Annotated in this window: 107 protein-coding genes and 3 pseudogenes (1 of these 110 running past the window's edge); 54 read left to right on the top strand and 56 right to left on the bottom strand. The window is 41.3% G+C overall.

Annotated elements, in window-relative coordinates; all coding sequences use genetic code 11:
• Positions 1–335, bottom strand: partial view of a KGK domain-containing protein gene (locus tag L8106_RS02915; RefSeq protein WP_009782690.1) — the 5' portion only. Its footprint begins 61 nt before the window's first position; the window shows 335 of its 396 coding nt (coding positions 1–335); it begins with the start codon at positions 333–335; its stop codon lies beyond the left edge, outside the window.
• Positions 336–571: 236 nt separating this feature from the next.
• The gene (locus tag L8106_RS02910) at positions 572–3,091 is read right to left on the bottom strand and encodes a dynamin family protein (protein ID WP_009782689.1); all 2,520 of its coding nucleotides are present in this window, start codon (positions 3,089–3,091) and stop codon (positions 572–574) included.
• A 378-nt stretch (positions 3,092–3,469) separates the two neighbouring features.
• On the opposite strand from L8106_RS02910, the gene L8106_RS02905 reads away from it, so the two are divergent.
• Positions 3,470–3,676: a hypothetical protein gene (locus L8106_RS02905; RefSeq protein ID WP_009782688.1), complete on the top strand. Its 207-nt coding sequence runs from the start codon at positions 3,470–3,472 to the stop codon at positions 3,674–3,676.
• Between the two features lie 44 nt (positions 3,677–3,720).
• Here the strand turns inward: L8106_RS02905 and L8106_RS02900 are convergent, their stop codons facing one another.
• The 4 genes and pseudogenes from L8106_RS02900 to L8106_RS02885 form a co-directional block, all read right to left on the bottom strand.
• The gene (locus L8106_RS02900) at positions 3,721–5,088 is read right to left on the bottom strand and encodes a response regulator (RefSeq protein WP_009782687.1); all 1,368 of its coding nucleotides are present in this window, start codon (positions 5,086–5,088) and stop codon (positions 3,721–3,723) included.
• 303 nt (positions 5,089–5,391) lie between these two features.
• Positions 5,392–5,709 carry a hypothetical protein gene (locus tag L8106_RS34400; RefSeq protein ID WP_156803567.1) on the bottom strand — a complete coding sequence of 106 codons (318 nt, stop codon included), beginning with the start codon at positions 5,707–5,709 and terminating at the stop codon, positions 5,392–5,394.
• Between the two features lie 691 nt (positions 5,710–6,400).
• Complete coding sequence (locus L8106_RS02890; protein ID WP_009782682.1) at positions 6,401–7,531, bottom strand: HAD-IC family P-type ATPase; 1,131 nt, start codon at positions 7,529–7,531, stop codon at positions 6,401–6,403.
• Positions 7,532–7,904: 373 nt separating this feature from the next.
• Positions 7,905–8,195, bottom strand: a pseudogene (locus L8106_RS02885) (hypothetical protein); the annotation flags it as partial.
• 731 nt (positions 8,196–8,926) lie between these two features.
• On the opposite strand from L8106_RS02885, the gene L8106_RS02880 reads away from it, so the two are divergent.
• Positions 8,927–9,313: an SET domain-containing protein-lysine N-methyltransferase gene (locus L8106_RS02880; RefSeq protein WP_009782680.1), complete on the top strand. Its 387-nt coding sequence runs from the start codon at positions 8,927–8,929 to the stop codon at positions 9,311–9,313.
• Positions 9,314–9,477: 164 nt separating this feature from the next.
• Complete coding sequence (locus L8106_RS02875) at positions 9,478–10,215, top strand: hypothetical protein (RefSeq protein WP_009782679.1); 738 nt, start codon at positions 9,478–9,480, stop codon at positions 10,213–10,215.
• 225 nt (positions 10,216–10,440) lie between these two features.
• Here L8106_RS02875 and L8106_RS02870 read toward each other — a convergent pair whose 3' ends face one another.
• Both L8106_RS02870 and L8106_RS02865 read right to left on the bottom strand, forming a co-directional pair.
• The gene (locus tag L8106_RS02870) at positions 10,441–10,851 is read right to left on the bottom strand and encodes a hypothetical protein (RefSeq protein WP_071941363.1); all 411 of its coding nucleotides are present in this window, start codon (positions 10,849–10,851) and stop codon (positions 10,441–10,443) included.
• A gap of 45 nt (positions 10,852–10,896) precedes the next feature.
• Positions 10,897–11,691, bottom strand: a pseudogene (locus L8106_RS02865) (IS5 family transposase).
• 45 nt (positions 11,692–11,736) lie between these two features.
• Between L8106_RS02865 and L8106_RS34150 the strand changes: the two are divergent.
• Positions 11,737–12,000, top strand: a complete 264-nt coding sequence (locus L8106_RS34150) for a transposase (protein ID WP_140409281.1) — start codon at positions 11,737–11,739, stop codon at positions 11,998–12,000.
• Between the two features lie 734 nt (positions 12,001–12,734).
• Here L8106_RS34150 and L8106_RS02860 read toward each other — a convergent pair.
• The 4 genes from L8106_RS02860 to L8106_RS02845 all read right to left on the bottom strand — a co-directional run bounded on the left by L8106_RS02860 (position 12,735) and on the right by L8106_RS02845 (position 15,777).
• Positions 12,735–13,412 carry a PEP-CTERM sorting domain-containing protein gene (locus tag L8106_RS02860; protein ID WP_009782675.1) on the bottom strand — a complete coding sequence of 226 codons (678 nt, stop codon included), beginning with the start codon at positions 13,410–13,412 and terminating at the stop codon, positions 12,735–12,737.
• Between the two features lie 279 nt (positions 13,413–13,691).
• A complete protein-coding gene (locus L8106_RS02855; RefSeq protein ID WP_232228420.1) occupies positions 13,692–13,988 on the bottom strand; it encodes a hypothetical protein in 297 nt (98 codons plus the stop codon).
• 222 nt (positions 13,989–14,210) lie between these two features.
• Positions 14,211–15,326 (bottom strand): acyl-CoA desaturase, encoded by a 1,116-nt coding sequence (locus L8106_RS02850; protein ID WP_009782673.1) that lies wholly within the window; start codon positions 15,324–15,326, stop codon positions 14,211–14,213.
• Positions 15,327–15,504: 178 nt separating this feature from the next.
• Complete coding sequence (locus tag L8106_RS02845; protein WP_009782672.1) at positions 15,505–15,777, bottom strand: hypothetical protein; 273 nt, start codon at positions 15,775–15,777, stop codon at positions 15,505–15,507.
• A 284-nt stretch (positions 15,778–16,061) separates the two neighbouring features.
• Between L8106_RS02845 and L8106_RS02840 the strand changes: the two genes are divergently transcribed.
• The gene (locus L8106_RS02840; RefSeq protein ID WP_198012885.1) at positions 16,062–18,647 is read left to right on the top strand and encodes a sacsin N-terminal ATP-binding-like domain-containing protein; all 2,586 of its coding nucleotides are present in this window, start codon (positions 16,062–16,064) and stop codon (positions 18,645–18,647) included.
• Entirely contained in the window at positions 18,647–19,723 is a 1,077-nt protein-coding gene (locus L8106_RS02835) for a helix-turn-helix domain-containing protein (protein ID WP_009782670.1), read from the top strand. Before L8106_RS02840 ends, L8106_RS02835 begins: the two co-directional genes overlap by 1 nt.
• A 258-nt stretch (positions 19,724–19,981) precedes the next feature.
• On the opposite strand, the gene L8106_RS02830 is transcribed toward L8106_RS02835, so the two are convergent.
• The 3 genes from L8106_RS02830 to L8106_RS02820 form a co-directional block, all read right to left on the bottom strand.
• The gene (locus tag L8106_RS02830; protein ID WP_198012884.1) at positions 19,982–21,334 is read right to left on the bottom strand and encodes an APC family permease; all 1,353 of its coding nucleotides are present in this window, start codon (positions 21,332–21,334) and stop codon (positions 19,982–19,984) included.
• A 631-nt stretch (positions 21,335–21,965) separates the two neighbouring features.
• On the bottom strand, positions 21,966–22,172 hold the full coding sequence (locus L8106_RS34395) for a hypothetical protein (protein ID WP_156803565.1): 207 nt from the start codon (positions 22,170–22,172) through the stop codon (positions 21,966–21,968).
• Between the two features lie 294 nt (positions 22,173–22,466).
• Positions 22,467–24,650, bottom strand: a complete 2,184-nt coding sequence (locus L8106_RS02820; protein WP_009782667.1) for a hybrid sensor histidine kinase/response regulator — start codon at positions 24,648–24,650, stop codon at positions 22,467–22,469.
• A 491-nt stretch (positions 24,651–25,141) separates the two neighbouring features.
• Between L8106_RS02820 and L8106_RS02815 the strand changes: the two genes are divergently transcribed.
• Entirely contained in the window at positions 25,142–25,747 is a 606-nt protein-coding gene (locus L8106_RS02815; RefSeq protein WP_009782666.1) for a superoxide dismutase, read from the top strand.
• A gap of 128 nt (positions 25,748–25,875) precedes the next feature.
• A complete protein-coding gene (locus L8106_RS02810) occupies positions 25,876–26,097 on the top strand; it encodes a hypothetical protein (protein ID WP_009782665.1) in 222 nt (73 codons plus the stop codon).
• 207 nt (positions 26,098–26,304) lie between these two features.
• On the opposite strand, the gene L8106_RS02805 is transcribed toward L8106_RS02810, so the two are convergent.
• Complete coding sequence (locus L8106_RS02805; RefSeq protein WP_009782664.1) at positions 26,305–26,538, bottom strand: hypothetical protein; 234 nt, start codon at positions 26,536–26,538, stop codon at positions 26,305–26,307.
• A 205-nt stretch (positions 26,539–26,743) separates the two neighbouring features.
• On the opposite strand from L8106_RS02805, the gene L8106_RS02800 reads away from it, so the two are divergent.
• The gene (locus L8106_RS02800; RefSeq protein ID WP_009782663.1) at positions 26,744–27,973 is read left to right on the top strand and encodes a protein containing ChW-repeats; all 1,230 of its coding nucleotides are present in this window, start codon (positions 26,744–26,746) and stop codon (positions 27,971–27,973) included.
• A gap of 27 nt (positions 27,974–28,000) precedes the next feature.
• On the opposite strand, the gene L8106_RS02795 is transcribed toward L8106_RS02800, so the two are convergent.
• From L8106_RS02795 to psbN, 3 genes are all read right to left on the bottom strand, one after another.
• Entirely contained in the window at positions 28,001–28,912 is a 912-nt protein-coding gene (locus L8106_RS02795) for an MBL fold metallo-hydrolase (protein ID WP_009782662.1), read from the bottom strand.
• A gap of 4 nt (positions 28,913–28,916) precedes the next feature.
• On the bottom strand, positions 28,917–30,017 hold the full coding sequence (gene aroC, locus L8106_RS02790; RefSeq protein WP_009782661.1) for a chorismate synthase: 1,101 nt from the start codon (positions 30,015–30,017) through the stop codon (positions 28,917–28,919).
• Between the two features lie 258 nt (positions 30,018–30,275).
• Positions 30,276–30,407 carry a photosystem II reaction center protein PsbN gene (psbN, locus tag L8106_RS02785; protein WP_009782659.1) on the bottom strand — a complete coding sequence of 44 codons (132 nt, stop codon included), beginning with the start codon at positions 30,405–30,407 and terminating at the stop codon, positions 30,276–30,278.
• Positions 30,408–30,492: 85 nt separating this feature from the next.
• Here psbN and psbH point away from each other — a divergent pair, with 85 nt between their 5' ends.
• The 5 genes from psbH to L8106_RS29285 all read left to right on the top strand — a co-directional run bounded on the left by psbH (position 30,493) and on the right by L8106_RS29285 (position 33,763).
• Positions 30,493–30,696 (top strand): photosystem II reaction center phosphoprotein PsbH, encoded by a 204-nt coding sequence (gene psbH, locus L8106_RS02780; protein WP_009782658.1) that lies wholly within the window; start codon positions 30,493–30,495, stop codon positions 30,694–30,696.
• A gap of 157 nt (positions 30,697–30,853) precedes the next feature.
• Positions 30,854–31,114: a TatA/E family twin arginine-targeting protein translocase gene (locus tag L8106_RS02775; RefSeq protein WP_039895374.1), complete on the top strand. Its 261-nt coding sequence runs from the start codon at positions 30,854–30,856 to the stop codon at positions 31,112–31,114.
• Positions 31,115–31,252: 138 nt separating this feature from the next.
• On the top strand, positions 31,253–31,885 hold the full coding sequence (gene pth / locus L8106_RS02770; RefSeq protein ID WP_009782656.1) for an aminoacyl-tRNA hydrolase: 633 nt from the start codon (positions 31,253–31,255) through the stop codon (positions 31,883–31,885).
• An 18-nt stretch (positions 31,886–31,903) separates the two neighbouring features.
• The gene (locus L8106_RS02765) at positions 31,904–32,170 is read left to right on the top strand and encodes a DUF3146 family protein (RefSeq protein WP_009782655.1); all 267 of its coding nucleotides are present in this window, start codon (positions 31,904–31,906) and stop codon (positions 32,168–32,170) included.
• 213 nt (positions 32,171–32,383) lie between these two features.
• A complete protein-coding gene (locus L8106_RS29285) occupies positions 32,384–33,763 on the top strand; it encodes a hypothetical protein (protein ID WP_009782654.1) in 1,380 nt (459 codons plus the stop codon).
• A 113-nt stretch (positions 33,764–33,876) separates the two neighbouring features.
• Here the strand turns inward: L8106_RS29285 and L8106_RS31240 are convergent, their stop codons facing one another.
• From L8106_RS31240 to ntcA, 4 genes are all read right to left on the bottom strand, one after another.
• Positions 33,877–34,023 (bottom strand): aspartate kinase, encoded by a 147-nt coding sequence (locus tag L8106_RS31240; protein ID WP_009782653.1) that lies wholly within the window; start codon positions 34,021–34,023, stop codon positions 33,877–33,879.
• A gap of 8 nt (positions 34,024–34,031) precedes the next feature.
• Positions 34,032–34,433: a pre-16S rRNA-processing nuclease YqgF gene (locus L8106_RS02755; protein ID WP_050779067.1), complete on the bottom strand. Its 402-nt coding sequence runs from the start codon at positions 34,431–34,433 to the stop codon at positions 34,032–34,034.
• 53 nt (positions 34,434–34,486) lie between these two features.
• Entirely contained in the window at positions 34,487–36,118 is a 1,632-nt protein-coding gene (locus tag L8106_RS02750) for a DUF3084 domain-containing protein (protein WP_009782651.1), read from the bottom strand.
• A 562-nt stretch (positions 36,119–36,680) separates the two neighbouring features.
• The gene (ntcA, locus tag L8106_RS02745) at positions 36,681–37,319 is read right to left on the bottom strand and encodes a global nitrogen regulator NtcA (RefSeq protein WP_009782650.1); all 639 of its coding nucleotides are present in this window, start codon (positions 37,317–37,319) and stop codon (positions 36,681–36,683) included.
• Positions 37,320–37,838: 519 nt separating this feature from the next.
• Between ntcA and fabI the strand changes: the two genes are divergently transcribed.
• Positions 37,839–38,615, top strand: coding sequence for an enoyl-ACP reductase FabI (fabI, locus tag L8106_RS02735; RefSeq protein WP_009782648.1), 777 nt, complete (start codon positions 37,839–37,841; stop codon positions 38,613–38,615).
• Between the two features lie 81 nt (positions 38,616–38,696).
• A complete protein-coding gene (hisB, locus tag L8106_RS02730; protein ID WP_009782647.1) occupies positions 38,697–39,344 on the top strand; it encodes an imidazoleglycerol-phosphate dehydratase HisB in 648 nt (215 codons plus the stop codon).
• 437 nt (positions 39,345–39,781) lie between these two features.
• On the opposite strand, the gene L8106_RS02725 is transcribed toward hisB, so the two are convergent.
• The 4 genes from L8106_RS02725 to L8106_RS02715 form a co-directional block, all read right to left on the bottom strand.
• On the bottom strand, positions 39,782–40,471 hold the full coding sequence (locus tag L8106_RS02725; RefSeq protein WP_009782646.1) for a hypothetical protein: 690 nt from the start codon (positions 40,469–40,471) through the stop codon (positions 39,782–39,784).
• Positions 40,472–40,639: 168 nt separating this feature from the next.
• Complete coding sequence (locus tag L8106_RS34145) at positions 40,640–40,768, bottom strand: hypothetical protein (RefSeq protein ID WP_255348873.1); 129 nt, start codon at positions 40,766–40,768, stop codon at positions 40,640–40,642.
• 195 nt (positions 40,769–40,963) lie between these two features.
• Positions 40,964–41,356: a hypothetical protein gene (locus L8106_RS02720; RefSeq protein ID WP_039895368.1), complete on the bottom strand. Its 393-nt coding sequence runs from the start codon at positions 41,354–41,356 to the stop codon at positions 40,964–40,966.
• A gap of 92 nt (positions 41,357–41,448) precedes the next feature.
• Positions 41,449–42,705, bottom strand: a complete 1,257-nt coding sequence (locus tag L8106_RS02715) for a CCA tRNA nucleotidyltransferase (RefSeq protein ID WP_009782643.1) — start codon at positions 42,703–42,705, stop codon at positions 41,449–41,451.
• Between the two features lie 115 nt (positions 42,706–42,820).
• Here L8106_RS02715 and L8106_RS02710 point away from each other — a divergent pair, with 115 nt between their 5' ends.
• The 3 genes from L8106_RS02710 (at position 42,821) to tsaB (ending at position 45,649) form a co-directional block, all read left to right on the top strand.
• The gene (locus L8106_RS02710) at positions 42,821–43,069 is read left to right on the top strand and encodes a Ycf34 family protein (RefSeq protein WP_009782642.1); all 249 of its coding nucleotides are present in this window, start codon (positions 42,821–42,823) and stop codon (positions 43,067–43,069) included.
• Between the two features lie 213 nt (positions 43,070–43,282).
• Positions 43,283–44,998 (top strand): protein kinase, encoded by a 1,716-nt coding sequence (locus L8106_RS02705; protein WP_009782641.1) that lies wholly within the window; start codon positions 43,283–43,285, stop codon positions 44,996–44,998.
• A 15-nt stretch (positions 44,999–45,013) separates the two neighbouring features.
• Entirely contained in the window at positions 45,014–45,649 is a 636-nt protein-coding gene (gene tsaB / locus L8106_RS02700; protein ID WP_009782640.1) for a tRNA (adenosine(37)-N6)-threonylcarbamoyltransferase complex dimerization subunit type 1 TsaB, read from the top strand.
• A 67-nt stretch (positions 45,650–45,716) separates the two neighbouring features.
• Here tsaB and L8106_RS02695 read toward each other — a convergent pair whose 3' ends face one another.
• On the bottom strand, positions 45,717–46,349 hold the full coding sequence (locus L8106_RS02695) for a hypothetical protein (RefSeq protein WP_009782639.1): 633 nt from the start codon (positions 46,347–46,349) through the stop codon (positions 45,717–45,719).
• 365 nt (positions 46,350–46,714) lie between these two features.
• On the opposite strand from L8106_RS02695, the gene L8106_RS34335 reads away from it, so the two are divergent.
• Positions 46,715–47,794 carry a CAP domain-containing protein gene (locus L8106_RS34335; RefSeq protein ID WP_009782638.1) on the top strand — a complete coding sequence of 360 codons (1,080 nt, stop codon included), beginning with the start codon at positions 46,715–46,717 and terminating at the stop codon, positions 47,792–47,794.
• Positions 47,795–47,894: 100 nt separating this feature from the next.
• Here the strand turns inward: L8106_RS34335 and L8106_RS02685 are convergent, their stop codons facing one another.
• Complete coding sequence (locus L8106_RS02685) at positions 47,895–48,902, bottom strand: tetratricopeptide repeat protein (RefSeq protein WP_009782637.1); 1,008 nt, start codon at positions 48,900–48,902, stop codon at positions 47,895–47,897.
• Between the two features lie 573 nt (positions 48,903–49,475).
• A complete protein-coding gene (cobS, locus tag L8106_RS02680; protein WP_009782636.1) occupies positions 49,476–50,276 on the bottom strand; it encodes an adenosylcobinamide-GDP ribazoletransferase in 801 nt (266 codons plus the stop codon).
• 671 nt (positions 50,277–50,947) lie between these two features.
• Here cobS and L8106_RS02675 point away from each other — a divergent pair.
• The 4 genes from L8106_RS02675 to L8106_RS02660 all read left to right on the top strand — a co-directional run bounded on the left by L8106_RS02675 (position 50,948) and on the right by L8106_RS02660 (position 54,109).
• Positions 50,948–51,394 carry a hypothetical protein gene (locus L8106_RS02675; RefSeq protein ID WP_009782635.1) on the top strand — a complete coding sequence of 149 codons (447 nt, stop codon included), beginning with the start codon at positions 50,948–50,950 and terminating at the stop codon, positions 51,392–51,394.
• A 108-nt stretch (positions 51,395–51,502) separates the two neighbouring features.
• Positions 51,503–52,663, top strand: coding sequence for a tRNA guanosine(34) transglycosylase Tgt (gene tgt / locus L8106_RS02670; RefSeq protein ID WP_009782634.1), 1,161 nt, complete (start codon positions 51,503–51,505; stop codon positions 52,661–52,663).
• A 12-nt stretch (positions 52,664–52,675) separates the two neighbouring features.
• Positions 52,676–53,356 (top strand): Uma2 family endonuclease, encoded by a 681-nt coding sequence (locus tag L8106_RS02665; RefSeq protein WP_009782633.1) that lies wholly within the window; start codon positions 52,676–52,678, stop codon positions 53,354–53,356.
• Between the two features lie 57 nt (positions 53,357–53,413).
• Complete coding sequence (locus L8106_RS02660) at positions 53,414–54,109, top strand: hypothetical protein (protein WP_009782632.1); 696 nt, start codon at positions 53,414–53,416, stop codon at positions 54,107–54,109.
• Positions 54,110–54,178: 69 nt separating this feature from the next.
• On the opposite strand, the gene L8106_RS02655 is transcribed toward L8106_RS02660, so the two are convergent.
• A complete protein-coding gene (locus tag L8106_RS02655) occupies positions 54,179–54,721 on the bottom strand; it encodes a GNAT family N-acetyltransferase (RefSeq protein WP_009782631.1) in 543 nt (180 codons plus the stop codon).
• A 254-nt stretch (positions 54,722–54,975) separates the two neighbouring features.
• Here L8106_RS02655 and L8106_RS02650 point away from each other — a divergent pair, with 254 nt between their 5' ends.
• Together L8106_RS02650 and L8106_RS02645 are read left to right on the top strand one after the other, a co-directional pair.
• The gene (locus tag L8106_RS02650; protein ID WP_009782630.1) at positions 54,976–57,054 is read left to right on the top strand and encodes a mechanosensitive ion channel domain-containing protein; all 2,079 of its coding nucleotides are present in this window, start codon (positions 54,976–54,978) and stop codon (positions 57,052–57,054) included.
• A 198-nt stretch (positions 57,055–57,252) separates the two neighbouring features.
• Positions 57,253–58,071, top strand: coding sequence for an FkbM family methyltransferase (locus L8106_RS02645; RefSeq protein ID WP_009782629.1), 819 nt, complete (start codon positions 57,253–57,255; stop codon positions 58,069–58,071).
• An 82-nt stretch (positions 58,072–58,153) separates the two neighbouring features.
• Here the strand turns inward: L8106_RS02645 and tnpA are convergent, their stop codons facing one another.
• Entirely contained in the window at positions 58,154–58,561 is a 408-nt protein-coding gene (tnpA, locus tag L8106_RS02640; RefSeq protein WP_009782628.1) for an IS200/IS605 family transposase, read from the bottom strand.
• 56 nt (positions 58,562–58,617) lie between these two features.
• On the opposite strand from tnpA, the gene tnpB reads away from it, so the two are divergent.
• Positions 58,618–59,736: an IS200/IS605 family element RNA-guided endonuclease TnpB gene (tnpB, locus tag L8106_RS02635; RefSeq protein ID WP_009782627.1), complete on the top strand. Its 1,119-nt coding sequence runs from the start codon at positions 58,618–58,620 to the stop codon at positions 59,734–59,736.
• A gap of 131 nt (positions 59,737–59,867) precedes the next feature.
• Here the strand turns inward: tnpB and L8106_RS02630 are convergent, their stop codons facing one another.
• The 5 genes from L8106_RS02630 to L8106_RS02610 form a co-directional block, all read right to left on the bottom strand.
• The gene (locus L8106_RS02630) at positions 59,868–66,179 is read right to left on the bottom strand and encodes a Calx-beta domain-containing protein (protein ID WP_009782626.1); all 6,312 of its coding nucleotides are present in this window, start codon (positions 66,177–66,179) and stop codon (positions 59,868–59,870) included.
• Positions 66,180–66,597: 418 nt separating this feature from the next.
• The gene (locus tag L8106_RS02625; RefSeq protein WP_009782625.1) at positions 66,598–67,368 is read right to left on the bottom strand and encodes a metallophosphoesterase family protein; all 771 of its coding nucleotides are present in this window, start codon (positions 67,366–67,368) and stop codon (positions 66,598–66,600) included.
• Between the two features lie 42 nt (positions 67,369–67,410).
• Entirely contained in the window at positions 67,411–68,160 is a 750-nt protein-coding gene (locus L8106_RS02620; protein WP_009782624.1) for a DUF1995 family protein, read from the bottom strand.
• Positions 68,161–68,336: 176 nt separating this feature from the next.
• Positions 68,337–69,512, bottom strand: coding sequence for a cysteine desulfurase family protein (locus L8106_RS02615; protein ID WP_009782623.1), 1,176 nt, complete (start codon positions 69,510–69,512; stop codon positions 68,337–68,339).
• Positions 69,513–69,624: 112 nt separating this feature from the next.
• Positions 69,625–70,026 (bottom strand): hypothetical protein, encoded by a 402-nt coding sequence (locus tag L8106_RS02610; RefSeq protein ID WP_039895364.1) that lies wholly within the window; start codon positions 70,024–70,026, stop codon positions 69,625–69,627.
• 410 nt (positions 70,027–70,436) lie between these two features.
• Between L8106_RS02610 and L8106_RS02605 the strand changes: the two genes are divergently transcribed.
• The 3 genes from L8106_RS02605 (at position 70,437) to L8106_RS02595 (ending at position 74,374) form a co-directional block, all read left to right on the top strand.
• Positions 70,437–72,095, top strand: a complete 1,659-nt coding sequence (locus L8106_RS02605) for a phospholipase D-like domain-containing protein (RefSeq protein WP_009782621.1) — start codon at positions 70,437–70,439, stop codon at positions 72,093–72,095.
• Positions 72,096–72,838: 743 nt separating this feature from the next.
• Entirely contained in the window at positions 72,839–73,900 is a 1,062-nt protein-coding gene (locus L8106_RS02600) for a sodium-dependent bicarbonate transport family permease (RefSeq protein WP_009782620.1), read from the top strand.
• Between the two features lie 141 nt (positions 73,901–74,041).
• On the top strand, positions 74,042–74,374 hold the full coding sequence (locus tag L8106_RS02595; protein WP_009782619.1) for a P-II family nitrogen regulator: 333 nt from the start codon (positions 74,042–74,044) through the stop codon (positions 74,372–74,374).
• Between the two features lie 205 nt (positions 74,375–74,579).
• Here L8106_RS02595 and L8106_RS30295 read toward each other — a convergent pair whose 3' ends face one another.
• Positions 74,580–74,747, bottom strand: coding sequence for a Tn3 family transposase (locus tag L8106_RS30295; RefSeq protein ID WP_083798359.1), 168 nt, complete (start codon positions 74,745–74,747; stop codon positions 74,580–74,582).
• Positions 74,748–74,941: 194 nt separating this feature from the next.
• Positions 74,942–75,073, bottom strand: coding sequence for a hypothetical protein (locus tag L8106_RS34135; protein ID WP_009782617.1), 132 nt, complete (start codon positions 75,071–75,073; stop codon positions 74,942–74,944).
• Here L8106_RS34135 and L8106_RS30290 point away from each other — a divergent pair.
• The 3 genes from L8106_RS30290 to L8106_RS02585 all read left to right on the top strand — a co-directional run bounded on the left by L8106_RS30290 (position 75,069) and on the right by L8106_RS02585 (position 76,634).
• Complete coding sequence (locus L8106_RS30290) at positions 75,069–75,179, top strand: helix-hairpin-helix domain-containing protein (protein WP_083798363.1); 111 nt, start codon at positions 75,069–75,071, stop codon at positions 75,177–75,179. The two genes, L8106_RS34135 and L8106_RS30290, sit on opposite strands and share 5 nt — an antisense overlap.
• Before the next feature lie 121 nt (positions 75,180–75,300).
• Positions 75,301–75,957: a DUF1295 domain-containing protein gene (locus tag L8106_RS02590; protein ID WP_009782616.1), complete on the top strand. Its 657-nt coding sequence runs from the start codon at positions 75,301–75,303 to the stop codon at positions 75,955–75,957.
• A 95-nt stretch (positions 75,958–76,052) separates the two neighbouring features.
• Positions 76,053–76,634, top strand: coding sequence for a Uma2 family endonuclease (locus L8106_RS02585; RefSeq protein WP_009782615.1), 582 nt, complete (start codon positions 76,053–76,055; stop codon positions 76,632–76,634).
• A 62-nt stretch (positions 76,635–76,696) separates the two neighbouring features.
• Here L8106_RS02585 and lepB read toward each other — a convergent pair whose 3' ends face one another.
• Positions 76,697–77,800, bottom strand: coding sequence for a signal peptidase I (lepB, locus tag L8106_RS02580; protein ID WP_009782614.1), 1,104 nt, complete (start codon positions 77,798–77,800; stop codon positions 76,697–76,699).
• Between the two features lie 226 nt (positions 77,801–78,026).
• On the opposite strand from lepB, the gene proS reads away from it, so the two are divergent.
• The 10 genes from proS (at position 78,027) to L8106_RS02530 (ending at position 87,627) form a co-directional block, all read left to right on the top strand.
• Positions 78,027–79,841, top strand: a complete 1,815-nt coding sequence (gene proS / locus L8106_RS02575) for a proline--tRNA ligase (protein WP_009782613.1) — start codon at positions 78,027–78,029, stop codon at positions 79,839–79,841.
• Between the two features lie 385 nt (positions 79,842–80,226).
• Positions 80,227–80,577: an ATP synthase subunit I gene (locus tag L8106_RS02570; protein ID WP_009782612.1), complete on the top strand. Its 351-nt coding sequence runs from the start codon at positions 80,227–80,229 to the stop codon at positions 80,575–80,577.
• A 56-nt stretch (positions 80,578–80,633) separates the two neighbouring features.
• The gene (gene atpB / locus L8106_RS02565; protein WP_009782611.1) at positions 80,634–81,389 is read left to right on the top strand and encodes a F0F1 ATP synthase subunit A; all 756 of its coding nucleotides are present in this window, start codon (positions 80,634–80,636) and stop codon (positions 81,387–81,389) included.
• Between the two features lie 122 nt (positions 81,390–81,511).
• Complete coding sequence (gene atpE, locus L8106_RS02560; protein ID WP_009782610.1) at positions 81,512–81,757, top strand: ATP synthase F0 subunit C; 246 nt, start codon at positions 81,512–81,514, stop codon at positions 81,755–81,757.
• A 106-nt stretch (positions 81,758–81,863) separates the two neighbouring features.
• Positions 81,864–82,349 carry a F0F1 ATP synthase subunit B' gene (locus L8106_RS02555; RefSeq protein ID WP_039895361.1) on the top strand — a complete coding sequence of 162 codons (486 nt, stop codon included), beginning with the start codon at positions 81,864–81,866 and terminating at the stop codon, positions 82,347–82,349.
• 53 nt (positions 82,350–82,402) lie between these two features.
• A complete protein-coding gene (locus tag L8106_RS02550; RefSeq protein WP_009782608.1) occupies positions 82,403–82,924 on the top strand; it encodes a F0F1 ATP synthase subunit B in 522 nt (173 codons plus the stop codon).
• Between the two features lie 8 nt (positions 82,925–82,932).
• Positions 82,933–83,478: an ATP synthase F1 subunit delta gene (atpH, locus tag L8106_RS02545; protein ID WP_009782607.1), complete on the top strand. Its 546-nt coding sequence runs from the start codon at positions 82,933–82,935 to the stop codon at positions 83,476–83,478.
• Between the two features lie 298 nt (positions 83,479–83,776).
• Complete coding sequence (gene atpA / locus L8106_RS02540; RefSeq protein ID WP_009782606.1) at positions 83,777–85,294, top strand: F0F1 ATP synthase subunit alpha; 1,518 nt, start codon at positions 83,777–83,779, stop codon at positions 85,292–85,294.
• Between the two features lie 91 nt (positions 85,295–85,385).
• The gene (locus L8106_RS02535; protein ID WP_009782605.1) at positions 85,386–86,336 is read left to right on the top strand and encodes a F0F1 ATP synthase subunit gamma; all 951 of its coding nucleotides are present in this window, start codon (positions 85,386–85,388) and stop codon (positions 86,334–86,336) included.
• A gap of 94 nt (positions 86,337–86,430) precedes the next feature.
• Positions 86,431–87,627, top strand: coding sequence for a hypothetical protein (locus L8106_RS02530; RefSeq protein WP_039895407.1), 1,197 nt, complete (start codon positions 86,431–86,433; stop codon positions 87,625–87,627).
• A 119-nt stretch (positions 87,628–87,746) separates the two neighbouring features.
• Here the strand turns inward: L8106_RS02530 and L8106_RS02525 are convergent, their stop codons facing one another.
• The 3 genes from L8106_RS02525 to L8106_RS02515 all read right to left on the bottom strand — a co-directional run bounded on the left by L8106_RS02525 (position 87,747) and on the right by L8106_RS02515 (position 91,869).
• Positions 87,747–87,962: a hypothetical protein gene (locus L8106_RS02525; protein WP_009782603.1), complete on the bottom strand. Its 216-nt coding sequence runs from the start codon at positions 87,960–87,962 to the stop codon at positions 87,747–87,749.
• A gap of 249 nt (positions 87,963–88,211) precedes the next feature.
• Complete coding sequence (locus L8106_RS02520; protein WP_009782602.1) at positions 88,212–90,362, bottom strand: Tex family protein; 2,151 nt, start codon at positions 90,360–90,362, stop codon at positions 88,212–88,214.
• A 37-nt stretch (positions 90,363–90,399) separates the two neighbouring features.
• Positions 90,400–91,869 (bottom strand): phytoene desaturase, encoded by a 1,470-nt coding sequence (locus tag L8106_RS02515; RefSeq protein ID WP_009782601.1) that lies wholly within the window; start codon positions 91,867–91,869, stop codon positions 90,400–90,402.
• Positions 91,870–91,977: 108 nt separating this feature from the next.
• Here L8106_RS02515 and L8106_RS02510 point away from each other — a divergent pair, with 108 nt between their 5' ends.
• The 3 genes from L8106_RS02510 (at position 91,978) to L8106_RS02500 (ending at position 93,235) form a co-directional block, all read left to right on the top strand.
• On the top strand, positions 91,978–92,526 hold the full coding sequence (locus tag L8106_RS02510; protein ID WP_009782600.1) for a DUF3122 domain-containing protein: 549 nt from the start codon (positions 91,978–91,980) through the stop codon (positions 92,524–92,526).
• Positions 92,527–92,530: 4 nt separating this feature from the next.
• Positions 92,531–92,875 (top strand): cytochrome c6 PetJ, encoded by a 345-nt coding sequence (gene petJ, locus L8106_RS02505; protein ID WP_009782599.1) that lies wholly within the window; start codon positions 92,531–92,533, stop codon positions 92,873–92,875.
• 123 nt (positions 92,876–92,998) lie between these two features.
• Positions 92,999–93,235, top strand: a complete 237-nt coding sequence (locus tag L8106_RS02500; protein ID WP_009782598.1) for an excalibur calcium-binding domain-containing protein — start codon at positions 92,999–93,001, stop codon at positions 93,233–93,235.
• A gap of 9 nt (positions 93,236–93,244) precedes the next feature.
• Here the strand turns inward: L8106_RS02500 and L8106_RS02495 are convergent, their stop codons facing one another.
• The 8 genes and pseudogenes from L8106_RS02495 to L8106_RS02455 form a co-directional block, all read right to left on the bottom strand.
• Entirely contained in the window at positions 93,245–93,940 is a 696-nt protein-coding gene (locus L8106_RS02495; protein WP_009782597.1) for a haloacid dehalogenase type II, read from the bottom strand.
• 37 nt (positions 93,941–93,977) lie between these two features.
• Positions 93,978–94,565: pseudogene (locus tag L8106_RS34705) on the bottom strand (GDSL-type esterase/lipase family protein).
• 29 nt (positions 94,566–94,594) lie between these two features.
• Positions 94,595–95,899, bottom strand: coding sequence for a TldD/PmbA family protein (locus tag L8106_RS02485; RefSeq protein ID WP_009782594.1), 1,305 nt, complete (start codon positions 95,897–95,899; stop codon positions 94,595–94,597).
• Between the two features lie 389 nt (positions 95,900–96,288).
• On the bottom strand, positions 96,289–97,362 hold the full coding sequence (gene mltG / locus L8106_RS02475; protein WP_009782593.1) for an endolytic transglycosylase MltG: 1,074 nt from the start codon (positions 97,360–97,362) through the stop codon (positions 96,289–96,291).
• Between the two features lie 72 nt (positions 97,363–97,434).
• Positions 97,435–98,016 carry a DUF3727 domain-containing protein gene (locus L8106_RS02470; RefSeq protein ID WP_009782592.1) on the bottom strand — a complete coding sequence of 194 codons (582 nt, stop codon included), beginning with the start codon at positions 98,014–98,016 and terminating at the stop codon, positions 97,435–97,437.
• A gap of 178 nt (positions 98,017–98,194) precedes the next feature.
• Positions 98,195–98,644, bottom strand: a complete 450-nt coding sequence (ruvX, locus tag L8106_RS02465; protein ID WP_009782591.1) for a Holliday junction resolvase RuvX — start codon at positions 98,642–98,644, stop codon at positions 98,195–98,197.
• Positions 98,644–99,912, bottom strand: a complete 1,269-nt coding sequence (locus tag L8106_RS02460) for a GNAT family N-acetyltransferase (RefSeq protein ID WP_009782590.1) — start codon at positions 99,910–99,912, stop codon at positions 98,644–98,646. The genes ruvX and L8106_RS02460 overlap by 1 nt, the downstream gene beginning before the upstream one ends.
• Positions 99,913–100,030: 118 nt before the next feature.
• The gene (locus L8106_RS02455; protein ID WP_039895402.1) at positions 100,031–101,206 is read right to left on the bottom strand and encodes a F420-0--gamma-glutamyl ligase; all 1,176 of its coding nucleotides are present in this window, start codon (positions 101,204–101,206) and stop codon (positions 100,031–100,033) included.
• A gap of 363 nt (positions 101,207–101,569) precedes the next feature.
• Between L8106_RS02455 and cruF the strand changes: the two genes are divergently transcribed.
• The 3 genes from cruF (at position 101,570) to petH (ending at position 105,361) form a co-directional block, all read left to right on the top strand.
• Positions 101,570–102,511, top strand: a complete 942-nt coding sequence (gene cruF / locus L8106_RS02450) for a gamma-carotene 1'-hydroxylase CruF (protein WP_009782588.1) — start codon at positions 101,570–101,572, stop codon at positions 102,509–102,511.
• 210 nt (positions 102,512–102,721) lie between these two features.
• A complete protein-coding gene (gene cruG / locus L8106_RS02445; protein WP_009782587.1) occupies positions 102,722–103,918 on the top strand; it encodes a 2'-O-glycosyltransferase CruG in 1,197 nt (398 codons plus the stop codon).
• Between the two features lie 231 nt (positions 103,919–104,149).
• Positions 104,150–105,361: a ferredoxin--NADP reductase gene (gene petH / locus L8106_RS02440; RefSeq protein WP_009782586.1), complete on the top strand. Its 1,212-nt coding sequence runs from the start codon at positions 104,150–104,152 to the stop codon at positions 105,359–105,361.
• A 189-nt stretch (positions 105,362–105,550) separates the two neighbouring features.
• Here the strand turns inward: petH and L8106_RS02435 are convergent, their stop codons facing one another.
• A complete protein-coding gene (locus tag L8106_RS02435; RefSeq protein WP_009782585.1) occupies positions 105,551–105,820 on the bottom strand; it encodes a hypothetical protein in 270 nt (89 codons plus the stop codon).
• Between the two features lie 193 nt (positions 105,821–106,013).
• On the opposite strand from L8106_RS02435, the gene L8106_RS02430 reads away from it, so the two are divergent.
• From L8106_RS02430 to L8106_RS02420, 3 genes are all read left to right on the top strand, one after another.
• The gene (locus L8106_RS02430) at positions 106,014–106,670 is read left to right on the top strand and encodes a hypothetical protein (RefSeq protein WP_009782584.1); all 657 of its coding nucleotides are present in this window, start codon (positions 106,014–106,016) and stop codon (positions 106,668–106,670) included.
• A gap of 139 nt (positions 106,671–106,809) precedes the next feature.
• Complete coding sequence (locus L8106_RS02425; protein WP_009782583.1) at positions 106,810–107,880, top strand: J domain-containing protein; 1,071 nt, start codon at positions 106,810–106,812, stop codon at positions 107,878–107,880.
• A gap of 132 nt (positions 107,881–108,012) precedes the next feature.
• On the top strand, positions 108,013–108,285 hold the full coding sequence (locus tag L8106_RS02420; protein WP_009782582.1) for a hypothetical protein: 273 nt from the start codon (positions 108,013–108,015) through the stop codon (positions 108,283–108,285).
• Positions 108,286–108,495: 210 nt separating this feature from the next.
• Here the strand turns inward: L8106_RS02420 and L8106_RS02415 are convergent, their stop codons facing one another.
• A complete protein-coding gene (locus L8106_RS02415; protein ID WP_009782581.1) occupies positions 108,496–109,218 on the bottom strand; it encodes a DUF6940 family protein in 723 nt (240 codons plus the stop codon).
• Between the two features lie 266 nt (positions 109,219–109,484).
• Here L8106_RS02415 and L8106_RS02405 point away from each other — a divergent pair, with 266 nt between their 5' ends.
• A complete protein-coding gene (locus L8106_RS02405) occupies positions 109,485–109,994 on the top strand; it encodes a hypothetical protein (protein WP_009782579.1) in 510 nt (169 codons plus the stop codon).
• A gap of 29 nt (positions 109,995–110,023) precedes the next feature.
• Here the strand turns inward: L8106_RS02405 and L8106_RS02400 are convergent, their stop codons facing one another.
• Positions 110,024–111,880 (bottom strand): hypothetical protein, encoded by a 1,857-nt coding sequence (locus L8106_RS02400; protein ID WP_009782578.1) that lies wholly within the window; start codon positions 111,878–111,880, stop codon positions 110,024–110,026.
• A gap of 355 nt (positions 111,881–112,235) precedes the next feature.
• Between L8106_RS02400 and L8106_RS02395 the strand changes: the two genes are divergently transcribed.
• Positions 112,236–112,520, top strand: coding sequence for a hypothetical protein (locus L8106_RS02395; protein ID WP_009782577.1), 285 nt, complete (start codon positions 112,236–112,238; stop codon positions 112,518–112,520).
• 103 nt (positions 112,521–112,623) lie between these two features.
• Here the strand turns inward: L8106_RS02395 and L8106_RS02390 are convergent, their stop codons facing one another.
• On the bottom strand, positions 112,624–113,853 hold the full coding sequence (locus tag L8106_RS02390; protein WP_009782576.1) for a caspase family protein: 1,230 nt from the start codon (positions 113,851–113,853) through the stop codon (positions 112,624–112,626).
• A 103-nt stretch (positions 113,854–113,956) separates the two neighbouring features.
• A partial coding sequence (locus L8106_RS33395) for a CHAT domain-containing protein (protein WP_009782575.1) occupies positions 113,957–115,343 on the bottom strand: 1,387 nt, incomplete at its 5' end.

Genomic DNA, 115,343 nt, shown 5'->3' with positions numbered 1-115,343 from the left:
GGTTCAGAAAGTTCGGGTTCATCAGGACAAAACTCAACAATAACTTTTAACCTGACTTTTCCCTTTTTCCATCCCGTTGAACCGAGTTTTAAAATTTCACATTTTTTTCCTTCGTTAAACCACTCTCCATTAGAAAATTCAAGTTGACTTTCTGACTTATTAATAGAAGCACATTTAACTCCTCTTGATTCTAAATCATCTACAAAATTCTCAGCTACCCATCCCGTTAAAACAGCAATAATTTTATGTTTTAAACTGCTAAGTTTATAAGTTTCATCCTCAAATGAGATTACATCATTCTCACTACAGTTTTGCAGAGTAATATTATCTTCCATTTGACCAAATTTCCTAGTTTTTTACATCATACAAAACGATCTTACCCCCACCAACCTCCCCCTAAAAGGAGGAGGCTATTAATTAAATTTACCCCCACCAACCTAATAAAAACCTTTCTATTTACTCCCCTCTCCTTACCCCCCTTTCAAAGGGGGGATCAAGGGGGGATAGATAGGGGTTAGGGGAGAGGTATTTTAATCTCGTAGGAGAGGAGTTTGGGGAGAGGTTTTCAGTCTTATATATCAGACAAAACTAATCCATTTTTAGGCGAAACAGATCCATTTTCTGACTCAGAAATCTCCGCCAGTTTTTCTTGTAAACTATCCGTCGAAATCACCTCAACAACCACAGGTAAAGTCAACAAATCCATATCCGAAATTTCCGGTAACGTTTTGCGATCTAGTCGCATCATTTCTAAACACTGGTTAATTCCTTTAACTGATTTGTTGTAAGCCTCAATTTTTTCCTTCAATGCTACCTTTTGTTTCTCATTCACCATCAACTGTTCAGACGCTTCTTTATCCAAAGTTTTTGCTAAATGTTCGCAAGCTTTATCATGCTGTTGCAAAATATGAGTCGCCAATTGATGAGACGGTTCTAACAAATAATGAATCAACGTTTTATTCACCGTTGGGCGGTAAGTTCGGAGAATCGTTCCACCAATTTTTGGATCAAAATCAATCTTCAACAATTGACGAATAGCAGGTTCAGCTTTGACTATACTTTCATAGTCATAACCCTGACAAGCTTCTTGTAAAACTTGACGCAATTGAAACACCGAAACCGTTCCCTCTGAATAAAATTCAGGACGTTCTCGAATATAGCGATCGCATTCCGTTTTCGACTCATTCACTAAGGCTGCTTTCGCCTGTTCACACCAATGTTTTAAATTCTGTTCAACCCCGTTATCATTCCCCAATAAACGATACAATTTGCTGTAATAATCTGCTTTACGAACTCGTTCATAAAGTTGATAAAAGAAATTATCTATCAACTCCTTAGACGCATCCTCCAAAACCACTTCTAACTCATTGGCTAGATAATAGAAAGCCTCAGCTAAAATTCCCATAATGGGAACAACTGCATTGCGTTTATGGCTGGCTTGGGCGCGTTTATGAGTCTCCCCAACAGAGAAGGTTCTAATCAGTACATCCAAGCGACTAATCATCCGTCGTTGAAGCTTTTTGAAATCCTCCTCAAAGGCTAAATTTTCATCACTCGCCACAACTATATTTAACTCTTTTTCGATGTGTTGACAAAAATCATCGCCAATTTGTTTGAGTTCGGTATTTAGCTGTTTTAACTTTTGTGCTTTGAGTGCATCTACTTCATGGGGTTGACTCTCTAACTCCCGCCAAGCTTTTAGATAAGATTCCCGCAAACTAATACAAACAGGTTGTAAATCATTGGCTAACACTTCAAACAACTGCGGTCGTTTTTCGTCCATCAAATACCGAGTCATTGCATCCCGAAATTCTTCAACGCCGCTATCTTTGATCAGATGTTCTAACACTGAATTTCCCAAAGAATTGAGAATAGCAGTATATTTTTCATTCGGACGATCTGCAACTAAAACCTGAGTAGGAATCGGAAACTTACTCGAGGGTAAACGTCCTGAAACCAAACAGTAACGGTTAAACTCATTCACAAACTGCGGTGTATTTTCAACTCCATTTTCACTGTGTACAGTCTCCCCAAAAATTGAATCTAAACCCCAGCGATCAGACTGATAGGTTTGTTGTTGAACTAAGTTGCTATAAAACCCAAGTAACCCACTTGTTTTGTAAACCCGAGTTGTCTCGCGAAATTGTGTTCTGAGATGATAATCTAAGCGAGATTTTAACTGATCATCAAACCAAGTTGCGTCGATATAGTTAAACACATAAAACACGCGATCGCGAATTCCTGAACTTCCTTGCATTTTTTCGAGAAGTTCGGTTTCTTCTGTTGCTAATTCTCCCGTTGAAGCCGTTCGCAACACAAACACAACTGCCGAAGTTTCTGGATTTTCTATTTTATCGTAAGCAATTTGAGCATCTTTTTGAACAGGTGCATCAATTCCCGGTGTGTCAATAATCACGTTACCATCTTTCAGCAAAGAATGATAACAATAATATTCAATTCGTTTGAGAACTGCACTATTATTTCCTCGACGTGCATATTGTGCTGCTTCTTCGATATTTGTTGCGTTAAAATGCTCCATAGAATAAGTTGCATTATTCAGGGTTTGAATGCGATCGCGGTTAGCTTCAAATCCTTGTAATAACAACTCTACAGCTTTCGCTTGTTTAGCACGTTCCGAACGGGCTTCACCGCCTTCGAGTTCTAAAATAGCTTTGGCTTGCTGTTGTAAATGTTTGACGGTTTCGGGTTGATTAATATTGCCAACAAGCGGTAAATCTAATAATTTACATAACGTTTTGACCTGTTCGCGAATTTCAACTTCACTCAAAAAAGTCAACACCACTCGTTCTTGATCTTGTTCCGCATACCGGATATAACATTCAGTTCCAGTGGCGTGTCCTTGGGCGCTGTAGAGGAGTTTCCGCCCCAACAGTGCGTTAATTAACATCGACTTACCCGCACTAAAAGCCCCCGCAAAGACAATTTCAAACGTGGGAGAAATCACTTTATCGAGGGCGGCGCGTACCCCACTGACATCCTGCTGTCGCAGCGTTGGTTCACTGTGTAGCAGTCCCAGTAGACTCTCAACCTGTTCTTGCAAATTTTGACACTGTGGTATACCCTGGTTCATGATCACAAGCTCCTATTCGGGTTTGCCGATAAAAGTAATATATTTAACATTGTTACCCGAGTCTAAGCATTCTGAAAACGGGGTTTTCCGGGTTTTCTGATGTATCAATAAACACTCAATAAAAGTTAGAATGTGCTAGATTTTACGCACTCGAAGATTCTCATACAGTCAACAGTCACTCGTCACCCTTATAATCAAAATGCTGGCTCATTTTTCCTAACTCTACTGATTTTTCTCATCAAGGAGTGAGATGCGGCACCTAATGACAGGCTGGGCGAACAGACTTTCCTACTCCCCATTCCTAAATTATTGAACTTCTTTTGGTACAATGAATTATGTCAGTTCTCAACTCTTTTTAGTTAAAAACCTTGTCAAATTATGGTAGAACCCAAAGACGAAAAGTTAACCCATTCTCTCAATCTACTGATTGAAGAACATGGTCTTAAAAGCGTGATTCAAGGACTTGCTTCTCATTGTCAAAAAGAAGCCGAATTTCTCAAAAAAGATCGCAGTACCGATTTAGCCCAGAATTGGCAAAAAGCCGGAGAATCTTTACAGAGTATTATTGACTCTTGGGGAAGTTAATACGGAGTTCTTGATCTTGTTGATTCCCACTGAAGCGAACACAGTTAACCATCAACTTTGAGTTGCTCTTGACACCGTTGAATATAGAGTTCTGCGACAATATCAGTGGGATCTTGTTCGATCACCTGCTTAAAGTATAATAAAGCTTGGGTTAATTCTCCGGTTTGCCAAGCTTCTACTCCGTTTTCAAATAGAGTTAAGGTTTGGGTTTTATCTGAATCAATCAGATGACTTTGATTTCCAAAGAGTTCATAGATTTTAATCGCTTTTTGCTTTCCCCGAGGCGCAACTTTATCCAGCCATCGATAATAAAATGAACTAGAATTTGTTTCAGATTTATCCGTAAATTTTGCATCCGTTAATGCAGTTTTTTCTAAAGACTGTTCTTTATAAAAGATTGTTTCTTCACTGACTATAATTTTGCAACCATAGCTTTTAGTTAATCCTTCTAAGCGAGAAGCAGTATTAACCACATCACCGATAACCGTTGAATCCATCCGGCTTTCTGAACCTAATGTACCGATCATTCCTATTCCTGTATTAATCCCAATGCCAATTTTTAAAGGCTCTTGAATTTGAAATTGATCGCGATCTTCGTTAAATTTTTCTAGGCTTCTTTGCATAATTATTGCTGCATTGAGTGCATCTTCCTGATGAAACTGTTCTCGATCAAAAACAGCCATAATTGCATCTCCGAGATACTTATCAATAAAGCCATAGTTAGAGTCAATACAAAGACTCATTTGATTAAAAAATACATTTAACCACTGATACGTTTCACTGGCGGTTTGAGACTCAGCAATCGTTGTAAATCCTCGAATATCACAGAATAAAATCGTTAATTCTTCTTCTGTAAAGTTACCCAATTTGATCGAGTTAACACCTTGAGGCGCAATCCGTTCTAGAAACTGTTCAGGAACAAATAACCGTAATTTTTCCGAAGCATCTTCATCAACCTCTACTGACACTGAACCCTCATTATGATCATCTGAAATCCTCTGGCTATCAACTTGTGTCGTTTGGGTTCGCATTTGATTGAGTTGCAAGAGACTCGACACTTTAGCTAAAAGTAAACGACTATTAAATGGTTTTGTAATATAATCATCTCCCATTAATTCCAGTCCTTTAATTTGGGACTGTTCATCATCTAATGAAGTCAGAAAAATAACAGGTGTAACTTTCAACTGCTCATCTTTTCGGAGACTATCACAAACTTCAAACCCATCCATTTCAGGCATCATTACATCCAACAAAACCAAATCAGGCGATGTCGTTTTTGCCAGTTGTAATGCCTCGATTCCCGATGCAGCTAAGAGGATTTCATAGCCCTCTGATTTTAACAGTTCTTCTAATAAAATCAGGTTTGCAGGTTCATCATCAACAATTAAAATTTGGTGTAAGTGATCTGACATGGGGTTAGTAAGTAATCAGACTGAGCAAGGATACTGGGATGAACAGCTAGCAGCTATAACAGAAAACCGCAATCGCCAAATGCGTGATAATATTAATAAAGCTGCCAGGTTCATCGTCAACTGGTGTCTCAATAACAAGGTTTAGACAATTGTTTTTGGGTGGAATAAACGGAGCAAAGACAGCATCAACATTGGGAAGAAAAATAACCAGTATTTTGTTCATGTTCCGACGGCAACATTAAAATCCCGCACTGCTCAACTCGGTGAACAGCAAGGGATAGAATTTATTGATACTGAAGAATATTACACCTCGAAAGCTAGTTTTTTAGATGCTGATACTCTGCCTACATTCGGTGAAAAACCCTCAGGGTGGAAAGCATCAGGAAAGCGAATTAAAAGAGGATTATACAGAGATTCTAAAGGACAACTAATTAACGCCGATTGTAACGGCAGTGCCAATATAATCCGCAAAATAAAAGTAACGACACAGCAACTTGCTAAGATCGCTAGGGCATCTTTGAGTGTGCCACATCGATATTTTTTGGATAATCTTTCTAAATCTTGTCGAAAGCATTGTGAAGCGGATTTTAATCCGTGTAACAATTCCGCGCACGAATCCATGTTTTTTTAAGCATGGAGAACTCAATATTACTCGACAAAATATTAGAACGCTGCCAACAACTGAAACTCATTAAATCTCAGGGAAAAGCTCGCACTGACTCTACTCATATTATAGCTGCAATTCGGAATCTGAATCGACTCGAATGTGTAGGGTAAACTTTAAGAGCTGCCTTAAATGCTTTGGCAGTGGTTGCTCCAGTCTGGACAGCTGAAGCATGAGAAAACCGTGGTAAACGGTATTGATCAGGCTGTAGGCGCGTTCATAGGTCTGTTTGCAGGTAAGAATATTGGCTGGTGGTGAAATTAGCCTCGTAAACCCTGCTCACCGCCCTCAAGCCATGTTGAGACGTCTTCTGCGTCTTGATCGTAGCAAGCTCAAAAGCCAATAGGTGAGCAGTTTCACGCGGTCATTTACGAGAAACCATACCAGCGCATAGCCCCAAACCAACAGTGCCCAACCCCAGCCCAGGGGTGTCATAAATACCCCATACACAGCGATCAGTGTGGCTAGAATTTGGGTGCCGAGAACGGCAATCCATAGAATTTTTGCGGGGCGAATCGACCAGAAGGGGCCTTGGGTGCGGGTCAGGAAGATAGTTAGATGTCCGGCTACAGACAGTTTTAAATACATTAGGGTCTGGATGTGGGCGCGATCGTACGTTTATGCACCGGATCGAAGGGCTGAAAATGTTCAATCTGATAGCCCTGCAATGCGTCTTTGTTTTTTAGTACGCGATGCCAGCGCCCCATTGAGAATCACTTGCTCGGCAGAAAGATCGTTGACGCAAAACGGATCGCCCAGGGTCAGCTTATTTTGGGTCAGCGTGCCCGTCTTGTCCGCGCATAGCATATCCACACCCGCCAATTCCTCGATCGCCACTAACTTGCTGACGATCGCTTGTTTCTTTGCGAGTAGTCGCGCACCCACTGCCATCGTCACCGATAGCACCGTCGGCATTGCCACCGGAATCGCAGCCACGGTCAGCACCAGCGCGAACTGCATCGTAGTGAGGAGCGGGTCGCCCCGGGAAATTGCGACGGTAACAATCAACGTCACCAGCGCCAGCGCCAGAAAGATCAGGTAATTACCAATCTTCAAAACTGCCTTTTGAAAGTGGCTAGTGGTGTGTGCCGTTTGCACCAGTTGCGCCGTCTTGCCGAAGTAGGTATGCTCACCCGTAGCATAGACGAGGGCTTCAATTTCACCCTGGCGAATGATTGAACCAGAAAAGACAGCCTCGCCTGGTTTACAAGTGGCGCTCAGGGATTCGCCCGTAAGTGCCGACTGATCCACCTTCACTGAGTCACCCTCTAGCAGGCGGGCATCTGCTGGCACAATGTCGCCCAAACGCAAGCGGATCACATCCCCTGGAACCAATTCACGGGACGGCGGTGTGATCCACTTTCCATCCCGTTTCACCCGCGCCTTAACGGACAGCTTAGACTTCAGGGCGGCGATCGCATTCCCTGCTTCGTGTTCTTCCCAAAAGCCGACTACGGCATTAGCAACCAGCAACAGCAGAATGATGAAAAAATCTGGCCAATGTCCAACTACACCTGATAGAATTACGGCCACCTCGATCATCCAGGGAATGGGACCCCAAAAATAGCTGAGGAATTTCAGGTATGGATTAGTTTTCTCTTCTTTAATTTCGTTCGGTCCATAGTGCTTCAGCCGTTTACTCGCCTCGTCTTGACTGAGACCCTCTGGTGACGACTCTAGTTTTGCCTCTAGTTGATCCATCGGCAGGGTTTTCAGATCGTCTTTCGGATCAGGACTTGCTTTGGAAGCTTTGGGTCGATGAGCAACGGGTTTCACCATGGGGATTCCTTTGGTATTTAGCTATTGATTTGCAGAAATCTTTGCTGATTTTTTCGGCTATGCCGAACGTACAAAATGAATTGCACTTCAAGTAACTGAGGCTCTTAAATAGTGATTGATTAGTGTGAAAATGCTTTTTGCTACCCAATCAAAAGATGTTGAATGAATAGGTATGATTCTGACACTTATTTCTCATTTACATTGTTTGATTTGTTTGATATATTGATTTTTATTGATTAGAAATCAAGGATTCACAATCTAGACATAAATTCCATTAATTACTATCCCGTTAAGCAGCAAAAATGATGCTGATCCAGCAGAAATAGACATCAGAAAGAAGCATGAGTTAGTCTCAGCTAAAGGATTGTTGTTCCTATTTCTGACTTTCAAGCATTGCCTTCTCATTCAAAAGTCCTTGATGTTGTTCTTTACTAACCTTTGGATACTTGAGGTTCAGTTCCTTTAACTGTGTGTAAATGATACCCGCCACAACCAGACGAGTAAACCATTTGTGATCGGCGGGGATAATGTACCAAGGAGCATATTTTGTACTCGTATGATTGAACATATCCTCATAGACACTCATATAGTCATCCCAAAATCTGCGCTCTTTCGCATCATTTACAGAGAATTTCCAATTCTTTTCAGGGCGATTAATCCGTTCTAGAAAACGTTTTTATCGATTTAGCAAGACAATCCTTGAAGAATGTCTTGATTGATGCGTAAATGTTGTCAATGCGATCGCTAATTTTTTGACGGATACGGCGATCACCTAAAAATCACGACTCACAGGAATAGCGATCGCATACCGCAAAACCTTTAGCAGATAGATCATTGAGGCGATTGGTCGATATCTTACGTGGTTGTGTTACAAAGACATAAGATGATATCATATCAGGGTTCAGAAGGAATGATTTTTTAAGGAGTAAAATATGGCGGAACTTAACGTCACGAAAAAAAGTATAAGTAGCCTATTTTCTGAAATGCAGGGAACAAAATTCATTATTCCTGATTATCAACGACCATATAAATGATGAATCTGGAAAGATTGAAATTGAAGTTATCGATGGGCAACAGCGTATCACCTCACTCTTGCTTCTTCTTAGGGCATTCTATTCAAAATTGGAAAACAGTGCAATTGAAGACGATAATATTACTGGACTCAAGAATCAAATTGCGCCATGTATTTGGGACGTTAATCCTATTTCGGGAAGAGTCTCTGACACCAATTTAATCCACATATGCGCCATTGTCGTCATGCCTAACTGATAAGTCCGTTGAGTTTGTCTGTTTCTAGTCGAGATTAGGCAAGCAAAAATGGTAAGCTTTGTTGATGAGTTCCGATAAGTTGTTGTCGATTAATGTTAAAGATTTATCTATAGGAGGAGATCATCAATGATTGAAGTCAAAAAAATTCTTAATAAAGGCCGAGGAATTATTGCCACACAGGATATTCCCAAAGGAACATTACTTGAAGTTGCTCCTGTAGAAATTTTTCCGTTTGAACAAAAACAAAGTATTTCTGAAACAGAAGTCTTCAAGTATTACTTTGTACAACTATCAGAATATGGCAAAAGTAAAGATGTGAAGAGATATCTGATTTTTGGTTTAGCTTCTCTTTGCAATCATGAAAAAAAGCCTAATGCGCGTGTAGAGTGGATCGAAAATGAAATTGGTTTATGGTCTCACTTAATCGCACTAAAAGATATTAACAAAGGTGAGGAAGTCACGCTATTCTATACCAACATTGATGAGTATATTAATGCAGACAAATTCGTTTAATAGTTTAATTATTGGGTTATACCGTACTTGTGATACAAAATTACTTTTTTCTAAAAAGTTAAGTCATCACATTTAAGTAATCTGGAACTTCATACATCACTATAATACTATAATCTGCACTTATCATTACTATCCAGGATTACCAGAAAGAGGAATTTGATTTAATGGCAATTCAACTTAAACGTATTGGTATGTGGGCTTGTCCACGATGTCTTTCAACAGTTATGATGCGCTCTTGGGGAAATCGCCCAGATACTTTCGTGCATGACGAGCCATTTTATCCACATTATCTATTATGTAGTGATAGGAAAGACCCAGGGATAGATGAAGTGCTCAACCACTATGAAACAGATTGGATCAAGGTCGTGGAGCAACTGACAACAGGGTTAATACCAAATGAAAAGTCGATCTATTATCAAAAATTTATGGTCTATCGACTTCTACCACACATGGATATTGATTGGATTACCAAATTGACAAACTGCTTTCTGATTCGTGAGCCACGGGATATGCTTCTTTCATATATCCAACTATGGCCTAATCCGACATTAGAGACCATCGGAATATTACGACTAAAGCAATTGTTTGACATGATCCGTAACCACACGGGTAAAATTCCGCCCGTCATCGATGCTCGCGATCTACAGAAAAACCCGCGCCGTATCTTGTCTTTACTTTGCGAAGCAGTAGAAGTAGAATTCACCGATGTAATGCTAAACTGGTCTAAGGGTAATCCAACCAATGACACTTGGTCTCAATATCAATGGTATGACACAGTAAGAAGTTCAACTGAGTTTCACCCCTACAAACCGAAAACTGATGACATCCCGGAGCGATTTCATGATCTTCTTTCCAAGTGTAATGAAATCTATAGAGAATTATACGAATATCGTCTTGTATAACAATCTAACTTGAGAACAAGATCAAGCTAAATAATCAGTGCGATCGCTGATCTTGTAGGGTGCGTTACTCAACGCGCCTTTTTGCTTTTAAACATGATGAATTTTTAATTATCTGATTTTTGGGATGTTTATTAATGCGATTGCCGATTTTATTGGTTAAGTGCGATCGCCTAGAAATCACGACTCACAATACTGGCGATCGCTAAAATCAACTAATTTTCATCCTTATTTCTGACTCTCCAGAATTTCCTTCGCATTTAAAAGTTCCTGATGTTGCTCTTTACTGAGACTAGGATACTTGAGGTTCAGTTCCTTTAACTGGGTGTAAATGATACCCGCCACAACCAGACGAGTAAACCATTTATGATCGGCGGGGATAATGTACCAAGGCGCATATGTCGTACTGGTGTGATTGAACATATCCTCATAGACAGCCATATAGTCATCCCAAAAACTACGCTCTTTCGCATCATTTTCAGAGAATTTCCAATTCTTTTCAGGGCGATTAATCCGTTCTAAAAAACGGTCTTTTTGCTCCTCTTTAGATACATTGAGAAAAAACTTGAGGATAATCGTCCCATTATTAACCAGATGTTTCTCAAAGTTGTTGATTTCCTCAAAGCGACGCTTCCAAATATCATTGTCAACGATGCTAAGAGGATGTCTGAAAAGTGTTGGGGTTCAGGCTAAACGCCTGAGAAGAAGGCGGATAGAGGCAATGTAAATCCAAGCCTCAGCACTTTGAGTGGAATATTCGTAATCTCGATTCAAGCGTCGGCATCAGGTAAACCAGCCAAAGGTGCGCTCGACCACCCAACGTTTGGGCAAGAGAACGAAACCTTTTGTCCCTGGGGGACGTAAAACCGATTCAAGTACCCAACGAAAAGTCTTAATGACCCACTCGAAGAGTGCTTCGCCGCGGTATCCTCCATCAACGTAGAGAACAATAAGGCGTTGGAGATTGACTCGCCGTTCTCTGGCTCGAAGTAAGAGTTTTTTCAATCCGGCCCCTTCCGAAACGTTGGCTGCTGTAACCACAGCCACCACTAACAGACCCAAGGTATCGACGAGAACGTGCCGTTTGCGGCCTCTGACTTGTTTGCCGCCGTCGTATCCGACTTCCTTCGAGACCATCGTACCGCTTTTGACCGATTGACGATCGACCACTCCGGCACTCGGGGAAGCTGGGCGGTCGGCTTCGATTGTCCTGACCCATTGTCGTAAACGTTCGGGTACTTGTTGCCAGATGCCCTCGTTACGCCATTGCCGAAAGTAATGGTAGACGGTTTTCCATTTAGGGAAATCGTGAGGCAACAAACGCCAAGCACATCCAGCACTGAGGACATACAGAATTGCATTGACGACGGCTCGGGGAGCGACTGAGCGAGGGCGACCTCCAGAGTGAGCCGCTGGCAGCAACGGTTCGAGGATCTCCCATTGAGCATCATTGAGGTCGGTGGGATAAGATGGAGTCATGGCTAGTGAGGCTCTGTTGGTTTCGATACTTGACAGGTTAAACCCTTGCTAGCTTTTCTGCTGTTCTATCTCCCTCACCCTTTTCAGACATCCTCTCAAAAAAAGGGGGTCATTTTCTTCTTGCCACCCTACTGTTCCGAAATGAATCCCATTGAATTGGAGTGGGAGCATCTTAAACGTGATGAATTAGTCGGACAGATGTTTGAATCCGAGTCCGAATTGGCTTTTCACGTGACCGAGGGACTCGAAGCCCGAGGAGAGCGCCACGGACATTCTGTTAAGTATGTCAACCTTCGAGGTCTGAAATAATCCTTTACACACATTCCTTTTTTTCTCTGGGGCTACTTAAAAACGAGAGGTAGAGCGAGCAATGAATCGCCCACCCTACCTAAGTTCGACCCAGATTTTTTCTTTCAGTCTTATTTGGAATCTCTATAAAATCCTTCAACACATGACCGAAAAAATTGGGATACAAGCCTCGTCCTTTAGGACGGCTTTATGTTAAACTTTCTTTTGTGGAAAGGGTAATCAACCACATTAAAAACCCAGTCACCGAAAGGCAACGCACCTTGACCGAAAAAATTGGGATACAAGCCTCGTCCTTTAGGACGGCTTTATGTTAAACTTTCTTTTGTGGAAAGGGTAATCAACCACATTAAAAACCCAGTCACCGAAAGGCAACGCACCTTGACGCACTGAAGTTATGGGGTTCCGCACGGGAAAGCTTGTGCGCTTATTAGCGCGCAACGCAACAAGTACAGAGAAACCAAGATTTTAGGTTTTGAACTGTAGGGTAGGGCATACCCAAACAGGTTTCTGAAATGGAGCAAAACGCTTGGGGAGAATTCATCTCTGGTATAGATAGGGCAACCTATCTGTATTAAATGGACTCGCTGAACCAAGAATCCCCGCCGTTTACGGCGTGGGAGTGTCAAAGCTATTCAACCTCTAAATGATTGATAGCGGATCGTCGCCGCCGAGAGATTGCTCGCCGTGTGGTCGTCGAGATTTCGCGTTGAGCCGATCGCGATATTCATCAATTGTTATTTGCCTTCCGCATTTTTGGAAGTCTTTTTCGCGGACAACGCACCCAATCCCAAGGTCGTCAACAAACCGAAAATCATCGCAGGTTCGGGAACGGGTTCAGGTTCAGGCGTAACGTCAACCGTCTTAAACGCAACTTCGCCAATTGCTGTGCGAGAAGCACCATGATTACTCAGAATATCCATCTGGATAAATTGGGCGGCGGTGGGATTAAAATTGAATACCTGGGCAGAGCTGGGTTGAGACTGTGTATTAGCATTAAAAGAACCTAAACTCATGAAACTGCCAGCATTTCCAGTAGAAGAAGCCAATAACTCGAAGTCTGATACGCCAAAAGGGGGATTTGCTGAAAAATTCCATAACGCCATCCCTTCCAGGTTGAGAACATTGCCAAAATCGAATGTCACCGATCCAGTGGGATCTAAAGAAACCCAATCTGTTCCTCGTGCAGAAGTGTGTGTGGGATTTCCTGACAAATAAGTATCAAAGTCGGTCACACCAGTGGTATACCCAACGGACAATCCAGATTGGTCAATACTATGAACTAAAGGAAAGTTTTCTCCCATATCTGTTGAAGCCGATTGAGGTTGAACAATTGAAGCGGCTTCGGCTTGAGCGATCGCTCCCAGTGCCATAACGGTAGCGCCGACGGTCACGAGAGATAGTGATTTGAGCATGATGTAATCAGAAACCCTAGCGAATTTGATTTAGTATCTAATGTCAGTATTACTAAGTATGACAAAACACGCAAGTGCCGCTGGGACGGTTTCATGAACTCTTTACAATAACACCGGTTTTGCTGAAGTTTTGATGAAGTTGAGCCGAAAAACGGTTAAATCGAGCGAAATCTTGGCTGCTTGACTTGGTGTCGGCGCTTAAACCGAGATTACGAGTCTTCTCCTGAAAAAACTCAGGCTAGGACTCACATTGCCTCGATTCGCACTCTTTTGAGACGTTTAGCCTGATGCTCTACTTTTCAGACATCCTCTAACGGGGAGTGGGCGCTGCTCTAGAATTTCTGGATGCACTCTTGTAACTAAAATTTCTTCGTAATAAGAACGATTAAAAATGCCAATTCTTCCTCTTTCGGGTAAAGCCTTAGAACATCGCCACAAATAGTCATGATTTAACTCTTCTGTAGATGGCGCTTTAAAGCTATGCACCTGACATCCTTGAGGATTAATACCTGACATAACGTGCTTAATCGTGCTATCTTTTCCCGCCGCATCCATAGCCTGAAAGATGATTAGCACAGCTTTTTAACTCTCAAATCTTAGTACAGGACAAAAAAGTTGCAAAAGTCAGCCAATACCTTACTAGATATTAATTATGTTTTTTAGTATCGAGACTTTCATGCGGAAATTACGTGGTCAATCATTTTTATTGGGAGCGCATTAAGATGCGTTTGCCCTAAGATTATGCCCGAGATATCCGAACCATTATCGAGCGTTATTGCCGAAAAAGATTCAAAAAATCTAAACAGTAGTTCCCATTTTTCGTAGCCAACGATAATGGGATGATAATCCTGACCAAAAAGAACTATGTTGGTTATATCTCACTCCATATTCTCGACAAGTCTGCTCCACGACTTTAGATAGTTCAGGATAGTTAATATGGCAGATATTGGGAAATAAATGATGCTCGACTTGGAAATTCAATCCACCCAGAAACCATGTCATCAAATGGTTATTCCGAGAGAAGTTTACCGTTGTTTCGATCTGATGCACCGCCCAATCTTTCTCAATGAGATCCAACTCGGCAATTGGTAATGGGAAATCGGCTTCTTCGACCACATGAGCTAATTGAAATACTATACTCAACACTACTCCCCAGGTGAAAGCTACTAATCCATAGCTCGCTAAAACTTGCGATAGCGCATGAAATTGTAACGGAATCGCAAAGGCAAGCGCGAAAAATACCAGTTTGCCACCAAAAAATATCACTAGATTACTGGACTTAGGACGTGGATAGCGGCGATCGCCAATTTTGCCAGTGATCAGACAATAAAAATCATCATAAAAATGCCACTTAATGACTAGCAATCCATACAACAACCACAAATAATAATGTTGCCAACGATGGAAGGCTAAGTGCGGATGAGAAGGAGAAAATCGCCCAAAGATTCCCACATCCAAATCCTTGTCATAACCAGCAATATTGGTATAGGTATGATGGAGAACATCATGCTTCCAATGCCAAATATAAGAACTGGCACCAATCAAATCTGAACTCATTGCCATGAGCTTATTAACCCATAGCGAATCGGAATATGCGCGATGTCCGCCGTCATGTTGAATACTAAAACCAATGCCTGCGGTAACGACACCGAGCATAATGCACAAGGGAATTACCTGCCACCATGTCTGAGCTACCAAAACTAATAGAGAATATAATCCGAAAAAGCTAAACAACAAGATAATGGTTTTCGCATACATTTGCGGACAATCACGAGCCTTACGATCTGGATTTTGAAAAAGTTCGTCAACCCTTCGTTTTAGTTCTGTCTTAAACCCACTATTCTTGCCAAACTTCAACTTTTTTGCTGCCTCTTTTTCAAGAACCACAGACTGATGAGATTTATTGACTTGCATCTTGTACTGTATTTAAGTAAGTAGGTGTTGAAAACTGTAAGAACCTCCGCCTATCGGCACCCCCTTATTAAGGATGGCCGGGGCGATCGAGTGCAAAATCTATCTTCAATTTAATTGTAATGTAACCAGCTACTTAACTCTCAAATATTAATATCTTGGATCAGCTCATATCTTGCACCTAATCATGCAAACGCACGCGCCGTAACAACATGGCATTCATTGAAACAACAACGGTCGAAATGCTCATCAGGATTGCCCCTACTGCTGGCGATAAGATAATACCGAGCGGTGCTGCAATTCCTGCCGCCAAGGGAATGCCAATGACGTTGTATCCAGTCGCCCAAAACAAAAGTTCGGAATCATTATCACGACTCACAGGACTAGCGATCGCAATACAGTCCCCCATTAACTTTAGTGCGATCGCCGATGTTGTTGGGTTTGTTAATGCCATGTAACAAACCCAAAAGTTACTTAATACTGATTGTCTGTGCGTTACTCTCTGCTAGGACACTCTACAAGGTTACATTTTGCCAGATAAAACTCTATTCAGGAATGTTACGCTGCAAAAATCTTGTTATTACACTTATCGGTTGCTTTATCTGACAAGTTGTGTAACATTTATCCTATGCAAGTGTTTATCCTGTAATCTGCAAGATAATACATTCAGTTGCAAATACTCAAAATATTTGGTGTTCAGAAAGTTGAGACCGATTTAGCAGAATTGAAATGGCGCTTATGATTCAATCGATTGAAGATGGTAGAAGAGAAGCTGGACAAAGGTCGATTGCCGACAAAATAATAAAGCGTTTACACGATCTGGAAAAAACTGTTGAAAATAACCAAGGACGTTGGGCTTGGGAGCTTTTGCAAAATGCAAAGGATAGTATTGCTGAAGATGACGATAGAACTGTATCTATTCAGATAGAACTTGATAGGAATAGCGTTACATTTAGACATAATGGAAACCATTTTACAAGCCAAGATGTCATAGGATTAATAGATCAAATTTCCTCTAAAGAAGTAGAAGAAGGTCAAGAAACCAAGAAAACAGGTAGGTTCGGAACAGGTTTTTTGACAACACATCTACTTTCAAGAGTTATTAAAATAAAGGGAATTATAGGATCAGCAGATGGAAGTTTTCACAAATTTGAATTTCTGCTGAATCGACAAGGTAGAACAACAGCACAACTCATGCCCCGCATCACAAATTCTTGGAAAGAATTTGATGAGTCCATTGAAAAAATAAGTCCTAGCTATGATAAAAATTGCTTCAATACGTCTTTCTGTTATCAATTAGACACAGAAGAACAGAAGAAAATCGCTCAAATTGGTGTAGACGAATTTTCAAGATTAATTCCCTTCGTCTTAGCATTTATCCCTAAAATAGGGAGAGTTGAAATCATAGACAATATTGCCGGAGAAAAAACTTCTTATGAAAAGAATAGAGAGCTAAAAGATGATCTTATTGTATATGTTTCAAAAATAAAGAATGATAAACAAGAAGATATTTCGATTTTATATCTCTCCAATGAGAGAGTAGCTATTGCCACTGAAGTTGAAAAATGTGAACGGGGATATTCAGTTAAAGGTGTAAGAGATCTTCCAAAGTTGTTTTGCGACTTCCCTCTGATTGGAACTGAAAACTTTCATTTTCCTGTAGTTGTAAATAGCTTCTTCTTTAACCCTCAAACTGAAAGGGATGGAATTTGGTTAAAGGGTATTGATGATACAGAAGTAATTGAGAATCAAAAAATTTTAGAATCTGCTGTTGGCTTATACAGAGATTTGATCTCTAAAATTGCACAAGATAAATTTTTCAATCTTTACAATATTGCAGAAACCCAAACACCCTCCACAGATCACAGATACTTTGACAAAGAATGGTATCAAAAGTCGATTCAAAAACCAATTAGGGAATTCATTTACAATGCCTTAATTGTTGAACTGGAAGATGAATCTGCTAAAAAAAGAGCTATTAAAGATTTATACTTTCCGAAAACCTCTTTCTCAGAAGCTGTAAGAAATAAAATTTGGCAGTTCGTTTTTGACCTAGTACCAAATGCTGTGTGTAAAAGATTTCACCTGCATAACTGGTGTGGAATAGCCTGGGGAGACTGGGAAACGGTAGATTATAAAAGATTAGTTGAGGAAGTAGCCAAAAAAGAAAATATTTATAACCTTAGTCAGGTTTTGAAAAGAAATGAGAGTAACACTTTTGAATGGCTAAATTCTCTAGGCACTTTTCTGCTTGAGGACGATAACAACCTTATCCTGATTCAAAGGAATCCAATCATACCTAATCGAAATGGATGCTTTAAGAGAGAAATAGATTTATATATTGATGCAATACAAGATGATGAATTAATCTATGTTTTAGAACTATTGGGCGAAGATTGGAAAGATATTCTGCTCCATAACAGTATGAATTATATAAGAGATCATATTCAGGAAAAAGAGAAAAGAGATATTGCAGTTAGGATAACAGAAAATTTAAATAGAGAGTTAAAGAACTCCTCTTATAATGAGAATGAGAATCTTGTAAAAGCTATTAGCCTTTTATCTGAATGGTTTGAAAATAATTCAGAAGAAGGGAGAGAGCTATTTTCAGAAATATATAGTAAGCGTGCTGAAATCTTTATGAATACGATACAAGATAAGGAAAGCCTTTATAAAGTAATGCGAACTTGTACCGATCTGTCGAAGCTTGCTGAAGTTGCAAAGGCAATTGAAGATGATTCAGAAATAATTGAAAAAATTCAGGGCATGGAACAAATAACCAGTCTTCTAGAAGAATTTAAAGCTGATGATATATCAGATTTGAAGACTATGCTCATACTAGCTCGGAATGTCTTTGCAGATGATTCTAAAAAAATAGAGATAACTCAGGAAATCCTATTGAGTCTAGGAGTAACGTCTATTGATGAATTAGAAAAAGCTTTGCAGGACAAAGGGATTGCAGCTCAATTCATGCACACTTCTACACCCACAGTTGAAATGTTTATAGCTGTTCAAAGATTAATAGAACGAACTAAAAATAATGTGATTAAACATTTGCAATCTATTGAGGATTATGACTGTACTGATGTAGAGGAATTGGCTACTACAGTTATTGGGGGAATAAAAAAGGATGGTTTGCCTATCTATATTGTTGTAAGACCCTCAGATAATGGAGAGGTAATTATCTACTATAGCTCTGAAAAAGATACTTTAGACGATCCTAATTCAGAGTTATGGATTGATAATGGGATTGAGAAACCTAGACGTTTAACTCTAGGAAAAGTTCTTAAAACAACAGGTATCAATAGAATTCCAGTTAACTAATGGATATTACAAATGAAGTAGTTAAAATAATTGGGCAACCAGAAAGCTCTAAGCTTGAATATAAATCTGTTTTGCCACCTTCTAGAAATATTGCTCAACTAATCAGTTCATTCGCTAATGCTGATGGTGGCTATATAATTTTAGGTGTTTCGGATAATCTCGAAATAAACGGTTTGAGTGAAGATTTTCATGCTAACGCCATTACTCATAAAGCATTAGATCTTCTTTCGCCTCAGCCGCAGGTATCTTATCAATATGTTGTTTATAAAGGCAAAAAACTTTATGCAATCAAGGTTGAAAAATCAGATTCTTTAGTTGCTGTCGAGGGGAAAAGCTATCAAAGAGTCGGTGCTAGTGTCAAACTACTAAACCCTACTGAGATACAATTTAAGTCAGGTGGGTATCCAAAGATAAAAAGCGTAAGCCAGCAGTTTGAAGTACATATAAAGAATGCAACAAATGCTAAAACTAAACTGATTGAACATTATCAAAGTATTTTGAAGATAATAGATGATCTTGGTCATATGCTTGATCCGATAGATCCAAGTGTACCAACAGTTAATCAAGAAGGAAAAATTCTTGCAAGAATATTATTTTCTTCTTTTGTCGATAATTTTGAAACATACCTATCTGATTTGTTGTATGAGATTTTTCTTGCAAAACCAGCAACATTAAAATCTGGTAGCAAGGTTACAGTTAAAGAGGTTCTAGACTGTTCAGATTTACAAGAATTTGTAAATTATTTGGCAAAACAGAAAATTGGCAAATTGCAAAAGGGCAGTGTAAAAGGCTTTATTTCAGATAACCCACAAATCAATAATTTGAATGTTATTGACGATTCTAAGCAAAATGAAATAGAAAAAATATTACAAATAAGACATTTATACTCACACAGAAACGGAATTGTGGATGAAAAGTTTCTTCAATACTTTACTGGAGAATTCACTTTAAATTTAGAACATCAAATGTCCATAGATGAGATTTGTGACAAGCTGTGCTATTTAGCTAAAATCTCCCACCAGATTGATTCAGCAGCAATAGCTAAATACAAACTGGCAAAGATTAATGATGAATGATAAAAGTCTTTACAGAAAATGTACTTTTACTAAAACAGAGTAACAATGAAAATCAACAAGCCTTTAGCAATAATTTTGATTTCCCGCTTCATGGTTTGTTCTCCTATCATTTTGTCAATTGTTATTATTGTGAACAGGCGATCACTTGATTTCCTGATGGAATTGATTGAATACGATATAAAATTTAACGAGCGATGTATGAGTTAAGCTTCACCGATAAAATGCAAACAGGAGTCCAGATACTTAGCACCATTTATCTCAATCACGCCGAACGCTGAGATGAATTTCACGATTGGTTAGTTGTCGATAAACGATCTCAATCGCAAATGCCAGACCTACCATTACAATCACGATCCAGAGATTTCTCGGATTTGTTTGGGCGGTTTGAGCGAGTAGCACAACCACAGCAGCGAGACAGGCAACAGTACCCAAAAATGAAATCCATCGATAGCTATTCGTTCGTTTATAAAGCCGCACATTAGCAAAGTTGACAGCCGCAAAAATGAGTAAAAAGCCTGAGCTACCCATTGTCGAGATGCCAGAGAGATCGAACACATTCGCAATAATTAGGGTTAAGCCACTGGTAATTAATAACCCCTCAACTGGCTGATTCCAGATCTTTTTTTCTAACGAAGTGGGTAACTCTCCAGATTTAGCAATGATAAAACTCAGGCGTGAAGTGCCGTAAAGTGTGGCATTGAGTGCTGAAGCCGTTGAAAGTAAAGCGGCGATCGCAATTAAACTAAAACCAGCCTGCCCCATGAATGGTTTAGCCGCCGCCGCCAATGCGTATTCTTTAGCCGCAACGATTTGTTCAGTCGGTAAAGAGCCTACGGTGATGCCAGCAATCAGAATGTACAGAAACAGCACAAATACAACCGCTGAATAATAAGCACGAGGCAATGTACGCTCAGGATTCTTTACGTCTTCGGCGGTGTTAGCCATCAGCTCAAAGCCTTCAAACGCTAAGAAAATAATCATGCCTCCTGAAATGATCGACAGAGGCGAAGCCCAAGTAGAGGGTTGTAATTGCGCTAGATCAACGCCTCGCGCACCAATGCCAATAAATACGCCCAGGATGATGAGTTTGAAGGCAACAATCCAGCTTTCGGCTTTACCAATCAAATCGGCGCTCAGAAAGTTAAGCCCAGTAATGCCGATGATCGCCCCACTGATGAGTAGATGCCTGATCCAGACTTGGGCAGACTCTGGGAAAAACACGGCACCGTAGCTACCAAATGCAGATGCGTAGAGAGAAAGCATCACGATATAACTCAGCCACAGCAACAGGTTCATTCCTCCGGTCAGAACGCCGGTGCCAAAGGCTTTATTTAAGAAGGTGACGGTTCCGCCTCGACTGGGGAAAGCGATCGAGAGTTGGACATAAGCATAGGTCGTGAGTAGGGCAATCGTACCGGCGATCGCAAACGCTAACGGTGCGCCTCCCTGGGCTAACTGCACCGATAACCCCAAAACGGCGAAGATGCCACCACCCACCATGCCACCGATGCCGACGGCAACCACTGACCAAAATCCCATGTTACGCTCTGCCATTTTTAACTTGCCTCGTATAGTTTCTACAGGCGATCGCGCTTTCCCCCCGCGATTCACTTTCTTGCCACCCTTTTTGCAAGGTTGAAGGAAACCGCCATTTTAACTCCTCAACCCATTTTGTAGGGCTTTTCACCAGGGTAATACTCCCGAATCGGCATCCTTTGTTTGCCACCATGAGCGACTATTTTTTCGACAAGACCTTCAATGTCTGGATCTTGTACACAGAAATGAAATGTACTTGTTTTCCAATACTCGAACTCTTTGGGGCTTTCATTATTTCTAAACTCGAACATTAGGTGAATAAGAGACAGGAAAAGGAGCGAGCTGTCCTAAACTATTGCTTGATGAGGGTTTGTCTCAACAGCAGACCACCCGTGGTGACGGTCTGATAGGCTTTGGCTTCACCTCGTCAAGTTTCGCTTCGATCGCCATCTTGGGTGCTTTCGCAGTCAATTTAATACTTACAGAAGTTGTCCTGGCTTATCTCTACCCTTGGAATGTTTTAGTAGAACTCATACAAATCAACTGCTCAACTCTTTGAACAGCAAGGGATAGAATTTATTGAGACTGAAGAATCTTACACCTCGAAAGCTAGTTTTTTAGATGCTGATACTCTGCCTACATTCGGTGAAAAACCCTCAGGGTGGAAAGCATCAGGAAAGCGAATTAAAAGAGGATTATACATAGATTATAAAGGACAACTAATTAACGCCGATTGTAACGGCAATGCCAATATAATCCGCAAAATAAAAGTAACGACACAGCAACTTGCTAAGGTCACTAGGGCATCTTTGAGTGTGCCACATCGATATTTTTTGGATAATCTTTCTAAATCTTGTCGAAAGCATTGTGAAGCGAATTTTAATCCGTGTAACAATTCCGCGCACGAATCCATTTAATTATTCAACCCATTGTTTTATTCTGGTTAGTTAACCCCTGGTTAGATGTTATACCTAGTTCTTCTATGTTACGAGGATTTCATCACCTCATTGATGTCATGAATCAATTTCAACCCGTTGATTTTTCTTGATAGACTTTCTGATTTTTTAGCTCTTGAATCCGGAGAGTGACAGAAGAGGGATATATTATTCTTGAGACTACATTGAAGTAGACTAAAGCCTATTCAGTTGTTGTGCTGAATGCCCCTGAAAGATTTTTAAAAATCTCAATTGTTTGATCACCTGATTCTTTAGCTTGGTAGTAAAGATTTAACCGTCGCTAACACTTGATCCACATCCAAAGGTTTACTCAGATAGGCGATCGCACCTGCCTCAAGACAGCGATCGCGATCTCCGGCCATCGCCATTGCGGTCACAGCCACCACCGGAACTGACTGCCAAATCGAATGTTTTTTGAGTTGACCCATCAGTTCAAACCCATCAACTTCGGGAAGTTGAATATCCATTAAGATCACGTCTGGCAACATACTCGCTCGTACAAATGGTGAGTTAATCATATCCATCATCGTTTGACCTTCACAGATCAGTTCAACTTGATATCCTTCTAACTCCAAGATCTCCGAAACGAGCAATTGGTTAAAAGGTTGGTCTTCAACAACCAGAATTCGAGGAGCATTACGAGTCTTTGAGGTTAAACTGGCATCTTTCAGTTTAGATGAGATTTCCAAAGCGGGATCAATCGGACTCTCGGCTAATGTCTGTCGCATCTCTGTCAACGGAAGCCAAACACGAAACCGACTGCCTTGATTGACATCCGACTGCAAGGAAACAGTACCCCCATGAAGTTCAGCCAAACGTTTTGTTAAAGCCAAACCTAAACCTGTCCCCTCATGTCGTCGCGTTAGAGAAGCGTCCACCTGTTGAAAGGGACGAAACAGCAGATGCCAACGATCTTCTGGAATACCAATTCCTGAATCCTGCACTTCCAGACATAAGTAAGGCGTACTGGCATTAACCGGAGAACAATCCGGACGATAATCTCCTTCCATCTGAGATCCATAAGCCAAGCGTCCACTCAGTTTAATGATGCCAGCCTCGGGTGTAAACTTGACCGCATTAGACAGTAAATTAATGATGATTTGTCGGACTCGACGCTCATCAAGTGCCACCTGGTTAAGTCGGTAATCCAATTCTAACGAGAGAGCAAGTCGTTTTTTATCTGCCCGAGGTTGGATCATTTTTAGACACTCGTTACAAAGGCGGTGAACCTCAACGGCTTGGATATTGAGTTCTGTTTTACCCGCTTCGATTTTGGATAAATCTAGAATATCGTTGATCAGCTGCAACAAGTGTTGACCACTTTTTTCAATCAGTTTCACATGATTGATTTGGCGGTGATTGAGTTCACCGGAAATTTGACGTTTGAGCAGGTCAGAAAATCCTAAAATGCTATTGAGGGGTGTTCGCAGTTCATGGGACATGGAGGCTAGAAACTCCGATTTCATCTGAGACGCCCGTTCTAAATCTTCATTGATTTGCCGCAGACGATCTTGGGCTTGAGCGCGTTCAATCGCGGTACCGAGGGTACGACAGGCTGCATAAAGCATATCTCGTTGAGGATAGGCTTGCAGTTGTTCGAGGTTGCGAGATTCGAGGGTTAATACCCCGATGATTCCCCCGTTGGTGGCTGGAATCGGAAAAATGCCTAACTGACCAATTCCCGGATGACGAAATCCCTCCATGGCTTGGGGATGGTTGGCGTAGTCTTCTACATAGACCGCTTCACCCGTTTCGACCACTTCCCAAAGTAAGCCTTGACCGTAGGGAATGCCTTTCTCCAATAATTGTTGCATTTCCGCGATCACAGGTTCTCCGTAGGTGGCGACAAATTGACTGGAGATATTGTTACTGATCGCACCAGCTTGGCGTTGCTTGCCTTCTCCTGTGACCACTTTGACATCCCCAAAAGCTGCATTCATCACCCGCACTAGATAGTTTAGGGCAAACTGAGCAATCTCTCGTAGGTTATCGGAGTCTTGCAACCGTTCGTTTAAACCCAGAAGGAATTTTAACCGTCGAACTTCGGAGTTTAGACTCGCTTGGGAGTTGCGGAGGGGGGTGACTTCTCGAAAGGTAAATAGGCATCCCCCACTGGGCGTGATGGTGGTGTAAACTTCTAAACAAACTCCATTGTTTTGTTCTAGGCAAAAAGCTGATCCTTGAGATTCAGACTTGAGTAAACAAGCTTTTAAGTGTTGACATTGTTCTTCACTCCAATATCCTTGATTGACAATTTCTCTAAAAACAGTGTCACAATCGGGCTGACTTGCTAAGAATTCGCTTGATAAGCCCCAGGTTTGAGCGAGTTTGAGGTTGAATAAAATTAGATGTGAGTTTGGATCAAATAGGGCGATCGCATTGTCGATCTGGTTTAAGATCAGTTCTTGTTCTTCCCACCATTGCTCCAAATTCATTCAAGTTTTTCCTTATTGGTGATTATGACGATTCGTTTGAATATTTAAACGTAAACGTTCAATCGATTCAGAAAGTTTTTAATTCTTTACTTATTATTACAAAATGTAATATGCTTTGGGCATGATTGAGATCAGATCCCCAGAGTGATCGAAAACACCTTTGTCAGGGAGTCGTCACCAAAGCTGAAAAAATCAACAAGCCTGTTATTTCTATCTGACGGTAGAGGCACTATTCCCATTACACTCGGTATTATAGCTAAGGTTTGAGTAGATTGAGTTGATCGCGACCCGATACGCGGGAGTGAATATACTTACTGTTTATCAAGATGAACAGAAAAGTTTTGGGTTTGATCCGGTTTGTTATAAAATGAAATAAATGTAAAGATTTATGTAGACCTGATTGAAGACCTCGTTGCTACCCTGATCGGGGAAGTGCGAGTGATGGTAGGCTCAACTTAAAATCTACAGTCGTTCGGAGAGGATTGAACACGATGGCTTTTGAACTTCCAGAATTACCTTATCCCGCAGATGCCTTAGAATCCTCTGGGATGTCTAAGCAAACCTTCTCATTCCATCATGGCAAACACCATGCTGCTTACGTCAATAAGCTCAATGGGATGATTGAAGGAACAGACTTAGCCAATAAGTCTCTCGAAGAAATCGTTAAAGCTACAGCTAATGATCCCAGCAAAAGCGGCATTTTCAATAATGCGGCTCAAGTTTGGAACCACAGCTTCTTCTGGAAATGTATGAAGCCCGGTGGAGGTGGAAAGCCAAGTGGAGCTTTAGCTGAAAAAATTAATGCGGACTTCGGCAGCTATGAGAAGTTTGCAGAAGAGTTTAAAAATGCAGGAGCAACCCAATTTGGTAGTGGTTGGGCTTGGTTAGTCCTAGAAAATGGCTCACTCAAAGTTAAAAAGACTTTAAATGCGATCAACCCCATCATTGAAGGAGTAACTCCTTTACTGACGATGGATGTCTGGGAACACGCTTACTATCTCGACTTCCAGAATGCTCGCCCCGGTTACATTGATAACTTCCTCGGTAAACTGGTGAACTGGGATTTCGTCGCTGAAAACTTAGCGGCGGCTCAATAAAAAATGAAAATCAGCGATTGAGTCTAGTCGTTCGCTGACCTCAAAATTATCTAAGTTAAACCAATAAAGGACAGTCACACATTCAGGGTGGCTGTTTTTTCCATAGCTTTAATCTTTTTAACAAATTGATGAATAGTGAAAATTTAGCCAAGTATATAGAAGCAACTGAGGGGATTTCTAAACCTTGGTTACTCGTTCAACTGCGATTGCAAAAACTTCAGGAACGTCGTTCTCAGCTAAGTTCAGAAGCGTACTTACAAGAGTTGGCAGAGATTCAGCAAGACTTGATGAATTTGGGGGAATGGTGGACTGGTATTGAAGCGGAAGTTTTTGGGACTGATCGGGGATAAATGCTGTATGGACTTGAATAACTTCTAAAAATTATTGATTTATTGATGGGTCTACGAATCCTGAGTCATTACGTGCTTCTTGAGGATTGGGATTTCCGAACCCTGGCTACTCGTTAACCGAGGATCGAGAGTTAAGCTTTTTGGGCTGGGCTGAACCCCAGTATCATTTCCAGTCTTCAAATCCCACAGACGACTGGCAGTATATATTCATCTGGCAGAACAAGATAAAGTACATTCAGACTCACGTTGTTGTTGGAGTCGTTCCCGAGATTCTTGTCTAATTTTTCCGGCCATCGCGGCAAGCTGCAAGTTGACAAAAGCATTCATCTCATCAACTCCATACTGAGTCGTTTGTAACAATTGCCGGAGTCGCTCTTCGGCCTCAAGACTCAAAAACCCTGTGGTTAAAGCCTGGTTGACAACTTCATGAATACAAGTCATAGGATTTTCCTCACGCACAATCACTTGATTAATCTGAGTCTCCGAACTTTTCTCTCTAGGAGTCTATGAGATGAAAACATCGGCACCTATGATGTCATTAGGAACGACTTTGAAACTTTATGCAGATTTGACTGCTTATTTGTTCAATAAAATTTTGTGATTGTGATCACAAACTCAGATTGGAAAGCAACTGAAGTAAATACCTATGAAATCTACACCCCAAACTTGGCAGCAACAACTCTCCTCTCTGTCCAAATGTCATGGAAGCTTAGGCTCTGATCTTTTACAAGCCGCTCAAAAACTTCAGCAAGCGGGTACACCTCTATCAGAAACGTTACTAGAGGAGTTGGTCAAGTACAATCGAGACTTTAACCGCCTGCAACAAGAGGTGATCACAGAAGGGGAATCAATTTCTCAAGTCGAGATGTCTCTATCCGACTTAGAAAAACGACTACATAATCAAATACAACCGAATGACTTCCCAAACCAACGCCAAAAAGCCTTAAGTGTATTGGATCAAGTTTTGAGTCTGACTCACAAAGATCAGGGTATTTTTGAATCCCTAGACAGTGCTAAACACAGTGCAACTCAACTGCGAACTCAAATTACCCATTCCCCAACTGAGTTTTCTACAGAAGTCGAAGCGCTCGTTGCTGGAGTTCATCCCTTGTCTGCTTTGCTGACTTTAGTTGAGACGGGTGAGAGTTTAGAAGATCAACAGTGGGTTGTTCTCGAAGAACAAGTTTCGGCGAGTTTTGGCAAATCTTTAGCCGTGGCGATTTCTCGCGGAAAAATTATTCGCTCTGTCTCCTCTAGTGAGTTGACTTCTTCTGTTCCCCCTGCGGCTAATCCTGATATTGTCATTTTGGGTGAACCGACTTCTATGACTCCTCAAGAGGTGATTATTGTTCCCAGTATGGAAGTTCCTAAAACGCCACCGACTATTGATGGAACCCATATCGTTTTTGGGAATGCTCCGATTTCCGGAAAATCAACCTCGGCAAAAGCCACTAGAGTTGCTCCTGTGGGGTTAAAGGTGGGAGTTTCAATTCATAGACTTGGCGATCGCGAATATGCCGCTCAAGAGTATGCTGGAACTCGCGGCCAAGGTCTTCCTTTAGAAGGGTTTCAAATTAGTATTGTTCCTTCCGTTCCCGGTTTGAGTTTACGGTATATGGCGCACATCTCTGAAGTTGGAAATACTCCGATGATTTCTGAAGGACAGCTTGTTGGTGAACCGGGTAAAGGCAGACAAATTGAAGGATTTGCGATTGAACTCACCGGGCCACAAGCTTCAAACTATGAGATTTGTTATACCGCTCATGTCCAGAATGTCGGTGATGTTCCGGTTTGTTCTAACGGACAATTTTGTGGAACTCGGGGTAAGGGATTACGAGTTGAGGGACTGCAAGTTTGGATACAATCCAAAGCCTGATCAATCTATCATGGGATCAATTGTCGGTTAAACTCCAATGGGTACAACTAAACCTTCTCGTGCCATAATCGCCTTGGGAAAGACCGCTTGCACCTCTTGTTCTATCTGATCCAAAAAGTCATCGCTGTGGGTGGGATCGTGGTGAAAAATCACGACTCGCTTCACCCCTGCGGCTTCTGCCATTTTGACTGCTTCCTGCCAGGTTGAATGTCCCCAACCCACCTTCGGAGATTTGGGGCTGTGATATTCTTCATCGGTGTACATGGCATCGTAGATCAGAACATCTGCATCTTGGGAGAGGTTTAACACGTTTTCGTCTAAGCCATCCGGTAAATGTTCGGTATCAGAACAGTACACAACGCTTCGACCATTCCAAGTGATGCGATATCCCATAGCGGTGTTGGGATGATTGAGTTGTCCGGTTTCAATTTTGATGTCATCAAGCATCATTGAATCTCCGGCTTTAAGTTCATAAAATCTCAAATCGGCTTGTAATCCTTTGAGGGGAACCGAAGAATTGGGATGTAAAACTCGTTCAATAAAGTGCTTTTTCATTGACTCCCCCTGTGGAGGAATCGACCCATAAATATGAAAACAATTACCCGGAAGAAATGCCGGGGTAAACAAGGGAAAGCCTTGAATATGATCCCAATGGTAGTGGGTAAAAAACATATAGGCTTCAATCGGCATTTCTGCCATCATGGCATCGCCTAACATTCGCAAGCCTGTACCGCCATCAAAGATTAGCCGTTTACCAGCTACCCGCATTTCTAAACAGGAGGTATTTCCCCCATAGCGAATGGTGCTTTTTCCCGGCGTGGGAATACTCCCTCGTACTCCCCAGAATTGAACCACAAAATCATCTGGGTTAAAAGAGGAAATTGAGGGGTTTGGGCTATCGAGAGCAGTTACCATAGCAGGCGTGGTCGCGGTTTCCATGTCGTTAATCTTCAGGCTTTAAAGTTCCACATTGGCCCTGATGACGTAACAAATGATCGCACATCACAAGCGCAACCATTGCTTCTACCATCGGGACAGCTCTCGGCAGGACGCAGGGATCATGTCTTCCCTTGGCTGCCAACATTGTTTCTTCTCCCTCACGAGTCACTGTTCGCTGCTCTTTGCGAATTGTAGCCGTTGGCTTAAAAGCAACCCGTAAGATAATATTCTCTCCGTTTGAGATGCCCCCTTGAATGCCACCCGAGCGATTGCTCACGGTGCGGATCGTTCCTTGTTCGTCTGTGTAATACTCGTCGTTGTGTTCACTCCCACTCAAAAGGGTGCCTGCAAAACCAGAACCGATTTCAAATCCTTTACTTGCAGGTAAAGACATTACCCCTTTAGCGAGATCTGCTTCTAGTTTATCAAAGACAGGAGAACCTAGTCCTTTTGGCACATTTCTCGCCACACATTCGACTACGCCTCCAATGGAATCTCCCTGATTGCGTATTTGTTCAATCAGTTCTATCATTTTTGGGGCGCACTCACTATCTGGACAGCGAACAATGTTGCTTTCGACCTGTTCTAAGTTCACTGTATCAGGATCGACAATTCCTTCTAGATCTTTGATTCGTTTAACGTAACCGACTATTTCGACGCCGACGACTTGTTTTAAAATCTTTTTGGCGATCGCTCCTGCTGCCACTCGCCCAATGGTTTCTCGGGCTGAAGATCGGCCTCCCCCCTGCCAGTTCCGAAGTCCATACTTGGCATCATAGGTGGCATCTGCGTGAGAGGGACGATAGGTGGTCGCCATTTCACTATAGTCTTGAGGGCGAGTATCCTTATTTCGCACTAACATGGCGATCGGCGTTCCCAAGGTTTTTCCCTCAAATACACCACTGAGAATCTCGCAGGTGTCGGTTTCCTTTCGCGGTGTGCTAATTTTGCTTTGTCCGGGACGACGACGATCTAACTCTGCTTGGATTTCAGATACATCGATGTTTAATTTAGGTGGGCATCCATCGATCACTACACCCACTCCGCCCCCGTGAGATTCACCGAAAGTAGTGACCCGAAATAAATGCCCAAAACTATTACCCATGGTTTAAGAGATGATCGTGCTCGATAACTTTTCCCCCATCGATTCTAGCAAATCTTGGATTCTTGACATCAGCTTGAGCCACCATCTTTTTCCTGAGATCCCCAACTAGAGTTAGGTCTGATTGTTTATCCTAGATTTTATGGAAGTCTCACCTCAATCCAAAATAGACAGATTGGAGTCCGTCCGGGTTGCAAGTTGGGCGACCTGGCTTTGCTCCAACTCCATCTAAAATGATTGCAACAGTGAATCTACAAACTGTTAATCTTCATGATCTTCAAAGGGATCACTTAATTCCTTAGCCGGAGGCCCGAAAGCCGTGTAGACGGCATAAGCTGTAATGACGACGACGACCGCCGCGATCGAAATGTTAAGAGCTATTGCAGGTTCCATAGGATTATTCTAATCTGACACTCATCCTTATATAATATTACGAAACATTAAAATTTGTTGTCGATATTAGATCAGCAGGTAACTTATGGCACAACGAACTTGGTTAGGTGACATCTTACGTCCCTTGAACTCTGAATACGGTAAAGTCGCTCCGGGTTGGGGTACAACGCCTCTGATGGGTGTTTTCATGGCGCTGTTTTTTGTCTTTCTGTTAATCATTTTACAGATTTATAACTCCTCACTGCTGCTTGAAAGTGTGGATGTAGATTGGGCGAACCTGAGTCGCTAAGGCGCTCGTTGGGCGTAGGAACCTCGGGGAAAGTGGCTCGACGGCTGTGATGATCTTGAATTAGCCCAGTTTTCAGGGTGAACAGCTTTCATGCTGAAATTCCCTCACCTATGCCTAACTCCCAAAAATTTTAGTCAATATCTTAGGAGATCAGATTGTGAGTATATTTGGAATGGGTTTGCCGGAAATCGCTGTAATTCTCGTTCTCGCGTTGTTAATTTTTGGCCCGAAAAAGCTACCCGAGATTGGTCGCAGTATGGGAAAGGCAATTCGGGGATTTCAAGAGGCTTCTAAAGAATTTGAAAATGAATTCAAACGGGAAGCCAAACAGTTAGAAGAAGCAACAAAAATGAGCAAATCTCAACCTGAAAAAGCGATGACGACTGTAGCTTCAACTGATGAAGCGGTTGATGCTTAATCAAAATGTTGAGATCAATATTAAGAGCGAATATCATCGGAAATTGAGGGAGAACAATCACCGTTTCTCCCTGTTTTAATTTTTAATGTTCAAAACCATTAACATCGTCGTGACAACACTTTCAACCCAGAATCAACCATGACGGAGGCAACTTCATCTCAACCCTTAATTATTCCCCAATTAATTGTCGGTTTGGGAAATCCTGAATCTAAATATGATCGAACCCGACATAATATTGGTTTTGCTGCAATTGATATATTAGCGGAGAATTGGCAAATTTCTCTCTCTGAAAACCGCAAATTTCAAGGACGATTTGGAGAAGGAATCAGTCGAGGACGCGATCAAATAAGACTCCTCAAACCCCTCACCTACATGAATCGTTCTGGACAAGCAATTCAAGCGGTTGTCAATTGGTACAAAATTCCCCCAGAATCAGTCTTAGTCATTTATGATGACATGGATTTACCCCTCGGGCGGTTACGGTTGCGACTCTCGGGTTCTGCGGGGGGTCATAATGGGATGAAATCAACCATTTCTCATCTTGGAACTCAAAACTTTCCCCGTTTGCGAATTGGTATTGATAAACCGAAAGACCCTGCATCCAGTCAAACTGGTGAAACCATCTCTCATGTTTTAGGAAAATTTTCCCCATCTGAAACTCAGGCAATGGATAAAGTGCTTAAACTGGTAGTAGAGGCTGTGGAATTAAGTCTTAAGCAAGGCGTTGAAAAATCGATGAGCCTCTACAATAGTCGCAGTATTGCCGAATAAACGCCAAATAAAACACCAGTGAGTTCTAGAAGTTTACCAGAGACGACTGCCTACGTTCGGGTAACAAGCCAATCCTGGCCCCAAGGCATTTTAGAAGGAGAAGTCAGTGCAGGAGAATTTGAGTGGCGCTTTCAATGGCGGTTTAGACGAAATAAAACTCTGATTATTCAACCCTCTCAAGGTCGTGCTTTAATTCACGAACCATTGGGTCGTTTTCTCGAAAAATGGGATTACAAACTCGAACCGGGAGGTGATTATTCGTTTACGATTCGGGCAAAATTTTAGGGGTAAAACCCGAGAATATACACCAATATTTGTAAGTTCATTGCTGAATAATTTTCCACCGACTTAGCCAGTTGATTATTGGGTGAACCCATCCGACTCACCTAACTCAGCCCTAAAGAACTCTCGCTCTGCTTCTGAAGATAATTAATGAAAAATAATGCCTATTAAGTTACCGTCAAAAAATGATATTATTCAATTTTTTTATAAAGTAACATGAGAGCTTACAGTCAACTTGCTGATCTAGAAACACTTTTAATTAGTATTCCCGATGAAAATATTAGAGCTTATGCAGGAGAAGCAGTTACTTCATATTCAGTAGGAGCTTATCGCTCGGCGATTGTTTCGATTTGGATTGCTGTTATATACGATCTTTATCAGAAGTTTCGTCATCTGGATGAACAGTTTAATGATGCAGCAGCAAGACAATCTATAACAGAAATAAACAAAATACGAAATCAACCTGATAAGAAACAAGTTAGCATTGGGGAAAGAACTATCTTAGATGACGCTTTTAAAAAGGTTAAAATGTTGACATCTACTGAGTATGAACATCTAAATAGAATTCAGCAAGATAGACATAGATGCGCTCATCCTGTTTTGGATGATGAAGGATTCTTATTTCAACCTTCGCCTGAGTTAACTCGTTCACATATCAGAACAGCGATTGAAACTTTATTAAAACAACCCCCAATTATTGGTAAAGCTGCGACAGAAGCATTATCTCGTGATGTAGAAGATAAATATTTATTAAGTGATTATTCCAGCGTTAGGAATGCTTTGCGTCAGCGTCATCTATTACAAACTTCCGAAAATTACAAACAAAACTTAATAAAATTTTGTCTCAAAAAAATCCTATTTTTAGAACCCGACGAACCAAAAATAACGATCAAATATGTATGGGTTTTGAAATGCCTAATTTATGAATATCAAAATATTCTTGAAACAATTGATAAATCAGCAATAGAAAGTATTATAACCAGAACAAAGGATAATAGAATTCAATTTTTGTCACCCGTATACAACATAGATAGTAGCTTTTTATCTAATACGCCAGAGCATATAAAAGAAAAGTTTAAAGGTTTTTTGAGTAGTAAGGATGCTGAGGAAAGACACAAAGCGTATATTATTCATCTGTTTCCAAAAATCAAAGAAGAATTTAGAAAAAATTATGTTGAGGGAATGTCAATCTCATCCAAAAAAGCTTTTTTAAATTCTTTAGTCAATGCTAACATTCTAGAAAAAGATCCTGACTTTGCTGAGTGTATAATAGAAACAAATATAAATATATTTAGTTCATCAAAATCTTACTCCTCTGGAAGACAAAATGCTGAGAATTATCTAAAACCAAGCATACCACTTCTCAATCATAAACTTATTGAATATTTAATTCAACGTATTCTGGAGTGGCAAGATTCTAACGATCAACTTATAGATTGTTCTTCCTATATGATAGATGTTTTTGTAGAAACAATTGAAAAGTTTCCTGAAACCTTGCCCTTGTGGAAAAAATTTCTTGAAGAAAAAAAGGAAGTATGGGGTAGCATGGATAACCTTGAAGAACTGATCGCTGATGCAGAGAAAAAATATCAATAAAAACTACTTGGGTAAGGTAATTTCTACACCTGGATGCTCTTTTAAGCAGTATTTTCGCGGAGATAATCGCTCCTGTTGTATCCCATGAATGTGCATTTACCTAACTTGGAAAGTCAATGTTTTCCAATCACAATCAGTTCAGGAACAACAACAGGCTGATTGTCAGATAACCCAAACGCCCGATGAACGGCTTGTAACGCTTGGGTATCTTGTTCTTCATCGACAAAACAACTAATTTTAATTTCAGAAGTGGCAATCATCAAACCATTTAATTTAATTTTTGTGACAAATAACGTTCAATCAAAATAATTGCGACAAGATCATCGATAGGCCGCGGTGGGGTTCGCATTCCTTGAGGAATTAAACGAGTTAACCCTTGAGGCGGATACATTTGCCAATAGCGATCGCGGGCTTCTAAACTACTATAGCGTTCATCGACTAGAATAATTTGTAGGGTGTTGGGTAATGCTTCTGAGAGTTTTTGTTTCCAACTTTTTGAGGTGGTTTGATTTCCCATCACACATAAATGAATGGGAAACTGTTGACATAATGATTGTAACGTTTTAATTGCTTCTGTTGATGGGATCACTTGATGATATTGCAGTTGATTATTATTCTCCATCACTGCAATTCCACATTTATCCTTACCTGGATCAAAACCGAGAATCATGTCCGGCATTGTTGGCTTCCTCTTTGACTTTTTTAATCCTAATCCAGTCACTCCTAGTCATTTTCTGTCAGAGAATGGGTGCGATCAATAATAAAAGGTGAACCTTCTGTCTCAATATCTTCAGGTTTGATTTCCTCTGTTTGCCATTGTTGAGTTTCCGTTTCTTCTTGAGTAATCACCTCTTGATCTTGAGGACGGGTACTCACGATAATCTCCCCATTTCGACGAGCGAGTAAGTCTATTTTTAACGGCCCAATTGTATAAGTATCTTCGGCTGCGACGGCTTGTAATTCGACTTGTTGATCATGTTGTTGTAACTGTTCAAAAAAGCTCACTAAGGTTTCAACCCTAGCATCTCCAATTTGAATTAATCCATCTACACCCAAGACTCCCACAAAACGAGCGCGGAATCGAGACGCATCTAGCAATTGTTCGAGTTGTTGCTGAAGCTGATCATTACTGAGAGTGGAGGGTTTCAGCGAGGTTCCTGCAATCACTTCTCCGGAGGTAAAAAGTAATCGATTTTGTTCGGCTTTTGTAAAGACAGCAACCTGACTTTCCCCTGCTAAATAGTTGGCAGCCGAGATAATTTGCACGACATAATCTTGACCGTCATCAATCTCTTGAATCAGTTCTTCAACTTCTGCTTTAGTAATCTGAAGAACTTGTTCTTTCGCTATACTAGAATTTCCCATTTGTACAGAACTCAGGGCATTGCGATTGGCTTCTTGTAATAGACTATTAACCACTTCTGTAGATTTTTTGGGGTCTTTGACTCGAATTAATCCACTGGCTAAAACTGCACCCCGTTTTAAGACAACGCTTCCTTCTCGTAAGAGTTGAAAGTCTCGCTCAACCAGTTTAAATTGATCTTTTAGATAGGCTTGTTGTTGTTCGAGTTCTGCTTGTTGTTGTTCGAGATCTTTCAGGAGTTTTTCACGTTCAACAATCACTTGATCGCGTTTAGCAATCACTTGATCTCGTTCAGAAATGACTTGATCTTGCTCGGCAATTTCGCGATCGCGATCTTTAATTTGAGCTTTAACTTGTTCTCGCTGTTGGATTAACTTTTCCCGGTCAGTTTGTAGTTGTTCAATTTCTGACTGAAGGGATTGTTTTTGCTGAAAGACTTCCTGAAGTTTACTTTCCGTGCGATTGAGTTCAGATTCTGTTTGATTTTTTGCCTCATCAATTTCACTCAATTGACTTTGTAGTTGATTGAGTCGATCTTGAGATTTTTTGAGTTGACTTTGAGTTTGTTGGAGTTTTGTTTCTGTTTCTGTTGTTTGGGTATTGGCTTGATCCAATGAAGAATTGATTTGGTTAAGTTGAGCTAAAGCAGAATTTAGAGTATTTCTGGCTTGTTCTAACTCAGCTTCTACCCTTTCTTTTTCATCTTCTGTACGGGTGAGATCTTTGCGAGATTGATTAAGTCGTTCTTGAATTTCATCAATTCTAAACACTCCCCGACGTAGAGGTTTACTAGCTGCAAATAAAATGCCGAGTGTCATACCCGACAAAACGGTACCTGTGACCATGGTGACCACAACAGCAGTGCTTCGAGGACGTAGTTTGAACAGACTCAGACGGGCTTTACCGACTTTTGTCCCTAAGCGATCGCTGACTGTTGCGATCACACCCCCCAACACTAATATCGCAATTACTAGGATGAATCCGGCGGTCATTTCAGTAATCCGTGATCAGTTACCCGTGTTTTGTTTTCCGTGTTCAGTTTTTTGTCGCAGTTGTCTGGTGAAAGTCTGCTCCTGGCTTGATGGACTGTTAACGGTTAGGATTAGCATTCCCACGCCCCAAAAAACAGGGATTCTTAAGAGGTGAACATTGGCTGGGGTGAATTTACATCTGTCTGGGTGCGCGTTTCCACTTCAGGAAAACTTATGGTTGCACCGCCAATTTTAAGCTTGAAGGTATAGCCAATGCTAAACCTTTTACACTACTGTTTGTAGACTAGACATTCACCCTCTGTTTGACTGCATCTTTTCACCAAATTAAGGGTTGGAACTAGAATGCTATTTCTAACACCGAGTTAGCAATTTTTACTCACCGCCTTTTAACTGAAGTGTCCCCTAATTCTTAGCATTTCACCACTTCGTCAAAAGCCAATGTACATCCAGTCATCATTATAGTAGATACAGAAGCCGAAAGACTTTGATTCGTTTTCCTCCATCTCCTCAAGTGGGTGGTTTCCAACAAAAAAGAAGCTTCTTCTGTGAACGGCTTTGTAATCTAGGTAAATTGCTGGCTAAGGGTAACAGGATTATGAACCGTTATCTTTTTTTTGTGAATGGAGATCATGTTCTTTTGTCTAAGATCTCCTAGTAGACGAGTCACGGTCACTCGAGTTGAACCAATCGCTTCGGCTATTGCCTGATGAGATAACTTGAGATCAATCCTAATCCCCTCTTGGCCAGGAACGCCAAAATCTCTACACAAAATTAACAAGAAACTCACCAATCTTGATCCCATATCTCGGTGCGCTAGAGTTTCGATCATCATCTCCGTTTGCAAAATCCGAGATGATAGCCCTCTTAACATCACCATTGAGAGTTCTGGGTTACTTTTCAGAGCTTTTTCGACTTGTTCAATCGGAACTGAGAGTAATTCTACGGGAGTAAAAGCGACGGCATGATAAAACCGATCTGACTTATGACCCGTAATCAAGGAGAGAACACCAAAGACGCTATTTTCTCGTAATAAGGCTACGGTGATTTCCTCTCCAGCTTCATAGACTCTGGATAGTTTGACCGCTCCTTTGATGAGAACGTAAACGCGCTCTGCTGGATCTCCTGGAAAAAATATGGTCTTCCCCCGTTCAAACGTTTCTACAACGGGAGGATAAGCTCCGCCTCCGATCTGGCGAAACATTAATGCTAACGGTCTATCATACGTCACGTCCCGATCCCTTGCGCTAACCAATGCCCTACTGTACTTTACGACTTATTTTTAATTTGAGAGAATTTGATCTCTAAGTCACCCCTTAATCCGTCTTTCCGCTTAACCAGTGGCGACAACCGCAAACTTTGCTAAAATTGCGCTTGACTTGGGAAAACCCCAACACCATACTGCACTACTGGTTTACCGTAGAATGACGGAGCCTCGCCGTGACCATTGCTCAACTCGTATCATCTTGTTATTTGTCTTTAGCATAAGCTTAACAGAGAACCTCAAATTACGAGCAGCTCTAATCAAAATAAACCATTGAAATTTGAGCTTTTTCTCAATGATCACTGAGTATACAGTTTTGGCAGTATTCCCTACCGCCTCATACCCTAGCATATCTTCGGGATAATCGCCTTGAGTCGTAACGAGTGCCAATTCATCCTATGATAAGGGATTGGAATGTCAGCCGAGAGCAACAGACCAATAGCTTCTAGAATAAAGACTATGTTAAACCTGGACGGAAAAAACGCGCTAGTCACTGGGATCGCCAACAATCGCTCGATTGCTTGGGGGATCGCCCAACAACTTCATGCTGCCGGAGCCAACTTGGGAGTCACTTACCTTCCCGATGAGAAAGGTCGGTTTGAAAAGAAAGTCGGAGAACTCGTAGAACCCCTCAAACCCAGTCTATTCTTACCTTGCAATGTCCAAGACGATCACCAAGTTGAAACCCTCTTCAAAACTATCGGTGATCAGTGGGGAAAGCTTGACATTCTGATTCATTGTTTAGCATTTGCTGACAAAGACGACTTATCAGGAGATTTTAGTCAAGTTTCCCGCGAAGGATTTACTCGGGCGCTCGATATTAGTGCTTACTCTCTTGTCCAACTCTCTGCTGCGGCTAAACCTTTGATGAGTCAAGGGGGAAGTATTGTCACTTTAACTTATCTCGGGGGGGTACGAGTGATCCCCAACTACAATGTGATGGGAATTGCCAAAGCAGCTTTAGAAATGAATGTTCGCTATTTAGCTGGAGAAATGGGGCCTTTAGGGATTCGCGTGAATGGTATTTCAGCAGGCCCGATTCGCACGTTGGCTTCTTCGGCCGTCGGGGGAATTTTAGATATGATTCACCATGTCGAAGAAGTCGCCCCCCTGCGTCGCACTGTGACTCAACAGGAGGTCGGAAATACAGCGACTTTCCTCTGTAGTGATCTCGCCAGTGGGATTACTGGTCAAATTTTGTATGTCGATTCGGGCTACTGCATTATGGGAATGTAGCAAAATAAGGAGTTAAGGGTTGGGTGGTTTGGTGACTGACCTAACTCTTGACTGTCGAATAGTTGAAGTATTAATAACATCATGCAAACTCGCTTAACAGAAAATAAACCCGCTACGATCCCTTCTGATCTTCTCCCCACGACACGCAAGGTAACGGTTAAACGGACAACCAAGGAAACTGATGTCACTGTCACCATCAACCTCGATGGTACTGGCATCTGTCAAGCGAATACAGGGATTCCGTTTCTAGATCATATGTTGCAGCAAATCGCCTCTCACAGCTTGGTTGATTTGGATGTTGCTGCTGTTGGAGATGTGGAAATTGATGATCATCATACCAATGAGGATGTCGGCATTACCCTCGGGCAAGCTTTAGCAAAAGCTTTGGGCGATCGCAAAGGGATTAACCGTTTTGGTCATTTTGTTGCCCCTCTCGATGAAGCTTTAATTCAGGTGGCGTTAGATTTTTCGGGGCGTCCTCATTTGACCTATGGCTTAGAAATTCCGACTCAACGGGTTGGTACCTATGACACGCAGCTTGTCCGAGAGTTTTTTGTCGCTCTGGCTAATAATAGTTTGATGACTTTGCATATTCGTCAGCTTGACGGGATGAACTCCCATCACATTATTGAAGCGACGTTTAAAGCTTTGGCGCGATCATTGCGAATGGCGGTTGAAATTGACGAACGACGTGCGGGTACAATTCCGAGTTCTAAAGGGGTTCTCTAGGATTAAATCAGATTAAAATTTCTACACTCAAAAAATCGAGTCAAGGTGGGTTAATCGTCAACCTACCTTAAATTCTTCCTGAACTCGAACAGGGTTTACTCTCTGGCGTGTTGACCGAGAAATTGGGATACAAGCCCCGTTCTTTTAGGACGGCTTGTGCGATAATTTAAGTGGTTGAAATCCCCACCTAAGAGTGCAGCGATATATACTCATCAGATCAGAGTTGAAACCGGGACTGCTCCAGTAATAGGGAAAGACCGAAGGGCAATGGTTAAAAATCCAACCTGGAAGCAAAGCGAAAAGTATTGTTAATATTTCAAAAAAAAACGATACATATTAGTCGCCATAGGGCATTGGGAGACTCTAAACGGACATAGAGGGACTGTAAGACTACCTTGGTAGCAGGACTCGTTGAAGTGTCAAGAATCCCCGCTCGTTTACGACGGGGAGTATGTCAAATAACACCAGCACGGATTGAACACCAATAAACCTGTTATTCCTACAAGCAGTAACATCATTAATACAGAAATATCGACGGGTGATTGATGGCTGTGATTGATTTCTAGGGGCTGTTGTTCTTGGGAAAACAAGATATTGTCGGGCGTATTGGCGGAGTATTCGATGCCGTAAACGCCTTGATTTTTAGATTGACCGAACGGTGTACTGACTCCTCGGTTCCAAACTTGTAAAGCCTGAGATTTGAGGGGTTGGCGTCCTCGGGCGAATAGGTTTAAGCCGTTGATTCCGTAAATTTGCCCTTGGTTTTGACTAATTGTTTTTTCTCCCCAGCTAAAGACTTCTAAATCTTCTTTTGTCCAGGTATAGCTACCCCAACGGGCTTCAAAGGATTCTAATTCTGAGAGGTCTACGACTCCATCGGCGTTTTTGTCTGTGCCTTCAAACACACCCGATAGCTGTTCTTCTCCGACTTGTTGTTGGAATTCAAAGCGGTTTGTTTGGATCGGCATGACGTTAATAAATCCTAAGCTGAAGGCAATACCAGCCGCTACTGCTAATTTTTGAGCAATATTGGGTTTAAAAGGCCGTGTAGTTTGGGGGTTTCTACCGGAGTCGCGATTGCTTCTAGGATTTTGGTTTTGGATAACCTTTGAGTTGTGTTTGTGCATAACCATAGGATCTGTTGCTTGAGGTGTCTATTGAACTCATCTGTACTTATGTCTGCCTACTCATCACTTATGCAGTCACTCCTAAACGATGTTGCTCATTGACGGGATCAAGCGGGTTTGACCGGGAAATGCTTTTTGCTGGGTTCTAGAAAACTAACTTTAGATCAGTTATTCGGTTGGACGTTGAGGCTTGGAGTTGGATTGGTCTTGACGCTTGAAATCCTCTGTTGGTTCATCTAGCCAGTTCAACAGTTTGTGTGAAATTTTGAATTGACCGTTGAGAATTTGATCGGACACAACGATTAGTCCTAAAAGTAAAGAGAGTGAAATAATGTCCATCTATCAATTTGCCATTTCACTAGACTGTACAGTTTGATTAAAGAAAATTAAAAGCAGGCAGATCAGATGATATATGAATAGGATAGACTGTACAGTTTGGTTTTGTCAAGAAAAAAGACGTGTACCCCAGTAGAATCACGTCTTAAACTTAAACTAACTCCGAGTCGTTTTTGGGGTCTGGTCAGAGGTATTGAACTGAGTGGGGATCAACTGCACACGAAAACCCAAATTTGGGAAGGAATTTTCTGGATGCTGTTGATCATGACGATGAAAAGACTCACAAGCCGACTTAGAAGCAGATTTTGGGGAAAGATTAATCAAGCTCAACCGTAACAATTCTGGATCGTCAGGTTCGTCACACTCCCGAGGGATCACCGCTGATCGCAATTGAGCCAAACCCAAATGAGACTGATCAGAAATCAAAAAATCAGACTGGGGACGCGAAATCGAAGAAATAGCAGCGATCGCACTCACCCAAACAATGCACTCCATCCAAGTCCAGCGACTCATCACCAACACTCCTAAACCGTTAAAAATTTGACGCAAACCCTATTAAATTAAAACGCAACTGAGAATTGGGTAGCGCTCTAAACAGATTCTCCCGGTCTGAGTCACGGCACAAGAAAAAGAAATAAGACTTACTCGCCGTGTTCGAGGCTTTGGGCGACCCATCTTAGGGCTTGTTCGCGAGTCAAGATTTGACCTTCTACTTGTGCAAGTTGAATCTTCATCAGCAGTTGACCAATTTTCGGACTGGGAGACAAATTTAATGTTTTCATCAATTCATTCCCCGTTACCAACACCTGCGGATGAGCAACCGGATCATCGGGGTTCAAATAACGTGCAATCAGAGGTGATAGATTCATGGCTGAGACTCCAGAAGCCACCGCTAATACCGCTAAAGCTGGAAAAAGGGTTCCGACCTCCTGAAAGAGAAAATACTGCTGTCTGAGAGACATCTGGGAAGGGGGAGTTTGCTGTAATCTCCCCAAACCTTTAACAATAGCGATCGCACTGCGAATTTCGGCTTTGCTGTATTTAAGCTGGGTTAACTCAACTTCAGCAACAGTCGGGTCAGGAGTTAGTAAACAAGTGAGTTTGGCGATCGCCAGTTGTGAGGTTTTGATCGTATTGCGGAGCGGATGAGATAATGTTGGGGTTAATGTGGGTGAATGTTGGTGGAGAGTCTCAACGGCCGAATCCATTTTCAGGAGTCGGTCAAATTGCTCTGAGGCGCTGGGAAAAAAGCCAGAGAGTAAATGATCTTCCCAGGCCTGCTTGATCCAAACCACACCAATAGCAGTATTCAACAAATACCCTAACTCGGTTTGGACTCGTTCGACGGCGACTTGAGATAAGAACGGGGCGAGTTCACGAATAGTCGCTTGGGTTTGAGGTTCGAGTTGAAATCTAAGTTGGGCGGCTTGACGATAGCCCCGCAGGAGTCGTAAGGGATCATCTCGCAGGTTTTGAGCGGAAATCATGCGGATGAGTCGGTTTTGGATGTCGGTTTGACCCTTATGGGGATCGATCAGTTCTTGGGTAAAGGGGTTATAGGCGATCGCATTGAGTGTAAAATCTCGTCGTTGGAGATCTTGGGCGAGACTATTGGCTTGGGCTTGAGCAAAATCAACAGTTGCACCGGGAAAAACGACGCGGGCGATCTGACGTTCGGCATCCAATAAGACAAATCCGGCTTTATAATATTTAGCTATATTCTGTGCTGTATGAATCGCTTGTCCCAATAAAACAAAGTCTAAATCTAAATAGTCTGCTTTGCGCCCAAGCAAGCCATCTCGCACTGCACCTCCGACTAAATAAGCAGGTTGGGGTAGCCACTCTAGAGTAAATGGCCAACTGTCTGTAAACCTGATCGAGTTAAACGCTTTTGACATTGCAACAAAAATCAACCGACTTCTTCGGCCAGTAAGGTCTTGCCTAAGCTACATTAGCTAATAAAGGGCTGGAATTATATTCAGTCTGCTGAAATGCACAGAGGATTTTTTTAAAATGTGTATTTGTGTCAATTGTCACTATGTTGATCGCTGTATCACCTACCACGCCGTAGAAACACAGCACCAGGAATCTCACGTTGCCGAAGACCCAACCTTCGAGCCGATTGAACCTACAATCAATGTTAACATTCGTTCCCGAGACGAGGAGATTGAGATGGAATGGGATGTTGTGGGTTGTCAGAGTTTCACCGAAGAAATGGGAAAATGGGCGAAGTTACGTCCCGGTGAGTTGATTCCCACATAACAATACATGACTGATGGTGTCTAAGGATGGAGAAACATGAGGAAATCTCTAGGATCAGAGATCTGATTTAATCCAGCACAATTTGTCTGATTAAAATCTATAATCATTGGATATTTCCTGTTCTCTATCCTTTTATCTTCTGTCTATTCCCTCAAGTTCTTTCTATTAAGATTTTCAATTTAAAATCCATGAATCTCTGCATTCAATATTCAAATGAGTCATTGCTTTAATCCCAATTGCACTCGTCCGCACAATTCTAGTGATGCCCAATTTTGTCAAAATTGCGGTTCAGTTTTGGTATTGAAACCTCAAGATGAAACGACTCTAAGTTCTCGTTATCGAGGGATTCAATTAATTGGAGAAGGAGGATTTGGTCGGACATTTTTGGCGGTGGATGAGTCTCAAGTTTCTCAACCTCGGTGCGCGATTAAGCAGTTTTTTCCTCAAGGAATGAACGGTAAAAAAGCGGCTGAATTATTTCAGCAAGAGGCAAAACAACTTAAATATTTAGGAGAACATCCTCAAATTCCTCAATGGTTAGGTGATCTCGAACAGGATGGTTATCAATATTTACTACAAGAATTTATAGAAGGTAAAAATTTAGCCCAAGAGTTATTTGAAAACGGGGCTTATTCTGAAGAAAAAATTCGACAACTCTTAAAAGATTTATTGCCTATTTTAGAGTTTATTCATAGTCATAAAATTATTCATCGAGATATCAAACCGGAAAATATTATTCGTCGTCGATTGACATCAGAAACAAATGGAAATCTGGTTTTAGTGGATTTTGGGGCGGCGAAGTTAATCACAGGTGGAATTCGACCTAAAACGGGAACAATGATTGGCAGTGCGGCTTATACCGCCCCAGAACAATTGATGGGAAAAGCAGTATTTGCGAGTGATATTTATAGTTTAGGGGTGAGTTGTATTCATCTGTTAACTGACATTTCGCCGTTTGATTTGTTTGATAGTCAAGAAGGAAATTGGGTTTGGCGAGATTATTTAAAGAATCCTGTGAGTGATGAGTTAGGACATATTTTAGATAAAATGTTGCAAGGGGCGACAAGCCGACGTTATCATTCTGCGGCTGCGGTATTACAATATTTGAACCCTCGTCCGACTTATATTGATGCTTTTCCCGGGTTGAAAATTCCTGATGAAATGGCGTCAAATATTTTAGAAACAGCGGATGAAAATTTAACTTATGGGCGACGTTATTCTGAACCTCAGCCTCGTACAAGGTCTGAATATCGAACTCAATATCAAGGAAAAATTGTTCAAGCCAAATTACAAGAGGTTTTGAATTATTATCAGGTTCAAGTTCAAGTCAGTTCGGTCAAAAAAAATCAGCTTACCGTTGTGATTAATCGCCCCCAAAATACGGTTGTTCACTATGCTGATTTAGCGAAAATAATTGGTTATCAACTTACACAACTTCAACTGAAGAACATTCGTCAAGTGAAGTTATTAGGACGACTTAATAAAAATAATATTCCGGAATGGAAAAAGCTGTTAATTCTGAATCGCAAAACTCAACTCAAAAATCAATTTATCAAGCTGAAAACTCATCCTCGCTATTTACAATTCTCTCAAGTCACATCTCAGAAGTTTTGGCTAGATAAAATTCATCAAAAAGAGTTTTGGATAGATGTTCTGATGGGGTCAATGATTACGTTTATTTTTAGTGTAAATGTGATTATCTTTACCCCGTTAATGGCTTTTGTAATTGCTTTTGGTTTTCTCAAGGTTAAAGGTATAGTTTCTCAAAGCGGTCAAATTGCAATTAATAATTTATTTGGCACAATAGCGACGTTATTTATAGTCTTTGGTTTGTTAGATTTAAAGATAGGGTCTCAAGGTTTATTTGGGATAATTTTGGCGGGGCTTTGTGTGGCAATGCCGATGTTTTACTCGAAAGGGAACTATTAAATTTTGTCAGAAAAAATGTCATCAGATAGCCCAAAATATGGTTTAGCTATTCACAGCAGTAGCCCAGAACTTGGGTTAGCTATTAGTAGTTTTACGGGAGAAATTCGTTCTCAATCTTGGAATTTGGGACGAGATTTATCAGTAAAATTACATCAATATCTAGCTGAGTTTATTCAACCTCAAACCTGGTCAGATTTGAAGTTTATTACGGTTGCAAAAGGCCCAGGAAGTTTTACCGGGACTCGTATGGGTGTTGTCACAGCGAGAATACTCGCCCAACAGTTAGATATTCCTTTATTTTCGATTTCAACTCTTGCAGGGATGGCTTGGCAAATTTTTCAAAAAGATTTAACTTTATCGGAGAATTTAGCCCTACAAATGCCAGCCCAACGCGGTCAATTTTTTGTGGCGATTTATTCTAAACAAGACGATTTAATTGAATGTTTAACCGATAGTGTAATGTCACTAGAAAATTGGCAAAAAACACTAGAAAATTGGCAAAATCCCTATAAACTTGTTCAACTTGAAGGGGGTTTTGGAGATTCTGCAATCAGTTTATTAGAGTTAGCTAATGTAGACTTTAAACAAGGAAAATCTCCTCACTGGTCAGAAGCGTTACCTTTTTATGGACAGCATCCTGTTGATAATTAAAGCAAGAGACAAAACTCAAAAATCAGAGAAAGTTTTAAGACCTATTTCCTAAAACTCTCTTGATTGATTACTTCAAATCTATAATAACAGGAGTGGTTAGAGGATAATCTTCACCAATCACTAAAACTTGATAAACACCGTTTTGGGTGACAGAAGCTGAAACTAATTCTTCTTTTAAGGCTAATAACTGACCTGTCGGAGATTTAATCGCGATGGTGACAGCATTTGCTTTAATTTTCAGGGTTTGACCGCGTTTACAACGAACTTTTAGAGGTTGAATTTGTTCTGCGAATAAACTAATTTCTAGAGAAGATTCACCTTCATTTTCAACAGATTCAATTAAACGACTACTTTTATAAGTATACTCCAATAACCGCCAATCATTTAATCGAGACTGATTAGAAGTTCTGGTTAAAGATTGACTTAAATCAACTTTAATCGCTGAGTTTGTGGATTCTTGTTGTGGATAAACTAAAACTCGATAAATACCTGATTCCGGTAAAATCCCTTTCCACTCACCAGAATAAAGCGTCGTTAATCCTTCTCCTGAAGGTGTTAACAGTTTTGCTTTAGAAGTTCCTTCATAGATTCCCAAAGTGAGGTATTGTCCTTCTTTTCCTTCAAAAATATAGAGGGTTGGTTGTTTCAGAGTCGCTTTGATTTCACCGAAACGAGAAATTGACTTGATGGGATAGTTCATGGTAAGGACTTGGGGTAGGGGTTAGCAAGAAAGAAGTTGACTTGAATAGATTTGTCGCAAGTTGATTGAGGAATGTTCCTTTATACTCAAAGTCTAAAATCTTCTCAGGAAATTTCTACCTTTGCTGTGATACTTCTTTAAGCTTCATCTAAAATCCGCAGTTTTACGGAAGATAACGGGTTGAAAATTGTAGACAGTTTAATCAGTGACACAATACAAGTAAAGTTTTGTTGATTTTTCTAGAATGAGAAGGGTTTGTGTTGAAACAGAAAAATTGGGGGTAGCCTAAAATTATCGCGAAATGCTGCTTCTAAACTGTACTGTCGTTGTTTAGCAAAATACGGATAAAAAATTGGAGTTTAATCATGCTTTTAGTACCAGATACAGAATTAGGGGCTTGGATTGGGGACAATTATTCTGAGTTTATTACGCTTTCTGCGGGTCAATTAACGGGTTTTCCGTTGGGTGTATTGACGTTAGGAGGGGAAGATACGGTCAATGGTTCAATTGATTCTGAATTAATTATCGTCAATCAAGGTAATGATTTAGTATTGGGAGAAAATGGAAATGATACGATATTTGGAGGAAAGAATAATGATGCTTTAGAGGGAGAGATGGGAAATGATATTTTATTTGGAAATTTGGGGGAAGATACGCTGATAGGGGGTGAGAATGATGATAGTTTATTTGGCGGTCAAGAAAATGATCAACTGACTGGCGGAAGTGGAAATGATACGCTTTATGGCGATTTAGGGGCAGATACACTAACGGGTGGTTTTGGGGTTGATATTTTTGGCTTACGAGAAAATGGTCAAGGAATTGATGTGATTACCGACTTTGAAGATGGTGTTGATTTGATGCAACTTCCCGATAGTGTGACGGAATTTAGAGTTGAAAATAATGGATCGAATTTAACTCAAATTACAGTTGTAGCGACGGGGGAAGTGATCGCCCAACTGGAGGGAATTCAACCGACTGAAATTACCCTTGAAGATTTTGTTAATGCTTCTAGTCTTTCTCGACCTGTTGATACTTCTGAAAATTTGATTGATCAAGTGGTACAATTAACAAATGAATTTCGGGCTGAGAATGGTTTATCTCCTCTAAGTCTTAATTCTCAATTGGTAATGGCGGCTGAAAATCACAGCGAAAATATGGCGTTACAGGATTTCTTCGATCATCAAGGCGTTAATGGGGATGATGTGAGTGATCGCATTTCTATTATCGGTTATAATTATTTTACAGCCGGAGAGAATATTGGGGCAGGTTATTCGACTCCAGAAACGGTTGTAGAAGGATGGATTAATAGTCCTGGACATCGGGCTAATCTTCTCAATCCCGATTTTACAGAAATTGGAGTCGGTTATTTTTTCCTGGAAAATGATACTGGAAATGAAAACTGGAATCATTATTGGACTCAGGTTTTCGGTACTCCATTGGTTTAAAATAAAATAAAATTAGAGAATAGAGAAGTTTAAAAAAGATAGGGGAGATGATGATTTCCCCTATTCAATGTTTTGTGATCAGATGATGCTCAAGAGTCGGTTAATCATCCAGAAATTCAGCTTCACAAATGGTTGACTCTCGATAATTGAGATCGACTTCATCCCATAATCCTTCTAAAAAAGTGGTGTGAAAATATTCTCCACCTTGATTAACTTCGACTTGAGGAGCATTACGAGAATAGCTGACATCGCTAGGTGTTCCTCTCTGGGCTTGATAGTAAACATAAGCATCAGCGTTAACACACATCACATGATAAAAGTCTTTATTGGCTTCAGTTTGATTCCCTGATTTGTAACGAGCTAATCCTCGATTAAGATAAGCTTTGATATAGGTTGGATCAAGTTGTATTGCTTGATTGAAGTCATCAATTGCAGACCTCATCTCTTTTAAACTGTAGTAAACACAACCTCGGTTGTAATAAGCATATACGTTATAGGCATCGATTTTTAAAGCGGTATTGTAATCTTCAATTGCGGCTTGATGTTCTCCGAGTTGATGATGGCAAAGACCTCGGTTAATGTAAGCTTTTGTGTAGTTGGGAGACAGTTCTATCGTTTTGTTAAAGTCTTGAATGGCATCTTGTTTTCGTCCACCCATATAAAAGGATCGACCTCGGTTGTGATAGGTTTTATGATTTTTGGGATTGAACAATAAGGCTTTATTGTAATATTTTAAAGCGTCTTCATATTCTCCACTTTGAGCAATGGCTAAACCCAAGTTATTGTAAATGGCATCGCTAGTAGGGTTGAATTTTAAAGCTATTTTTAAGTCTTTTATTGCTTTTTCATACTTCCCTAAATGGCGCCAAGCATTTCCTCTATTTAGATAGGCATCTGATAACTTAGGATTAATTTGCAGAGCATAATCTAAGTCTTTGATTGCGTTTTTATAGTCTTTTAAATGGTAATAGAGTAAGGCGCGATTAGTATAAGCAATAGCATGGTTAGGATTGCAACTGAGTACCTGATTTAAGTCGTCCAATGCGCCTCTATAGTTTCCTTGTCGGGCTTTGATTAAACCCTGCTGATATAGTTTGTTATTTTGCATGGAGTGACCTCGAAGATGACTCGGTTTTATTTATTAATCCTAGCTTAGATTTGATGGGGTACGAGTCAGAAACTCTCTTACTCCTCTTACTCAGACTAGCTTTGACTGACATGATCTACGCTTACAGATGGAAATGATGCCCTCCGGAAGATTAACGGCTGAGTCCACTTGTTAGCCGGAGTTCCCTGGCAGAGAGTGTTGATTTTTGAGAGACTCTCCAGAATCTCCGCTGTATTCTCTCAAATCTGTTCAGGTCTATAAACTTAAGCAATCTTAGTTATTTTCCTGAATTCATAGATTATTCCCTATAGCAATCATACTGTCTTTCTGTTGATCTTTCAACTGGGGGACAATACAGCCCAACTTTTTTCAGAAGCCCAGGATACTAATTTAGAATCATCGAGTTGCTCTGTGTGTTTGATGGGTTACAGGAGTCAGGGGTGAGGCTTGTACAAACACAAAAATTAACGCTCTGCGGCGATCGCTTTTGTTAATGAAGAAAAGTAAATGTAGAAAATCAGAGGATCGATGAATGAATTTGAGAAATAATCTCTTGGTTTTTAACTGAGTCATTTAACTGCCTTCTAAAGCTACTAATAAACACATTAGAAAAGTTTCTGTCCATTCGACCACTGCGCCATAAGTATCGCCTGTATGTCCACCGAGTCGAGCGTTGAACCAAGCCCCGATCAAAATCGCGATCGCACCACCGCCGAAAGCCATTCCGACAGCAACTAACCAACGACTGGGGTTGAGCATAATTTGCAAACCACTCAAACTTAACAGGAGTAGAATTCCTGGAATAAAGTCAAAGGGGGTATAAGTCAAATCTTTGTGAAAGGCACCTTTTCCGACCGCTTTTAGATAGGGATAACGAGCGATCGCCACTAATTGCCCCCATCGTCCCCAACCTGCTACCGCCATTAATGCTAGAGTTCGATATTCATCTAAATCACTTAGGGCTACTGTTTTTAATAATATAATTGCAATAGCAACCATGACTCCAAAAGCTCCGGTGAGACTATCAGCCATCACTTCGAGTCGGCGGTCAGGATCAGTAACGGCTAATCCATCAGCCGTATCCATCGCTCCGTCAAGATGCAATCCCCCTGTAATGGCGACACCCCCCAAGACAACCAGAGCCGAACGCAGCAAGGATGGAAACCCCAGGAGGTTTAACCCCATATCCATCAGTCCTAACATTGCTCCAATCATTAAGCCAATCATGGGGGCGAGTCGAGCAATTCCGCGAAATTCTAGAGTCCAGGAGAGCGGTACGGGTAAGCAGGTATAGAAGGCGATCGCAGCGGCGAAGGCGGCGGTCTGTTGTTGCCAAAATTGTTGGATAGACTCAATGAGTCTGTCATTTGCCATAACATCACGGTCAGCTCGATTTCTTTACTTTACCTGAAATTTTTCCTTTGTCTGTTATTGAGGTGTGAGGTGGCGACAAGCAATTTTTTAATAGAGGGGATGAATATTTTCTGAGCTATGCCACAATTGAAATAACAACTCTCTTATCGCTTGCTCTAGTTCGGAAATTTTCAGATTTTCCTCTCTCCAAAGGGTGCCAATTCGATCAATTTTGTGAAATTTCGTTCTGTCATTCTCATTATTGAGGAAGGTGTTGCGATTAGCTTAAGCTTAAGCAGAGTGATTAAACTCATGTATGAGATCACTTTGTCTAAGCTTTGCTAGAATTGGAGCGTTAACCTTAGTGTTGTCACCAATAATGCTAAGTTAATCAAGGTTTACCTACAGTTCTGTATATGCTTTAGGTAAATGTATTGAATTGGAAGAAATCAGTATTTTTTAGGGACTGAAGAAAAAATCAATTCAGTCTGAAGTGATACAGAACTTCCAAAACAAATGACTAACAAAAGTAGTCGTCTTGAACTGCAACTTCAAATTGGTAGCTTTTATCTCAAGTTCGGATATACTTAAGTGTGGGGAAAATGAAGTGTTCAATTTCTTTCCACAACGTACGAATTGGACTAGATAGAGTTACCACCAAAGGAACTTATTACATCAGAGGCTTTTGCTCCATGAGTTACGATCAATTAGATTGCAGGGTGTCTGCTCCGTGTATCATTGATACAGGCATAGTTGTTAACAAGCGTGATATGCAAAAACTGCTTGTTGATCTCGGCCGTGTTCGTTATCTTCATATCCAAGACGGACAGGTATGCAACGAGGCTGAAGGCTATGTCGTAGAGGTGTTCGCCTCGGAGCAGCAAGCAACCTTAGTTGCAAATCATTCCCTCTACTTAAATGTTAATAGTTTTGATTATCTCGAACTGAAACAATCTCCTGAGAACGAAACCTATTTCGATCTCATTCAAGAAGGACGTTTACTCCGCTTGATTCCACTTTCTGACCCGCTAGAAGAACACACCAGTCGCAAATTTAATGCAGCGGCTCTTGATGCGGTTATGGATCAAGTCTTGTCAGGAAATTGGGATAGTCAGCTTGATGAGGATTGCCCTTTTTAGAGACAATGAGGAGTGATAAATTAGCAGGACACTGGAAAAAGAAAAACAGTCTCTGAGTTTTTTGAACCTTCCATCTCCTCTAGTTGCTAGTCCCTCATCTGTTAATTCATGTCAGAACCCAATTCATTTGATATTCAGGCTCGCTGTTCTCAATCCTCAGCGCGAGCGGGTATTTTCTCGACTCCACACGGATCGGTAGAAACACCACGATTCATGCCAGTCGGAACGTTAGCCAATGTTAAAACGCTGACTCCGGCTCACTTAGAAGCCGCAGGCGCTCAAATGGTGCTGTCTAACACCTATCACTTGCATCTGCAACCGGGCGAGAAAATTGTCGCTAGCGCAGGCGGGTTGCATCGGTTTATGGCATGGAACGGGCCGATTTTAACTGATTCTGGTGGATTTCAAGTTTTTAGTCTCAGTGAAATTCGCACCATTAACGATGAGGGCGTCATCTTTCGCTCGCCTCACGATGGTCTAATGATTCATTTAACCCCCGAGCGCTCTATTCAAATTCAAAATGAATTGGGTGCTGATGTGATCATGGCGTTTGATGAATGCCCTCCCTACCCCGCCAGTCGAGAACAGGTGTTAGCCGCGACAGAACGGACTTATCGCTGGTTAGAACGCTGTATAACCGCTCATCAACGCTCGGATCAAGCTTTATTTGGCATTGTTCAGGGGGGCGTATATCCTGAGTTGCGACAAGAAGCCGCCCAACAACTTGCAAAACTCAATCTTCCGGGTTACGCCATTGGGGGCGTGAGTGTGGGAGAACCCTCTGAATTGATTGAAAAAATTGTTAAGGTGACAACGCCTTTTCTTCCCCCCGAAAAACCCCGTTATTTAATGGGTGTGGGAACTTATCGGGAAATGGCACAAGCGATCGCCTCTGGTATAGACTTATTTGATTGTGTGATACCGACTCGTTTGGCGCGTCATGGGGCGGCGTTGGTTCAAGGAGAACGTTGGAATCTCAAAAATTCTCCATTTCGAGAAGATTTTCAACCCCTCGATGAAACTTGTCCGTGTTATACTTGTCAAAATTTTAGTCGCGCTTACCTCAGTCATTTAGTTAGAGCAAAAGAACTTCTAGCTTATACGTTGCTTTCTATTCATAATGTTACCGAATTAATTCGCTTTACCCAACGCATTCGAGATGCTATTTTTCGCGATCGCTTTTCTGAAGAATTTGCTGAATGGATCAAGCCTTCTGAATCGGGTAAAACTTTAGAAGAAGTGGGTTTTTCTCATCAAGATGATCCGTAATTTTCAAATACGATGACTCAAATTAAAGTTTCTCCCACTCTAAAAACTCCTCCTCTCGAAAGCGGTGATTCTCTGACTCGCGCAGAATTTGAACGGCGTTATCAGGCGATGTCAGAGATTAAGAAAGCTGAATTAATAGAAGGAGTGGTTTACCTGGCTTCACCTTTACGTTATCGAAATCATGCTCAACCTCACGCTTTTATTGTCGGTTGGTTGTTAACCTATGTCGCAAATACGCCTGGTGTTGGTATCGCTGACAACACAACCGTTCGTCTGGATGCAGATAATGAACCTCAACCTGATGCGTTACTTAGAATAGAAACAGGAGGACAGTCTTCTATTAGTGAAGATGACTATGTAGAAGGTGCGCCGGAATTAATCGTAGAAATCGCGGCTAGTAGCGCATCAATTGACTTGCATGATAAACTCAAAGCGTACCGTCGCAATCAAGTTCAAGAATATTTAGTTTGGCGAGTGTATGATGGTGAATTTGACTGGTATTATTTAGATCAGGGAGAATACAAACGCCTAGAGGCTAATGCTGATGGAATTGTATGTAGTCTAATTTTTCCGGGATTGTGGTTGGATGTTTCAGCGTTGTTAGCGGGGAATCTAGCGAAAGTCTTAGAGGTTGGACAACAGGGATTAGCAACCGTAGAACATCAGCAGTTTGTAATAAAGTTTACTGAATAAGAGTTTAAGCTCTCAAAAGAGATCTATTCTGTACATTATTCACATAGAGGTTACAAAATGAAAGGCTGGAAAACCTTCAATAACTTATATTCATTAGAAAATTGGTTGTTTGGTCTAGGTGCTATATTGACAATTCGTTATTTTTACAATCCAAAATCAATAAAAATTTTAGAGATTATTAGCTTAGATCGAGGAGAAAATTATGATTATTCTACTAATAATATAGGTGCTTTGTCTGTAGGTATAGGGTTTATATGTGGGAGTCTCTCTGTGAATTTTCTAAAATATATCATATATCTTGAAAACAAAGAGAATGACATAGATATTAAAACTTTTTTCGGTAGAATCAACAATAACACATCGGAAATTAAGTTAGAAGATAATTTAAAGAAAGAATCAGACGCTTTATCTTATTATATGATTTTGGTATCCAGACTTGTTTGTTTTTTAGCAAGCCTTATTTGCGGTTCTGATTTTCTATACAGTTGTTTTCAACATTTACATACTACAAACACTTCAAACACTTTACCAAAAATATTAGCTTCTTTGATAATCTTATTAATCGCAACAGTAGTATTGTTCCTAAGTGCTATGTACTTACCTAAAATTTTATATGAATTTAAGTTTTTTGTACAGATGAATATAGAGACTATGAAGGAAATATTAAGTTATGTATTTGGAGGCTTATTTGTATTAATTGTATTGGTATTGCTTGGGATGGCTGGATTATGGGTTATAAACCTTGTGACTTAGGCTTTAGACCAAAGTATAGCTTTGATTTCATGCCATGTTCATTTTCACTATGAAGTAAAGTATGATAGTCTATGATAAGGTAGTATGGTAATGAGTGGCTTTTAACTGAAATAACAATAATTCAACCCCGTAATACTCATTCGTTAATCCCAAAGATTTCATTCCCAGTCTTTGAGTCACCGCAATTGAACGTTTATTTTCTGGCTTGACAACGGCATAAATGACAGGTAAATTAAAATTTTTAAAACCATAGGAGAGAATTTGTTGAGCGGCTTCTGTGGCGTAACCGTTTCCCCAACTGGCTTGGCGAAAATGCCAACCAATTTCATAATTTGTTGTGGTAATACCATCATTATTAGGAAGTTGAACCAGCAAAACTGCACCAATAATTTCATCGGTTTCTTTTTCAACTACCGCCCAAGAACCTGTTCCATGTTTATGACGTTCTAATCTGTCTTTAAGTCGATAACGAACTGCTTCTACTGTTTCTAAAGGGGGACTAATAAAATACATCACATTGGGATCACCATATATTTTAAAAGCTTGCATTGCATCTTTTTCTGGTTCCCAGTTTCGGATAATTAAACGCTCAGTTTGAAATAAAATACTCATATATTTTAAGCTGATCAATGACTAATTAACAACAAAAGTTAATTTAACAACAGGAAGACCAGATTTTTGTAAAGTTTTAGTAAAAAATTGAAGATTATATTTGAAAAATAATAACTGTTTTGTTAGCTTGATTGTAGAAAAACATCTTTCGCAGTGATCAAATAAGCGATCACTGTAATGCTCTATAAATACCATATTTTTCTTTAAAGCCTGCGGATTTTAGGTTTCCTTTATAAGTTATGAGGAGAAAAAAAGTGTTGAAATATCAGGTTCGTTCGTTGATCATCACGGGAATCATTTGTACTGTTGTCTCGTGGGGCGTTCCTAGTCAAACTCAAGAATTGATGATCGCAGAACCCCAAACAGAAGAAACGGAACCTCAGCCCTTGTCAACCGCTTTAGGGAAGGAAGTTACCACACAAGATCCTGAAATTGAAGTCGATGAACTGAAATTATTGGTGAAGCCTTTAACACGAGTAGAACTCGAAAATGAAGCCGCAGCATGGCTGATTTTATTAAAACAAAAAGTACAAGAAATTAGCGATGCTGAAATTGCAGTTAAACGTCAGAACCGAGCCATTAGCAAACAACAAGAAGCGGCTAACACTTTAGAAGAAGTTACACAAGCCCTGGAAGCCGCTCAAGAAAGTCAAGCGGTGGCGACAGTGGGTTCACCTGAATATGAACAGGCTACCAGAAAGATAGAAGAAGCTCAAGAAAACCTCAAGAAAGCCCAAGAAGCAGTTGAAGAAGCCGCAATAATTAACGCTGAAATCAAAGAAGATGATACCTTAAGCAGTGTTATAGAAGAAGCCCAAGAAACCGGTGAATTAGAACAGGCAAAACAAACTCTTGAACTCGCCAAAAAAGACCGAGAAAAAGTTGATAGTTGGTCTAGTGAATACGAAGAAATTACTCAAAATATTGATCAACTAGAAATTGCAATTGAAACCGTTGAAGAGGCTCAAGAAATTCAAAAAAATACGCCACCAGATACTTGGGAATATGATGATGCAACTCAACAACTTGAAGCGGCACGGAACTCTCTCAAACAAGCAATAGAAGCCATTCAAGGAGTTAATCCTAACTCACCCAATCCGACTGAGCAATCTTCCCAGAATCTAGATGAAGCAGTAGATACCCTTGAAAATACTAATATTGAAGGAAACTTAGAAATAAAAGTTGCCAGCACTGTTAACGGAGTTGAAAACCTAGAAAATATTGATCAAAAACAAAATCAACTCGAAGAAGCAACTGAACAGTTAGAAGAAAATGCTGAAGCTGAGTCTGAATTGAAGAACCAATTAGTTAGTAATATTACTGAATTACAAGCCGAGCGCACCGCAATTATTGATCGGTTTGAGATTGTATTAGATGAACTTGAAAAAAAAGGGGGTGAAGTTAGCTCATATAACGACTATATTCAAGCAGTTAGTACCATCGAAATTGATCTCGAAGATACTGACGGTTTGGGAGTGCGGTTGATGGGTTGGCTTCAGTCTGAAGAAGGGGGTCTACGTTGGGGAATTAAGCTCGGTACATTTGTTAGTATTGTTATTGCTTCAATTATTATTTCTCAAATTATAGGTTTAATTATTAACCGCAGTTTGTCAAAGTTTAGCAATGTCTCTGATGTTTTCCGGCAACTGGTTGTGATGCTAGTGAAGCGAGGCGGAGTGGTTGTTGGCTTTGTACTCGCTTTAACCGCCCTCGAAGTCAGTCTCGGCCCCCTTATAGCCCTAGTTGGTGGAACCAGTTTTATCCTAGCATTCGCTTTGCAAAACAATCTGGCGAATCTCGCGAGTGGGTTTATGTTAATGGTTTACAAGCCTTTTGATGTAGAGGATGAAGTTCTGGTGGGTGATATCTCCGGTTTTATTCACTCAATTACCCTGGCAAATACAATCATTCGGGGTTGGAATGATGAAATTATTACGATGCCCAATAATACAGTTTGGGGGAGCATTATTACTAATATGACGACTGAAGAAACTCGTTGTGTTGCTATTGTTATCCTATTTCCTTTTAGTTATAATATTTCTCGGGTTGAGCAAATTTTGAGAGAGATTGCTAAATCCCATCCTTTGGCTTTAGAAAATCCAGCGCCCAAAACAGTTGGGTTAGCATATACTGAATATTCTGTGAAAGTTAAGCTTAAGTGTTGGGCAACAACGACTGATTATTTTACGCTTAAGGGCGATCTACACCGGATGATTCAGCAACAGTTTGATCGCGAAGGAATTGTGATCGCATTACCCACACAGGAGATTCGGATTCAATCTGCATCCAACAATAATATTTCTCAACTCACTGTAGATTTACCCAAGAAATAGTTTCAGAAGTCTTTGTAAAAGATCCGGCTTAAAAAGCGTTGGGAATTCGTCGCCAACTCACTGTCCTATTGCGATCGCCAAGCTTCATAAAAATGTAAACTGTTGGATCATCTATACAATTTTTGAGTAAATGGCTGATCTACGGCTAAAAACTGCTAAATTGAATTAAGCAATCTCTAAATCTCTTAATCGAACTCAATGCGTGTTGAATCTTGCTGTCAAGCGTTGCTGAAGTCAATTTTACCGGAAATCGATCCAGATCGGGAAGGAATTTGTTTTGATATCGGCGTTGGAACCTTTGCATTTTACTGTGAACTATTTTCACAATTAAATTTCTCCACTGTTGCAGTTGAACCTTTACCTGTAGCCAAGCTTTATAAACTTTGTAAACAATATCCGATCACCTTAATCGAAAGTTGTTTATCCGATCAAAACGGAACTCAAACACTTTACAAGGGAAAATTTGGTAATCTGATGAATTCAAATTTTAGTTCCCTTTCTCCAAATTGGTTTGGTTCTTCAGCGTCAAAACGACAAGTTCAAACTCTAGATTTGTTGACACTATTAAAAACTATAGAAACCCCCAAAATTACTTGTTTTAAACTCGATATAGAAGGTTGGGAATCAGTTGTTATTAAGCAATTTTTCAACTTACCCGAACATCTACTTCCCAAAGTTGTCATGTTTGAATACGGAGGAGGAAGTCGTCGCGGGAGTGGTAAAAAAGGTTGGTCTACTCCGTTTTTAGAAGCTACGATGAGTAGTCTACAAACCTTGCAGCAATGTGGCTATGGTTTCAGTATTATGATTGATTATGCTGCAAATACCCAACCTAAAATCTTTGACTTGCGATCGCTATCTCTTGATGAAAACAGTCTCTTTTATCCCGACGCCGTATACGGAAATATCATTAGTTTTTACAACTGTATCTATCCAGAAACAGCCGTGAATCAAATTTGTGAATCCTATACCAAGAGTATCGTTAACTGGTTAGTGGGGAATTTTCTTCCTACTTAATCTTAGAATTTATCTAAGTGGAGTGAGAAGACCCGCAGCATAAGACACGTTGGTGTCGGGATGAATCACGACCAACAAAGAATTAACTAGGTCTGTCTTGTTCTTTAATATACTCTTTCAGTCTGTCAACAGCAACTCCTCCACAACTAGAAACGTAATAACTGCTTGACCATAAAACTTTCTTGCCCGAATAAACTTTTTTAAGTTCTGACTCAAATTTGCTGGAGATAGTTCGGCTGGTAGCAGTTTTAATGGTATTAACCAACTTACTAAGCTGTTGCTGAGGCAGGTATTGGAATAAAACGTGGATATGATCTACTTCACCATTAAACTCTATTAGTTCACAATCATTGTTTTCCAGTACCTTACTAATCGTTGCCTCTATCAAGAGGAGCATATTGCCTACAAAGACTTTACGCCTAAATTTGGTAACTAACACCAAATGGACTCTAACATCTGAAACAGACCTAGCACTTGACCGAACGACCATGTTGACACTTTACACCATATCAGTTACTTTAGTATAAAGTCTATCACGGAAGGTAAATGTTCACCGCTTTAAAAGTTCGGTTATATCCCACAAAACAACAGCGCATCCATCTCGCTAAAGAGTTGGGATGCGCTCGTTTTGTGTTTAATCGATTTTTAGCAGACTGGAACAACACCTACCAAGAAACAGGTAAAGGATTGAGCTATACAAAATGTGCCAATCAATTACCTGCCCTCAAGAAAGAATTGCCCTGGTTAACTGAAGTCGCCAGTCAGGTTTTACAACAGTCCTTGAAAAACCTAGACACAGCCTTTAAAAACTTTTTTAGAGGCACGGGCAGACATCCAAGGTTTAAGTCAAAACATCGAAAACAATCTGCAACTTATCCTCAAGGTTTTCAGGTGAATGGCAATTCTGTTAAACTTCCCAAATTGGGTGAAGTTAAAGCCAAAGTTCATCGACAAATCAAAGGGAAAGTCAAGTCCATAACAGTTTCGATGACCCCTTCAGGGAAGTATTTTGCATCACTTAGAATTGAGCTATCTGGAGAATTGCCAGAACAATCAACAGAAGGAAAAGTTATCGGAATTGATTTAGGCTTGAATGCTCTGATTGTTACGAGTGATGGTGACAAGATCAAACCGCCTAAGTTCTATCGGTACTACGAGAAGAAATTAGCGAAGTACCAAAAACGTCTATCTCGTAAAACCAAGGGTTCTGCTAATCGAAACAAGGCTAGGCTAAAAGTTGCTAAAGTTCACAATAAAATTGCTAATTGTCGTTTAGACTCTCATCACAAACTCTCACGCAAGTTAGTAGACGAAAACCAAGTCATCGTGTTTGAGGCTCTGAATATAAAAGGAATGACTCGCAATCATTGTTTAGCAAAATCGATTAATGATGCCGCTTGGGGAATGTTACAAACTCTGACTGAATACAAGGCTAAAGAGCAAGGAAAAGTTGTTGATTTTGTGGACAGGTTTTTTCCCAGTTCAAAGACTTGTAATTGTTGTGGGTATCGAATGAAATCAATGCCCTTAAATATTAGAAATTGGGAATGTCCCAATTGTGGAAATCTGCATGATAGAGATATTAATGCGGCTGGCAATTTGCGTGACTACTTTTTAGCGGTCAGACCCCGTGCGGGTTTCCCCACACTTAGGAATGCTGACTAAGAGAGCGTCAGGAAGTGGCGCGTTAGCCCGTGGAGACGATGTAAGACCAAAGCTGGAGCCTTTTCTAGTAGAGGCAGTTGTCAATGAAGCAGGAAGCCTGCGCCATAAATGAAATGTTGGCGACAGGTACTTCACCTGAATAAAATATCATCAACTGTAAACATTTCACCGTCAATTCCGAATAACTCGATCAATTCTTCCCCGGTTTGTGCTATAGTTAAAATGAGAGAATGTGGGCGCCAAAAAATGCCTAGTTCTTCCCACTGCAAGCCGCCATCGAGAACGATCATATCCTCACCTTTTTCAAAATCTAGCAACACATCTAAGCCTCGACCCTCTGATACAAAAAAGCGATCGTTTCCTTCCCCACCTGACAAGGTATCTTCGCCTTCCTCTCCCACCAACCAGTCATCCCCATCCCCTCCTAAAAGGCGATCGTTTCCTTCCCCGCCATCTAGCGTGTCATCACCAAAATTCCCAAAAATTTCATCTTCTCCGGCGTTTCCATCTAGCCAGTCATTTCCGTCGCCACCAAACAGGATATCATGATCGCGATTACCTGAGAGTGTATCATCCCCCGCATTTCCCCACAGGTGATCATTTCCCGCATTTCCCTCGATCCAGTCTTCTGCGAGATTTCCTTCAATAGAATCATGATCTGTTCCACCTTGCAAGGTATCTTGACCTTTTCCGCCATAAAGGGTATCATTTCCTGAGTTTCCTGATATATAATCTGCTTCGCTATTTCCGTTTACCCAGTCATTCCCGTCATCAGCAAACAGGCGATCGTTTCCCTCCCCTCCATATAAACGATCTTCTCCATTTTCGCCATAAATATAATCCTCTCCTTGATCTCCAAACCCTTGATCTTGACCTGAACCCATCTGGAGAGTATCATTTCCCTGTCCACCGTGAAGCGTATCGTTTCCCTCGTCTCCACTGAGGAAGTCATTATTGTTATTAGCGATCACAATATCGTTACCTTCACCCGCAAATAGGGTATCTTCCCCGAGAAAGCCAAACATTTGGTTATCTGCTGATGTTCCGATCACCCGATCTGAAGCATTTGTCGAAATGGCGATCGCTTCTCCTTCTAATTCTACATCAAATTTTAGCTCTAAAGGTCGGCTTGGGGGTGTAATGGGAGGAATGTAAGCAGTTAGATCAAAGAGATCTGATGAACCTGGAACTTCAAAAACAGTAGGCTGTTGTGGTTCAAAAGTAAGTTGAGGTGTTGGAATTGGTTCAATAGTTGGTGTTGGTGTTAGTTCAATAGAAGGTTCTGGAGTTGGTTCAACAGAAGGTTCAAAAGTTGGTGTTGGAGTCGGTTCAATAAAAGATTCTGGTATTAGTTCAATAGTTGGTGTTGGAGTCGGTGTTGGTTCTAAAAATGGTGTTGGTGTTGGTTCAACAGAAGGTTCAATAGTTGGTGTTGGTATTAGTTCAACAAAAGGTTCTGGTGTTGGCGTTGGTGTCGGTGTTTGTTCAATAGTTGGTGTTGGTGTTAGTTCAAAAGTTGGTGTTGGTGTTAGTTCAATAGAAGGTTCTGGTATTAGTTCAATAGTTGGAGTTGGTGTTGGTTCAATAGAAGGTTCTGGAGTTAGTTCAATAGTTGGTGTTGGAGTTGGTTCAAAAGTTGGTGTTGGTGTTGGTTCAATAGAAGGTTCTGGTGTTGGTTCAATAGTTGGTGTTGGTTCAATAGAAGGTTCTGGTATTAGTTCAATAGTTGGAGTTGGAGTCGGTTCAATAGAAGGTTCTGGTGTTGGTTCAATAGTTGGTGTTGGTTCAACAGAAGGTTCTGGTATTAGTTCAATAGTTGGTGTTGGTGTGGGTTCAATAGTTGGTATTGGAGTCGGTTCAACCGTTGGAATATCATCACTAATAATGGTAATAGTTGCTGTATCTGGTGAACCCAGTATCAGTTTTTGGCTTGGGTTCGTGAGTGCGAAATTAACAGTTTCATTTTCTTCTATTTCTTGATCATCTAAAATAGGAATGCTGATAATTTTTTGTGTTTCTCCAGGGTTAAAATCAAGAACTCCGCGAGTTGGTGTATAGTCAAATGCTGCGGTTGCTGTTCCTCCTATTGTTGTATAGTCAATACTGACAGGAATACTAACAACCTGATCAAGATTAACTAGAATTTCAATCACACCATCTATTTCATTAACAGTATAGTTAACCTGTTCCAAGCTAACCGTTGCTGTTTGATTATCTATGAGAATAAGTTCAGCTTCGTTGCGAGTTCCGAGAGTCGCATCTGTTGGGTTATCAAGTTCTATATTTACCGTTTCATTCGCTTCTATACTCTGATCATTTTGGATCGGAATTGTAAAACTCTGTTGGGTTTCTCCGGGATTAAAAGTTAGATTTCCTGTTGTTTCTGTGTAATCTTTTCCAGCTATTGCTGTTCCATTTGAGGTAGCATAAATCACCGTAATTTCTGAACTCGAAGGGTTACTCAGACTCACATTAATCGTTACTGTTTCCGTAATTTCATCAACCGTATAACTTGCGGTTTCAAAGTTAATAATAGGAAGCGGATCATCATTAGCGATCGCAATACTTAAAGGAGAATTATTAAAAGTTGTTGTTTCAGAAGAAGTCAGACTGAGTTTGAGAGTTTCTTCGGGTTCAAAAGTCTCATCTCCTAAGATATCTACTGTTAAAGTTTTAGTCGTTTCTCCGACATCAAAGTTAATATTTCCGCTGGTATTTACAACCGTTTCCTCAAGCTGAATATTGTGATAATCTATTTCAGGAGTAGCTGTCCCTTCCAAATTGTAATTAATCTCACTCGGTTGACTCAGATCCCCCGTTCGAGTAATCGTATAAGTAACCGTTTGACTGCTATTATTTCCTTCTATTACTTCTGTATTATCAACCGATAAACTATAGCTAATCTCGTTATCAGCAAGATTAACCTCAATATTATCCACCCCAATATTATCATACTTTCCATCATTGCTAGTCACAGCATGAGTTAGAGTTTGACTGTGGTTTCCTTCAAGAACAGTATCATCTATTGCGGTAATACTAACCGTTTGAGGAATATTCCAGTTTGTCTCATTAAAAATAATAGGAGAAACCGCTTCAACTTGGCTTCCTGTCTCCACAAAAATCGTCACAGGTTGAGTCGGTTGAGTGGCGAGTTGGAGGGTGTAAGTCGTCGTTTCTCCTTCGCTAATATTGAGGTTTGTCGGAGTGACAATAACTTGCGGAGTATTATTATCAATGAGAGTCGCAGTGACAGTTTGAGTCTCCTTCTCTATTCCGTTTATAATGCTATTAATACTAACTTCTACAGTTTCATTTTCTTCGGCGATCGCATCTGTCAAACCTGTTAAAGTAATACTGTTTTCAGTCTCTCCTGCTGGAATAATAATCGATGTATTATTAGCTGTATAGTCTGTTCCAAATGTTGCTGTTCCTTCAAAGTTAAAATTAACCGTTACATCTTGACTCGATACAACATCTAAACTTGCGGTAAGAGTCGTTGTATCTGTAGTTTCTAAAAACGAAAACTTATTCAAACTCAGACTAACATTCGGAGGAGGATCAATATCTAGAAGTGTAATAGTATGAGTCGAATTTTCCCCAACGGTGGCGTTTGTTGGATTGTCTAAGTTTAAGATAATGGTTTCCTCGACTTCATCGAGATTATCCTCACTCAAATTCAGTGAAATAATGCTTTCTAAATTTCCCGCAGGAATTATAATCGGACTAGGGTTGATACTATAGTCGCTGTTATTGGTTGCTGTTCCCGCTACTGAAAACGGAAGCGTAATGTTAACTCCCGCTACCGCAGAAAGTTCTGGAATAACTGTTATGACTTCCCCTTCTTCGCTGCTTTGGGTTGCTGTTGTAAAATTCACCGTCGGCGCTGTATCGTTATCTTGAATTTTTCCCTCTCCAGTTCCATCTATTATCCCGGCGTTGGAGGGGTTGCTGAGAACTAAATTAAAGGTTTCATTGGCTTCAAATAAACTATCTCCCGTAATACTTACATCAACAGTTTTGCTAGTTTCTCCGGGTTCAAACTCCAGACTTCCGGTTTTAAAAGTGTAGTCATTTCCCTCGCTTGCGGTAACATCTGCGGTAACATAGTCAACTGTAACCGTTTGACTCGTGGGATGAGAAAGATTTACGGTAAAAGTAGTATTGAAAGTTCCGCTATCTATTTCTACAATATCAACATCGTTCACCGATAAATTAGGAATTGCACCGAGAGAATTGGCTGATTTTGGTGTACCATAGATTAAGTTATCGTTGGCGTCAATCCCGTTAATTGTTAATCCGTCATTGGTTCGCCAGTTGTTATCATCTCCGGGTAAAGTTGGATCGATCCGTTCCATTGTAAATTTAGGAGAATTTTCTCCCGCTACCCAACCCCCACCATCCTCATTAACACTATCAATAATATTCCCATCTGGAGATTTTAACGTTAGAGTTTCTCCCTCATTTCCTAATACTCCTGTATAAATCAAGTCGGCTGTGATATTATTAACAGTAGTATCATCTGTTCGTTCGAGTAATAAATAACTTTCCGGTGCGATAATTGTTCCGTTGGGAATGGTTTGACTCGGAGTTCCATCACTGGCTTCGAGTACCCAACCACTTAAGTTAATGTTTGTATCACCAGGGTTATACAGTTCTATCCATTCATCATTAAAGCTATTAGATGTTCCCATCCAAGCAATTTCATTGATGACAACACTCAGAGGGAAAAATATTGCTTCAAAAGCGCCAATATCGGGTAAACTATCTCTAAATATTCCCCGTTGATCAGTTGTTGCTGCGGTAAAACTATCGGCTGAATTAATCGCAGAACTTCCAGAAAGTAAATTATGAGTCGGAGTTGAACCGCCATTGTTTGCTAAGGTAGAATTGAGTCCAACTTCTGCAAAAGTTCCGGTTAAGTTATTGGTTTGAGTTGTCGTTCCACCAACTATGTTATCTGTATTTCCTGCTAAAATACTATTGCTGAGGAGAGTAACCGTGTTTTTATTCTCAATTGCTTTCCCCTGATTTCCGGCAATCGTGGTATGATTAATCTTGTCAACTACTCCCCCATTAACAATTCCCGAAACTTGGTTATTGCTAATTGTGCTATTTTCAATAGTGAGTTTACCGAATTGCGAAGGGTTTGAAGGATTAATGGTATTAATGATCGCACTTGGAAAGTCACCGTCAGCGATCGCACTGTGATTACTAACGGTACTTTCTGTTAAACTTAAAATCCCATCATTGCGAATTGCACTCCCATTTTTAGCGCGATTTCCATCAAACCAACTATTGCTAATGGTAACAGTTCCATTGGTTGTATTTAGGAGTCCCCCACCGCCACTTGTGCTAGTCATACCTTGAGAAATATTATTAACAATGCTACTATTTATAATAGTGAGAGTTCCATCATTTCTAATTCCACCCCCATCATCTTCTGAAAGATTATAGCGAACAATACTTTCATCCAAGGTGAGATTTTCTTTATTATAAATTCCGCCACCGTCATCATTTTCTGCTACTCCGTCTTGAATAGTTAATCCTTGTAGGGTGACATTAATTTTGGTATTGGTGTTATCATCAATTAGAAAAACACGGAAACTATTGCTATTCCCACTCACAATAATATTCGTTCCTAAACCATCAATGGTCAGGTCACTGGTAATATTCAGTTGCGAACCATTCAGAGTTATGATAGAATCAGTTTGACTAGGTTCAAATATTATTGTATCTGCCCCTAATCCTGTATCACCCAGATCGGTTGTTGTATTGTTATTGGCGGCGATAATCGCTTCTCGTAGGGTAACTAAACCATCATTCGCTGTGGTATTGTCAGCGTTACTGTTTACCCGAATATTGGCGAATACACCGGGATAAGTCTGCTGGAAAGTCTCAGAAAAAATCTGGGGAAAGGTTTGTTTTCCTATATTCCAATCAAAATTCCAATTTCCCCCCAACTCAGCATTTCCAACTCGTTGAGAAGATGCAATAATTTCTATTCCTAGAATATCACTGAGTTGTTTGAGAAAGTTCTGACCTTCTTTACCCGCAGCAAGCTGACATCCGTATAAAACCAGAATACTTCCTTGGAGACAAGATGGCGAAAACCAAGACTTGAGTATAGAGGTGTACCGAGGAAGACTGTGATAATTTAGCTGAATATTCCCTAACTGTAAGCATCCAGGTGAACCATGACTGATCAGGTGGACGGATGCAAAGGGGGGATGTTGATTCAGGATTTCTGCTATTTCGATCATACCATTGCGATCGCGATCTAGCAATACGATTTCGGTTCCCGGACGGATACCTGCCATCAGATCGGTGGGGTTGTTTATGGTAGAATCAATTAGGACAAGAGCAGAGTCAGAGAAGATTTTGGAATAAGTAAATGCACCCGAGGAATGAGAATTTCCTCGATCTAAGATAAAGTTTTTAGACATTTTTTACTGAGGAAGTTGATTCTATAAAAAATGAGTTTTTAACTTTCTTTCGTTGATTGTCTCTATTGTTGTCTGTTTTGCCCTTGATTTTCTAAGTTAGATTCATAAAACAATAAGCCTCATCAATATTTTTTATGAATTTTAAGGTTTTATTTTCCGGCTAAGATAGAGAACAATACAACAATTTTTTTTGATAAAAACAATGGCTAATCTTGAAAAGGCTGGATAACAAAATTCATTTCATAACTGAATCTATAATAGCACCAAGTTTACCATAAACTCAAGCTGAAACGTTGTGATTTGAGTCATTGTCGATGATCCGCAACCCCACTTAAAACTTGATTTCAACTCCTCTCAAATGCGATAACGAATGGTATATCAACGAAAAAACAAAGGTTGTCTCATCTATTAACCTTATCTAATCTAGTTTTTTTTTCGGGGGAACATATCGCAAACGAGCCAAAAAAGAAGGACGTTTAAGCTGAGTGACCACTTTTTCTAAGGACAGAATCCGCACTTTATTATTATATAAAACATTCACTTGATAAACCTTATTATTGGTAATATCAAGACCCGTTAACCAACCACTTTTCGCATGATAAACTCCCGTATCGATGCCTAACCATCCTTGTCCTCGAACTAAAGAACCCGGTTCTATCCCATTAAAAGTAAAAGTAATCGTATGACCAACAATAACTAATTTATCGCTAAAATAGGGTTTGGGAATATTATGAAACTCTCGTCTAATCCAGCAAAATTCTGCTTCAGTTTGTTGAGAAAGGGGTAAATGTGGGTGAATTCCTGCATGAACTAACCAGACATCTCCTAAGTCTAAAAACATCGGAAGTGATCGCATCCACTCTAGATGTTCTCTCGGCATAATACCTGCTTTTTGATAGCTAGAAATCGTTGCATATCCGCCACTATAAAGCCAAGCCTGCCAAGCTTGAGTATTTTTGCCAACTTCCGGTAAGGCATTTAACATCAATTGTTCGTGGTTTCCCATCAAACAATGATAGGGACTATTTTTAACAAATTCAACAACTTCAGCACTTTTCGGGCCACGATCCATTAAATCTCCGAGAAAATAGACCTGATCCTCAGACCCTGGAGCAAGTTGTTCAAGCAGGGTGATCATACCGTCATAATGGCCATGTACATCACCAATGATCAGGCGTCGGTTCGACATTTTCTTTCACCGGGGTTGCTCAATGAGCGATTCGATCAGGCTTTATCGACTGAGAGCATTGAGAAAGCTTTGCAGTCCGGCGAGAAAGCCTTGTTTTTTCGGCTGTGGCCTTGAGGACTGAGTTGAATCTCCCTCACTGGAGCTATTTCCTGCTAAAATTTGATCGAGTTGATCTCCGACTGGCTTTGTTTGTTCTTGAGCCAGGAGTGTGTATTCTCCATCAATTTCTTGCCAAACTTCCCAGAGAGAGGGATAACAGCGATAGAGGGCGGCATCACCTTCGAGGGGTCTGAGATAATAGCAGGATTCAATCGTACTAATAAACCGATCGCGCAAGGCGCGAGCAGCGTAGCCTATTCCTATAATAGCAATATCTTCGAGACGGGGATTGAGTAATATTGTGACGCGATCACCTGCTAACTGAGATAATTTTTCCACTTGTTCGACTTCCACCGGAGTTGGAGAAACCACTAAGAAACGTCCATCATCGTCTTTAACCCGGCTATCTATCGGCGAACGACTACTACCGAGATCACTGATTTTAAAGGGGATTTCGCCCCAATCTCGACGGGCTAATGCAGCAGCACCCGCATCCGGAAAAAAGACTTTGAGGACAGTTCCAGATTCTTCGATCGCCGGAATAAATTGTTGAGCAATAGCTTGGGCTTGAAGTTCGATTTCAGGGAAAACCAACTCAACTTGCACAAGTTTGTAACCGTCATCAAGTGCGGCTTGGGTTGCTTGTTTGGCTTGTTCGACAGCTTCTTCTATACTTTTCGGTAATTGCGTCATAAACAGTTAATCTTGTTGAATAAATGGGTCAAAAATCTAGTTTCTTTAGGTATTGTATCGTAATTTAAAAGGTTAACTTTATCCGAATTTAAAAAATAATGACGATAAATTGATTAAGATTGATCCCCCCTTCTACTGAATCAGAGAGTGAGAGAGTTAGGGGGATATCAACCGTATTAAACATTCACAACCACAGGTAAGGGTTGCAGTCGTTGGAGAATTTGTTTCAACACCAACACTGTCCAATCAATATCAGCTTCTGTCGTGTCTCGCCCTAACGTTAGGCGAATTCCACCCAAAGCGGTTTTTTCGTCATATCCCATTGCCAATAAAATTGGACTCGGACTGAGTTTACCACTATGACAAGCCGAACCTGCACTAATACCAATTCCGGCGAGATTCATTTGTCGAACCAGGGTTTTTCCGGTAACGGGTGATGAACTTTCCCCGGTTTGCGGCAGGAAACAAAAACTGACATGATGAGGGAGTCGATGAATCCGATCTCCTGTGGGAATTAACTCGGTCACATCGGCCAATCCATCAAATAAGCGATCGCGTAACTGAATTAACCGAGGCGTTTCTGTGACCATCTCTTGGATCGCCAATTCTGCCGCCATTCCAAACCCGGCAATCACTGGAATAGCTTGAGTTCCCGAACGTAACTTCATTTCTTGACCGCCACCTGCTAATAAAGGTTGCAACTCGACACCAGGTTTCACATACAGGGCGCCGCTTCCTTGAGGGCCATACAGTTTATGACTCGACAGCGACAACAGATCAACAGGTAAGGTTTGCACATTGATGGGGATTCGTCCAGCGACTTGTACGGCATCGATATGAAATAATACCCCCTGAGATCGGGCGATTTTACCTAATGCTTCAATGGGTTGTAAAGTACCGATTTCACTTTGTCCATAAATGACCGAGACTAAGACAGTATTGGGTTGAATAGCCGCTTGCAAGTCTAACGGATGAACTCGCCCCAAACGATCAACCGGAAGACGGGTGACTTGCCATCCTCCTTGTTCTAGTAATTTTGCAGGTTCCGCGATCGCCGAATGTTCGATACTGGAAATAATCAGATGTTGGGGAGTAGAATAACATCGAGCTACGCCCATGATTGCCATATTATCGGCTTCTGTACCTCCAGAGGTAAAAATAATGGACTCGGGCGGGGCGTTGATCAGGTGAGCAACTTGGCTTCTAGATCGTTCTAAGACTGTCGCCGCCCTTTGACCCCATTCATGTAAGCTGGAAGAATTCCCCCATTGTTGGGTGAGAACGGCTTGCATGGCTGCGATCGCTTCTGGGCGGGTGGGAGTGGTTGCACTATAGTCTAAATAGATTTGCATCGGTTTATTGGCTGGTTTAGGGTGTTAATCAGAGGATTTCAATCAAAGCTTCAAGATTAGCGAACTTTTGGGGAACGGAGACGCCTGTCTGTTCGTCTACCATTTTGTGGGTTTAGACTCCGGGCTTGCAAACGTTGTAATCTTCGTGAGAGAGGATTTTCTGCGGGACTACAAAACTACCGTTATCAAGGCATAGCATACGATAGTTGCGAGTTACTGGAATACTTATAATCAGGCGATTATGTCGCAGTCGCTTCCCTCCAAAGTCACGATAAGTTTTCTGATCGCTGAGTCCTGCAAGAATAGCCCGCGCTTTGATGACCACATAGTCGGGTAAGCCTCTGAGATCGATAATATCTTGCTCGAAGGATGCTTCCCATTCTTGCTTTCTGTTTCGTTTCTCTGCTAGTTGTTGATCTTCTTGTTGTTCTACCATCTGTTTTTGTTTACAGTGATGGCAGATTTTTCCATATCCTTTGTGGCCACACGGAAATGTTCTCTTTCTTCTAGGCATAACACTAATCTGAGGGTTCTGACCCAGGTCGTGCGAACAAAATAGGAAGTCCTACAGCCCTTGTAAAAAGGTTGCGGGTAGTTATGCAAAAATCATTCTGCACAAATTCAAGTTAAGCTCTATTTAATAGATTACCTGCCTTTAGAGACATCCCCAAGCGGATAGGTTTGAAAAAATCACTCTCGTTAGTCGTAGTATTAAAAGTGTAAAAGATGAACGGGTTTGAGAAGACAGGGGAAATATTAAGATTGTCAAACTCAACCTAGCCCGTCAAAAGCTGACCTTTCCAGCAAGACCGGACAGAATAAATCTTCGTCAGAGAATTTATCAATCTCAATCACTATCTATCTTTAGATCGTTGACTGATAGCTAAAATAATTATTATCAATCCTCACTCACCCGATTAACCCGTGCATTTACTCAACAAAAATCGACTCCTAATTGGTTTAGCGATTGTGTTGGCTTTGCTTTTTTTAGGCCATTTCTTGCTGGATAAAAAACCATCTCAACCGACGCTTAAACCGGTTCGAGAGACTTTACCCCAAGATCCCCTAATCCAAGCTTACTTTAATCACTCTCAAGCTTCTGTTTATACTGAACCCTATCGTCAACAAACTCGCTTGGGGGATGATCTCGAACAAATTATTATCGATACGATTAAAACGGCAAATTCTAGTGTTGATATCGCGGTTCAAGAATTACGTTTACCCAAAATTGCTGAAGTTCTAGTTAACCGACATCAAGCCGGGGTTAAAGTTAGAGTAATTCTTGAAAATAGTTATAGTCGTCCTTGGAGTAGTCTAACGGAAAATGAAGTTAATCAACTCTCCAAAACCGAACGCGATCGCTATTTAGAAGCGGTCAAATTAATTGATATTAATCAAGATAGAAAAATAACCCCAGAAGAAATCAATCAACGGGATGCTTTAGTTATCCTAAATAATGCCAAAATTCCCCGAATTGATGATACCGCCGATGGTTCTAAAGGTAGCGGTTTAATGCACCATAAATTTGTGATTATTGACGGGAAAACGGTAATTGTGACTTCGGCTAATTTTACCCTCAGTGGTATTCACGGCGACTTGGATGAACCGGAAAGTCGGGGAAATGCCAATAATTTATTAAAAATCGAAAGTTCTCAGTTAGCGAATTTATTCACTCAAGAATTTAATTTGATGTGGGGAGATGGCCCCGGAGGCGAACCGGATAGCAAATTTGGGACAAAAAAACCGGATCGAAGGGTTGAAAATGTTACCGTTGGAAATACACCCGTTTTCGTTCAATTTGCACCCACTACTCGCAGTCAAACTTGGGAAAATAGTGTTAATGGTTTAATTGCTAATACCTTAACTCAAGCCCAACAATCAATCGATTTTGCTTTGTTTGTTTTTTCAGATCAAAGGTTAGTTGATGTTATGGAAACAACCCTTCAACGTCCGATAACATTGCGGGGAATAATCGATCCAGGTTTTGCTTATCGAAATTATAGCGAAATGTTGGATATGATGGGAGTGGCTGCGGTAAGTAACTGCAAATATGAAGCCCAAAATCGTCCCTGGAAACAGCCTATTTCTACCGTCGGCGTTCCCAATTTACCGCTAGGAGATAAGTTACATCATAAGTTTGGAATTGTTGATAATCAAGTTGTTATTGCGGGTTCTCACAACTGGACGGAAGCAGCTAATACAAACAACGACGAAACCTTAATTGTAATTAAAAATCCCACTGTCGCCGCCCATTTTAACCGCGAATTTCATCAACTTTATGATACTGCAACGTTAGGACTTCCGGCGGGGATTTTAGCTAAATTTCAACAAGACATAGAAGCTTGTCAAGGAAATATTGAAACTGTATCAAAACCTCCCCGTTGGAGTTTGGGATACAAAGTTAACTTAAATACCGCTACTTTAGAAGAATTAGAAACCCTACCCGGAGTCGGCCCAAACTTAGCCCAACGCATCATTCAAACCCGCCAACAACAACCGTTTACCTCTTTAGAAGACTTACAACGAGTATCGGGAATTGGCCCGAAAATGACCGAAAATTTACGGGACAAGGTAACATGGTAGGTTGCTGAACAATTTTAAAATTTGGGTTAAATTATCAGTTGAGGTTTATTCACTAAAATAATGGAAAATACCGCAAACCAATAATTTAAAATTACTCAAATGACAGCGATTAATGTCGCAAAAATTGAAACAATTGGAAGTTGTTATCAAGTGTCAACGGTAGCAGAGCTAGGAGTTAACCTGGTAAGAAGAAAAGGCTGATGAGATCCCTAGTAAGGATTTACTGTTCCCCGATACTCTACTCAAACTTATAAGTTAAATTTAATTTCCTCATTACTTATTCTGAATTATTTTTCGATAAAGTCTTTCTTAACTTTATCTTATGTAACTTCAAGTCATCGATTGAGCCACCACCTATATCTAGTTGATTACAGAAACTGATCTCCCCCGAAAAAATTACTCTCTATTTTCCGTTGCTGAAGCGCGATGAATGACAGCTCCCCATCTAAATAAATATCCGAAAATACTTTCCCCAGATGTATCATTACGAACTAATTGCTGGTAAAGTATGGTATTAACAAACTATTACCAATAAATCACCACTGATTAGCGCGATCATTTGCGCTCGTCGGAGCGAAACTTGATCTTCTAGCACACGACGCGCACCGTGATGCAGATGCAATGAAGTGGCGGGTTAACTCGCTGCTCAATGGTGATGCGTGGAGCAAGCTACCCAGGATTCGAGGTCACGCTTGCCTGCCGTCCTGACCCCTACTAAGATTTGACCAAGGAGGAATTACAACATGGAGTTTTTGTCCGATTTCTTGACGCTCTTCTTGTCGAAGTTGCAGTCTCCGACACTCGGCTTTCTGATTGGTGGTATGATCGTTGCCGCCCTTGGTAGCCAACTGCAAATTCCAGATGCGATCTATAAGTTCATTGTTTTCATGCTGCTCATCAAAGTCGGCTTGAGCGGCGGTATTGCGATCCGCAATGCCAATCTGGTGGATATGCTGTTGCCAGCACTGTTCGCCGTGGTAACGGGGATCCTTATCGTGTTTATCGGGCGCTACACGTTAGCCATGCTGCCGGGCGTCAAAACCGTGGATGCCATTGCGACTGCGGGCTTGTTCGGTGCCGTGAGTGGTTCTACCCTCGCCGCCGGCTTGACGGCACTGGAAACGGAAGGCATCGAATATGAAGCCTGGGCTGCCGCACTCTACCCATTCATGGATATTCCAGCGCTCGTAACTGCGATCGTCCTAGCCAGTATTTATACCAGCAAGCAAAAGTCTCTCAGCCAGAAGCCCGGTGAGTATCCCAGTACCGCAAGCGAGTATCGCAGCCAGCAAGGTCAGCGAGTCCAGATATGGCCGATCATCGAGGAAAGCCTTCAGGGATCTGCCCTCTCGGCACTGCTGCTCGGCATCGCTCTAGGTCTGCTAACCCGGCCGGAAAGTGTCTTTGAGAGCTTCTACGAGCCCCTCTTCCGAGGCTTCCTTTCGATACTGATGCTGGTAATGGGTATGGAAGCCACGGCAAGGCTCGGTGAGCTGCGTAAAGTAGGCCAGTGGTACGCCCTATATGCCTTGGTGGCGCCGCTGCTGCATGGGTTCATAGCCTTCGGTCTCGGCTGGATTGCCCACCTCACCACGGGATTCAGCCCTGGCGGAGTCGTACTCCTAGCCGTCATCGCCGCCTCCAGTTCAGACATCTCAGGGCCGCCTACTTTACGAGCCGGTATCCCGTCGGCTAATCCCTCTGCCTACATCGGCTCGTCCACGGCCGTCGGCACGCCAGTTGCGCTTGCCTTGGGAATACCACTCTTCCTCGGGCTCGCCCAGGCACTGATGGGGGGCAGCTAATCCCAGACAGGTCGCGGTCTGCTGGTGCTTCCCTAGCCTGGCAACCAACACGGCGGCTAATTAGCGCCCAGGCGCCCAGTGCTGCCGTTTCCCTGAATTTCTATATAGTTCACTGAATACACACGTCGAGAGGTAATCAACATGGCCAAGCCAGCCAAAAAGCTCGTTATCATCACAGAGAAGTTGCTGCTGAAAAAGATCGCCAAGATCATTGATGAAGCCGGGGCGACCGGTTATACGGTGTTGGAAACTGGCGGTAAAGGTAGTCGTAATATGCGCTCGTCAGGACAACCTAGCGTTTCCGACACTACCTCGAATATAAAGTTCGAGGTGCTTACCGAAAATCAGGAGATGGCTCTGGAGATTTCCGATAAGATCGCAGTGCAGTTTTTCAACGATTATGCGGGCATCGCCTATATCTGTGACGCGGAGGTACTCTACGCGCACAAGTTCTGTGGGCCAGAAGGCTGTTAAATCAAGACGACGCAGACCCCAAAAGCCGGGGCATGACCTCGGCTTTTACACAAAAAAAACTCAGTCAAGAGGAGACGCACTAGGCGTTGAGCTGAGATACGGTAAAATCGTGCTGCATCTTCCTCTAACCCTTGCCATTATTGCGTTTCAGACTCGATAGGAATCGCCATTGCCGTTTCCAAAGGTTGAGGCAAATTATCGCGCATCAACCACATAATCCCCGTAAAGTTATAGAATTGGCAACCCAATCCAAATACTTAAGCCGTTTTTCCTGTTCTAAGGGGTCATTGTCAGTAATCAGTCCATCTTTGCCAAAGAACAGCCATTTAGAAAAACCGTTATATGCTTCTACGATATTTGTAGCGACCTGCAATTATAAATCGCTACGGCTAACACCACGCTTCGCGAACGACCCGCCAATACCAACAACGACGAAACCTTAATTGTAATTAAAAATCCCACTGTTGCCGCCCATTTTAACCGATAATTCAACCGACTCTATGATACTGCAACCTTAGGAATTCCGACGGGAATTTTAGCAAAAATTCAACAAGATATAGAAGCTTGTCAAGGAAAAATTGAAACCGGATCAAAATCCCCCCGTTGGAGTTTGGGATACAAAGTTAACTTAAATACCGCCACTTTAGAAGAATTATAAACCTTACCCGGAGTTGGCCCAACCCTCGCCCAACGCATCATTCAAACTCGTCAACAACAACCCTTCATCTCCTTAGAAGACTTCCAGCGCGTTCCAGGAGTCGGGCCAAAAACAATTGATAAATTAAGAGATCAGGTCATCTGGTAGCATTAGTAGGCTGGGTAATATCCACCAAGAAATGTAAGTTGAGTTGAGTAATGCTGCACAATTTTCAAGTTGAGTCTAAACTCCAGTTAAAATTATCAGAAGACGTTAATTGACGATAATCATGGAAAATACCGCGAACCAATCTTTTAAAATCACACAGCTTACCGCGATTAATGTTGCTAAAGTGGTGACAATTTTCTTTTTAATTGGGTGTGCGATGCTGTTAGGCATTCAGGATATGCGTCAGGTAATTTATCTCTGTTTGCACATTGGTTATTGTGTTTGGTGGTTGGTTGAACAATGGTTTTATCCCAAACGCCGAGAGGTATTGTTTAGTGAACCTGTAGGAGTCATTGGGTTTACTTTATCCCTGTTATTTATTGGGTTTATTTACGCACTTCCCGGTTATTTTGCCTTTGTTAATCCCGAACCCATTTCATTTTTAACCGTTGGAATTGCTTTACCTCTGTTCTTTTTTGGCAGTTTAATTAATGCCAGTGCCGATGTTCAGAAATTAACCGCAAAAGAATTTGGGGCGGGTTTGGTTCAAGATAATATTTGGCGACTTTCTCGCAATATTAACTACTTCGGAGATTTGATGAGATATTTCAGTTTTGCCGTGGTTGCGGGTTCAGTTTGGGCTTATATTGTACCGGGGTTAGTTATGGCACTTTATCTACAAAGAATTAATCAAAAAGACCTCAGCATGAGCGAAAAATATCCCGAATACCTCGAATATAAACTCAAAACTCGGCGACTAATTCCATTTATTTGGTAATTTTCATTAGGATTAAAAGAGATGAGGTAAAAGTATTAATACAATCCTCATCTTTTTTGTTATAATCAAAAGAATTCCTGAGTCTGTTGAGAATTATGGCGATCGCAACTCCCAAACGTTTTACAATAGAAGAATATCACCGCTTAACCGAATTGGGTTTTTTTACCGAAGATGATCGGGTCGAACTTATTGGGGGAGAATTGTTTAAGATGGCGGCGAAAGGAGTATTACACGAAACCTGTTTAAGAAGACTATTACGGGAACTGAGTCAATTAATTACAGAGCAAGCCACTCTACAATGTCAATCTCCAATTATTTTATCACAGAATAGCGAACCTGAACCTGATTTTACCATTCTCAAAAATCGCGAAGATGATTATTTAAGTTCTCATCCAACAGAGGAGGATATTTTACTGCTAATTGAGATATCCGACTCGTCTTTAGAGTACGATCAAGAAATCAAGTTAATGGCTTATGCTGAAAATCATATAAAAGAGTATTGGATTTTTAACCTAATTGATCGTCAACTGGAATGTTACAGTGAACCCTATCAGAAACACAATCAATCTTTTAGTTATCGTCAGAAACTAATATTTTTACCGAATGAAACTGTTACTTTGTCTTGCTTTCCCGAATTATCCTTAGAATTATCAAAAGTATTTACCCCCCCAGTTTAACTCTTAAATTAAAAACCAATTTAAACACAAGGAGGATCTACAATAACACTTGGTTCTCTTACTTACTTAATGATTCCCATCCTCTTAGGGGGCCAATTTATTTTTGTTGCTTTACCAATGATATTATCACGAGGAACTAAAATGTGGTGATCGTAGGAATAGCCCCCTACCGAACGGTAACGATTGTTTCCGAAAATAAGGTAAGTATCATCTGGAATTACTTTTGAACCCCATTGATCGTCTGGTTCGGCTGCAATATAGTTCTCATTTAAAGGCTTGTCATTGATGTAAACTAAGCCGTCCCGTACTTCTACTTTTTCATTGGGTAATCCAATAATCCGTTTAATCAAAACATCTGTCGAATTCCACTTGTTCTGGTTCATTTCATCGGTGGTGCGGAACACAACAATATCGCCTCGTTTGGGATTAGTAAAATGGTAACTAATTTTTTCTTCAACGACACAATCACGGATTTCGAGTGCGGGTGGCACTGACTTGTGATCATATTGTGTTATGCAGTGCGTATCAAAAATAAATTCTCTCAAAGAAAATCTAACAATATTACTGCACAAATCAAGAACTAACAAAGTCAAGCAAATCCCCAAAATGAAACGCCGATATTTTTCGCGATGAGTTGGAGTTGAAAGATAAGCATGATAGGAAAATAAACAGACGGCAAGCAAACGGATAGCAACCTGCAAATACTGATAAAATTCTGCTGATGAATATAAAGCATCCGCCCCATTTACTAAGATTAAGAACAAAATAACGAACCCCCATTGTTCTTGCCCGTTTCGAGCTACATAGACGTGACCTAAGCCGGGGCCAATTCTGGTAAGGAATACGGCTTTCCAGGGATCTTTACCATCCTTTCGGAGTCTTTCAAACTCACGACTGTTAGCCTTTTTTGTACAACGGTAAGCATCAAATAAATTAAAAATATAAAGTAGATAATCTCCAAGTTCCAACAGAGTTCCAAGCCGAACACTCCCTGTAGGACTTAAAATCAACCATTTATTCAATCCAAACAAAATCAGTGTTATAAAAATTAGCAGTAATCCCCTTGAGGTTTTGCCTGCATAGATTTGACCAAATCCTGGGAAGACAGTTGATAGGCTGACAGCTAGCCAAGGTTCTTTATCTGTAATAGATTGTTGACTTTTCATGGTCTAAAGCTTGTTAATATTTGCTATTTAATACCAAGTAGATGGGTCAAATCACTAAATCGATCACTGATCTCATTGACTCAGTTCCTATTTGAGCCAGATTTGGTATGATTGCATCTATCTATACCTAGACAGCTCATCCATTAGCTAATGCACTCCACGAAATGCACCCATTGGGAGTAATCTGAGATAATAGTAAATTGCTCTCTACAGGAACTCAGAAACGATGCGACTCTCTAAAATGTTATTTGTGACGTTACGCGAAGATCCAGCCGAAGCAGAAATACCCAGTCATAAACTGTTGGTTCGTGCAGGTTATATCCGTCGCATTGGGAGTGGAATTTATGCTTATCTTCCTTTGATGTGGCGGGTGTTGCAAAAAGTTTCGCAAATTGTTCGCGAAGAAATGAACGCCACCGGTGCCGAAGAATGTCTGCTTCCTCAAGTTCAACCTGCGGAATTATGGCAAGAGTCGGGTCGATGGGATACTTATACTAAAGCCGAAGGGATTATGTTTGCTTTACGCGATCGCCGTAACCGAGATTTAGCCTTAGGGCCAACTCACGAAGAAGTGATCACAACGATCGCTAAAGAAATGATCCGTTCCTATCAACAACTTCCCCTGCATTTATATCAAATTCAAACTAAATTCAGGGATGAAATTAGACCTCGTTTTGGCTTAATGCGGGGACGAGAATTTATTATGAAAGATGGCTATTCGTTCCATATTGATGAAGAGAGTTTGAAAGCAACTTACAAAGATATGGATCGGGCTTATCGTAATATATTAACTCGTTCAGGGTTAGCATTTCGGGCTGTAGAAGCAGATTCTGGGGCAATTGGTGGATCGGGTTCGCAAGAGTTTATGGTGTTAGCTGAAGCGGGAGAAGATGAAGTTCTCTACACCGAAGATGGCAAATATGCGGCGAATGTAGAAAAGGCTGTTTCTTTGCCTGCTGATGCCGAACCTTCGACTTTTAAAACCTATGAAAAACGAGAAACACCGAATACAGCAACAATCGAAACGGTGTGTAATTTCCTGAAATGTTCACCAACACAATTGGTCAAAAATGTTCTTTATCAGGCGGTTTTTGATAATGGGATGACGGTGTTAGTATTAGTCAATATTCGGGGTGATCAAGATGTGAATGAAGTCAAGTTGCAAAATGAGTTAACAAAGTTAGCGGGGGAATATCAGGCAAAAGCAATCATTTCGTTAACGGTTCCCGATGAAGAAGCACAACAAAAATGGGCGGCGAAACCGTTACCTTTGGGTTATATTGCGCCGGATTTATCGGATGATTATATAACGGGAAGTAAGCAGATTCATGCTAAGTTTTTGCGGATGGTTGATCAAACGGCTGTAGAGTTGCAGAATTTTGTTACAGGGGCGAATGAATCTGGGTTTCACGTGGTTGGGGCGAACTGGAAAAAAGAGTTTGAGTTGCCGAAAATTGTTGTTGATATCCGCACCGCAACAGCAGGAGATCGCGCCGTTCACGATCCTAATCAAATATTAGAAACTGCAAGAGGGATTGAAGTCGGTCATATCTTTCAACTCGGAACAAAATATTCTCAAATGATGGGGGCGACTTGTACCAATGAAAAAGGCGAAGAAATTCCGTTAGTGATGGGATGTTATGGGGTTGGGGTGTCGCGTTTGGCGCAGTCAGCCGTTGAACAATCCTATGATAAAGATGGGATTATTTGGCCGGTGGCGATCGCACCTTATCATGCTATTATTACGATTCCTAACATTAACGACACTCAGCAGCTAGAAACAGCAGAAAACCTGTATACTCAACTCAATCAAGTCGGAATTGAAACGTTACTTGATGATCGTAATGAACGAGCCGGAGTTAAGTTCAAAGATGCGGATTTGATCGGAATTCCTTATCGGATTGTTACCGGGCGATCGCTAAAATCTGGCAAAGTGGAAATTGTCGAACGGGCGACCCATACTTCTCAAGAAGTTGCAGTGGAAGATGTTGTTTCATATCTTCAGAAATCAATTGCCGCAGCAGTAGAGTACAAACAGTAGACCGTGAGCCGTGAACAGTTAAGCGAATGTGCTTTTAGATTTGAGATCGAGTCCATTGTGTAAAAGCCTTCTGTTCCTCACCCACCCCCAGGGCGAATCAAACAGCCCCGCGGATCAATTGGGCTTGACGCATCACGCGGGTGAAGATGCACTTAAAATGCCTGTTCCCTGATCCGTTATTTTTTATTCGTTCTTGCCTCTTGCCTATCTTGGCTTTTTTGTTCCCGATACATGGTATTATCGGTGTTGGCTTGCAGAGCGCAGCCAATAACCCAAGTTTGAGTTTGTGAGTTTTGTGATCTTGTCTGACTCCATAGTTGAAACCACACCCCCCGTAGAGAATAGTTCCGACTCAGGCGTGCTAGATCCTGAACCGGATGCCTCGATGCAGGAGTATTATCAGCTCCAGCAGGACTTGCTAATCGTGACGGTGATTTTGACAGGCGTTATTTTTGTAACGGTCTGCTGCTTTTATCCGCTCAAGATTGCTCTAAATTATTTATTAGGAGCGGTTGGAAGTGTGGTTTACTTAAGAATGTTAGCAAAAGACGTTGAGAAACTGGGTAGACAGCAACAACGTCTGAGCAAAGCTCGGTTAGCTATATTCATTGGACCCGTCGTTGTTGCAACTCAATGGAATAGTTTGTCGATCCTTCCCATATTTTTGGGATTTCTGACGTACAAAGCTGCGCTCATTCTGTATGTGCTGAAAACAGCACTGATGCCTGAGAGTTAGTCAGCTTCAGGCAAAGTCAGACTTGGGGCCTGTACAAGTATGGGGAAGCCTTTTGAATGCAAATGCTTGAATTTTTCAACGCTATTAACTGTTTTCCCCTCGCGAGTTTGGAAGTGGGTCAGCACTTCTACTGGGAACTGGGCAATTTCAAGGTTCACGGACAAATTTTCCTGACCTCTTGGTTTGTCATAGCGGTGCTAATGCTGGGAGCTATTTTAGCAACAACCAACATTCAGCGTATTCCCAGTGGAATGCAGAATTTCATGGAATTTGTCCTGGAATTTGTTCGCAACCTGGCTAAAGACCAAATCGGGGAAAAAGAATATCGCCCCTGGGTACCGTTTGTTGGTACATTATTTTTGTTCATCTTTGTGTCGAACTGGTCAGGGGCATTAGTTCCTTGGAAGCTGATTGAGCTACCCTCAGGAGAACTTACCGCTCCGACAAGCGACATCAATACAACGATAGCCTTGGCACTGTTGACATCCGGCGCGTATTTTTACGCAGGTATGAGTAAAAAAGGCGTTGTCGGCTACTTTGCTGATTATGCAAAGCCCGTCCCCTTTCTTGCCCCGTTCCGGGTGATCGAAGATTTCACCAAGCCTCTTTCTCTGAGCTTCCGTCTGTTCGGTAACGTATTGGCGGATGAATTAGTAGTAGCGGTATTGGTATTTCTGGTTCCTCTATTTGTTCCCCTGCCATTGATGGTACTGGGTTTATTCCTGGGTTCCATTCAGGCTCTCATTTTTGCCACTCTAGCAGCCAACTATATTGGAGAAGCTCTAGAAGGGCATGGTGAAGAACATCACTAAGCTCGAAAACTGAGTTGACCTCAAAATTCTCAGCCGGGATAAATACTGCTGAGAGTTAAAAACGAGGATGTAGATTTGTAGTCTTGAATTGTCAATTTCGTCGTTTAGATAAGGAAATCATTATGGATCCGTTAATTGCTGCTGCTTCCGTGATTGCTGCTGCTCTAGCTGTAGGTTTAGGTGCAATTGGGCCTGGTATTGGTCAAGGAAATGCAGCAGGTCAAGCTGTAGAAGGGATTGCTCGTCAACCCGAAGCTGAAGGTAAAATTCGCGGAACTTTGCTATTGAGCTTGGCATTTATGGAAGCTTTGACCATTTACGGTCTTGTCGTTTCTCTAGTGTTGCTTTTTGCTAACCCCTTCGCGTAAAAAGTTTGGAGTTTAGGTTTTAGATAGCCGGGATATTCCTCACCCGAAAAGTCTGAAATCTAAACTCTAAAACCAGACAGCATGGGAACCCTAGACACAATAACTAATGATGCACTGGACAATTCTATTCGCAGTTGAAGAAACTGCCAAAGAGGGAGGACTGTTTGATCTAAATGCGACCTTGCCTCTGATGGCTGTACAATTTTTGCTCCTTGCAGTCATTTTAAACGCGATTTTTTACAAGCCACTCGGAAAAGCAATTGATGAGCGTGCCGAGTATATTCGAGAAAATAGACTGCAAGCTCAAGAACGGTTAGACAAAGCGGAAAAGTTAGCTCAACAATACGAGCAAGAACTGGCAGAAACCCGCAAGCAATCTCAAAACGTGATTGTCACCGCTCAAGCTGATGCTCGCAAAATTGCATCAGAAAAAATGGCTGAAGCTCTACAAGAAGCCCAAAAGCTAAGAGAGAAAGCTGTTCAGGAAATAGAGACCGAAAAGCAGCAAGCTTTACAAACTTTAGAGCAACAGGTTGAACCACTCAGTCGGCAAATTCTAGAAAAGCTATTAGGGCCTGAATTGGTGAGATAATCCCCAATAATTTTAGGTCAAACTGTTAGCAGCGCAGTTAAGAGAAGAACATCATGGAGACGGTAGTATTACTAGCTACAGAGGCAGCCTCTGAAGGCGAGTTTGGATTCAACTTCGATATTTTAGACAGCAACCTGATTAACCTTGCCATTTTGATTGGAGTTCTAATCTACTTTGGACGAGGTTTTTTAGGCAAAATCCTGAGTGAAAGACGAGCCAATATCGAGCAGGCGATCACAGATGCAGAGCAGCGTCAAAAGCAAGCGGCAGAGACTCTCGCCAAGCAACAGCAAAAGTTGACTCAAGCTCAAGCTGAAGCCGAACGCATTCGAGCCGAAGCCCAAGAACGAGCCAAAGCACTCAAAGCTCAGATCGAAGCTCAGGCGATTCAAGATGTTGAACGCATGAAAGCGGCCGCAAGTCAAGAAATGGATGGAGAACGAGACCGGGCGATCGCGAGTTTACGCGCTCAAGCCGTAGCAATGGCTCTAGAGCGCTCAGAAGCCCGACTCAAAGAACAACTTGACCATTCTGCTCAAGAACAATTAATTGATCGCAGTTTGGCGTTATTGTGAGGTAATTAATGAGTGCAATTGTTGGAGAAATTGTAGAGCCTTACGCACAGGCTTTAATGTCAGTTGCCAAGTCGAATAACCTCACCAACGAAATCGGAGACAACATCCGCAGTTTGTTGGAATTGATGGAAAATTCAGAACAATTAAAAAAATTCTTGGCAAATCCTGTCATCCAACCGGATGACAAAAAAGCAGTAATTGGACAAATTTTCCGTGAGGAAATGAATCCTTATCTGCGAAACTTTTCTCTGTTACTGGTTGATCGAGGACGGATTTCCTTTCTCGAACCCATCGTTAAGCAGTATCTCGCTTTACTGCGTCAACTCAATAAAACGGTGTTGGCTGAAGTGACTTCAACAGTGGAGTTGAATGAGGGTCAAAGAAACCACCTTTCTGAGAAAGTGAAAGGCATGACCGGCGCAGATCATGTCGAAATAACAACCCAAATCGACCCTGCATTGATCGGGGGTGTGATTATCAAAGTTGGATCTCAGGTGATTGATGCCAGTCTACGTGGGCAATTGCGTCGGATCGGTATTCGCCTGAACGCTTAAAACATCAGTCAGGTGAGTTGTGATCTCAGCCTCGCTGGAGACAGACTCAACTCCAAACAGTCAGAACACGGTAATTCTAACCGACAACGCAGAAGGTTGATATTTTTGAATGTCCGTGCTTCTACCCATCAACAACATATATCTTACAGATCGGTTGATTTGAGGAGTAAACCGTTAATGTGACAAATCAGATTGATCAATTTAAGGATCGATTCAATTTTGTCAAAAATTAACTCTAGATCCCCTGAACTCACCCCTCTGTTTACCCAATGAGTGATCACTTAAAATAACGAGAACTATGGTATCAATCAGACCCGACGAAATTAGCAGCATCATTGAACAGCAGATCAAACAGTACGACCAAGATGTAAAAGTCTCCAACGTTGGTACGGTTCTGCAAGTGGGTGATGGTATTGCTCGTATCTACGGCTTAGATAAAGCCATGTCTTCAGAACTGCTAGAGTTCGAAGATGGTACAATCGGCATCGCCCTCAACCTCGAAGAAGACAACGTGGGTGCAGTATTGATGGGAGATGGCCATAAAATCGAGGAAGGCTCCTCCGTAACCGGAACCGGAAGAATTGCTGAGATTCCGGTTGGTGATGCCATGCTTGGCCGGATTGTGGATGCGTTAGGTCGTCCCATTGATGGTAAAGGTGAAATCCAATCCTCAGAAGATCGTCTGCTGGAATCTCCCGCTCCCGGAATTATTGACCGTCGCTCCGTGTGCGAACCGATGCAAACCGGAATTACCGCGATTGATGCGATGATTCCGATTGGTAGAGGTCAGCGAGAACTGATTATTGGTGACAGACAAACGGGTAAAACCGCGATCGCGATTGATACGATCATCAATCAAAAGAGCGAAGATGTGATTTGCGTCTACGTTGCTATCGGTCAAAAAGCTTCTACAGTGGCTCAAGTTGCGGGAACCCTGGCAGAGAAGGGCGCGATGGACTACACCGTAATCGTGGCAGCTAGCGCCAGTGAACCGGCTACATTACAATACTTAGCCCCCTACGCCGGAGCTTGCATCGCCGAATACTTCATGTACAAGGGTAAGCACACTCTCGTCATCTACGATGACTTGTCCAAGCAAGCCCAAGCCTATCGTCAAATGTCGCTGTTGCTGCGTCGTCCTCCTGGTCGGGAAGCTTATCCCGGAGACGTATTCTATCTCCACTCTCGTCTGCTCGAACGGGCGGCGAAGTTGAATGATGAACTGGGTGGCGGTAGTATGACAGCCCTACCGATTATTGAAACCCAAGCTAGTGACGTTTCGGCTTACATCCCCACAAACGTTATTTCGATTACGGATGGTCAGATCTTCCTGTCGGCTGACTTGTTCAACTCCGGTTTGCGTCCGGCGGTAAACGCGGGGATTTCTGTATCCCGTGTGGGTTCTGCGGCTCAAACTAAAGCCATTAAAAAGGTTGCAGGTAAGATTAAGCTAGAGTTGGCTCAATATTCTGAGTTGGCTGCCTTTTCTCAGTTTGCTTCTGACTTGGATGAAGCAACCCGTAAACAGTTGTCTCGGGGTGAACGCCTACGCGAACTCCTCAAACAACCCCAAAACTCGCCTCTGCAATTATTTGAACAGGTGGCGATTATTTACACGGGAATTAACGGTTATCTCGATGAAGTTCCAGTGGAAAAAGTCGTTGCTTTTGCTGCGGGATTGCGGGATTACCTGAAAAACAGCAAGCCCAAGTATGGCGAAATCATCCAAAGCGAAAAAGTCCTAACTGAAGAAGCAGAAAATCTCCTCAAAGAAGGAATTAGCGAATTTAAGCAAACCTTCCTCGTTTCTGCCTAGTCAGGTTTTGTGGCCAGTGAGAAATCGGGCGTTTAGCTTTGATCAAATTTCACTGGTCACTGTTAACAAATAACTGATAACTGACCCCACTATGTCAAACTTAAAAGCGATTCGCGATCGCATTGCTTCAGTCAAAAATACAAAAAAAATTACCGAGGCGATGCGTTTAGTTGCCTCTGCTAAAGTTCGTCGCGCTCAAGAACAAGTCTTAGCAACCCGTCCTTTTGCCGATAAATTAGCCGGGATTCTTTATGCCCTACAATCCCGTCTAAAATTTGAAAATATTGATTCTCCCCTACTCGAACAACGGGAAGTCAAAAAAGTCGGATTACTGGTGATTTCTGGTAATCGCGGTTTGTGCGGTACTTACAACAGTAATATTATCAAACGGGCGGAAAGTCGCGCTCAAGAATTGACCGCAGAAGGGGTTGATTATACTTATATCCTAGTGGGACGGAAAGCGATTCAGTATTTTCAACGCCGGAATGTCCCGATTCAAAGAACGGCTGAAAACCCAGAAAAAACCCCTGCTGGCGATAAAGTTGCAGATGCGGCTGAAGAAGTTCTCTCCTTATTTTTATCGGGAGAAGTGGATCGGGTAGAATTGATTTACACGAAGTTTGTGTCGTTGATTAGTTCTAAACCTGTAGTTCAAACCCTTCTTCCCCTCAATTTTCAAGGCTTGGAAGTTCAAGATGATGAAGTCTTCCGACTGACAACAAACGGGGGGCAACTCGATGTTACTCGTGAAAAAGTAGCAGTTACCCCAACAATCATCCCTCGTGATATGATTTTTGAACAAGATCCAGTGCAGATTCTGGATGCTTTGTTACCGCTTTATTTGACCAACCAACTGTTACGGGCGTGGCAAGAATCAACAGCGAGTGAGTTAGCCGCCCGGATGACGGCGATGAGTAATGCTAGTGAGAATGCCGGAGAGTTGATGAAAAGCTTGACGTTATCCTACAACAAAGCTCGACAAGCCGCTATTACTCAAGAAATTTTGGAAGTTGTCGGGGGTGCAGAAGCACTTCAGGGTTAAGCAACATTGCCCACAATTGGCGATACACCATCAGGGTTGTGAACTTCACAGCCCTTTTTTTATTCAAAAATTTGCTCAACGGTTAATTTTAATTATGTTAATATTTTTTATTCATGGCGTAGCTGAACGAAATTCTCAATATGCAAACTCATTGCAAGACTTATTACAACGAGAGTTTCGTCAACGTCAAGAAAAAGTTCCTCTATTTCACTCTAGTTTTTGGGGAAATGTTTATCGAGAACTAGAGATCATCTGGAATAAAATTGATAATGCAGAAAATCCCCTCAAACATCAAGACTTTAGAAAAGGATATTTTTCTCAGTTTGTGGGTGATGCTTTTACCTATTTAAGTTCAGAACGAGGGGCAAAAATCCGAAAAATTATCGCAGATCAACTGATTGATTTTATTCATAAAAATCCTCAAGAAACCGAGTTACACATCATTACTCACTCTTTGGGAACAGTCATTTTATGGGATATCCTATTTTCAGATAAATTTCAAACTGATGATCCGGCTTTTGAAATCCGAGAAATTTTGAGACAAAATTCAGCACCTCATCAAAAAGTAAATCTCAAAAGCATCATAACAATGGGTTCTCCCATTTCTCTATTTAATATTATGTTAGAGGTTAAACCGCAGCAGGTGAACCGGTTAGCCCAACAATATTCTAGTCAAAAACTCCGGTGGTTAAATATTATTCATGCGTCTGATATTATTGCTTATCCTATTCATCCAGTTTTAGATGCTGACAGTTTATCAAGTCTGTCTCTCACCGAAGAATATCTTCAAGAAGACGCTAACCCGTTTGAAGCCACAATTCGTCAGTTTTCGGAATTTATCAACAATAAACCCACTAATAATCAAAATAATATACTTAACTACGCACAAGTAGCAGCAGGATCAATTAATGCCCATACTTACTACTGGAATAGTGATAAAGTTACAGGTTTAATTGTTAATCATATTCTAGAAAACTCTAAAAATATATCTTTTAGTCAAACTAATTTTAGACAACAAGCCATTCAGCGATTAAAACGGGTTCCAGGTTTTACAGAAGATAAAATGAAACTTAGTGATCAATTCAGCCTTGACCAAGAGATTGTTACCATTTACCTTAAAGATCAAACAGGATATCTCAAATTTACTAAAAATAAATTGGGTATTCACCATGTTTATATTTTTGATCATCAGGATATTTCTTGTTTCGCTGGATATGTAGGGCTAATTCATGTCAGAGGTTTGAAACAAGAAGTTGAGTTAATTCAAAGAGAATTATGTGTTTATATCTGACTAAAAACTGCTATAATATTATTGAATTATTGATTTTAAAGATTTTAAATTTAAAGAGATGCACCCTCAGTCACTGTTCGAGAAGATAAACAGAAAGCTAGAGGGGAAGAATCTTTGAATCAAAACTCATTATTTCCTAGACAAATCTGGGCTTGATAATCTGTTGAATAGGAAGAAGAAAAGTCACATTTGTCTAAGATGCTAACTTCAGACTCAAGCTTGATTTCACTTCTATACAATAGCTGAGAAACCGGATCAGAAGATTCTTGAAAACTAACGATGATAATCACGAGTGTAATCGCCGCTGCCGTTAACACTCTTTGCAAAAAGTTCATTTTAAACTCCCTTGAGTTAAACAATTAGCCTTATTTCCAAGCTAATCAATTGCGTGCAAAATTTCAAGAGAATTATGTAAAGTCTTGATATAATAGCTGTAAAGCTTTGATGAAATGATGAATATTTAGGTGAATTTACAGACGTTGGATTAAATTATGATACATCATCTCTAGCTGATCAGGTGTATCAGATTACGGATTTATTTTTCAACAAATAAACTCACAAACCGGATACACCCTACGATTTTCTTACAATTTCATCGATAAACCAATCCGCTTTAATTTCTCTTTCACCTCTAATACTCGCACTTTTACAACTTGTCCAACTTTCACAAACTGATTGGGATCATCAACAAATTGATCGGCTAACTGGGAAATATGAACTAACCCATCCTGATGAACTCCAATATCAACAAACGCCCCAAAATTAACCACATTCGTAACAATTCCTTCTAACTCCATCCCTTCTTTGAGATCAGAAATCTCCTTAATTCCCTCTTTAAAGGTTGCGTATTTAAACTCCGCCCTGGGGTCACGCCCCGGTTTTTCTAACTCCCGAATAATATCTTTTAAGGTTGGAATTCCGACGGTTTCTGTGACATATTTTTTCAAGTCAATTGATTTTAACTTTTCTGCAACTTGAGCAATATTCTTCAGAGAAACACCCACATCTGAAGCCATCGTTTCTACAACTTTATAACTTTCGGGGTGAACTGCGGTATTATCTAAAGGATTTGCACCCTCTCGAATGCGTAAAAAACCCGCCGCTTGTTGATAGGCTTTTGGCCCCAGTTTTGCAACTTTTAGCAATTCTTTTCTGTTTTTAAATACCCCTTTTTCGTTACGATAGATGATAATATTTTGAGCAATTGTTGGGGTAATTCCAGATACAAACGTTAACAGTTCTTTGGATGCACTATTGAGTTCAACGCCGACATAGTTCACACAACTTTCGACAGTTTCATCAAGTTTTTTCTTGAGTAACTTTTGGTCAACATCATGCTGATACTGTCCGACTCCTATTGATTTCGGGTCAATTTTGACTAATTCCGCTAAGGGATCTTGTAGACGTCGCCCAATACTAATCGCCCCTCGCACAGTTAAATCTAACTCAGGAAATTCTTGTCGCGCCACGTCACTCGCGGAATAAATCGAAGCGCCCGATTCATTCACCATCACTTTAATTGGTTTAGTATCAATTTGTGTTAAAACTTCCCCAATAAATTCATCAGTTTCTCGCCCGGCGGTACCATTTCCAATCGCAATTAATTCGATTTTATACTTTTTAATTAACGTTTTAATCGTCTTAGCGGCGTCTTGACGTTGGTTCGCAGATTGATAGGGAAAAATAGTTTGATATTCACAAAATTGACCCGTTTCTGAGAGAACTGACACTTTACATCCTGTTCTAAATCCAGGATCAATCGCCAGGGTTGGTTTCATTCCCGCAGGAGAAGATAACAGCAACTCTCGTAAATTGGCTTCAAAGGTTTGAATCGATTCAATATCGGCGTAAGCTTTACGATTAGATCGAACTTCACTGATTAAAGAGGTTTTCATCAAACGATTAAATCCATCTTTAATCATGGCTTGATAAAATTTTCTCACTTCTGAAGTTTTAGTTTTAATTTCTTGGGCTTCTAAGTAAGTGAGAACAAAATCTTCATCAAATTCTAAATCAACTTTGAGAATTCCTTCTGATTCTCCCCGAAATAGGGCTAATATATTATGAGATTTAATCTCTGTTACTTTTTCCCGAAAAGTTCGATACATCTCATATTTAGTTGAACCTTCGGGATAGTCATCTTTCACCGACGAAACAAACACCCCTTTGTTCATAAAATATTCTCGTAAATTAGCCCGATATTCAGCTTTTTCTGAAACCATTTCAGCTAAAATATCAGACGCACCCTGTAACGCATCTTCTACCGTTTTAACGCCTTTTTCTTCAGAAATATAATCTGATGCGGCTTTTTCGAGGGGAATAATAGGCGCTTTAGGAAGGTTGAGAGAGGCGATGAATTCTGCGAGAGGTTCTAATCCTTTTTCCTTAGCAGTTGTGGCGCGGGTACGGCGTTTGGGTTTGTAGGGAAGATAAAGATCTTCGAGTTCGTTTTTGAGTAAAGTTGTTGTGATTTTGGCTTCAAGTTCATCCGTGAGTTTCCCTTGATTTTCTATGGCTTCTAAGATGAATTTTTTGCGATCTTCAAGTTCGGTTAAATAGCTAAACCGTTCAGAAATATCCCGCAGTTGAGTTTCATCGAGAGAACCTGTTTTTTCTTTCCGATAACGGGCAATAAAGGGAATGGTTGCCCCTTCTGAAAACAGTTCTAGTGTGTTTTCAACTTGATAGGTTTTTAGGGAGAGTTCTTGAGTGAGAGTTTGAGGAATATTGAGCATCATTTTAACAATCTATTAACTTTTTAAGATGATATTGTTATGCTTTTCCAATCATATCAGCAACAATTTTAGCTGAACTGATCACTCCAGGTATGCCTGCACCGGGATGGGTTCCAGCACCGACAAAATAGAGATTTTTGAGATCTTCACTCTGGTTGTGAGGACGAAACCAAGCGGACTGCATGAGTGTGGGTTCAATGGAAAATGCACTCCCTTTATAACTGTTTAGCGTATCTTGAAAATGAATCGGATCAATGTAATATTCTGTAACAATATGCTGGGATAAGTCGGGTAGATAATGGTGTTCTAGAAATTGAATAATTTTATCTCGGTAAGATTTTGCTGTGGTTTTCCATTCTATTTTAGCATCTAAATTCGGAACTGGAGACAACACATACCAACTGTCACATCCAGAGGGGGCAAGCGTTGGATCAGTTGCCGTTGGACGATGCAAATACAAGGAAAAATCATCAGCTAAATGCTTCTTGTCAAACAAATCATTCATTAATCCTTTGTATCTTGGCCCCATAATAATTTCATGATGTGCCATCTGTTCATAGCGTCGATTCGTGCCGAAATATAACACAAATAACGAAATAGAATAGCGCATTCGTTTGATTTTAGCATCGGTATATTTACGACGAAAACGAGGTTGAATTAAGTTTAAGTATGTCCACGCTACATCACCATTACTGACGATTGTATCAGCCTCGAATAGATCCCCCGCTTTTAATAAAACTCCTGTTGCTTTACGGGTTTGATCCGAGATCAAAATTTCAGAAACCTCTGAATTAAGTAATAGTTTACCGCCAATTTCTTTAAAGATCTGTATCAATCCTGAGACTAACGCCCCCGTTCCTCCCATTGCAAACCAAATCCCAAATTTTTGTTCTAATTTGTGAATCATCGCGTAAATTGAGGTACTTTGAAAAGGGTTTCCGCCAATTAAAAGCGGATGAAAACTAAACACTTGTCGTAAGCGTTCATCTTTGATATACTGGTTAACAAATCCCGCAACAGATTTATAGGATTGTAACTCAATCATATCCGGTGCAACCCTGAGCATATCTCCAAACTTTGTAAAGGGTTGAGTCATCAACGGTAGACCTTTTTTGAAGACTTGGTTAGCCGCTTGACAAAATCGCTGATATCCGGCAACATCTTCAGGGTTAAAGGTGCGAATTTGTTGGATTAAATCATCAGAATTATCGTTATAGTTAAAGACAGAACCATCGGGAAATCGCACATTATAAAAAGGATTGAGTTTAACCAGTGTTACATAGTCTTCGGTTTGTTTTCCTGCTAGTTGAAATAACTCGTGAATGAGATAGGGAGAAGTAATAATTGTTGGCCCACCATCAAAGGTAAAACCATCCTGTTGATAAACATAAGCCCGTCCACCAGGTTGATCACGCTTCTCTAAAATAGTTACTTGATGTCCTTGGGCTTGTAACCGAATTGCTGTCGCTATTCCACCCAAACCACTACCAATTACAATAATTTTCATTCGAGATTAAACAAATTAGAGACTCTAAATTTTCAGTATCTAAACAATCTGTGCGAAAAGAATAAACACCTTGTATTATTAATTTAAACCCTTAAACAAAAATCTGCAATGAAAAGTTGGAATCAATGGCGTCTATTCTTTGCTGTGATCTTGTTTTTGTCGCTGCAACTGCTGACCTTTTCTCCCGCCTGGGCTTCTATTCATCGCTATCCTGAGAGTGAAAATCAGGTGATGTATCGTTCTAAACAAAGCTTACGCGATCGCCATGATTTATCTTGGCAAGTGATATTATTTAAACGGATAAAATTTGGTCAAGTTAATGAAATTCATTTGCGACTGGTGGGGTTTCCCGGTTTAACAGAGTTTGCACATCGACAACCCTTAAAACTCACAACAGCAACCGGAAAAACTTGGCAAGCTGAAGATGTAGTTGATTTATCTTTGCCTAGAAATGTGGGAGAATATGATGTATCCGATCTTTTGCTTCAGATCGAAAATGACATTCCCTTAGAGTTAGCCTTGCCTTTAGCCGAAGATCAAATTGTTGAATTACCCGTTCCGCCTTATATTGTCAGAGAATGGCGAAAACTGTTAGACTTAAATGAGTTATCCTATAAACTTTCAGGTAATTTATCGTTTAAAACTCTTGATTTATAGTCCTATGAAAATCCACAAAATCTCAACCTCTTTTATCCTAATTTTTACTTTAGGCTTGCTGACTTTTCTTTCTCCAGTTCAAGCGGCTAACTCCCAAAATGGTGCTAAGGTTTTTAACCAGCAATGTGCGGGTTGTCATGCCGGAGGGGGTAATATTGTCAGATGGGGAAAAACGCTCAAGAAAAACGCATTAAATCGCAATGGATATGATACGATTGAGGCGATTTCTTACTTAGTTACTCAGGGTAAAGGGAATATGCCCGCTTATAAAGAACGTTTAACTCCCAAAGAAATTCAAGATGTTTCTGAGTATGTAATGAAACAAGCCGAAAAAAATTGGAAGTCTTAATCTTAAATTCTGTTTGTTTAGATATTTTAGTTAAAAAATCGAACAATTTTCAGATAGAATAGGAGAGAAAAAAAGAGGTGATTATTCCCGAGTAAAATCTCCCAAAGTTGAGTTCAAACAGAGATGATTAAACTGCTAATTTTGATAGCTTTCCTGATCTTTTTCTCTCCTGCGATGGCACAACACCAAGCCTGTGATCCCTCCTATCCGACAGGAGAAAAGGGTGGAAAAATATGTATTCCTCCCAGCCCTCCTGACTTAGATTGTAAAGATATTCCCTACCGTCGGTTTAAAGTTTTATCTCCAGACCCTCATCGATTTGATCGCGATAAAGATGGCATTGGTTGCGAACAAAACTAATAGAAAAAATTAGGAGTTGATTAAAGAAACCAACGTTTTCAAGTCAGGAACTTCTAAGTCAGGTTCGGCGGCGGTGGGTTGAGTAGCGCCCGTTCCTTCTTTTCCTTGTTGTCGGTTCACCCAAACTGTAGTTAAACCAAACTGTTTTGCTGGGGCAATATCGTGATATAAACTCTGAGCAACGTGTAACACTTTATCTGGGGAAAGTCCAATTTTTTCTAGGGCAAATTCAAAGTTTCTCTGGGCAGGTTTATAGGATTTGACTTGTTGAGCAGTGATAACGTCATCAAATTCTACCTGTAACTGTTGAGCCGTTTGAGCAAATAAATCATCATCAATATTAGAAATAATCACCAAACGATACTTTTGCTTTAACGCTTGTAATGCTTCTACGGTATCAGAAAAAGTTTTCCAAGTTTCAATCGACTTCCATAAACTCTCTAATTCAGAAATTGTGGGTTCAAACTCCAACCGTTCCCCAATTTTTTGGACAACTTCTCGCAAAACATCTTTATAATTTTGATATTTTCCACTTTGAGCAATTGGCTCATATTCAGAAAAAAACTTTAATAATTGTTGTTCATCGCAGTCTATCTGATGATCAGAAACAATTTTTTCTAAAATGGAAGTAATTCCATGTTCCCAATCAATTAAAGTTCCGTAACAGTCAAAACTCAAGGCTTCAAATTGATTAAAATCTAACATCTCTAATTTCCTTAACGCTAATTATTTAAAAATCATTTTAGTTAAACCACGCTTGCCAAGCCGACCAACTTTTAACTAAATCAGCGAATTTAGCATAGCCCTTTTCACGGGGATGTGCGCCATCATAGTTTTCAACTTCACTCCTCCAAACTTTAGAATACTTTAAGGGCGTAAAAACATCAAGATAGGGAATATTAACTTGCTCACAAATCAACTGCATTTTTTTAGATAATTCACCAATTCTCTGATTTTGTTCAACATCCGCAATCGGTGGAGGCCCAATCATTAAAACCGGAAAATGAGATGAAGCTGTTGTTAAAATTTGACGGGTATTGTTGAGAGAATCTGATCAACAAACGCGAGTTTTTCCCTGTTCAATCGTCGTATCATTAACTCCAAAAGAAAACACCACTCGGCTGTCATATTCAGAAGTTAAACGACAAGACACTTCCCCAGACCAACGTTTGAGAATATCTGCACTCGTTTCTCGTCGGATGCCTAAGTTATAGACAGTAATTTCATCCTTGTATTGATGAGCCTCAACACAAACTCGACCCGTCCATCCTAAACCACTCGGATCACCCACACCATTAACAAAAGAATCACCCACAAAACAAATTCGCATCTGTTAATATCTGTTAATATCTGTGAGAATTAGAATAAACTTCTTCCCGTGACAGATAAGCCTTCAACAATTAGAGACGGTGTACAAAAAGAACCATTCCAGTCTGCATCCCCTCCGACTTGAACAACCCGTTTTAGAGCCGTATAAACATTTCCAGAAACCATAGTATTCTTAACTCTGCCTACAATTTCACCCCGTTCAATTCGATAGCCCAAATCCACATTAATCGAAAATTCCCCACTAATTCCTGCACCCCCTCCCAACATTTGATCAATAATTAATCCCTGATCTAGATTTTGAATTAAATCTTGCAACGTTCCCTTTCCGGGTTGAATCAACAAATTAAATAAACCCGGTGTTGGGTAACTATTTAAACCCGCTTTAAACCCATTTCCAGTCGTACCACTTCCCAAAACCCGACCCGTCGTTAAATCCGTATAAAAAAGTTGCAAAATTCCATCTTCAATAAAAACAATCGGGCGAGTTTGTACTCCCTCATCATCAAACGGACAACTAAACGGCCCTTCATCAGGCGCCTGATAAACCGTCAAAAGCGAGGAAATCACAGGCGTCCTTAAGCGATCACTCCAAGGAGAAGCGCCCTCTAAAACCTGTTTCCCATTCAACGCCGCAGCCACCGTTCCCCACAGCATATCCGCCGCTTTCCCTGTGAACAAAATCGGCACCCGACCCACAGGCGGCGCAATATTTTCTTTGGCCCAATTCAAGCGTTTTAAAATACGTTCAGCGATCAACGCAGGATCAAGCACACCTCTCTGAGTTTGACCGTCTGAGATACTCAAGAAATCATCTCCGCGTATCCATTCAGTTTCGAGATAACCACTCAGCGTCGTATCCGTATACCCCGAATCCAAGCCCCGAGAATTCACCAAACGAGTCGATTCAATTTCACAGTCCCACTCAGCGCTACAGAGAATGTCAGGATAGTCTTGTCGAACTAGAGCGATCGCCTCTCGCCCCCATTCAATCAGCTGTTCCACCCCAACCGTCTCGCCTAAATTGGGATAATGTTTGTTCATCGAAGTTGCCGTCAGTTCAATGGTTTCAGGTTCATTGAGACGACTCAGAGCGATCGCTCGTTCAACCAACTTTTCCGGCTCTACAGGGCCATGAGCCACAGCCAAACCCGGACGCCCATCTCGCCAAAGTCGTAAGGCTGTCCCCCCAGTTTGAATACTTTCGAGTTGTTTGAGTCGGTTGGCTTCAAAAAAAATCGGTTGTGATTGAGATTGCGACTGAAAAACCGAAGCCGCCTCGGCACCGGCTAATGAAGCCAACTCCAGAAGCTGTTCGGCAGATTGGTCATGGGTCATAAACGATCGGTCATCGCACAGTGTTCATCGTTCCATCCTACCTTGTGGTGAGTCACTTATATCAAAGGGTTTCCTGAGTGCCTTTAGGGTTCTACGATTAAACCCCGAAGATACAAAGGAAATATTACTGAGTGCTTTCAAGATCGAGAGACACTCAGAAGTAAACTACCCAACGCCAACGTGTAAACACTTATGACGTGGGCTTTATCCCTAACCCAATCCCATCGGGGAACAACAAAAGCTGTCCCTCTAACTGACAGGAATAGGTCGAGATTTCCGGCGGATTTACGGCAGCCCCATCTTGCTATCACAGGACAAGCCCTCAGTTCTTCTTGGTCAAAAGGCAAAAGACAAGATCTCCCTAACTCCCCCTCTCCTGAACAACTGAACTACTGAGTCGAGAGTTGACGTTCAACTTCAGCGATCGCAGCTTGATGTTCAGCTTCAGTGCGGCTAAAAATATGCGTTCCATCGTAGCGAGCCATAAAATAGAGATATTCTGTCGGTTCCGGATTGAGAGTCGCCTCTAAACTCGCAACACCTGGACTCGCAATCGCTGTCGGAGGTAAACCCGTATTCATATAAGTATTGTAGGGAGAAGGGGTTTCCACTTGCCTAAAAGTCAGAGGTTGATCAACCGTTTGGCGAATTCCCAAAGCATACTCAACCGTCGGATCAGCCGCTAACCGCATCCCTTGTTTCAGACGATTATGAAACACCCCCGAAATAATCCCTCGTTCACTGGCAATAACAGCTTCTTTTTCAATAATACTCGCCAGTGCCACCCACTCATTGAGTGAAAGATTGGTTGAATTGCGATTTTCTTGATAGACAGGCAAAGCCACCTGTTGAAAACGGTCTAGCATTTGACGGATAATCACCTCCGGGGTAATCCGTTCAGCAACCACTTGATAAGTATCGGGATACAAGAAACCTTCGAGAAGGGGTAAATCTTCAGGAAGCCAGGGATAATCAGCATAAGGAATCTGTGACGCCGCATCCATAAAAGCCTGTGCAGAAAAATAACCTTGCTCCTCAAAATATTCTGCCATTTGTTTAATAGACCATCCTTCTGGAATCGTGAAGCTTAACTGCATCACCTCACCCTTCCAGATCTTGTCTGCGACGGTACTCAGAGATTGAGTCGGAGAGAATTGGTAAGTCCCGGCTTTAAACTCACCTTCAGGATCAGCAAAAACCAACCAACGCGACCATAACCGCCAAGCATTTGAGGAACGAATTAAACCCGCCGCTTCCAAGTCCCGTCCAATCTGCTGACTGGAAGTTCCCGATGGAATTGTCATTTGAACCGCTGTCTCGTCCTCTGTAGATTCACCCAGGCTATCACTATCGATGGGTGCTGAACTCACCCAACTCCACCATGACCAACCCTGCCAACCTACAAAAATCCATGTTGCTGGTAGGATCACCAGGTAGAATGCAATTTTTGAAATCCGTCCCATAGGTCTTTTGATCCGTCGTCAGTTGTCTGTGGTTTTTTGTTTTGACTCTCCTGAGTTTAATCGAGCCTGAGTTTAATCGAGATCGTCAAATAGTTGATCTTCGATTAAAGGTAACAGTGGCTCAATTCTCTGGAGTTCTTCGCTTGAAAGTAATTGAGGTTCACCCCGTTCATTTTGACGAGCCAAGATAAAAAAGGGTTCAACGGGCATATAAATTCCATATTCTTGTTCTTCACAATAGAAGCTGGCTAACTCGATCATTTCCTCATAGTCGCCCTCTCCTGAGTCTTCGTCATTGTCTTCGAGATCATCTGGATCGACCTCTGGCAATTCCCCACCAACCGTGAAGGTAACAGCAGTGCGTTTAAGTGTTAGATTTTGCTCTTCTAAAACAACTTTGGCCAGGGGTAAAATTTGATCAAGTTCGGCTTCAGATTCAACCGGGATCGGGGTTTCATCGTCTTCGTCATCACTCGGCCAACGTAAAATTTCGACAGGAGCATCTACCGGAACGAGCAGCAGATAGTCCTGACCTTCAAGCGGTAAAATGGACTGAATCAAACAGTTGAGTGATCGCCCTTGCTCATCAGTGAGTGTGACGATATCTTCTTGAGAGCGTCCATTCTCTTGGGGGGATTGAGATGAAAACATCATGTAAGCTTATCTAAAAGAGTACCCCAGGTCTGGGCAAATCAGTGTTTTGCAGGAGTCGAATATCGATCCTGCACGATCAGAATATCATGCTTGAGGTGGCGTGGCATCAAACAAAAGCTCAATCAGAGAGTTATCCGCGTTCAGAGGCATTTTTCGCAACTGACGGTTGTTTGCTCCATTAAAGTTGCTGTCCCCGTCGTTGATCTAACCATTGCTGTAAGATTATAGCTGCTGCTTTGCGATCGATTAACCCTTTGTTGCGTGAGGGAGAAATATGAGCATCTCGGAGCATCTGTTCAGCTTGAAACGAAGTGAGGCGTTCATCGACATATTCTAGGGGTAAGTCTAGAGCCTTCGCCAGTCCTGTCGCGTATTTTTGGACTTTTTTGGCTTGAAACCCGATAGTTCCATTCATCGAATAGGGTAAACCCACGACAAGAACCTGTACTCGTCTATCTTCTACCAGCTCTCGCAGTTGAGCAACATCCCGTTCAAAAGCACTGCGTTTTAAAGTCATTAAACCCGTCGCAAACAAACCCAGACCGTCGCAGCCAGCAACCCCAATCCGTTTCTGACCAATATCGAGTCCCAGGGCGGAAACAAATTGGGGTGAGGAGTTTTCACTCATTATCCTTCATGCTGATTTTCTGACGGTCGATCAGTCGGTTTATTTTGACTCTCCAACTCAGGTTGCTCAGACATCGCGTTTGATTGTCCGCTGAGAGTGTCTGAAACCTGAGAATTTCGCTTAGAGCGAGGATGATTATTCATTGGCCCTAACCAGGATATACGACTTGGTATCGGTTTACGAGCTGGTTGCAAACTTTGCAGAACATCTGACAATTGCAACCCTTCTAATGACAGCTTCGACTCCCGAACTTTATGCCAAACTGAACGAGACATCAACAAGCTGTGTTCAATGCGAGTCGCTCCCATTTTCTCAAAATAGGCTTCTCGTTCGGGTAAATAGTCCGCTGAACTGACTCGCAGAGATTGGGTCGGAAAATCTTGCGTCAGATGAGCAATTTGAGCCAAGAGTTCGGGATACAGCCAAGTATAAGACGGATTGACGGTTAACTCAGCAAAATGGGGTTGACGACCATCTCGCGACAGTTGCACTTGGAAATAACCAATTGCCGCTTTACGTTGCGGCTCGAAGACATAAGCACTAATGTGTTCGGTATGGTTGAACCATTGCTTAAATCCATCTATCACCGCTTTAATCACGCTGGATTTAAAATCGCTAATATGGCGATCAAAAACCTGTCGAACAAACGGGTGCATGGATGCCGTATCGAGTTGATACAGTAGTTGAGCATCGGCATTACTCACCGGGAGTAGGTTGGGAAGATCAGGTTGAGCAACCGCCAATTGTTGTAGGAGTTCGGGTTCGACTGACCAATAGGTAATTTGAGCCAGACGTTGGAATCCGTTTTGACGATAGAGGGCAATATTCGCCTTATCATTAATGTCAACTTCAACGAGCCAATTGCGGGCTTCCCAAATACTTTCAAAGCAATGGCGGAGTAGTTGCGATCCCACACTTTTGAGATCTCCTTCTGGAGAGACGGCAACTTGATTGACTCGCCAGGTACTCCGGGTAAGATTAAATGGTGAGACTTTAATCATTCCGCGAACTTGATCGTCTTGTTCAGCGACGAGAATATTAAATAGATGTTGACAAGGATTAGGAAACCAGCTTAAAAATTTCAGGAATCCGTACCAACGACGTAGCTTTTGAAGATCTTGAGCCACATGACTAAAACCCTCAGTTTCTTGATCGCTGACCGTATCCGATAAGGTCTGCTGACACAACCGCTCGATTTGATCCAGGTCACGATATTGAAAGGGACGGATATTCACTTGGTTTTGGTTTTGGGATAGGAATAAAGTCATAGGTTTGATTTTGTCTTGCTATTCATCATCCAACAGCGGACTGACGCTTGATTACGCTAAATCTTTCCACAATTGGATTTAACTGCCCCAACAATTCCTTGAGAATTGAGTGACAACATTATTGATCGCCGGGGGAGAGAGGACGGATGAGAACTAATGGCGTTCGCTCATCAGCATTTCCGGCGGGATTACTTCTTAAGGCTTGTTCTAGAATTTTCGTGGAAAGATCGGCGGTATGCGCTAATATTTTAACGGCTTTGAGATCGTTGACATCTACAATTGCTGCTGCCAGATTGGTTTCTTGTTGAATGCGATCAACGACTTGTTGAGGATTTTCTGGCCCTAAGACAATAAATTGGTCATAGGGGGGTAAAGTTCCCGTGACATCATCGATTAAACGGGCTTGTTCCCCTGCGAGGGTATAGAACAGTCCCGGTTGACCCAGTATTTTAGCGATCGCTCCCCCGACAAAGGCTAATAAAACGCGCGTTGGCCCGACTAAATCGACTAAGGTTTGCATCCCACAGGCGGTTGCTAAACTCGAAGTGGGCAGAAAGAACTGACAAACCCGCTTGGCAACCCATCCGGGTTGAATTTCGCTCGGATGACGGAATCGGCCTTGAATTAGAGCTAAGGGTGTTTCTCCCATTGTAATCACATCTCCGGGTTGAGCATGAGGGAGAATGTATCGTTTCACGATCTCTACGGGATCATCGAGGTGAGTCAGGAGATGCGTGCGAATCGGATAGACGGTTGCTAATTCTGTGTGGCGGGGAGTTGAGGGAATTTGAGGATCAGGATATTGTAAGGGGATGACCACGTGGCGAGTTTTCGGAATCCGTCCATCTGGGCCATAGGTGATGTAGTGAATTTTGACCCAAGCGGACTGGAGGCTGTCGAGATTTTCGCCTTTGATTTCGATTGAAACTTTGATTTGAGTGGGTTTGCGTTTGACAATGTAGGCAAACCAATAGTTATCGACTCTTGCAGGTGCATCCGGGTGCATCGGAATAATCCGAGGGGTTAACTCAATCTGGTCTAAACTCGCTTCACTCAGGAGTTGTACTTCGGCTTTGATTTCAGGTACCATGATTTCAAATCCCTGAGTGCGGTTGCGGAACTCCATTTGACCAATGAGCAGGTAATGATTCGGTTGAGAGATGGCGAGATCCCACTGACCGGATGTGAGTTCTAGGTCATTTCCAGGCATTCGACGATATCGCAGCTCTATTGCTAATCCCCCGATGGCGACAATTGCCAGTAACGTTACAATGACTATCAGTAAACTTGCCATGACTCCTCCTGCCCAATTTAACTCCACTTATTTTAGTGGATTCGTTAACCTGCCTCTCAAATCCAGATACTTATCACAAGTTAGTCACTTTGTCTAGATCATTGATCGGCATTAAATAACTTTTCTTTAATTAAATCTATAAAATCATTATTAAATTTTATCTAACTGCTAGCTTACTCCCAAAAAAATGGGCAGAAGAAAAGGATGAAAATCAAGTCAAATCAAGCAAAAAGCTTCAGTTGGCATCTAATTCTGCTCCCCACAGAGAGCAAACAGGCGATTGTCGGATTAATTTAATTTTGTTAAAGATTTGTAAACTATTAAAGAACGACATTGAAATTTTACAGTCTTTTGAGGAGTTCCATGAAGCAACTTGTAATTGCTGAACGTTTTTTTCTGACTATCCACGTGATCTCAACTCTATTTGGCTTGGCAGGACTATTAATCATTTTGCCCAATCCCCAAATCATTGCGAACTTACCCTCTTTCGGACAGGCGGCTTTTGGGTGGAGTATGGCAGGAGGTGGAGTCGCCTACATCGTCTTTGGTGCAATTGCTGTTACTCTTTACGCTTACCGTACTCTCGGATGGTGGGCGACAGCAACATTTATGCTCCCGGCTGTATTCTTATCCTTGGGCAGTGAATTACTCGGCACCAGCACCGGATTTCCCTTTGGTCACTATCAATATCTCAGTGGTTTAGGTTACAAGATTGGCGGCTTAGTTCCGTTTACCATTCCCCTGTCCTGGTTTTACATGGGACTAACTTGTTATCTCTTAGCCCGTGCAGGTTTAAAAGTGATTGTTGGTTCAAGTTGGTTCCGTCACTGGGCGGCTTTAGCAATGGCGGCTATCTTATTAACAGCTTGGGATTTAGTTCTTGATCCAGCAATGAGTCAAGCTCCTGTAAAATTTTGGGAGTTCCAAGAAGTCGGTGAATTCTTTGGGATGCCTTATCGTAACCTCTTGGGATGGATGGGAACGGCTGCGCTATTTATGAGTGTTGGTGCTTTCTTGTGGAGACGGATACCTGTGGTATTATCTCGTCATCAATTGACTTTACCCGTGATTGTCTATTTGACGAACTTCATTTTCGGAGCAACAATTACAGTTGTTTCCCTCGATGCACGGTTCTTGTTCCCGGTTAGTCTGAGTGTAGCGTTGGGTGTGATCCCCGTCTTGATCTTTTGGTGGACCGCTAAACCCACATTAGCAACGGTTGAAGATTTGCAAAGCACTCCAGCTTCTGTAGATTTGCCTCGCTCAGAAGTTCCTCATACTCCGGCTGAGATTTTAGCAAAATAGACCTTTATACCCGCTAGAGTTGATTCTATTTAGGGGACATGGAACGAATCAATCGTCCCTATATCGATAGCGAAGCGGGACACAAAGCGAGTTCTTTTTCAGGCCTCGTTTTTCCCTTCGCCAAGCGTGTCGTTAGACGTAAGCCTGTCCCCTTCTATGCTAAATTTGCAAGCATCCTTGTGCCTCGTTAACGGACGCAATCAATTTTCAATGACCAATTACTTCTTGCCAGTCTGGATCGGTGCTTTAACTTTGCTGATCTTGATTGTACAAATTCCGGCTACGGCGATTGTTCTTTCTCGTCTATTTAAGGCTCTCAACCGTAATTTTCCGCTGCAACCTCATTTGCCAACTCCTGATTTATTGGGAACGGTGAGTGTTGTTGTTCCGACTTTAAACGAAGCTGCACGAATTTCTCCTTGTTTATCAGGGTTGAGTCGGCAAAGCTATGAAGTACGGGAAATTTTGGTTGTTGATAGTCATTCAACGGATGGCACTGGTGAAATGGTGCAGACGAAAGCTCAACGCGATCCTCGATTTCGCCTGATCACCGATGATCCATTGCCTGCGGATTGGGTTGGACGGCCTTGGGCTTTACATACGGGTTTTCTGCACAGTTCCCCAAAAAGTGAGTGGGTGTTGGGGGTTGATGCGGATACTCAACCGAGTCCGGCTTTAGCTGCAACTCTGGTGAAAACGGCGATCGCACAAGGCTATGATTTGATTTCTCTGTCTTGTCGGTTTATTTTAAAATATCCGGGAGAATTGTGGTTACAACCTGCACTGTTAATCACGTTGATTTATCGTTTTGGGCCACCGGATACTCACCCCACAAGCCCGGAACGAGTGATGGCGAATGGTCAATGTTTTCTCTGTCGGCGTTCGGTTCTCGAAGCCATGAACGGATATACCAGTGCAAAGGGTTCTTTTTGCGATGATGTGACTTTAGCTCGTCATATCGCCGCGAGAGGGTTTAAAGTCGGGTTTCTCGATGGGGCGAATTTACTGAAAGTGCGAATGTACGATGGTTTCCGCGATACCTGGTCCGGATGGGGGCGATCGCTAGATCTCAAGGATGCTTCTTCCGTGGCGCAACTGTGGGGAGATTTAGGGGTATTATTAGCCATTCAGGGTTTACCTTTACCAATTTTGGTGTTGAGTCTGGGATGTTGGAGATTTTTGCCTTTATCTAATCCCTTAGTGTTGATTTTACTGGGTTTAAATTTATTTTGGCTAACGGTTCGGTTTGCTTTATGTGGTGCGATCACTTCAGCTTACGATTTGTCTGTTGCTCAGGGAAAATGGATATTTTGGTTATCTCCGTTGGCTGATCCGTTAGCAGTGGTGCGGTTGTTTGTTTCTGCCAATCGTAAGCCGACTCAATGGCGAGGACGAGTTTATCAGTAAACAGTCGGGGCAATTCAACAATTGTCCTTAGCCGTGAACTTCTGACTTTAGATTGTAAAATAGTGAAAAGCCTAACAAAAAAAGCAACTCTTGTCTGAATGAGCAGTTAAACTCATCAAGGCAGAGACGTAATATTTGCTGGAAGAATAACACCTTAAGAATGGCTTAAAGTGATCTATATGTCACATTCTGCGGGTGAATCGCTCGGTATTGTAAGGGAGAAATTTATCGATGTATAGTCCTAGTGGATCTGGTGTAGCAACGAAGACAGGGGCAAATAGTCGGGTCTTCGTGTTTGAAGTGGAGGGAATGCGTCAAGGGGGTGATTCCGACAAATTCACTTATCCGATTCGTCGCAGTGGCAGAGTATCTATTACCGTGCCTTATGAACGGATGAATCAGGAAATGCGTCGCATTTCTCGTTTGGGTGGTCGGATTGTTAATATTCGTCCCTGTAACGGCAATCCCTCAGCCCAAAGCAGCGCTACATCAGGAAATGGACTACAAAGTCAACAGTCTGGAGAACAGAAGAAGCCCATGACGCAAGCTAAAGCTCATACTGACGTTCCTATCAATATCTACAAGCCTAAGACTCCCTTTACTGGCAAATGTCTGTCTAGTAAAGAATTAGTTCAAGAGGGTGGAGAAGGGACTGTTCGTCACCTCACTTTTGATCTTTCTGGTGGCGATTTGCGTTACCTTGAAGGTCAAAGTATTGGGATTATCCCTCCAGGCACAGATGCGAATGGCAAACCTCATAAGCTGAGGCTTTATTCCATTGCTTCAACTCGCCACGGCGATAATCTTGATGAGAAAACAGTGTCTTTGTGTGTACGCCAACTCGAATATAAGCATCCTGAAACGGGTGATACGGTCTATGGGGTTTGCTCTTCCTTCCTCTGCAACATCAAAGAAGGAGATGATGTAAGCATTACCGGGCCTGTTGGTAAGGAAATGCTGTTACCGGATGATGAAGATGCCACAATCATTATGATGGCAACAGGGACAGGAATTGCTCCTTTCCGCGCTTTCATCTGGCGGATGTTTAAGGAAAGAGAACAAAACCCTGATTATCAGTTCAAAGGTCTGGCTTGGCTATTTTTTGGTTGCGCCTACACTCCCAATATTCTCTACAAAGAAGAGCTTGAAGAGTTACAACGTCAATTTCCTGACAATTTCCGCGTAACTTATGCCGTTAGTCGTGAACAAAAGAATAAAGACGGTGGCAAAATGTATATTCAGCATCGGATTCAAGAAAATGCTGATGAGTTGTGGCAGTTGAATCAAAAACCCAACACCCACACCTACATTTGTGGTTTGAAAGGTATGGAAGGCGGGATTGACGAAGGAATGTCCGCCGCCGCAAGTAAGTTTGGTGCTGACTGGAGTGAATTCCAGAAGCAACTGAAGAAAGACCACCGTTGGCACGTTGAAACCTACTAATTGTTAAGGTTAGAAGGTTTTGATCGCATTAAGATTCTAGTGAGTTAATAGTATTTGGGGTGAGGGTTTTATTGATAGCCTTCACCCCTTTAATTTATGAGTTTTTAGAGTAAAAATATATCGTAAATTCCTCACGAATTCCATTGACAATCAATGTCTATCTGAATTTGAGGATAATCAAAAGTTACTCTAAAACCTCAAAGCAATTAAGCTAATTAGCCCCAGTAAACCCAGCGACTGACGAAAGTAGTTAACACCATCGAATAACTCTTGCCACGCCCAAGTAAACAAAGAACCAAAAGCGATTGCGTCTAGACCTGTATGGAGATTGCCACCAGGAACAATTAATTTGAGTACAGTGGTTATAATCCCGACGATAAGCGGTAAATTGGGGGGTTGAGCAATAACAATATTGCCCTCGCTATCTCGAAACGTTTTATCGAATAAGTTATCTTCCATGAATGATTGAATCAACAATTATCTCCAAATCTAAGTCTACTTGGCTTGGGGAGATTTCACTCTCCCCCTTTAGTCATAATTGGGGTTGACTTCCAACGAGGATTGAAAATTTAATCAATAAAACTGTGCATGGGGTTAACCCACTTAGAGATATGTTTATGTCAATAATGCTCATTCATTAGCCCTGAAAAAAATGAATAATTATCGCGCCATTTTGAAGCGAGTCGGTATTGTACTGATCATAGTCGGAATTCTTGATATCGTGTATTTTTTCCAAGTCATTCCCCCAGAAAGCCGAAGCTATTCATCTAGCTTTTTTTACTTAATCGCAATTGGTGTATTGTTCCTCTGTGGAAACCTGCGTGCCGTTCCTCTCGTTACCTGGGGCAGTGCCTTATTGCTCTCCTATTTCGTCACCTCTTTATTGATATTACTTCCCTTAAGACCCGCAGAACTTTGGGCAACTGAATTTCGCCTTGATTCAGTGAGTTTTTCCCTGTCACTTTTGTATAAAATTGCAGAAATCGTCCTTTTGTTCTGGGTTTATACTCAACTGCGGACTACAGCTGTCGTTAGGGCTACCGTAAAATCTGGTTATTCCGCCTCAACTCCGAAGCTAGCATTCATCCTGGGGGTCGTATTTGTAGCGGTGATTACTGGCATGATGCACTTCATTCGTGTCGGCGAAACAGGAGTTAAAGCCGTGGAAATAGCCCAAGCCCAATACGGAGAAGTCTACAAATATCATATCACAGGGATAAGTTGGGAGAATGGTCAGGTCAGAGCCAGCCTAATCGCATACAACAAACAAGAGATCAAACCCGTAAAAGTTGAGTGGAACAGTCAATAAAGCGAAGCGTTATATCATATTAATCTTCTTCAACACCTCTACTACCTTCAGCCCGAACAACCTGAATAACCTGAAAATTATTGACGAATTGACAGATATTCCCTTTACAATAAATACGATCTCATTATCTCCTGTTTATATGTCTCGTTCTCAAAAACAAACTTCATCTACACCCACCGAGTCAACTACATCCTTAGGACTTTCCAGTTTTCACGAACGTCATCGCCTTCTCGAAGAAGAACATCAATGGCTTCTTAAACAGATTAAACGAAAACGCACTGAACTCAAAAACTTCTTAGATCAGATACGTACCATTGCGACTCGAATTTTTAGCCAAGCTTCCCCTCTCTATCAAAAACAAAATCAACTGGATACTAAAATTCATAATTTATTTGAAGAAATATTAACCAATCGAAAATTGGGAAAAAAGAGCAAACAAGATATTCTCAATGTTTATCATTCTCTCCAATTAATCGGATTAATCAGTCCTCAATTAGATGAAGATGATGAATTTGATACTTTTTTCAACGATTCCTCATCAGAGCGAGGGAATACTGAAGCTGGAGAAAACTTCTTTAATAATAATACCCACAACTTTAATCAATTTGATGAAGATAATTCTTTTACAGAATCTCAAACAAAATCCCCTGAATCTCAACAAATTCGACAAACATTTCTAAAATTAGCTTCTCTTTTTCATCCAGATAAAGTCACAGATGCCGAAACACAAATGTACCATAATGAGGTAATGAAAGAAATTAACCGTGCTTATCAAGAAGGGGATATTGCTCGACTGCTTGAAATCGAAAAACAACACCATCTTCAAGAAGAAATTGACTCAAGTAGCAGCACCAAATCTGAAATTGAAAGGCTTTGTCTTCGACGGGAAAAAGACAATAAACTTCTCAAAAACCAGTACGAAAACCTCAAAAAAGAACTCCGTATTGCTCGAAATACGCCCGAAGGTGAACTGGTCAAAGATTATCGTGCTTGTCAAAAACAGGGAGTTGATGCCGTTGCTGAAATTGTTTTAGAATTAGAATCTAAAGTCAAAGCAATAGAAAATATCTATAATTTTGTCCGGGACTTTCGAGACAAAAAAATCACGATTAAAGAGTTTGTAAAAGGCCCCAGTCGTCCTGAAAATGCTGAAGAAATGCTAGAAATGATGTTAAGTCGCTTATTTGAAATAGAACTTGAACTTGAATAATAATAAAATCAATGGGGAACTGGGCGGCTAGATTGGGAAAAGCTTATTTTTAATTCTGCGATCATAATAGTGTAAGATAGGGAATTAAAATGTCAGAATTCATAATTAAGTTAATCGGGAGCTTGCATAAGGATGAGAGTTGAATCTATTGAACAAGAATACATGACTAACTCAGACGAAAATCTAACCAATAGTGAAGCAGTCCTCGTCACAAAAGTTATTTTTGAAGGTGTTGATAGCCCCTGTATTTTATCACGGTTAATGATAGAAGCACTAGGCCGTCCTGGTAAAGATAATGATATGGAATTCCTCAACAGTGGCGAACGCTGTATCGTTGTTTGGACTCACCCTCAACTGAGTCTTGAAGCTACACAAAATCTCGTCAATAGTGCAATTTTCAAATAATAAACAACCCGTTTTCCAAACCAATTAGTCTTGAGAAATCCGACTATTCTTGAACCGTCTTTTATCTATACTTTGTTTGTATTAGGTGCTGGAGGTGCAAGTTCTCTAATCAAAAAGAAAAAACAGTAATAAAATACTGTTCACTTTTGGGATCTAATTTTGTAGATTAAATCCTCAGTTGACTCAACTCTCTGAGGATTTTGTGTTGAGTCACTTTAATAGATAATCGGTTTGGGATCTATATAAACCCGGAGTTGAAGTATTTGGTTCATTATAGACTGGGTAAATCGTTTTATACCAAAGTGCTTGAGTTTGGTTGTTAATGCTTTTGGCGGATAAAAGTGTGAGATACTTCAGACTCAAATCAAAACGAATGTGCATCCAGGGAACACCATGACCATGCGTATTACACCATATTGAACCCCCTTGTTCAATCGTTTTATGAGCAATTTCTCCAACCCGTTTCCATAAAGCCTGTTGTAAATCAATAGAAGCCAAGCGACAAAAAGCAGCAATATGACCATAACTTCCTGTGTCTTTGGGTATCACCAACAACGCATCACCCGATAAATTAGAGAATGTTGTCACCTGTTCATGGGGTTTCAACTTCTGAAGATATTCTTGATAAGCTTGGGAATTTGCGGGAGAAAAATTAGACGGAATTAATACCGCGAAGAAGGGGTGAGTTGTGGTAAAACTAGAGTGAATCGGAATAGGTTGCCAAAGAAAGTCGAAGGGAATATCAGCCCAAGTTTGATTCCAGAGTTGTCGAAAATCAGCTTGACTTGACAACCCTCTGGCGATCGCCGACCAAGAAAAAGGGCGCTGGTGAGAATCGACAAACCGAACAACTATTGTATCTTGTTGGTGAATTTTCAGGCGAACTCGATGGGCTGTTGCGTGATTAATATTGCTATCCGAACACAGTTTCATGAGTACATCCGTTATTCTAACTCTCAGGAGTGTAACAAATTAAATTTAAGATTAGATTAATTAGGTAGATATTTAGTAACCGAACAGAATATTTGACCAAGCGGGTGATCTGATCACTATATTCCACAATTAGGAGAGGATAGTCAAGGAAAAACTCATGACGATTACCTCGACTGTCAAAAAAATGAAACTGCATAAAAGCTAATTGTTCCTCCTATTCACAAAGTAGAGAAGAAAAAACCTCCACAAAAAAAAGGAACTCAATTATGATTTTTCATCCTAAATCCATCGTAGTTTTTACCGTCGTTAATACCTTGTCAGTCGGATTCATCTTAACGAGTTTATCGACTTCAGGATTAGCTGAAAGTGTTCAAAGAAGACAAATTCAACGCTCTCCTGTACAGTCACAGATTAAACCTAATACGAATTTGGGAATCTCTCCCGGTTTACAGGGAAATTGGAAAGGAAACATCAATGCACAAGGAGATGATGTTCTGACTAGCGTTGAAATTATTGTCACTTCCAAATCCGGTTCTAACTATCAAGGAACGTGGAAACATCACGGTTCAAAGTATAATGCTCAACAGGATTCTTGGGAAGATACAATTCTCCAACAAGGAAGTCTAAAAGCCTCTAGACAAGGAAATGAAATCACACTAGAATTGGATGGATTCAATAGCAATAAACTGGTTCTTGCTGGACTGCTAACTCCTAGTAAGATTTCTGGAGAAGTTGTTGGAAATTCTCATTTCGTCTTCTCTTTTCTCAAACAATAATTAGGACGAATTATCCTCCTAATTGTCTCTTATTCTTCCCATTGCGGTGCTGTTAACGTTGTGCGTAACTTCCAGTTTCCTTGCGGATGAATAAGTTCTAAAACACCACTGGATAATTCTTGCTTCAAATAGGGACTGTCTAACACCGCCCAATTTCCTAAAACTCGTTCTTGATTATTGACAGTTCCTCGTCCAATACCGCGATTGGGTTCGTAAATCATTTCTAAGCGATCGCCTGTGACCGATTTGTAGGATAATTGACCTAGATTCGTCCAGAGGCGATCATTAACTTCGGTTTGGTCTAAACGTTTTTTTAAAGCTTCCAAATTGGGCGCATCATTGACAGAAACCACTTCTGTTATCCAAGCGGTATTTACCCCATTTGCAGCTAAAACTTGATCCTCAGAATATTTTTCTGAAACTTGCGGTTTCCAGTCTATCGTATCTCCCCAAACCTGTACGGACAACCAAACATTTTCAACTTGCCAAATATACCAATTATTATGTCTTTGGGGTTCACCATAGCGAGTTGGAAGCACTAAATGAGAACGAGTTGGAACCTTAGCTGCAATGTCACGCTCGTTCAATCTTAATTGATAGAGAACCGTTCCTTTTTCCTGCAAAAATTGATCGCCGGGAGAATTTCCCGCAGCCATCGGACTGTGATAGGTTCCGCCCAAACTGACTACCGCATTATCAACGCCTTTAGGATCGCGAATAACGAGTTTATAAGTTGCATATTGGGCATTAATTGTTCCCTGAACTTGATAAGAACGAAACGGAATTAACAGTGTGGATAAACTGTAATCTTCGGTGATATAAAACGTTTCCCAAAATTGATTATCTTGATGATAACTATAGTAACTCGGATGACTGGCTTTCAATAAAAACGGAAGCTGTACTTCTTTCTTCGCTAAAGCGGTCATTTCTGTCGGAGGACGGTAGGAACTCAACGCCGCCGGAACCCCAACCCAGGCGTATTTTTGCGGGATACGGTCAGCCGTTTGGGGGTCGTCTCCCCACCACACCCAAGCCACCGCACTCAACTCGCTATTATCCCAAGTTCCGCGATCAAACCCCCGACTTTCGGCACCTCCGGCTGTTCCCCAACTCAAACGAACCGCCATATTTGCAGCCAACCAGTCGAGAGTGGCTTTGGCGAGTTGTCGGAGTTCGGGCGTTTTGGCAAAATCATAAATATTCAGTAAACCTGCGATCGCATAACCGTAGTATGTTGAAGAATGGAACTCACCCTGACCGATGGTGAGAAATTTATTCAGTTCGGCCCGCATCCACGCTTCATTGGTTGCAGCCACACCGGGCGCCCCATTCGGCCAACCACTTCCATCCATCAAAGCCAGTCCCGAACCCCGTTGCATGAACATATGATTTTCGGTGCCTTGTTCCATCCATTCGATCACTTCGGGGCTTTCTAGCATTTGGCGATAGGTGGTTACAAGGTCGGGGGGAAGTTGATCGCGAAAGAGAAAAAACAGGCGAATATCGTGAATAGCCCGAAAATGGTACAAGTCGGGGCGATCTTTATCCAAACTGCGTAAAAACGGCCAAAGGGTTTCGGGGTTGTATTGTTCGGGTAGACTCAGACGGGCGAGAATAACCGGAAGCAGGTATTTGTGAGGATCACCGAGTTTAACTCGTCGCCACCACTCATCGAGGCTACTGAGGTCTTCTGAGGCGACTCTTTGACGAATGGCGAGGCTGCGTTGTTGAAAAGCTTGTTCGGTGTCGTTGTCCCAAATGCGGCTAGAGGTTGAAAAATTTTCTGTCAATTTTTCGGGGGTTGTGTCCGGGGTCTGACTGGAACAACTAAGTATACTACTGAGTGTAAGGAAAAGAGCCGCAATTGCAAAGGGTTTGAGCTTCATAAGGGGGTTCTCCGGTTAGTGTTTTTAAGGTTAAGAAAAGCTGATTTTTTGCCTCAATGTATCTATTGTGAAAAGAAAACAACTAATTTCTGCGTGTTTTCACGGAGATAGCGTTTCATATCCAAAAAAAAATCCGTAATTCATACATTGTGGTAAACCGAGCTTCCTTGATATCTTATATACAGATGCATAGAGAAACACCCCAGATTGACCCCGTTCCATCAGACGGGGTTTTATTTATGGTAATCAAGTTGGTTTAATAAATGTTTGATATTTATCTAAACTGGTGATAACCTGCGAAGGAGATACAATAGAAAGTAATTAATTAACTGACTTTTGAGATAAACTACCCGCCATGTTCAAGTACCTGTTCGCTGCTTTAACGGCATTGGTTTTAGTGTTGTGGGGTTCAGGAACGTTCACACCCGCTAACGCCACAACAAACACGACCACAAATGATCCTCAAGTCTACATTTGGGATTATACTGCGATCGGCAGTAACCAAGTTGTTTGTAAACAGGTGGGCTTTCATACCGTTTCTCGTCCCCTCCCCAAAGGTGTAGATGTTCAACCGACTCATATTTCTTCAAAAGTGGTTGATGAGGGCTATTGTGCTAATTTAACTAAACCGAAAGTTTAATCTCACTCTATCTTAAAAAACCCGGTTTCTCAGAGATCGGGTTTTTGAGATCAAAACCGATTTATAGAATACTAAAACTCATCGTGTTCTCGCCACAACCGGGCTATCTGACTCCTGACAAAGACAACAACGTTCCGACTTCAATATTCCCCTCAATGGTGGCAATTCCAACTAACCCTTTACGAGACTGAAGAATCACTTTTCTAGACGAATTTGATTGAGAATTCACAATATTAAAAATAGTTCTTGACTTTAACTCTGCTTTTTGTTTTACTGTTAACCCTCCTAACCAAATTTGGGCTTGATTTCCTGTAATTTCTGTAATCACCGCATTGGCAACTGGGGTTTTATTGTTGACAAAATACAGAGGTTTATTTTCATATCCACTCTCTATTTTAACTTCATATAGTGGATTTTGAGACAAGTTTCGCGGAATTTGTGTATTTGTATAAGCAATCGCATTTTCAGGGGTTCCCGTATTTTGCCAAAGATATTGAGTTAATAGATAACTAAAAATTCCTACATGAAAATCAAGAATTTTTACATCCTTAGCCGTTTGACTCGGTTGGGCGGAAGCCAAAACTACACCTTTAGCAACTCCTGTTTTATATCCTTGTACAAACTCCTCTGGGGACATATCTAAACGAGAAAGCCATTGTTCTTGATAGGCTTTTTCTTGAGACGAAATCTCTATTTTTTCTCCTCCATCTCGTGAACGAACTTTAAAATCTCTGGTTTTCATTCCCGAAAAACAACTATCAAGAACTGCGGTAAAGTTTTCGGTTTGTATTGCAGACATCAACAAAAATAAAGTATGTCCCATAATATCATCAACCGCGCCCCCAACATTCGGATAACCCGCAGGAAGTACACTATCAACCGGAACAAAAGTTCCATTTAAACCCGTACTGTCAACAATTGGACTTTTACCAATGATTGGGTTAGGATCTAAAACGCGAGAACCATGTCCTGAGTAATGAAAAACAGCTACATCTCCGGGTTTGGCTTGTTTAATTAAATGTTCTTCAAAAGCCTCTAAAATTCCTTGACGGGTGGCTTGTTTATCCGTTAAAATTAAAATATCTTTGGGATTAAAACCAAACCGATGAATGAGTAACATTTCCTGCATAATTACATCATTCACACAGCCATTCAACGGATCTTTTTGATATTGATTTATCCCAACTAACAAAGCCAGTTTCCGAGGAGTATTTTGGGCTAATACTTTACCATAACGGTCGAATTTCGGGAGTAAATTAAAAGAATTGAGTCCGAGGGTGGCGAGGGTTGAACCCGCAAACTCAATGAAACGACGACGAGAAGTAAAAGACATTTTTAAATATTTTGTTTAAAGATCAGACTAATAGCCTATAAATTAGTTTAGCACAATATCCGCTTCAAAGTCCCCCTTTTTAAGGGGGATTTAGGGGAATAAATCACCGAGTTGAAAGTCCGGTTTTCCATTCTCCCTGAAACACAAACGGCGCCCAAAAGAAAGGTGCATTTCTTGTGTCTGATTGAAGCATTTCTAACTGAACTTCTCGCATCGCTGTAGCCGGATTTGAATCCATTTGTAATATTTTTTGATAGTAATTTTGCATCAATTCCGAAGTTGAATCATCAGCAACCGCCCACAAACTCACTACAACTCGTTCAGCCCCTGCATACATAAAACCCCTCGTTAAACTCACCAATCCTTCACCCCGAATCTCCTGACCAACTCCGGTTTGACACGCACTTAATACCACTAAATCCGCCGAAAGCGTTAAATTAAAAATATCACTTAATTGTAAAAATCCTGCTTTTTCTGTTCCTTGTTCATCGTACAAAGAAAACACCAATCCTGATAATTCCGGTTGGCTTTCATTCAACAGTCCGTGCGTGGCAAAATGAACGATTTGATATTGAGATAAATTAGAATCCGTTGCAGTTGTTCGGTTCGCATTAAAATCTAGTGCTAGTCGTTCTAAATTGTCGGGAACTAATGCTAAAATGGCTTCCGCTTCTTGGCGAGTGTGTTGTAAACGACCAAAAGATTTACCCAGAAAATTTTCTAGAGATTGTCTTAAGACGATTTGATTAACATCATTAATTTCGGTTTTTGTTGACGATGCAATTTGAAAACGGGCGTCATTTTCTTCAAAAACAGGGTCGGCAATAACTACAACTTTTTTCGGAGCGGGTGTTCGTCCTTGAACTTGTTCTCGGAGAATTGCTAAACTGGAAGCAGAAGGTAAATTCACAATTTCATGCTGAACAATTAACGGTGTGTATGTTGCCCCCCTAGCCCCCCAAATTTGGGGGGAATTAATCTTTTCCAAGTCCCCCAGAATTGGGGGATTTAGGGGGCGAGAAGTCTTTAACTGAGGGTTGATAGCCCCCCTAGCCCCCCAAATTTGGGGGGAATTAATCTTTTCCAAGTCTCCCATTTTTACAAGTCCCCCATCTATGAAAGCCCCCATTATTGGGGGTTTGGGGGCAGGGGGATTTAGGGGGCGAGAAACGGGGCTAGAAATCGGTAACGCCGCAAAGGGAACAGTTTGTAAAATCCCATCCCCAACGATAACTAACCGTTTATTTCCTAACTGATTGATAACGGGAGATAATAAAACTTGACTCAACTTTTCACCCGAAGATGGAACTACAGCCAGAGATTGAATTTCTTGTAAAAAAGATGTTGCTAACGCTTCAATATCTGAACGTTTTGGGAGTTGATAACTTTTAACTTCCGTTGTACTCACCAACCATAAAAAACTGCGATCGCGTCCCAACGAATAAACCAACAACACCGTCTCCTCATCGAGAACTTGTTGCTGAATTTCC

The sequence above is a fragment of the Lyngbya sp. PCC 8106 genome, assembly GCF_000169095.1.
GTDB lineage: Bacteria > Cyanobacteriota > Cyanobacteriia > Cyanobacteriales > Microcoleaceae > Capilliphycus.
Note: the sequence above shows the minus strand (reverse complement) of the source record. Positions and strands in the feature narration are given on the sequence as shown.

What these genes read in the sequence shown, in the direction of transcription:
- L8106_RS02910 (WP_009782689.1), bottom strand. Translation starts at nt 3,091, where the DNA reads ATGAACCAGGGTATACCACAGTGTCAAAATTTGCAAGAACAGGTTGAG.
- L8106_RS02905 (WP_009782688.1), top strand. Translation starts at nt 3,470, where the DNA reads ATGGTAGAACCCAAAGACGAAAAGTTAACCCATTCTCTCAATCTACTG.
- L8106_RS02900 (WP_009782687.1), bottom strand. Translation starts at nt 5,088, where the DNA reads ATGTCAGATCACTTACACCAAATTTTAATTGTTGATGATGAACCTGCA.
- L8106_RS34400 (WP_156803567.1), bottom strand. Translation starts at nt 5,709, where the DNA reads ATGGATTCGTGCGCGGAATTGTTACACGGATTAAAATCCGCTTCACAA.
- L8106_RS02890 (WP_009782682.1), bottom strand. Translation starts at nt 7,531, where the DNA reads ATGGTGAAACCCGTTGCTCATCGACCCAAAGCTTCCAAAGCAAGTCCT.
- L8106_RS02880 (WP_009782680.1), top strand. Translation starts at nt 8,927, where the DNA reads ATGATTGAAGTCAAAAAAATTCTTAATAAAGGCCGAGGAATTATTGCC.
- L8106_RS02875 (WP_009782679.1), top strand. Translation starts at nt 9,478, where the DNA reads ATGGCAATTCAACTTAAACGTATTGGTATGTGGGCTTGTCCACGATGT.
- L8106_RS02860 (WP_009782675.1), bottom strand. Translation starts at nt 13,412, where the DNA reads ATGCTCAAATCACTATCTCTCGTGACCGTCGGCGCTACCGTTATGGCA.
- L8106_RS02850 (WP_009782673.1), bottom strand. Translation starts at nt 15,326, where the DNA reads ATGCAAGTCAATAAATCTCATCAGTCTGTGGTTCTTGAAAAAGAGGCA.
- L8106_RS02845 (WP_009782672.1), bottom strand. Translation starts at nt 15,777, where the DNA reads ATGGCATTAACAAACCCAACAACATCGGCGATCGCACTAAAGTTAATG.
- L8106_RS02840 (WP_198012885.1), top strand. Translation starts at nt 16,062, where the DNA reads ATGATTCAATCGATTGAAGATGGTAGAAGAGAAGCTGGACAAAGGTCG.
- L8106_RS02835 (WP_009782670.1), top strand. Translation starts at nt 18,647, where the DNA reads ATGGATATTACAAATGAAGTAGTTAAAATAATTGGGCAACCAGAAAGC.
- L8106_RS34395 (WP_156803565.1), bottom strand. Translation starts at nt 22,172, where the DNA reads ATGGATTCGTGCGCGGAATTGTTACACGGATTAAAATTCGCTTCACAA.
- L8106_RS02820 (WP_009782667.1), bottom strand. Translation starts at nt 24,650, where the DNA reads ATGAATTTGGAGCAATGGTGGGAAGAACAAGAACTGATCTTAAACCAG.
- L8106_RS02815 (WP_009782666.1), top strand. Translation starts at nt 25,142, where the DNA reads ATGGCTTTTGAACTTCCAGAATTACCTTATCCCGCAGATGCCTTAGAA.
- L8106_RS02810 (WP_009782665.1), top strand. Translation starts at nt 25,876, where the DNA reads ATGAATAGTGAAAATTTAGCCAAGTATATAGAAGCAACTGAGGGGATT.
- L8106_RS02805 (WP_009782664.1), bottom strand. Translation starts at nt 26,538, where the DNA reads ATGACTTGTATTCATGAAGTTGTCAACCAGGCTTTAACCACAGGGTTT.
- L8106_RS02800 (WP_009782663.1), top strand. Translation starts at nt 26,744, where the DNA reads ATGAAATCTACACCCCAAACTTGGCAGCAACAACTCTCCTCTCTGTCC.
- L8106_RS02795 (WP_009782662.1), bottom strand. Translation starts at nt 28,912, where the DNA reads ATGGAAACCGCGACCACGCCTGCTATGGTAACTGCTCTCGATAGCCCA.
- aroC (WP_009782661.1), bottom strand. Translation starts at nt 30,017, where the DNA reads ATGGGTAATAGTTTTGGGCATTTATTTCGGGTCACTACTTTCGGTGAA.
- psbN (WP_009782659.1), bottom strand. Translation starts at nt 30,407, where the DNA reads ATGGAACCTGCAATAGCTCTTAACATTTCGATCGCGGCGGTCGTCGTC.
- psbH (WP_009782658.1), top strand. Translation starts at nt 30,493, where the DNA reads ATGGCACAACGAACTTGGTTAGGTGACATCTTACGTCCCTTGAACTCT.
- pth (WP_009782656.1), top strand. Translation starts at nt 31,253, where the DNA reads ATGACGGAGGCAACTTCATCTCAACCCTTAATTATTCCCCAATTAATT.
- L8106_RS29285 (WP_009782654.1), top strand. Translation starts at nt 32,384, where the DNA reads ATGAGAGCTTACAGTCAACTTGCTGATCTAGAAACACTTTTAATTAGT.
- L8106_RS31240 (WP_009782653.1), bottom strand. Translation starts at nt 34,023, where the DNA reads ATGATTGCCACTTCTGAAATTAAAATTAGTTGTTTTGTCGATGAAGAA.
- L8106_RS02755 (WP_050779067.1), bottom strand. Translation starts at nt 34,433, where the DNA reads ATGATTCTCGGTTTTGATCCAGGTAAGGATAAATGTGGAATTGCAGTG.
- L8106_RS02750 (WP_009782651.1), bottom strand. Translation starts at nt 36,118, where the DNA reads ATGACCGCCGGATTCATCCTAGTAATTGCGATATTAGTGTTGGGGGGT.
- ntcA (WP_009782650.1), bottom strand. Translation starts at nt 37,319, where the DNA reads ATGTTTCGCCAGATCGGAGGCGGAGCTTATCCTCCCGTTGTAGAAACG.
- fabI (WP_009782648.1), top strand. Translation starts at nt 37,839, where the DNA reads ATGTTAAACCTGGACGGAAAAAACGCGCTAGTCACTGGGATCGCCAAC.
- hisB (WP_009782647.1), top strand. Translation starts at nt 38,697, where the DNA reads ATGCAAACTCGCTTAACAGAAAATAAACCCGCTACGATCCCTTCTGAT.
- L8106_RS02725 (WP_009782646.1), bottom strand. Translation starts at nt 40,471, where the DNA reads ATGCACAAACACAACTCAAAGGTTATCCAAAACCAAAATCCTAGAAGC.
- L8106_RS02715 (WP_009782643.1), bottom strand. Translation starts at nt 42,705, where the DNA reads ATGTCAAAAGCGTTTAACTCGATCAGGTTTACAGACAGTTGGCCATTT.
- L8106_RS02710 (WP_009782642.1), top strand. Translation starts at nt 42,821, where the DNA reads ATGTGTATTTGTGTCAATTGTCACTATGTTGATCGCTGTATCACCTAC.
- L8106_RS02705 (WP_009782641.1), top strand. Translation starts at nt 43,283, where the DNA reads ATGAGTCATTGCTTTAATCCCAATTGCACTCGTCCGCACAATTCTAGT.
- tsaB (WP_009782640.1), top strand. Translation starts at nt 45,014, where the DNA reads ATGTCATCAGATAGCCCAAAATATGGTTTAGCTATTCACAGCAGTAGC.
- L8106_RS02695 (WP_009782639.1), bottom strand. Translation starts at nt 46,349, where the DNA reads ATGAACTATCCCATCAAGTCAATTTCTCGTTTCGGTGAAATCAAAGCG.
- L8106_RS34335 (WP_009782638.1), top strand. Translation starts at nt 46,715, where the DNA reads ATGCTTTTAGTACCAGATACAGAATTAGGGGCTTGGATTGGGGACAAT.
- L8106_RS02685 (WP_009782637.1), bottom strand. Translation starts at nt 48,902, where the DNA reads ATGCAAAATAACAAACTATATCAGCAGGGTTTAATCAAAGCCCGACAA.
- cobS (WP_009782636.1), bottom strand. Translation starts at nt 50,276, where the DNA reads ATGGCAAATGACAGACTCATTGAGTCTATCCAACAATTTTGGCAACAA.
- L8106_RS02675 (WP_009782635.1), top strand. Translation starts at nt 50,948, where the DNA reads ATGAGTTACGATCAATTAGATTGCAGGGTGTCTGCTCCGTGTATCATT.
- tgt (WP_009782634.1), top strand. Translation starts at nt 51,503, where the DNA reads ATGTCAGAACCCAATTCATTTGATATTCAGGCTCGCTGTTCTCAATCC.
- L8106_RS02665 (WP_009782633.1), top strand. Translation starts at nt 52,676, where the DNA reads ATGACTCAAATTAAAGTTTCTCCCACTCTAAAAACTCCTCCTCTCGAA.
- L8106_RS02660 (WP_009782632.1), top strand. Translation starts at nt 53,414, where the DNA reads ATGAAAGGCTGGAAAACCTTCAATAACTTATATTCATTAGAAAATTGG.
- L8106_RS02655 (WP_009782631.1), bottom strand. Translation starts at nt 54,721, where the DNA reads ATGAGTATTTTATTTCAAACTGAGCGTTTAATTATCCGAAACTGGGAA.
- L8106_RS02645 (WP_009782629.1), top strand. Translation starts at nt 57,253, where the DNA reads ATGCGTGTTGAATCTTGCTGTCAAGCGTTGCTGAAGTCAATTTTACCG.
- tnpA (WP_009782628.1), bottom strand. Translation starts at nt 58,561, where the DNA reads ATGGTCGTTCGGTCAAGTGCTAGGTCTGTTTCAGATGTTAGAGTCCAT.
- tnpB (WP_009782627.1), top strand. Translation starts at nt 58,618, where the DNA reads ATGTTCACCGCTTTAAAAGTTCGGTTATATCCCACAAAACAACAGCGC.
- L8106_RS02630 (WP_009782626.1), bottom strand. Translation starts at nt 66,179, where the DNA reads ATGTCTAAAAACTTTATCTTAGATCGAGGAAATTCTCATTCCTCGGGT.
- L8106_RS02625 (WP_009782625.1), bottom strand. Translation starts at nt 67,368, where the DNA reads ATGTCGAACCGACGCCTGATCATTGGTGATGTACATGGCCATTATGAC.
- L8106_RS02620 (WP_009782624.1), bottom strand. Translation starts at nt 68,160, where the DNA reads ATGACGCAATTACCGAAAAGTATAGAAGAAGCTGTCGAACAAGCCAAA.
- L8106_RS02615 (WP_009782623.1), bottom strand. Translation starts at nt 69,512, where the DNA reads ATGCAAATCTATTTAGACTATAGTGCAACCACTCCCACCCGCCCAGAA.
- L8106_RS02610 (WP_039895364.1), bottom strand. Translation starts at nt 70,026, where the DNA reads ATGCCTAGAAGAAAGAGAACATTTCCGTGTGGCCACAAAGGATATGGA.
- L8106_RS02600 (WP_009782620.1), top strand. Translation starts at nt 72,839, where the DNA reads ATGGAGTTTTTGTCCGATTTCTTGACGCTCTTCTTGTCGAAGTTGCAG.
- L8106_RS02595 (WP_009782619.1), top strand. Translation starts at nt 74,042, where the DNA reads ATGGCCAAGCCAGCCAAAAAGCTCGTTATCATCACAGAGAAGTTGCTG.
- L8106_RS34135 (WP_009782617.1), bottom strand. Translation starts at nt 75,073, where the DNA reads ATGATGCGTTGGGCGAGGGTTGGGCCAACTCCGGGTAAGGTTTATAAT.
- L8106_RS02590 (WP_009782616.1), top strand. Translation starts at nt 75,301, where the DNA reads ATGGAAAATACCGCGAACCAATCTTTTAAAATCACACAGCTTACCGCG.
- L8106_RS02585 (WP_009782615.1), top strand. Translation starts at nt 76,053, where the DNA reads ATGGCGATCGCAACTCCCAAACGTTTTACAATAGAAGAATATCACCGC.
- lepB (WP_009782614.1), bottom strand. Translation starts at nt 77,800, where the DNA reads ATGAAAAGTCAACAATCTATTACAGATAAAGAACCTTGGCTAGCTGTC.
- proS (WP_009782613.1), top strand. Translation starts at nt 78,027, where the DNA reads ATGCGACTCTCTAAAATGTTATTTGTGACGTTACGCGAAGATCCAGCC.
- L8106_RS02570 (WP_009782612.1), top strand. Translation starts at nt 80,227, where the DNA reads ATGCAGGAGTATTATCAGCTCCAGCAGGACTTGCTAATCGTGACGGTG.
- atpB (WP_009782611.1), top strand. Translation starts at nt 80,634, where the DNA reads ATGCAAATGCTTGAATTTTTCAACGCTATTAACTGTTTTCCCCTCGCG.
- atpE (WP_009782610.1), top strand. Translation starts at nt 81,512, where the DNA reads ATGGATCCGTTAATTGCTGCTGCTTCCGTGATTGCTGCTGCTCTAGCT.
- L8106_RS02555 (WP_039895361.1), top strand. Translation starts at nt 81,864, where the DNA reads ATGATGCACTGGACAATTCTATTCGCAGTTGAAGAAACTGCCAAAGAG.
- L8106_RS02550 (WP_009782608.1), top strand. Translation starts at nt 82,403, where the DNA reads ATGGAGACGGTAGTATTACTAGCTACAGAGGCAGCCTCTGAAGGCGAG.
- atpH (WP_009782607.1), top strand. Translation starts at nt 82,933, where the DNA reads ATGAGTGCAATTGTTGGAGAAATTGTAGAGCCTTACGCACAGGCTTTA.
- atpA (WP_009782606.1), top strand. Translation starts at nt 83,777, where the DNA reads ATGGTATCAATCAGACCCGACGAAATTAGCAGCATCATTGAACAGCAG.
- L8106_RS02535 (WP_009782605.1), top strand. Translation starts at nt 85,386, where the DNA reads ATGTCAAACTTAAAAGCGATTCGCGATCGCATTGCTTCAGTCAAAAAT.
- L8106_RS02530 (WP_039895407.1), top strand. Translation starts at nt 86,431, where the DNA reads ATGTTAATATTTTTTATTCATGGCGTAGCTGAACGAAATTCTCAATAT.
- L8106_RS02525 (WP_009782603.1), bottom strand. Translation starts at nt 87,962, where the DNA reads ATGAACTTTTTGCAAAGAGTGTTAACGGCAGCGGCGATTACACTCGTG.
- L8106_RS02520 (WP_009782602.1), bottom strand. Translation starts at nt 90,362, where the DNA reads ATGCTCAATATTCCTCAAACTCTCACTCAAGAACTCTCCCTAAAAACC.
- L8106_RS02515 (WP_009782601.1), bottom strand. Translation starts at nt 91,869, where the DNA reads ATGAAAATTATTGTAATTGGTAGTGGTTTGGGTGGAATAGCGACAGCA.
- L8106_RS02510 (WP_009782600.1), top strand. Translation starts at nt 91,978, where the DNA reads ATGAAAAGTTGGAATCAATGGCGTCTATTCTTTGCTGTGATCTTGTTT.
- petJ (WP_009782599.1), top strand. Translation starts at nt 92,531, where the DNA reads ATGAAAATCCACAAAATCTCAACCTCTTTTATCCTAATTTTTACTTTA.
- L8106_RS02500 (WP_009782598.1), top strand. Translation starts at nt 92,999, where the DNA reads ATGATTAAACTGCTAATTTTGATAGCTTTCCTGATCTTTTTCTCTCCT.
- L8106_RS02495 (WP_009782597.1), bottom strand. Translation starts at nt 93,940, where the DNA reads ATGTTAGATTTTAATCAATTTGAAGCCTTGAGTTTTGACTGTTACGGA.
- L8106_RS02485 (WP_009782594.1), bottom strand. Translation starts at nt 95,899, where the DNA reads ATGACCCATGACCAATCTGCCGAACAGCTTCTGGAGTTGGCTTCATTA.
- mltG (WP_009782593.1), bottom strand. Translation starts at nt 97,362, where the DNA reads ATGGGACGGATTTCAAAAATTGCATTCTACCTGGTGATCCTACCAGCA.
- L8106_RS02470 (WP_009782592.1), bottom strand. Translation starts at nt 98,016, where the DNA reads ATGATGTTTTCATCTCAATCCCCCCAAGAGAATGGACGCTCTCAAGAA.
- ruvX (WP_009782591.1), bottom strand. Translation starts at nt 98,644, where the DNA reads ATGAGTGAAAACTCCTCACCCCAATTTGTTTCCGCCCTGGGACTCGAT.
- L8106_RS02460 (WP_009782590.1), bottom strand. Translation starts at nt 99,912, where the DNA reads ATGACTTTATTCCTATCCCAAAACCAAAACCAAGTGAATATCCGTCCC.
- L8106_RS02455 (WP_039895402.1), bottom strand. Translation starts at nt 101,206, where the DNA reads ATGGCAAGTTTACTGATAGTCATTGTAACGTTACTGGCAATTGTCGCC.
- cruF (WP_009782588.1), top strand. Translation starts at nt 101,570, where the DNA reads ATGAAGCAACTTGTAATTGCTGAACGTTTTTTTCTGACTATCCACGTG.
- cruG (WP_009782587.1), top strand. Translation starts at nt 102,722, where the DNA reads ATGACCAATTACTTCTTGCCAGTCTGGATCGGTGCTTTAACTTTGCTG.
- petH (WP_009782586.1), top strand. Translation starts at nt 104,150, where the DNA reads ATGTATAGTCCTAGTGGATCTGGTGTAGCAACGAAGACAGGGGCAAAT.
- L8106_RS02435 (WP_009782585.1), bottom strand. Translation starts at nt 105,820, where the DNA reads ATGGAAGATAACTTATTCGATAAAACGTTTCGAGATAGCGAGGGCAAT.
- L8106_RS02430 (WP_009782584.1), top strand. Translation starts at nt 106,014, where the DNA reads ATGAATAATTATCGCGCCATTTTGAAGCGAGTCGGTATTGTACTGATC.
- L8106_RS02425 (WP_009782583.1), top strand. Translation starts at nt 106,810, where the DNA reads ATGTCTCGTTCTCAAAAACAAACTTCATCTACACCCACCGAGTCAACT.
- L8106_RS02420 (WP_009782582.1), top strand. Translation starts at nt 108,013, where the DNA reads ATGAGAGTTGAATCTATTGAACAAGAATACATGACTAACTCAGACGAA.
- L8106_RS02415 (WP_009782581.1), bottom strand. Translation starts at nt 109,218, where the DNA reads ATGAAACTGTGTTCGGATAGCAATATTAATCACGCAACAGCCCATCGA.
- L8106_RS02405 (WP_009782579.1), top strand. Translation starts at nt 109,485, where the DNA reads ATGATTTTTCATCCTAAATCCATCGTAGTTTTTACCGTCGTTAATACC.
- L8106_RS02400 (WP_009782578.1), bottom strand. Translation starts at nt 111,880, where the DNA reads ATGAAGCTCAAACCCTTTGCAATTGCGGCTCTTTTCCTTACACTCAGT.
- L8106_RS02395 (WP_009782577.1), top strand. Translation starts at nt 112,236, where the DNA reads ATGTTCAAGTACCTGTTCGCTGCTTTAACGGCATTGGTTTTAGTGTTG.
- L8106_RS02390 (WP_009782576.1), bottom strand. Translation starts at nt 113,853, where the DNA reads ATGTCTTTTACTTCTCGTCGTCGTTTCATTGAGTTTGCGGGTTCAACC.